Origin of the sequence: Leifsonia sp. NPDC080035 (assembly GCF_040050925.1) — a bacterium.
Classification (GTDB): Bacteria; Actinomycetota; Actinomycetes; order Actinomycetales; family Microbacteriaceae; genus Leifsonia.
In genome coordinates this window covers 1-111,810 of sequence record NZ_CP157390.1, presented here as the reverse complement: position 1 = coordinate 111,810, position 111,810 = coordinate 1, and the positions used below count along the sequence as shown (strand labels likewise).

Here is a 111,810-nt window from a genome sequence, read left to right as displayed (position 1 = left end):
CGGCGGCGGCCGCCGGTGTCGGTGTGACCATCATCCCCGGGCCGTCCGCCGTGCTCTCGGCGCTCGCCGTGTCGGGCCTGCCGACCGACCGGTTCACGTTCGAGGGCTTCCTGCCGCGCAAGCAGGGTGAGCGAACGGCCGCCCTGCGCGCCCTCGCCGCCGAGCCGCGCACGATGGTGTTCTTCGACTCGCCGAACCGGCTTGCCGACTCCCTCGCCGACCTCGCCGCCGTGTTCGGCGCCGACCGGCGGGCGGTGGTCTGCCGCGAGCTGACCAAGCTGTTCGAGGAGGTCCGCCGCGGCACGCTCGCCGAGCTCGCCGAGTGGGCCGCTCCCGGCGTGCGCGGCGAGATCGTGGTGGTCGTGGCCGGCGCGCCCGCGCGGGACGCCGACCCTGAGGCCGCGCTCGCGCAGGTGCTGGCCCTCGTCGCCGACGGGATGCGCCTGAAGGACGCCGCCGCCGAGGTCGCCGAGGCGACGGGCCTCGGCAAGCGCGATCTTTACCAGGCCGCCCTCGCCTCCCGCCGCTGACCCACCCTGCCTGCGGGGAGCACCAGCCTCGGTAACACTCCCGGACCTGCCTCCGCGCGCCCGTAGGATAGTCAGCATGTCCGACGGCTCCTCGTTCTACATCACAACGCCGATCTTCTACGTGAACGACGTCCCGCACATCGGGCACGCCTACACGGAGGTCGCCGCCGACGTCCTCGCCCGCTGGCACCGCCAGGCCGGCGACGACACCTGGCTGCTGACGGGCACCGACGAGCACGGGCAGAAGATCCTGCGCACCGCCACCGCCAACGGCACCACCCCGAAGGAGTGGGCCGACCGGCTGGTGACGAACGAGTGGCTGCCGCTGCTGAAGACGATCGACATCGCCAACGACGACTTCATCCGCACCACCGACGAGCGTCACGAGACGAACGTCCAGAAGTTCCTGCAGAAGCTGTACGACGACGGCTACATCTACGCAGGCGAGTACGAGGCGCTGTACTGCGTGGGCTGCGAGGAGTTCAAGCCGCAGAGCGAGATCGTCGACGGGACGGGGGAGTACGAGGGCCAGAAGGTCTGCGCCATCCACTCCAAGCCGCTGGAGCTGCTGCAGGAGAAGAACTACTTCTTCCGGATGAGCGACTTCGCCGACCGCCTGCTCGCCCTCTACGAGGAGCGTCCCGAGTTCGTCCAGCCGGAGTCGGCGCGCAACGAGGTGGTCAGCTTCGTCCGCCAGGGTCTGTCGGACCTGTCCATCTCGCGGTCGAGCTTCGACTGGGGCATCAAGGTGCCGTGGGACGAGTCCCACGTCGTCTACGTGTGGTTCGACGCGCTGCTCAACTACGTCACCGCCGTCGGCTACGGCCAGGACGAGGAGACGTTCGGGCGGCGCTGGCCCGCGACGCACCTCGTCGGCAAGGACATCCTGCGCTTCCACGCGGTCATCTGGCCGGCGATGCTGATGGCCGCAGGTCTCGAGGTGCCGCACCGCGTCTTCGGCCACGGCTGGCTGCTGGTCGGCGGCGAGAAGATGTCCAAGTCCAAGCTGACCGGCATCGCGCCGACGCAGATCACCGACACCTTCGGCTCCGACGCGTTCCGCTACTACTTCATGCGCGCCATCAACTTCGGCCAGGACGGTTCGTTCAGCTGGGAGGACCTCTCCGCCCGCTACCAGGCGGAGCTCGCCAACGGCTTCGGCAACCTCGCCTCCCGTGTGATCGCGATGGTCACCCGCTACTTCGAGGGCGTCGTGCCTCCGGCGGGCGCGTACCAGGAGGCCGACCTGGAGGTGCAGCGCGTGGTGCAGACCGCGACCGCCGACGCCGACGCGGCGATCGGCCGGCTCGCGATCCACGACGCCCTCACCGCGGTGTGGACGATCGTGGACGAGCTGAACGGCTACATCACGATCCAGGAGCCGTGGGTCCTGGCGAAGGACGACGCGCAGCGCGAGCGGCTCGGCACCGTGCTGTACACCGCGGCCGAGGGTCTGCGCGCGCTCGCCGTGCTGCTCTCGCCGGTGATCCCGCAGGCGACAGCGAAGCTGTGGACCGCGCTCGGCGCCTCCGGCGAGCTCGGCACCCTGGCCGAGCAGCGGCTGAGGTCCGCGGGCGAGTGGGGACAGCTCCCGGCCGGCACCGAGGTGAACGGCCTCGAGGCTCTGTTCCCCCGGATCGACGCGGACGCGGTGCCCGGCGCATGACCGACCCGGCGTTCATCCGGCAGCGGCATGTCACGGACGGCCGTGACCTCGCGTACCCGCCGCTGCCGGAGGCGCTGACCGTCCCCGTCTACGACAACCACACGCACCTCGAGATCGCGGACGGCGAGCAGCCGCTCGACTACCGGGAGCACCTGGACCGCGCGTCCAGCGTCGGCGTCCGCGGTGTCGTGCAGGTCGGCAACGACGTCGAGACGTCGCGCTGGTCGGCCGAGACCGCAGCGATCGAGCCCCGGATGCTCGCCGCCGTCGCGCTGCATCCCAACGACGCCCCCGACTACGCCGAGCGCGGCGAGCTCGACGACGCCCTCGCGGTGATCGCGGAGCTCGCCGGCCGTCCTCGGGTGCGCGCGGTCGGCGAGACCGGCCTCGACTTCTTCCGCACCGAGGAGGGGCCGCGGCGTGACGCCCAGTTCGCCTCCTTCGAGGCGCACATCGAGATCGCGAAGCAGAACGGCATCGCCCTGCAGATCCACGACCGCGACGCGCACGCTGCCGTCGTGGCGACGCTGAAGCGCGTCGGCGCCCCGGAGCGCACGGTGTTCCACTGCTTCTCCGGTGACGTGGAGCTTGCGAACATCTGCGCGGAGAACGGCTGGTACATGTCGTTCGCCGGCAACATCACCTTCAAGAACGCGCCGAACCTCCGCGAGGCGCTGCGGGTGGCACCGCGGCACCTGATCATGGTGGAGACGGACGCGCCGTTCCTCACCCCGACGCCGTACCGCGGCCGGCCGAACGCCCCCTATCTCGTGCCGCTCACGCTGCGCGCGATGGCGGAGACGATCGGCACGGACGCCTCCACCCTCGCCGCGCAGGTCAACTCGAACACCGAGCTCGTGTACGGACGCTGGGACAGCGAACCCGTCGGACCGCCGCCGACGCAGCCGATCGGCACGATCGCGTGAGCGAGCTGAGACTGCTCGGGCCGGCGGAGATCCGCGATCTCGCCGAGCTGCTCGACGTCACCCCCACCAAGAAGCTCGGCCAGAACTTCGTCATCGACGCCAACACCGTCCGGCGCATCGTCCGCGTCGGCGAGGTGGAGGCGGGGGATGTCGTCGTCGAGGTCGGGCCCGGTCTCGGCTCGCTGACCCTCGGCCTGCTGGAGACGGGCGCCCGCGTGGTCGCGGTGGAGATCGACGGCAGGCTCGCCGCGCAGCTCCCCGTCACGGTCGCGCAGCTCGCCCCGCAGGCCGCGGAGCGGCTCACCGTCGTGCACCGGGACGCGCTCGCCGTGACCGAGCTGCCCGAGCAGCCGGACCGGCTGGTCGCGAACCTGCCGTACAACGTCTCCGTGCCGGTGCTGCTGCACTTCCTGGAGACGTTCCCGACGCTCCGCTCCGGGGTCGTGATGGTGCAGGCGGAGGTGGGCCAGCGCGTCGCCGCCGGCCCCGGCTCCAAGGTCTACGGAGCCCCCAGCGTCAAGGCGGCCTGGTACGGCACCTGGCGCACGGCCGGCGCCGTGAGCCGTCAGATCTTCTGGCCGGTGCCGAACGTCGACTCCATCCTCGTCGGGTTCGAGCGGCACGAGACGCCGCCGGGGGACGAGACGCTGAGGCTGCGGACGTTCCAGCTCGTCGATGCCGCGTTCCAGCAGCGCCGCAAGACGCTGCGCCAGGCGCTCGCACCCGTCTTCGGCGACCCGGCGGCCGCCGAGGAGGCGTTGACCGCGGCCGGCCTGCCGCCCTCCGCGCGCGGCGAGCAGCTCGCGCTCGCGGACTTCGCGCGGCTCGCGCAGACGCGTCCCTGACGCCTGCCGCGCCCGCCGCCGCGCCGCTCCCGCGCGCCGCGTGCGGCACGTCGGTCGCGGGCCTCAAGCGGTGTGTAGGTTTGAGGCATGGTGGAGGCAGGGGCCGGCTGGGATGTGGACAGCGTGCATGTGCGCGCACCGGGCAAGATCAACGTCTTCATGCGGGTCGGCGCCGTGCGCGATGACGGCTACCACGACGTCGCGACCGCCTACCAGGCCGTGTCCCTGTACGAGGATGTCCGCGCCGCGCCCGCCGACGACTTCTCGCTGAGCTTCGGCGGCAGCATCGACACCTCCGACCTCCCCGTCGACGGCAGCAACCTCGCCATCAAGGCGGCGAAGCTGCTGGCGAAGCGCACCGGGTACACCGGGGGAGTCCGCCTGCACATCGACAAGCACGTCCCCATCGCGGGCGGCATGGGCGGAGGCTCCGCAGACGCGGCAGCGACCCTGGTCGCCTGCGACGCGCTCTGGGGGACGGACGTCGGCCGCGAGGAGCTGCTCTCGCTCGCGACGAAGCTCGGCGCGGACGTTCCGTTCGCGCTGGTCGGCGGCACCGCCATCGGCACGGGACGCGGCGACCGGCTGAGCCCGGCGCTGGCGACCGGGCAGTTCCACTGGGTGCTCGCGCTCCCGGAGAGCCGGCTGAGCACGCCCGAGGTCTACTCGGAGCTGGACCGGCACCGCGAACGGCACGCCGACGACATCCGGCCCGCCCAGCTCTCCCCGAGCGTCGACGCGGAGGTGCTGCAGGCGCTGCGTGCGGGGGACCCGGCCATGCTCGCGGACGCACTCACCAACGACCTGCAGGCCCCGGCCATCCACCTGGCTCCGGACATCGCCGGCGTGCTGGAGCTCGGCGAGCTGAACGGCGCCCTGGCGGGGATGGTGTCGGGGTCCGGGCCGACGGTCGCGTTCCTGACGGCCGACCTCGACAACGCCCTCGACCTGCAGATCGCGCTGAGCGCCGCCCGTGTGAAGGCGGTGCGGGCGACGGGCCCGGTGCACGGAGCCCGCATCCTCAACGACTGACGCAGGGCCCTCGGCCCTCCGGTCTGCCCGAGGATGCCCGACCCCGCACCCGCGTCGGGTTGAGACGATTCGTCGATGGAAACGTATCCGCGGGAGCGGGTCGGGCATCCCAGGTGCTGACAACGCTAGCGGCGGCGGTCCGTGCCCTCCAAGTGGGGGACGGGAAAACCGTCAACTCTTGACGGGTCTCCTGCGCGAGAGACCGAGCGCCCGCAGATCGCGTCGGGATCGCAGCCCCAGCTTTGCGAGGATGTTCCGGACGTGGAAGTTCACCGTTGTCACCGACACGTAGAGGCGCTCGGCGATCTCCTTGTTGGTCATGCCCGCCGCGAGCGCGTACGCGACCTGCCGTTCGCGCGTCGTGAGGGAGGCGAGCGGGTCGTCGCCGGTCGCCCCGTCCTCGTCGGCGGCCCGGCGTCCCGCGGCGCGCACGGCGTCGAGCGCGTGCGCGGTCCTGGCGAGGTAGGGACCGGCGCCGAGCCGGCGGAACACCTCGGCGGCGCGTTCGAGCAGCCCGTCCGCGGCGACGGCGTCGATCGCGGCGAGGAGGCGGCCGGCGTCGAGCGCCGCCACCGCCTGCGGGAAGGGGAAGCGGGCGTCGTCCGCGGCGTCGCGGTATGCGTCGGCGGCCTCGGGGATCCGGCCCTCCGCCTCCAGGGCGCGGCCCTCAAGCCAGCGCAGCGATCCGTAGTACGGACGCCACATCCCGGGCGCCGCGCACCGGTCGTAGGCCGCGCGGGCCTCCTCCGCGCGCCCGAGCGCCGCGAGCGCGTCGACCCGGTAGGTGAGCCAGCCGAGGGTCGAGCCGCGATTCGCGGCCGCCTCCGCGTCGTCCGTCGCGGCGAGCTGCTCCTCGGGACGGCCGAGCGACCGGGCGAGCTCCGCGCGCGCGATGAACGGCAGGTCGCCGTCGTACGATCCCGTGATCCGCGGGTCCGACTTGGCGGCCGAGGCGAGACGACTCGCCACCGCGTCCGCCTCGCCGCGCCCGGCGCGGACCAGCGTGGAGGTCCACAGGGCGATCGGCCAGCAGGACAGGTCCGTCTCGTCGAGAGCGAGGGCGACCGCGGTGTCGGCCAGGGTGACCGACTCGTCCCACTCGCCGACGAGGAACAGGATGTGCGCGTAGATCGTGCGCGCGAACCCGGCGGTCCAGCTCGACGGGAAGCGCCGCACCAGCTCGTTGGCGCGCGCGAGGTCGGCCCGCGCCCGCTCGATGTCCCCGCCCAGCACGGACACCCGGGACCGGGAGACGAAGGCGTCCACCGCCGCGGGCGATTCGTAGCCGGCCAGCAGCTCGTCCAGTTCCCTGGTCAGCGGTTCGAACAGGTCGGGGCGCCGCGAGTGCGCGGCCGAGTTCAGCGCCCAGCCGAGCAGGCGCACCAGGTGCTCCTCCGGCTCCGCGAACCAGCGGAGCGCCGGGTCGGACACCTCCTGCGGCCGCGGGCACTCGGCGATGTGGGCGCGGGCGAGGTCCAGGTGGTCGAGCACCCCGGCGAAGTCGCCCATCGCCATGAGCACCTTCGGCAGCGCCTCCGCGACGTGGGTGCGGATGGCGCGCTCGTCCGGGGTGACGGCGGGAGCGGCCTCGAGAGCGAGCGCCAGCGCGAGCGCGCCGGGGACGTCCCTGGACAGCGTCCGCAGCTCCAGCAGCACTGCATCCCTCGTCCGCGACGGCGGCAGCTCCTCGATCGCGGGCCGCAGGTCGAGCACGCGCTCGTGCTGACGGAACCGCATCGCGATCAGGCCGAGCTCCAGCAGCGCGCGCTCCTGCTCGCCGTCGGCCGCCAGGTGCACGGCGGAGCGCGCGTAGCTCATGGCCTGCTCCGCCCGTCCCTGATCCGCCGCGGCGAGGGCCGCCGCCAGCAGCTCGTCGACGAGCGTGGGGTCGGTCCGGTCCGCGGCCTCCACCCGGTGCCGCAGCGCACGGTGGCCGGTCAGCACGGATGCGGCGACGCGGTGGATCTCGACACGCCGCTCCACCGTCAGCTCACCGGCGAGCGCGTCGGCGAGCAGGGCGTGCGCCGGCTCGACCCACAGCACGCCGTCGCGCGGGCGGGCGAGCACCAGCCCGCGCGCGGCGGCGCCCGGGGCGTCGATGGTCATGCCGAGACCGTCCGCGATCGTCCCGGCGAGCGGCAGCGGCAGCGGGTCGCGGAGCACCGCGATCAGCTCCGCCGCGGTCCGCACCGACGGGTCCGCCCCCTCCAGCGCGGCCGAGATCGCCGAGGCGAGCGGTCGGATGGCCGTGTCGGGCAGGTCCCAGCCCGCGGGATGCAGCGCCTGCGCGAAGCTGTCCCGCAGCTGACCGAGCAGCACGCTCAGCAGCAGCGGGGAGCCCTGCGTCGCCTCGGTGAGCCGAGAGGCGGTGCGCCGCGAGATCGCGTGGCCGAGCACGTGCAGGGCGAGGTCCTGCGTGTCGGAGACGGTGAGCGGTGTCAGGTCGATGCGCGCGTGGTTGAGGGTGCCGGAGGCGATGTCGTCGAACAGCGCGACGACGCCGTTCTGCTGCGGCCTGGTGGCCGCGGTGAACAGGAAGCCGCGGTCGGAGAGGCGCCGCACCACGAACCGCAGCGCCCGGGCGGACGGCTCGTCCACCCACTGCGCGTCGTCGATGATCAGGCAGACCGGCCCGGCGATGGCGTCGATGGAGTCGAGCAGCAGCCGCCCGACGGTCAGCGCGTCGTCCCCCGGCGCCGGTTGCCGGATGGCCGGCCCACCGGCCCCGGCGAGTCCGCGGATGAGGGTCTCGACCGTCGCGTAGGCGAGGTCGGACTCGAACGAGTCGGCGTGGGCGCGCAGCACGGTCCAGCCGTCGAGCCGCTGGGCGACGTCGGCGAGCAGGGCGGTCTTGCCGAGCCCCGCCTCCCCGGTGACGAGAACCGCGCCCCCGGTCTCGAGCGCGCGGTGCGCGACGAGGAGGATGGTCTCCCTGGCCCGGTCGCGCCCGAAGAGCGGCCTGAGCGATGCCTCGTCCGGCACGTGCCCACCCCATCCCGCCCGCGCCGGTCGGGTGCGCGGACCGATTCGAGAAATCATCCCACACCGGGCATACCGGGCGACTTCCCCCGTCCTGGGGGCGCGGTCCTCAGAGCCGCTCGCTGAGGTCCAGCCAGCGCTCCTCGAGTTCCTCCGTCTCCTGCTCCAGTTCGCGGATGCCGGCCATCTTCTCGCCGAGGCCGACGTAGTCGGACTGGTCGTGGTCGGCCAGCGCCGTGCGGCGGGCGTCGATCTGCTCGGTGAGCTTGGCGAGCCGGCGCTCGATCGCCGCGACCTCCTTCTGCGCGGCGCGGAGCTCGGCGCCCGAGAGGCCCTCCGCACCGGGAGCAGGAGCCGCGGCGCCGCCCGGCGCCGGGCGCTCGGCCGCGCGGCGGCGCTGGTCCTGACGCAGGCGCAGGTACTCGTCCACGCCGCCAGGGAGGTGCCGAAGCCTGCGGTCGAGGATCGCGTACTGCTGGTCGGTGACGCGCTCGATGAAGTAGCGGTCGTGCGAGACGACGATCAGCGTCCCCGCCCACGAGTCGAGGAGGTCCTCGATCGCGGCGAGCATGTCGGTGTCGAGGTCGTTGGTCGGCTCGTCCAGAATGAGCACGTTCGGCTGGTCGAGCAGGATGAGCAGCAGCTGCAGGCGGCGGCGCTGGCCGCCCGAGAGGTCCTTGACCGGCGTCGACAGCTGGGCGCTTGCGAACCCCATCCGCTCCAGCAGCTGGCCAGGGGTGAGCTCCTGGGCCTTGGATCCGGAGCCGATGGTGTAGCTGGTGTTCAGCCGCGAGATGACGACGCGGACCGGGTCCTCGAGGTGCTCCTCCAGCTCGTCCATGCGCTGCGTGAGCGTGGCGACCCGCACCGTCTTTCCGCGCTTGACGCGGCCGGAGGTCGGCTCGACGGTGCCGGCGATCATCCCGAGCAGCGTGGACTTGCCCGCGCCGTTGACGCCGAGGATGCCGGTGCGCTCGCCGGGGGCGATCCGCCACTCGATCTCGTGCAGCACCTCGCGCTCGCCGTAGACGACGGAGGCGTCGAGCAGGTCGACCACGTCCTTGCCGAGGCGCGAGACGGCGAGCGAGCGCAGCGAGACGCCGTCCCGGATCTCGGGCACGTCGGCGATGAGGGTGTTCGCCGCCTCGATGCGGAACTTCGGCTTCGAGGTGCGCGCCGGCGCACCGCGGCGCAGCCAGGCGAGCTCCTTGCGCGCGAGGTTCTGCCGCCGGGCCTCGATGGCCGCGGCCTGCCGGTCGCGCTCGACGCGCTGCAGGATGTACGCCGCATAGCCGCCCTCGAACGGCTCGACGACGCGGTCGTGCACCTCCCAGGTGGCGGTGCAGACCTCGTCCAGGAACCAGCGGTCGTGGGTGACCACCAGGAGCCCGCCGGTGCCCGCGGACCAGCGCCGCTTCAGGTGCTCCGCCAGCCAGGCGATGGCCTCCACGTCCAGGTGGTTCGTCGGCTCGTCGAGGGCGAGGACGTCCCAGTCCCCGGCCAGCAGCCGGGCGAGCGCGACGCGGCGGCGCTGGCCGCCGGAGAGCGTGCCGAGCTCCGCCTCCCAGTCGAGGTCGCCGACCAGGCCGGCGATCACGTCCCGCACGCGCGGGTCGCCCGCCCACTCGTGCTCGGCGACGTCGCCGACGACCGCGTGGCCGACGGTCTCGTCGTCCGCCAGGGTGTCGCCCTGGTCGAGCACGCCGATCCGGACGCCTCCGCGCACGGTCACCCGCCCGGAGTCGGGGGAGAGGCGGCCGGCCAGCATCCCGAGCAGACTCGACTTGCCGTCGCCGTTGCGGCCGACGATGCCGATGCGGTCGCCGTCGTCAACGCCGAGGGAGACGGAGTCGAAGACGATCCGGGTCGGGAATTCCAGGTGCAGGGCTTCGGCCCCGAGGAGGTGTGCCATATGCCTCCAGGGTACGGGACGGGGCGTCACGCCTCCCGCGCGAACAGCTCCATGCGCACGTTGTAGTAGGCGTCGCTCTGGCCGAGGTGCCGCATCCCGATCCGCTCGCACACGCGCTGCGATGCGGTGTTCCCGGGGTAGGTCACGGCGACGACGCGCGGGAGGCCGTCGGCCAGCGCGGTGTCCAGGAGCAGGCCCGCCGCCTCGCTCGCGTAGCCGTGCCCCCAGTGGCCGGGGTGGAAGTGCCAGCCGATCTCGGTGTCGCCCGACGGCCGCAACGGCTCGCTCGGACCGGACGCGGGGATGGGCTGCAGCATGACCGTCCCCACCGGCTCGCCCGACGCGGCGAGCTCGGCGACGCGGAAGCAGCGCAGGTCGTCCTCGAGGGCGGTCAGCCGGGCGACCAGGCGGCGGGCGTCCGCCGGGTCGGTCATCACCGCGGGCGTGCGCCCGAGGAAGCGCGCGACCTCCCAGCGCGAGTAGAGGTCGAACGCGAAGGCGGCGTCCTCCAACCGCCACGGGCGCAGCAGCAGGCGGTCGCTCGACAGGGTCTCCGGGATGCGCATCGGCACCAGATTAGACTCTGCGGTCATGGGCACTCACACGGTCGTGAACCAGGCGCCCCCGCGCGTCGATCTCGACGAATTCGCTGCGAACACGCCGCTGCGCGAGGCGGTCGAGCGCTACGACGCGGACTGGGCGCTGAGCGGCCTGGGGGCGACCGGGCGGCTCGTCGGGTCCGCGGCGTTCCAGGCGGACGCGGAGCGGGCCAACGTCCGCGAGCCGCGGCTACGTGCCTTCGACCGCTGGGGCGAGCGCATCGACGACGTCGAGTACGACGAGAGCTACCACCGCATCCTCGGCGCGGCGGTCGCGGCCGGCGCGCACACGTCGGCGTGGGCGGAGCCGCGCCCGGGCGCGAACGTCGCCAGAGCGGCGACGTTCATGCTGTTCGCACAGGTGGAGCCGGGGCACGCCTGCCCCGTGTCGATGTCGCACGCGGCCGTTGCCGCGCTCACGGCGACGCCGGGCCTGGCGGACGAGTGGGTGCCCCGGCTGCTCAGCCGCTCCTATGATCCGTCCCTCGCCGCGGGCAAGGCGTCCGCACTGTTCGGGATGGCGATGACGGAGAAGCAGGGCGGCTCGGACGTGCGCGCCAACACGACGCGCGCCCTCGCCGACGGCGCCGGGCGCTGGCTGCTCACCGGCCACAAGTGGTTCTGCTCGGCGCCGATGTCGGACGCGTTCCTCGTGCTCGCGCAGACCGCAGGGGGCCTGAGCTGCTTCGTCGTCCCGCGGGTGCTGGACGACGGCGCGCGCAACACGTTCCTCATCCAGCGGCTGAAGGACAAGCTCGGCAACCGGTCGAACGCCTCCAGCGAGGTGGAGTTCGACGGGACGGTCGGCTACCTGCTCGGCGAGGAGGGGCGCGGGGTGCGCACCATCCTGGAGATGGTCAACCGCACCCGGCTCGACTGCATCCTGGGCAGCGCGGCCGGGATGCGTCAGGCCGTCGCGGAGGCCGTCTGGCACGCCAGGCATCGCGCTGCGTTCGGACGCCGGCTGGTCGACCAGCCCGCCATGACCGCCGTGCTCGCCGACCTCGCGCTGGAGTCGGAGGCCGCGACCGCCGTGGCGCTGCGGCTGGCGCGGGCGCACGACGACGACGCGTCCGACTCCGATGCCGCCTTCCGCCGGCTGGCGACGGCGGTCACCAAGTACTGGGTCTGCAAGCGCGGGCCCGGGCACGCGTACGAGGCGCTGGAGTGCCTGGGCGGCAACGGCTACACCGAGGCGTTCCCGCTGGCCCGGCGCTACCGCGAGCAGCCGGTGATGGCGATCTGGGAGGGGTCAGGCAACGTGATCGCGCTCGACGCGCTGCGGGCCATCGCCCGGGAGCCGGAGACGGTGGCGGCGTTCGACGCGGAGCTGGCGCTCGCGCGCGGCGCGCATCCCCTCTTCGACGCCCACCACGATGCGCTGCGGTCGCGGCTGGCCGACGCGACGGAGGAGACGGCGCGCCCGGTGGCGGCGGCGCTCGCCGTCGCGCTGCAGGCCGCGCTGCTGCTGCGGCACGCGCCCTCCGCGGTGGGGGAGGCGTTCGTCGCCGCGCGCCTCGGACCTGACCGCGGCTCCCTCTACGGCGAGCTGCCCTCCGGCCTCGACCTCGCCGCGATCGTCGCCCGCGCCTGACCCGCCGGGCGGGCCGTCCCGACGCGGGGGCCGCCGAGCACAGGAAAAGTGCTCGAAATCCGGCCGAAAGCCGACCTTTTTCCTGTGCTCGGCGACCCCGGGCGGGGCGCGCCGGCTACGGGAGCTCGGCGGGGGCGGGGACGGCGCCGATCGCGGCGTAGAACTGGGCGACGGCCTTGCGGTTGTAAGCGGGCCAGTCGAAGTCGGACGCGGGCACCTCACCGGCGAGGAACGCGCGGAGGCCGTCCGCGACGCCCTCCTCGGTCTGCGGCACGACGAGGCCGCTGCCCTCGGGCAGCGCGTTCTTCGCCGACGCGAACTCGACGGTGACGATCGGCAGGCCGAGCACCAGCGCCTCCAGGATGACCATCGGCTGGCCCTCGTAGTCGCTGGAGAGCACGAAGCAGTCCGCCTTCGCCATGATCGCGTGCGGGTTCCGCTGCATCCCGGTGAGGAAGACCGAGCCCTCCAGGCCCAGCGAGACCACCAGCGCCTCCAGGTCGTCCGCGAGCGGGCCGGAGCCGACGATCAGCAGGCGGGTCTTCGGGTTCTCGGCGTGCACGGCGGCGAACGCGCGGATGAGCCGGGTCTGGTTCTTCTCCGGCGACAGGCGGCCGACGTTCACGAAGGTGGTCACGTCGTCCTTCGGGGCGAGCAGCAGCTCCGCCCAGTCCGGGATGCCGCCGGTCTCTTCGTCGAAGGTCAACTCGTGCAGGTCGCCCTTGGCGTTCTCCAGGATGTGCTCGGCGTCCACCGTGTTCAGGGCGGAGCGGAACTTCTCCGCCGGCGCGTACTCGGCCAGCGACGCCCGGTTCACCTCCGACAGGGTCGGGGAGACGGAGACGAGGTGGTCGTACTCGGCGTACAGCGTGAACAGCTGCGTGAGGCTGTGCAGCATCTTCTTCTCGCCGTTCACCTCGCGGTGGGCGTCCGCGGCCAGGTCGTTGTGCATCCAGATCGCGCGCTGGGCGTCGGGGGAGTGCAGCAGCAGGATGGCCCAGAACGGACCGTAGCCGGAGAAGTCGACCACGTAGTCGAAGCGGCTGTCGCCGAAGCAGCGGTACCACTCGTCGTCCCACAGCGCGTTCTGGGCAGGGTCGTCCGCGTGCCGGGCCGTGCGGCCCCTGCGGAAGTCCAGGTGCCGGGCGAGGTGGCGCAGCTTGGCGCCGTTCATCCCGCCGACACGGGGGAACTGGCGCACGGCCGGATTGATCTGCCGCTGCTTGGCGATCGACGCGTTCGACCGGCTCTGCGCGAAGAACGCGGAGACGTCGTAGCGCTCGTGGTCGATGTTGTTGAGCAGGTTCAGCGCGGAGGTCGTGATGCCGTTCGGGCGCATCCCGCCGAGGTACAGCAGGATCTTCTCGCGGCCGTCCTCGGCGAGGTCGGTGCGCAGCCGGTAGCCGTCGCGCTTGCCCCGGAAGACGATGTCCGCGATGCGGGAGGACGCCCGGCCGTCCTCGTACGGGGTGAACCGTGCCCGCATCGTGTCGTAGCGCTCGCGCGCCTCCGGCGGAACGGCGTCGCCGTCCGCGGCGACGCCGGCGATGGCCTCGCCCAGCTCGCGGGCGGAGGCGAACACCGGCCCCGGCCACTCCTCCGGCTCGAAGTAGAGGCCGCGGGTGCCGGCGTAGTCGGCGAGGTCCGGCGTGAAGAACAGGATGGGGCGCCCGGTCTGCAGGAAGTCGAAGAAGATGCTCGAGTAGTCCGAGACGAGGATGTCGGTCGCGCCGAGCACGAGGTTGGTCGGGATCTCGTTGGGGACCAGCATCCGCTTCAGCTCCGGCCGGTCGGCGGCCATCGCGTGCACGGTCTGGTGGGTCTTCAGCAGCACCGCGTAGCGGCTGGTGTCGATGCGCTCCTCCACCTGCGCGATGTGCGCGAGGAGCGCATCCAGGTCGTCCTCCGGGCGCCCGAACGTCTGTCCCTTCCAGGTGGGGGCGTAGAGCACGATCTTGCGGTCGCCGAGGGGGATGCCCGCGTCGGTGAGGCGCGCACGGACCTCGGCGCGGCCGGCCTCGTCGAGGAACTGCCTGTCGATGCGCGGGTAGCCCTCCTCGACGAGCGTTCCGCGGTAGATGCCGGTCAGCTTGTAGCCGGTCTGGTACATCTGCTCGGACATGAACGGGTTCGCCGCGAGCAGGTAGTCGGCCTGCACGAAGTTGCGGACGATGTTCGCCGTGGCGAGGGCGCCGTCCTCGATGTCGTAGCCCATCCGCTTGAGCGGCGTCCCGTGCCAGGTGTTCAGGTACACCTGGCCGGGGCGCTTGGAGAAGTCGAACGGGAACGTGGCGTTGTTGACCAGGTACTGGCTCGTGGCGAGCGCGCGGTAGTAGGCGGCGGAGCCGTAGCGCACGAAGCTGACGCGCGGGTCGTCGGCGAACTCCTCGACGGCGGCGCGGTAGGTGTGCAGGTCGGAGAGCGCCCAGATGTGCGTCAGGTGGGAGAGATCGGGCGCGGCGAGCAGCTCGCGGAAGAGCGCCTCGGGGTTGTCGAGCATCCCGTTGCCGGAGAAGGACTCGTAGAACACGGACCCGAGGACGATCGGCTGCCGGCGCCAGTGCGCGTGGATCTCGAACCGGGCGGCGCGCTTGACCCGAGAGGGCAGTCGTTTCAGTCGGGAGAGTTTCATCGACTGCGAGTTTATGAGAGGGGGATAACGGTCTGCTGGGAGTGCGCGAGGCGGACGCTGTGCGGGCCGCCTCAGGCGCCCGCGTCGAAGCCGAGGCTCAGCTTGCGCAGCAGGCCGGCGAGGCGCTCCTGCTCCACGGCCGAGAGGCCGCCGAGCAGGTCGGCCTCCGCATCCACCAGGCGCGTGATCGCGGCGTCGACGCGGGCGAGGCCCTGCGCCGTCATCTGGACGAGGATGCCGCGGCCGTCGTTCGGGTCGGTGCGGCGCTCGACCAGGCCACGCGCGACCAGGCGGTCGATCCGGTTCGTCATGGTGCCGGAGGAGACGAGCGTCTGCTGGAGGAGCGCCTTCGGGCTCAGCTGGTACGGCGAGCCGGCGCGGCGGAGCGCGGAGAGCACGTCGAACTCCCAGGAGTCGAGGTCGGAGCGATCGAACGCGCTGCGGCGGGCACGGTCGAGGTGACGGGAGAGCCGGTCCACCCGCGAGAGCACCTGCAGCGGGGAGAAGTCGAGGTCGGGCCGCTCGCGCAGCCACGCGCCAACGATGCGGTCCACCTCGTCCCGGGCGGCGCCGGGCCGCGGGCTGCCATCACGCGCGTCCACCATCCCCCCATGCTATTCGGCCGGGGGGTTTCGGACGGACGCGCACGTTCGCTCGCCGGCTCGTCGAGTGGTGACATGATGTCGCCGCTCCGCCGGGATTTCCGCGGGGTCTCACCGTTGGACGACCCGAGCGGGGCGCCCCGCGGTCGGGTACCGGTCTGGCAGACTGGTCCGTGCGCGTTGCGCGGTCCGCCTTGGTGTAATGGCAGCACGACAGCCTTTGGAGCTGTGAGGTCTAGGTTCGAGTCCTGGAGGCGGAGCCGAGCCTCGAACAAACCCGACCCGTCACGGAGAATCATGACCGACCAGAACCTCGCCATCGTCGTCCTCGCGGCCGGCCAGGGCACCCGGATGAAGTCCGCGACGCCCAAGCTGCTGCACCCGCTCGGCGGCATCCCGATCGTCGCGCACGTGCTCGCGACCGCCCAGGCGCTGGACGCCGAGCACGTCGTCGCCGTGGTGCGGCACGAGCGCGACCGCCTCGCCGAGGTCATCGAGGCGGAGCTGCCGCAGGCGGTCATCGTCGACCAGGACGAGGTGCCGGGTACCGGACGCGCGGTGGAGCAGGCGCTCGCCGCCCTCCCGGACGACTTCTCGGGCGACGTGCTCGTCGTCAACGGCGACGTCCCGCTGCTCGACGCCGACACCCTCCGCGGGCTGATCTCCTCGCACCGTTCCGGCGGCGCCGCGGCGACCATCCTCTCCTCCTTCCCGGCGGACGCCACCGGCTACGGCCGCATCGTGCGCACCCCGGAGGGCCACCTCGACCGGATCGTCGAGCACAAGGATGCGACCGAGGCCGAGCGCGCCATCGGCGAGATCAACGCCGGTATCTACGTGTTCGGGGCGGCGGCGCTCCGCGACAAGCTCGCCGCCGTGACCACCGAGAACGCCCAGGGCGAGAAGTACCTCACCGACGTGATCGGCCTGCTGCGCGAGGCCGGCTTCGACGTGGACGCGCTCCCGGTCTCCGAGTCCTGGCTCGTCGAGGGCATCAACGACCGCGCGCAGCTGAGCGAGGCCGCGGCCAAGCTGAACGCGCTGATCGTGCGCACCTGGCAGCTCGCCGGCGTGACCGTGCAGGACCCGGCGACCACCTGGATCGACGTGAAGGTGAAGCTCGCGCCGGACGTGACCATCCTGCCCGGCACCCAGCTGCGCGGCGCGACCGTTGTCGAGACCGGCGCCGTCATCGGCCCGGACACGACGCTCCTCGACTGCGAGATCGGCGAAGGCGCGACCGTCAAGCGGGCGGATGCGACGCTCTCCGTCATCGGCGCCGGCGCGACCGTCGGCCCGTTCGCCTACCTCCGCCCCGGCACCGTCCTCGGCGCCACCGGCAAGATCGGCACCTTCGTCGAGACCAAGAACGCGGTCATCGGCGACGGCACGAAGCTCGCGCACTTCAACTACGTCGGCGACGCGACCGTCGGCGAGAAGTCGAACCTCGGCGCCGGCGTCATCACCGCCAACTACGACGGTGTGAACAAGCACCGCACCGAGATCGGCTCCCACGTGCGGGCGAGCACGAACACGGTCTTCGTCGCGCCCGTTAGGATGGGTGACGGAGCGTACACCGGGGCCGGAACCGTCGTCCGCAAGGACGTGCCTGCGGGATCCCTTGCCATCACAGTCGCGCCGCAACGGAACATCGAGGGCTGGGTCGCCCAGAAGCGGCCGGGCACGGACGCCGCCCGGGCTGCGGAAGGCAGTGCTGGCCAGAAGAGTGGAGAGTAAGTGTCAGGGATCACCGCCACCGGCCAGAAACGACTTGTTCTGATCTCGGGGCGTGCGCATCCCGAGCTCGCCCAGCAGATCGCCGAGTGCCTCGGCAGCGAGCTGGTCCCCACCGACGCCCGCACCTTCGCCAACGGCGAGATCTACGCCCGGTTCGACGAGAGCGTCCGCGGCTCCGACGCGTTCGTGATCCAGTCGCACACCTCGCCGATCAACGAGTGGCTCATGGAGCAGCTGATCATGGTGGATGCGCTGAAGCGCGCCTCCGCCAAGCGGATCACCGTCGTTGCGCCGTTCTATCCGTACGCCCGCCAGGACAAGAAGGGCCGCGGCCGCGAGCCGATCTCGGCCCGCCTCGTCGCCGACCTGTTCAAGGCGGCCGGCGCCGACCGCATCATGTCGGTCGACCTGCACGCGGCGCAGATCCAGGGCTTCTTCGACGGACCCGTCGACCACCTCTTCGCGATGCCGGTGCTGCTAGAGCACATGCGTCGCGAGCTCGACCCCAAGACGCTCACGGTGGTGTCGCCCGACATGGGCCGCGTGCGCGTCGCCGACATCTGGAGCGACAAGCTGGATGCGCCGCTCGCGATCATCCACAAGCGCCGCGACCCGCTCGTCCCGAACCAGGTGTCGGTGCACGAGATCGTCGGCGACGTGAAGGGCCGCGTCTGCCTGCTCGTCGACGACCTCATCGACACCGGCCGCACGATCGTGAAGGCCGCCGAGGCGCTGAAGGCGGCAGGCGCGACCGGTGTCGTGGTCGCCGCGACGCACGCGGTGTTCAGCGACCCGGCCGTGGAGCTTCTGCAGTCCGACGTCATCGACTCGGTCGTCGTCACGGACACGCTGCCGCTTCCGGAGCACAAGCGCTGGGACAAGCTCACGGTGCTGCCGATCGCCCCGCTGCTCGCGGACGCGATCGAGCAGGTCTTCACCGACGGCTCCGTCACCTCGATGTTCGACGGGGCCGCGTAACCCGCACCTCGTTCACCGAAGGGCACGTCGTTGTCGCTTTTCACACCGAAAAGCGGCAACGACGTGCCCTTCGGTGTTCGGCGCGTCAGCGGAGCGCGTGCGGTGCGGAGGGGATGAGGCCCAGCGGCGCGACGAAGCTCGCGTCGCCCTCCGTGTTCAGCGCGTAGCACTGCCAGCCGGGCCCGGCCGGCGCGAACAGCTCGAAGCGCGCGGAGGAGTCCACCGCGTCCGGCTCGTAGTGCCGGGTGTAGACGCCGCAGGTGTACGACGCCGTCTCGGTCTGGATGCTGATCGTGAGCAGGATGCCGGGCAGCAGCAGCGCGGAGACGGCGACGATGACGAACACGCGCGTCGCGATCGTCCGGCGGCGACCGCGCAGCGGACGCTCCTGCGGGTCGTACTCCGCCAGCTCCGGGTGCTCCTCGAACGTCACGCCTTCGAGTGTGAGCGCCGCCGACGGCGATTGCAAGCGACCGTCATACGGGGGAGCAGAGCAGGGACGCCAGGCTACGCTTGACCCAAACACGCTCAACGAAGGAGTCCTCCGTGCCCGAGAACCACGCAACGGCCAACATCGGAGTCGTCGGACTGGCTGTGATGGGGTCGAACCTGGCCCGCAACCTCGCCTCGCGCGAGGGCAACACGGTCGCCGTCTACAACCGCACGTACGCGCGCACCGAGGAGCTCATCACAGAGCATCCCGAGGCAGGATTCGTCGCCTCCGAGAGCATCGACGACTTCGTCGCGTCGCTCGCGAAGCCGCGCACCGCGATCATCATGGTCCAGGCCGGCAAGGGCACCGACGCGGTCATCGATCAGCTGACCGAGCGGTTCGAGCCGGGCGACATCATCGTCGACGGCGGCAACGCCAACTTCCTGGACACGATCGAGCGCGAGAAGCGGGTGTCGGCCACCGGCATCCACTTCGTCGGCACCGGCATCTCGGGCGGCGAGGAGGGCGCGCTGAAGGGCCCGTCGATCATGCCGGGCGGCTCGGAGGAGTCGTACAAGACCCTCGGACCGATCCTCGCCTCCATCGCCGCGGTCGCCGAGGGCGAGCCCTGTGTCACGCACGTCGGCACCGACGGCGCCGGCCACTTCGTGAAGATGATCCACAACGGCATCGAGTACGCCGACATGCAGCTGATCGCCGAGGCCTACGACCTGCTCCGCACCGTCGGGGGCCTGGAGCCGGCGCAGATCGCGGACGTGTTCTCCGAGTGGAACAACGGCTACCTGGAGTCCTACCTGATCGAGATCACCGCCGAGGTGCTGCGCCAGGTGGACGCGGAGACCGGCAAGCCGTTCGTGGACATCGTCCTCGACCAGGCCGGCTCGAAGGGCACCGGAGTCTGGACGGTACAGAACGCGCTCGACCTGGGCATCCCGGTCGGCGGCATCGCGGAGGCGGTGTTCGCCCGCGCGGTGTCCTCCAAGCCGGCGCAGCGCGCCGCGGTGCAGGCGACCATCCAGTCGCGGCCCGAGGTGCAGAAGGCGTCCGACGTGGAGGCGTTCGCCGACGACGTGTCGAAGGCGCTGTACGCGTCCAAGGTCGTCGCGTACGCGCAGGGGTTCGATGCGATCATCGCCGGCGCCGAGAAGTACGGCTGGAACATCAACAAGGACAAGATCGCGAAGATCTGGCGCGGCGGCTGCATCATCCGCGCGCAGTTCCTGAACCGCATCGCCGACGCGTACGACGAGAACCCCGACATCGCCACCCTGCTGGAGGCGCCGTACTTCGCCGACGCCGTCCGCGAGGGCGAGGCCGCCTGGCGCCGGGTCGTGGCGACCGCCGCGCTCTCCGGCGTCCCGATCCCGGGCTTCGGCGCCGCGCTGTCGTACTACGACTCGCTCGCCCAGCACCGCCTGCCCGCCGCGCTCGTGCAGGGTCAGCGCGACTTCTTCGGCGCGCACACCTACAAGCGCGTCGACAAGGACGGCACCTTCCACACCCTCTGGTCCGGCGACCGCACCGAGATCGAGACCGAGGGCTCCTCCCACTAGCCCGACCCGCCCGCGCCCCGACCGGCCGCCCGCGGCCGCCGAGCACAGGAAAAACGCTCCGATTCCCGGCGAATCGGAGCGTTTTTCCTGTGCTCGGCGGCACGCGAGGGGGAGGATGTGGGGCGTGAGCGATGCGACGTGGACGCTGTCGGGTTTCGGCGACGAGATCGATCCCGACCCGGGCGTCCAGGCCGCGGTGCTGCAGGCGCTCGGCGCGAGCAGCATCGAGGTGCGGAGCGCCTGGCGCACGAACGTCGTCGAGCTGGACGACGACGGGCTCGACCGACTGGCGACCGTGCTCGAGCGCCGCGGGATGCGCGTCTCGGCCATCGCGTCCCCGATCGGCAAGGTCGACGTCTCGCTCCCGGTCGAGCACGAGCTCGGCAGACTCGACCGCGCGATCGCCGCGGCGCGCCGGCTGGACGCCCGCTACATCCGGGTCTTCTCCTTCTACCGCCCGGATGGGGTTCCGGCCGGCGACGTGCGCGACGACGTGCTGTTCCGGATGCGGGCGCTCGCATCGGCCGCCGAGGCCGCCGGCGTCGTCCTGCTCCACGAGAACGAGAAGGAGATTTACGGCGACACCCCGGAACGCTGCCTCGACATCGTGGAGTCCGTCGGCTCCCCGGCGCTCCGCCTCGCCTGGGACAGCGCCAACTTCGTCCAGGTCGGCGTCGCGCGGCCGTTCGACGACGGCTACGGGATGCTGCGGCCGCACCTCGAGTACCTCCAGGTGAAGGACGCGCTGGCGGCGACGGGCGAGGTGACCCCGGCGGGCGAGGGCGACGGACAGCTGCTGGAGACGCTCACAGCCCTCCGCGACGACGGCTACCGCGGGTACGCCTCCCTCGAACCGCACCTCACGGATGTGGATGCGCTGGGCGGCTCCTCCGGCCCCGCCGCGTTCGGCGTCGCCGCCCGCGCCTTCCGTCGCCTGACCGACCGGATCGGGGTCGCGCTCGCATGATCGCCCGCGCCCGCGCCGCCCGCACCCTGAACGTCGCCATCGTCGGCTGCGGCGTCATCGGGCTGAACCACGCCCTTGCGGTGCTCCGGCACCCCCGGCTCGCGGTCTCCGCTCTCGTCGACCCGGACCCGGAGGCAGCGCGGGCGCTCGCCGCCCGGATCGGAGCGGAGGCGCCGGGTGCGGCCGCGCCGGCGACGTTCACGACGCTGGCCGAGGCGCTGACGGGGGCGGAGGCCGACCTCGTCGTCATCTGCACGCCGAGCGGCCTGCACGTCCCGCTCGCCGAGGCCGCACTCGCGGCAGGGAGGCACGTTGTCATCGAGAAGCCCCTCGACGTGTCGCTGCCGCGCGCACGCAGGCTGCTGGAGCTCTCTCGCCGCGCGGAGAGCGACGGGCTCCTCGTCTCCGTCATCAGCCAGCACCGGTTCGACCCGGCGTCGCGCGTCGTGGCGGACGCCGCGCACGGCGGTGCGTTCGGCCGGCTGACCAGCGCGGTCGCCTCCGTCGCGTGGTGGCGGACCCAGGACTACTACGACTCCGGCCGGTGGCGCGGCACCTGGGAGCTGGACGGCGGCGGAGCGGTGATGAACCAGGGCGTGCACACCGTCGACCTGCTGCTCTGGTTCCTCGGCCGCCCGGTCGAGATCGACGCGCGCACCGCCCTGCTCGCGCACGAGCGCGTCGAGGTGGAGGACGTCGCCGTCGCGACCCTGCGCTTCGAGAGCGGCGCGCTCGCGGTGCTGCACGCCACGACGGCCGCGTACCCGGGACTGTCGGTGCGCATCCAGGTGCACGGCGACCGCGGCTCCGCCATCATCGACGACGACCAGCTGGAGTACTTCGGCACGGTGGATGCGCCGGGCGACAGGGCGCACGAGCTCGTGCCGGCGGAGGAGCTGCGCGGCGGCGACCGCGGACCGGACGCGTTCGTCGTCGGCCACCTGCGGCAGTACGAGGACATCGAGTGCGCCATCCGCGAGGGCCGCACGCCGGGAGTGACCGTCGAGGACGCCGTCCTCTCGCTCGCCGTCGTGCGCGCCGTCTACCTGTCTGCGACGCTCGGGCGGCCGGTGCTGCTGCGGGAGGTGCTGGACGGCTCCCTCGACGGCGTGACGGTCGCGACGGGCGTCCGCCCGTGAGCGAGACGGCATACTGGGCTGAGGGTCGTCGAGTCGGCGGCCCGGCGACCCAGACGAGCAGAGGGAGGCACCGGTGACACGTCCGCTCCTGGTGGTGATGGGCGTGTCCGGCTCCGGCAAGAGCACGGTCGGCCGGCTCACGGCGGATGCGCTCGGAGCACCGTTCGTCGACGGCGACGACCTGCACCCGCCCGCGAACGTCGCCAAGATGGCGGCGGGCGTCCCGCTGACCGACGAGGACCGCGGACCCTGGCTGATGGAGGTGGGCAGGCGGCTCGCCGCCGCGGGCCCCCAGGGGATCGTGGTCGCCTGCTCGGCGCTCAAGCGCGCCTACCGGGACATGATCCGGGCGGAGGCGCCCGGCGCGGTCTTCGCCGAGCTCGACGGCAGCCGCGACCTGCTCGCCGGGCGCGTCGCGGAGCGTCCCGGCCATTTCATGCCCGCCGCCCTGCTCGACTCCCAGCTCGCCACCCTGGAGCCCCTGCAGGCGGACGAGGCGGGGATGCGGCTGGATGTCGCCCTGCCGCCCGCCGAGCTCGCCCGGCGCATCGCGAACGAGAGCACCTCCGCGGTCGGGTAGACTGTCCAACTGAACTTCGGCGAGGGATGCGCTTCGGTGCATCCGTGATCGACGCGGTGGAGCAGGCTTCGCAGTCTTTCCTCGCGCACCTCGATGCGCTCGAGTCGACAATCCAACACTGCGAGCACGAACTGCTCGCCCGACAGCCGGCATCCGCCGGCAAGGAGGCAGCCATGGCTGACGAGTCCAACAAGGTCGTCGCGGAGACGCGCGACAGCTTCGGCAAGGGCGCGGCGCGCAAGATCCGCGCCGCCGGCAAGATCCCCGCGGTCATCTACGGCCACGGCACCGACCCGGTGCACGTCACCGTCCCGGCGCACCAGGTCGGCCTGCTGCTGCGCAAGGCGAACGCGGTCCTCGACCTCGACATCGCCGGCAAGAGCCAGCTCGTGCTCGTCAAGGACGTGCAGAAGGACCCGGTGCTCCAGATCATCGAGCACCTCGACCTCATCGTGATCCGCCGCGGCGAGAAGGTCCAGGTCGAGGTGCCCGTGCACGTCGAGGGCGAGCCGTTCTCCGGCACCATCGCGGTGCTCGACGTCCCGACCATCAAGCTCGAGGTCGAGGCCACCCACATCCCGGAGCGCATCGTCATCGACGTCACCGACGCCGAGGAGGGCACCCAGTACCACGCGAAGGACTTCGCGCTGCCGACCGGCGCCGTCCTCGCCGAGGACGAGGACCTCCTCATCCTGAACATCGTCGTCCCGGCCGCCGCGCGCGCCGAGGACGAGGAGACCGCCGAGGGCGCCGAGGAGGCCACCGAGGCCGCCGGCGAGCAGGCCGCGGAGTAACACCTCTCCATGGACGATCTCTGGCTCGTGGTCGGGCTCGGCAACCCCGGGCCCGGCTACGCGGCCACCCGTCACAACGTAGGTCAGATGGTGCTGGACGAGCTCGCCTCGCGCGGCGGTCTCACCTTCAAGACCCACAAGACGAACGCGAGGGTCGCCGAGGGGCGGCTCGCCCCCGGCGGCCCCCGCTTCGTCCTGGCCAAGCCCAACACGTACATGAACGTGTCGGGCGGCCCGGTGTCGCAGCTGCTGCGGTTCTACTCGCTCGATGCCTCGCACCTGATCGTGGTGCAGGACGAGCTGGACATCCCGTTCGACACCATCAAGCTCAAGTTCGGCGGCGGGCACGGCGGGCACAACGGTGTCCGCGACGTGATCGCCGCGACCGGCACGGGCGACTTCACCCGGGTGCGGGTGGGCGTCGGCCGGCCGCCCGGATCGCAGGCGGCGGCGGATCACGTGCTCAAGGGCTTCAGCAGCACCGAGCGCACGAACCTGCCCATCCTCGTCGCGGACGCGGCGGATGCGGTGGAGCAGATCGCGGCCGAGGGCCTGACGTCCGCGCAGAACCGGTTCCACACCCGCTGATCGCGCCGCCCGCCCTGCCGATTCGTCACGAATGCTCGCCATTCGTCACGAGCGGCGATCATTCGTGACGAATCCGGCGCAGGCGGGATGCCGGGCGAGGTCACGGGCAACGTTCAGCGGAACCCAGGGCGGCGCCCGGCATCTCGCCAGCGGGGACGCGTACCGTTCGGGGCATGAAGCTGTTCACGCGCGAGTGGGGCGAGGGCGACCGCCACGCGGTCCTCGTCCACGGTGTCATGTCGGACTCGCGCAACTGGCGTCGCGTCGGGCCGGTGCTGGCCGAGCGCGGCTACCACGTCGTCGCCGTCGACCTGCGCGGCCACGGGCACAGCCCGCGCGCGTCCGAGTACACCGCGGAGCTCATGGCGGAGGACATCGTGGACACCGTGCCCGACGCCCCCGAGCTCGTCATGGGCCACTCGCTCGGCGGCCTGACCGTGAGTCTCGCCGTGGACCGGTTGCGCCCCGAGCGCGTCGTCTACGTCGATCCGGCGTTCTCGTGCCCCGCCGCCAACTGGTTCCAGCGGGCGCTCGCACCGGCCTTCCTGCGGACGCTCGCCCGGCAGTCCGCGGCCCGCATCGCCAAGCGCAACCCGCGCTGGGATCCCGCCGACGTGGCGATCGAGGTCGAGACGTTCGAGGCGTTCGACCGCGCGGCCATCCCCGCGGTGCTCGCGCCCAGCGTGATGCGCGCGCCCACCACGATGGCGGTGCCGTCGCTCGTGATGCTGGCCGACAACTCCTACCTGGTGAAGCCGGAGGCGGCGGAGCGGCTGCGCGGATCCGGCTTCGACGTGCGGGTGGTGGCGGGCTCCGGCCACGTCATCAACCGCGACGACCACGACGGCTTCATGCGTGCCCTCGACGGCTGGATCTGACCCCGCACCGGATGGGGCAGGCCGTGGCAGGCGCCCGGCCCCGGCGGGCTGTCGGACGCGCCGCGTAGACTCTCACGAGTGATACTGCAGGGCTTGATCACGGCGCTTCAGCGCGCCTCCACGTTCGCCGACGCCGTGGCGTACGCTGCGCGCGACGCCGACTTCTCGCTGACCGACGGCCTGCGCGCGCCGTTGCTGGCGGGGCTGGTGCGCAGGCGCGCCGAGAGCGGAGCGTCCCAGGCCGTGCTGGTGATCACCGCGACCGGGCGCGAGTCCGAGTCCGTCCGGGCCGCGCTTCCGTGTGTGTTCCCGGAGGCGGAGATCGTGGAGTTCCCTGCCTGGGAGACCCTGCCGCACGAGCGCCTCAGCCCGAGCGCCGAGATCGTGGGGAAGCGCCTGACCGCGCTCCGGCGACTGGCGGACTGGGCCGAGGGGGACCGGCGCACGCCGTTCATCCTGGTCGCCTCCGTGCGGGCAGCGCTGCAGCCGCTCGCCGACAACCTGACCGAGTACGGCACGGTCGAGCTGGCCGCTGGCGGTCGCGGCTTCGACCTGGGCGGCCTCGCCTCCCAGCTGGTCGATCTCGCCTACGCGCGGGTGGACATGGTCACCCGCCGCGGCGAGTTCGCGGTGCGCGGCGGCATCCTCGACGTCTTCCCTCCGACCGCCGACCACCCCTACCGGGTCGACTTCTTCGGCGACGAGGTGGAGCAGATCCGCGCGTTCGCCGTCGCCGACCAGCGCTCGCTGCCCGAGCCCATCCCCGCGGTCAGCCTGCCGCCGAGCCGCGAGCTGCTGCTCAGCGAGTCTGTCCGTCAGCGCGCCCGCGAGATGGAGCACGAGTTCCCGAGCCTGTCGTCGATGCTCGCGAAGATCGGCGAAGGCATCCCCGTCGAGGGGATGGAGTCGCTGGCTCCCGCTCTCGTCGACCGGCTGGTGCCGCTCACCCACTACCTTCCCGACGGCGCGGCCGTGGCCGTCCTCTCGCCCGAGCGCGTCGCCTCCCGCGCCGTCAGCCTCGCCGAGACGAACCGCGAGTTCCTCTCCGCCGCGTGGAGCGCCGCCACGGTGGGCGCCGCTGCTCCGATCGATCTCGCCGCCGGCGACTTCCTCACCCTGCAGCGGCTGCACGACTCCGTGAAGTTCAGCAAGCCGGGACAGCCCGCGCCCGACCACCCGTGGTGGACGTTCTCGGGGTTCCAGGCCGACGAGGTCCTCCCCGAGGAGCGCGAGCTGGAGGAGCACCTCCAGGTGCGCGTCGCCGCCGAGGCCGTCCCGAGCTTCCAGGGCAATGTCACCGGAGCCGTCGAGCACGTCGCCGCGCGGCTGCGCGAGGGCTGGCAGGTCGCGATCGTCGCGGAGGGCGCCGGACTCGTCGAGCGCGCCGCCCAGGTGCTCGCCGACGCCGAGCTGCCCGCACGTCCGGTGGACGAGTTCCCCGCCGACCCGGAGCCGGGCGTCGCCTACCTGCTGCGCGCCACGGTCGAGCACGGCTTCGAGGTGCCGGAGACGAAGCTCGCCCTGATCGGGGAGAGCGAGTTCTACGGTCGCACCGTCGGCTACGAGTCCCGCCAGGTGAAGAAGCTCGCGACGCGCCGCAAGAACGTCGTCGACCCGATGCAGCTGAAGCCGGGCGACTTCGTCGTCCACGAGACGCACGGCATCGGCAAGTTCGTGGAACTGACCCAGCGCGAGGTCTCCTCCGGCGGACGCAACGCCGTCAAGTCCAAGCGCGAGTACCTGGTGCTGGAGTACGCGCCGTCCAAGCGCGGCTACCCGGGCGACAAGCTGTACGTTCCCACCGACCAGCTCGACCTGCTGACCCGCTACGTGGGCGGCGAGGCGCCGCAACTGTCCAAGATGGGCGGCAGCGACTGGGCGGCCGCCAAGGGACGTGCGCGCCGGGCGGTGCGCGACATCGCGGTCGAGCTCGTGAAGCTGTACTCGGCGCGGATGGCGAGCAAGGGCCACGCATTCGGGCCGGACACCCCGTGGCAGCGCGAGCTGGAGGAGGCGTTCCCGTTCGCGGAGACGCCAGACCAGCTGCAGACCATCGACGAGGTGAAGGCCGACATGGAGCGGCCCATCCCGATGGACCGCCTGATCTCTGGCGACGTCGGCTTCGGCAAGACCGAGATCGCCGTCCGGGCCGCGTTCAAGGCCATCCAGGACGGCAAGCAGGTGGCCATCCTGGTGCCGACCACGCTGCTGGTGAAGCAGCACGCGGAGACGTTCATGGAGCGCTTCGCCGGCTTCCCCGTGCACCTGCGGCAGCTCAGCCGGTTCCAGACCGACAAGGAGGCGCGCGAGACGCTGCGGGGGATGGAGGACGGCACGGTCGACATCGTCATCGGCACGCACCGCATCCTCGCCGACGGGGTCACGTTCAAGGACCTCGGCCTGGTCATCATCGACGAGGAGCAGCGCTTCGGCGTCGAGCACAAGGATGCGCTGAAGAAGCTGAAGACCAACGTCGACATCCTGGCGATGAGCGCGACGCCCATCCCGCGCACGCTGGAGATGGCGGTCACCGGCATCCGCGAGATGTCGACCCTGGCCACGCCGCCGGAGGACCGGCACCCGATCCTGACGTTCGTCGGCCCGTACTCGGACAAGCAGGTCGCGGCGGCCATCCGGCGCGAGCTGCTCCGCGAGGGCCAGGTGTTCTTCGTGCACAACCGGGTCGGCTCGATCTCGGCGACCGCCGCCAAGCTCGCCGAGCTGGTACCGGAGGCGCGGATCGCCGTCGCGCACGGCCGGATGAACGAGCACGCGCTGGAGCAGGTGGTGGTGGACTTCTGGGAGCGGAAGTTCGACGTCCTCGTCTCCACGACGATCATCGAGACCGGCCTCGACATCTCGAACGCCAACACGATCATCATCGACAGGGCCGACAAGTACGGCCTCAGCCAGCTGCACCAGCTGCGCGGCCGTGTCGGCCGTGGCCGCGAGCGCGCGTACGCGTACTTCCTGTGGGACGAGAACAAGCCGCTCAGCGAGACCGCGCACGATCGGCTCTCCACGATCGCGGCCAACAACGACCTGGGCAGCGGCATGCAGGTCGCGCTGAAGGACCTGGAGATCCGCGGCGCGGGCAACCTGCTCGGCGGCGAGCAGTCCGGCCACATCGCGGGCGTGGGCTTCGACCTGTACCTGCGGATGATCGGCGAGGCCGTCTCCACCTTCCGCGGCGAGGTCGCCGAGGGGCAGACCGAGCTGCGGCTGGAGCTGCCGGTGGATGCGCACATCCCGGAGGAGTACGTCGACAGCGAGCGGCTGCGGCTGGAGGCGTACCAGAAGCTGTCGACGGCGAGCTCGCCCGCCGCGAAGGACGGCCAGATCGACCTGGTGCTGGAGGAGCTCACCGACCGCTACGGCGAGCCGCCGCAGCCGGTGGTGAACCTGGTCGCGGTCTCGCGGCTGCGCCGCGCCGCGCAGAAGGCGGGGCTCGGCGAGGTCGTCGCGATGGGCTCGAACCTGCGGCTGGCGCCGGCGATCCTGCCGGACTCGCTCCAGGTGCGGCTGCAGCGGATGTACCCGGGGTCGAAGTACCACGCGGCCCCGAAGGTCGCGACGGTGCCGATGCCGCGCCCGAACGGCGAGCCGCTCGACGACGCCGACCTGATCGAGTGGGTCGCGACGCTGCTCGGCGCCCTGTTCCCGGTGCCGGAGGCCGCCCCCGAGCCCGCCGCCTGACCCGCCGCTCCCGCCGCCAGTTCCGGAGATTCCGCCCGTTCAGGTCGTGATTTCCGGAGTTCCGGGGGTTTCGGCGGCGCGTCGTGCGAGCTGTCCGGATCGACGAACGGTCGCACGGCTCAGGGATGCGGGTGCAGCCTCCGGTACCGGCGGGCCAGCAGCGACACCAGCACCGCGGAGACCACGATCGCGACCGCCGAGCCGAGCAGCACCGCCAGCGTCCCCTCCGACCGCGCGAGCGCATCCCCGCTGAACGCCAGCTCGTTCATCAGCAGCGACACCGTGAAGCCGATGCCGCCGAGCGCCCCGATCGTGATGAGGCCGGTCAGCGGGATGCGTGCCCGCGCGGGCCCGCGCGTGAACGAGCCGAGCCAGCCGCCGAGCGTGATGCCGATCAGCTTGCCGACCGGCAGGGCGACAACGATGCCCCAGAACGACGGCCGCAGTTCCGCGGGGGAGACCCCGGGGATGACCACCAGTGCGGCCGAGAACGCGAACAGCGGCAGGATGAGCCCGTTCGACCACGGTTCCAGCACGTGCACGACCCGGCCGGCCGGGCGGCGCGCCATCACCAGCCCGAGGGCGACACCGGCGATGGTGGCGTGCACGCCGGAGTCGAGCACCAGCCACCAGGCGAGCAGCGCGAGCAGCACCATGAGCACGCCGATGGGCACGCGCATCCTGCCGCGCAGCAGCCGGCTCAGCAGGCCGAACGCGGTGACGGCGACGGCGGCGAGCAGCAGCTCGACGAGGTTCGGGTCCTCGGTGAAGAACACGGCGATGATCACGATGGCGATCAGGTCGTCCAGCACCGCCAGGGCGAGCAGGAACACCCGCAGCCGGTTCGGCAGGCCGCGGCCGAAGACGGCGAGGACGCCGAGGGCGAAGGCGATGTCCGTCGCGGTGGGGATGGGCCAGCCGACGGCGTATCGGGTGCCGGCCGTGAAGCCGAGGTAGATCAGTGCGGGCACGGCGACGCCCGCGACGGCGGCGATGGCCGGGTGGATGGCCTTCTGGAGGCTGTTCAGCTCGCCGGCGACGAGTTCATGTTTGAGCTCGACGGCGACGATGAAGAAGAAGACGGCGAGCAGCCCGTCGCTGATCCAGTGCCCGACGCTCAGCTCGAGGAACCCGCCGCCCAGGTGCGCGTGCTGCAGGTCGAGCAGCGCGGGACCGACCGGCGTGTTGGCCAGCAGGAGGCCGAGCGCCGCAGCGCCGAGGAGGAGTCCGGCGGCGGTGCGCTCGGATCGGATGATGCTCATGGTGGCAGCCATTCCCGCGCCGGAGCGCGATCGGAGACGACGCCGACCAGACTTCCCGGCACACCAGGCAGCCAGTCTATCGGTCCCGGTCCGGCGGCAGGGAGCGGTGCGGGCGGCGGTGAGAGGATGGGGGCATCCAGCGGGAGGAGCATCCGATGACCGACACCGTCCCCACCACGCCGGCCCCGACCCGGCTCGACGAGCTCGTCGCGGTGATGGCGCGCCTGCGCGCACCGGGCGGCTGCCCGTGGGATGCCGACCAGACCCACGAGTCGCTCGTGCAGTACCTCGTCGAGGAGTCGTACGAGCTGATCGACGCGATCGAGACCGGCGACAGGGACGCGATGCTGGAGGAGCTCGGCGACGTGCTCTACCAGGTGCTCTTCCACGCGGACATCGCCGCGCACACGCCGGGGGAGGACTTCGACATCCAGGACGTCGCCGAGCACATGACCCGGAAGATGGTCGGGCGCCATCCGCACGTTTTCGGCGGCGACCGCACCGCCGAGACCGCGGACGACGTCGTTGGCTTCTGGGACGAGCTGAAGAAGCAGGAGAAGCCGGGACGCACGAGCGTGCTGGACGGCATCCCGCAGGGGATGCCGTCGCTGGCGCTCGCCGACAAGCTGCTCGGCCGTGCCGAGAAGGTGGGACTGCTCGACCTCGGTGAGGCGGGTGGCGTCCGGGTGGACAGCGAGGACGAGCTGGGCCCGCTGCTGCTGGCGATCGTGGCGTCGGCGAAAGCCCAGGGACTGGATGCGGAGCGCGCGCTGCGTTCGACTCTCAGGGAACTTCAGGGCGAGATCCGTGCGCAGGAGGCCGGGGCTTAGGTTAGGCTTGCCTAATGTGCCAGCGTCGGCACAGTCCCCCATCGCATCCGGCCCCGCAAGGAGAGTCATGCCCGTTTCCGCACGCCCCGGCAGCCGCCGGCCGCGCCGCCTCGCCCTGATCGCGTCCGCCGTCGCCGCCGCGACCGCGCTCGTCCTCACCGGCTGCAGCGCCGGATCCTCCGGGGAGCAGAGCACGTCCACGTCCGACGCGGGCGCGTTCCCGGTGACCGTCGACAGCGCGCTCGGCTCGACGAAGATCGACGCCAAGCCGGAGCGCGTGGCGACCTGGGGCTGGGGGGCGCAGGACATCGTGCTCGCGCTTGGGATCGTCCCGGTCGCGATGCCGAAGTTCACGTACGGCGGCGACAAGAACGGCGTCCTGCCGTGGGATGCGGAGAAGATCACGGAGCTGGGCGGGAAGACCCCGCAGCTGCTGAACGCCGACAGTGGCGAGGTGCCGTTCGAGGAGTTCGTGAAGGCCAAGCCCGACGTCATCCTCGCGCCGTACTCCGGGCTCACGCAGGCGGAGTTCGACACGCTCAGCAAGATCGCCCCGGTCGTCGCCTACCCGGAGAAGCCGTGGGCGACCAGCTGGCGCGACCAGACCGCGATCGTCGGGAAGGCGCTCGGCCTGTCCTCGGAGGCGAAGGCCCTCGTGTCGAAGACGGAGGACACAGTGAGCACGCTCGCTGGCAAGTACCCGGTGCTGAAGGACAAGACCTTCTACTACGCCGCCGCCAACCAGCCAGGCGTGCTGAACGTCTACCGCGCAGAGGACCCGCGCGTGCAGCTCCTGAACGACCTCGGACTGAAGAACTCGCCCTCCATCGCGGCGCTCGACAGCAGCAAGGGCGACGGCAGCTTCTTCTACCAGCTCAGCTACGAGAACCTGTCCAAGATCGACACCGACCTGCTGGTGATGTACTTCGACAAGCAGTCCTCCGTCGACGCCTTCACCTCCGACCCGCTGGTGGCCGCGATGCCGACCATCACGGAGGGCCGCTTCGCGCCGATCGTCGGCGAGTCGTTCGTGGCCGCGACGAGTGCGCCCAGCGTCCTGTCCATCCCGTGGATGCTCGACCGCTACGTGCCGCAGCTCGCGGCGGCCGCCGACAAGGTCAAGTAACACCGCCGATGCCCGCGAGTGCCATCGCGCCGTACGCCGGCCGCGCCGGGGAGAAGTCCCCGCTCGGCCGGCGTCGTCGCCGCACGGTCGTGGGCTTCGCCGTCGCTGCGGTGGTGCTCGTCGCCGCGGTCGTGCTCAGCCTGATGGTCGGGGCGCGCACCATCCCGCCAGCCGACGTGCTGGATGCGCTCCTTCATCCCACCCGCACCGACCCGGACACCCTGGTCGTCGTCGGCAGCCGGCTGCCGCGCACGCTGCTCGGTCTCGCGGCCGGGCTGGCCCTGGGACTCGCGGGGACCGTCATGCAGGGGCTCTCCCGCAACCCGCTCGCCGACCCCGGCATCCTCGGCGTCAACTTCGGGGCATCGCTCGCGGTGGTCGTGGCGATCGCGTTCTTCGGCATCACGTCCGCCTCCGGCTACGTCTGGTTCGCGTTCGCGGGGGCGGCGCTCGCCGCCGGTCTCGTCTACGCGGTGTCGTCGGTGGGACGCGAGGGCGCCACGCCGGTCAAGCTCGCGCTCGCGGGCGCCGCGGTGTCGGCGGCCCTCGGCTCGCTGATCACCGCGGTCATGCTGGTCAGCCGCGTCTCCCTCGACACGATGCGGTTCTGGCAGGTGGGCTCGCTCGCCGGCCGCGGCTTCGGCGTGCTGTGGCAGGTGCTGCCGACGCTCGCGGTCGGTGCTGTCCTCGCGCTCGCGCTGGGGCGCATCCTGAACGGCCTCGCCCTCGGCGACGATGTCGCCCGCGGGCTCGGTCAGCGCGTCGGCCGCGCGCGTGCCCTCTGCGCGGTGGCGATCGTGCTGCTCTGCGGCTCCGCCACCGCCGCAGTCGGGCCGATCGCCTTCGTCGGCCTGGTCGTCCCGCACGCGGCGCGCTGGGTGGTCGGCGCCGACTACCGGCGCATCCTCGCGTTCTCGGCCGTCTTCGCCCCCACGCTGCTGCTGGTGTGCGACGTGATCGGCCGGGTGATCGCGCCTCCCGGCGAGCTGCAGGTGGGCGTCGTCATGGCGTTCGTTGGGGCGCCGATCTTCATCGCGCTCGTGCGCAGGCGGAAGCTGGTGAGCCTGTGACCGCGGCCGCGCCGGACGGTGCCGGCGCCGTGCGGGAGCGCGCGAGCCGCGCGGTCGCCGACGACCGCCGGCGGCGCGCATCCCGGGCGGTGCGGGTCGCCGTCGTGCTCGGGCTGCTCGTTGTGCTGCTCTCCGGGTTCTCGCTGACCCTCGGCGCGGCGGGTGTGGCGCCGCAGGACGTCCTGGCCGCGCTGATCGGGCGCGCCGACCGCCTCACCTCGTTCGTGATCCTGGAGCTCCGGCTGCCCCGGCTCGTGGCCGCCGCCCTGGTCGGGGCGTGCCTCGGGCTCTCCGGTGCGCTCATCCAGTCGGTCGCGCGCAACCCGCTGGCGAGCCCGGACATCATCGGCATCACCGCCAGCGCGAGCGCGGCGGGCTCGGTCGCGCTGGTCTGGTTCGGCCTGACCGGCCTGGCGCTCTCCGGGGTCGTGCTCGCCGGCACACTGATCGCGGCCGTGCTCATCTACCTGCTCGCGTGGCGGAACGGTGTGAGCGGGTACCGCTTCGTCCTCGTCGGCATCGGCTTCGCGGCCGTCTGCTCCGGGTTCGTCTCGTACGTGCTCACCACCGCCGACCTCACCGACGTGCAGCAGGCGCTCGTCTGGATCACCGGGAGCCTGAACAGCGTGGATCCCGTCGCCCTCCTGGTCCTCGGGGTCGCCGCCGTCGTCCTCGTCCCGTGCGCACTCGGGCTCGGCCGCTCGCTCGGCGCGCTCGGCCTCGGCGACGACGTCGCCGCAGGGATCGGCGTGCGGCCGGAGCGCACGCGCATCCTCGTCGTCGGGGTGGCGGTGGCGCTGGCCGCGGTGGCCGTGTCCGTCGGCGGGCCGATCTCGTTCGTGGCGTTCCTGTCCGCGCCGATCGCGCGGCGGCTCGTCGGGCGCGGCTCGCTCGCGCTGGTGTCGTCGGCGCTCGTCGGCGCGCTCGTGCTGGTGGCCTCGGACATCGTCGCGCAGTTCGCCATCCCGGACGTCGTGCTGCCCGTCGGTGTCGTCACCGGCATCGTCGGGGCGCCCTACCTGCTGTGGCTACTCACCAGGACCAACCGAATCGGCCGGGGAGGCTGACATGACTGTTGCGCACGAGCTCGCCGCCCGCGACCTGACCCTCGCCTATGAGGGCAGGGTCGTCGTCGACGGCCTGGATCTCGACCTGCCGCCCGGCCGGGTCACCGCGATCGTCGGGCCGAACGCCTGCGGCAAGTCGACGCTGCTGCGCGGGCTGTCCCGGCTGCTCGCCCCCGCGTCCGGCACGGTCCTGCTGGACGGGACGGACATCCACACGCTTCCGACCAAGCAGGTCGCCACCCGCCTGGGGCTGCTCCCGCAGACGCCCACCGCGCCCGACGGGATCACCGTCGCCGACCTCGTCTCGCGCGGCCGGTATCCGCACCAGGGCTGGTTCCGGCGCTGGACCGCGGACGACGACGCGGCCGTCGCCGAGGCGATGACCGCCACCGGCATCACGGAGCTCGCGGAGCGCGCCATCGACGAACTCTCCGGCGGCCAGCGGCAGCGCGTGTGGATCGCGATGGCGCTAGCGCAGCAGACCGACATCCTGCTTCTGGACGAGCCGACGACGTTCCTCGACATCAGCCATCAGATCGACGTGCTCGACCTGCTCCTCGACCTGAACGCCGCGCGCGGCACCACGGTGGTCATGGTGCTGCACGACCTGAACCTCGCCGCCCGCTACGCCGACCACCTGGTCGCGATGCGCGGCGGGGAGATCGTGGCCGCGGGCGACCCGTCGACGGTCGTGACGGCGGGACTGGTGCGCGACGTGTTCGGCGTCGAGTCCGTGATCGCCGACGACCCGGTCACCGGCACGCCGCTCGTCGTCCCGCTCGGCCGGCACCACACACCCGGCTCCTGAGCGCGCTGCCCCGCCGACATTTGGCGCAAATCTGCCTTCTGCGGTGCCGACACCCGACATTTGGCGCAAATGTGCTTCATGCGGCCGGCAGCCGACATGTGTCTCCTGAACATGGCAGCGCGTCCGCCGTTCGGGTCCGATCTCCCGGGTCCTGGCGGACGCGTTGTCGTGTGTCTGGCAGCGAGCAAACGACGTGGTCGGACGGATGCGCTCATGCCAGGTCCTGGTGGGACACCACCGAGCCGGCAGGGTGACACGGCCTGAGGGTGGCAACACGGGAAGTCTACGTCCGGCGGGCGAGCCACCGCGATCCCCCGGGAGGGTCCTGGCGGGGCGGTGCCGGGCGCCGCTGACATGGAAGAATCGTGGGCATGGCTTCTCCGATCACACCGCCCCGCGGCATGCGCGACTTCCTCCCCGCCGACAAGGCCAGGCGGGAGCATGCGCTCGGTGTCATCCGGCGCAGCTTCGCGGCGCACGGGTTCGACGAGATCGAGACCCCGGTGGTCGAGGACGTCGCCCGCCTGCACTCGGGCCTCGGCGGCGACAACGAGAAGCTCGCCTTCAGTGTGCTCAAGCGCGGCCTCAGCGGCGACGACTTGCGCGCGGCCATCGAGTCGGGGGACACCCTGGCGCTGTGCGACCTCGGGCTGCGCTTCGACCTGACCGTCCCGCTGGCCCGCTTCTACGCCACCCACCGCGCGGAGCTTCCGCCGGTGTTCCGGTCCATCCAGATCGCCCCGGTCTGGCGTGCCGAGCGTCCGCAGAAGGGCCGGTACCGCCAGTTCGTCCAGTGCGACATCGACATCATCGGCGACGGCTCGCAGCTGGCAGAGGTGGAGCTGATCACCGCCACCGCCGCGACGCTGGAGGCGCTGGGTCTCAAGGACTGCACCATCCGCATCAACGACCGCCGCATCCTGAACGGACTGCTCGAGTACTGCGGCTTCGCGGAGGACCGCTGGCCGCAGGTGCTGATCTCCGTCGACAAGCTCGACAAGATCGGCGCCGAGGGGGTCGTCGCCGAGCTGAGCGAGGGCGGGGCTGACTCCGCGGCCGTGCTCGGCGGCGTGCTCGCGGGCCTGGAGCCGCACCTCGCCGACGGCGGCGTCGAGCTGACCGTCGAGGCGATCTCCGGCATCCTGCCCGAGGGGATGGACGGCGACGCGATCGCGGCCCTGGAGGCGCTCGCACACGCGCTCGACACCCTCCCGGAGGGCGTCCGGCTGCGCTTCGACCCGACGCTCGTGCGCGGGATGGGCTACTACACCGGCACGATCTTCGAGATCGCGCACCCCGGCTCCGGCAGCTCGGTCGGCGGCGGCGGGCGCTACGACGGGATGATCGGCCGCTTCCTCGGCACCGACGTCCCGGCGGCGGGCTTCTCCATCGGCTTCGAGCGGGTCGTCGACCTGATCGAGGTCCCGGACGACGCCGCGGCGGACTCCGTCGTGCTCGTCCACGATCCCGCCGTGCCGCTCGACCGGCTGATGGCGATCAAGTCCGAGCTCGTCGCCTCCGGCCGCCGCGTGCGGTTGGACCGCCGCGCCAAGAACCTGAAGGCCGTGCTCGACCGCGCGGCCGCCGCGGGTTACCACTCCTTCGCGTTCGTGAACGCGGACACCGCCGACGCGGCCGCCCTCGAGATCAAGGCGCTGTCGTGACGGCCGCGCGCATCCCGTGGTCCGACGGCCGCTGGACCACGGCTCCGGCCGAGGCGCGGCAGGACGGCGACGCGCTGCTCGTCACCGCCGTCGAGGGCAGTGACGCCTGGCGCACGACCGCCTACGGCTTCGTGCACGACACCGAGCACGCGCTGCTGGCACCTCTCGAGCCCGGCACCGCGATGGAGGTCGTGTTCACCGGCGACTTCTCGGCCGAGTTCGACCAGGCCGGGATGTTCGTCCGCGTGGACGAGGAGAACTGGACCAAGGCGGGCGTGGAGTTCGCCGACGGCGCGCTGCAGCTCGGCGCGGTGGTGACGCACCGCTTCTCGGACTGGTCCGTCGCCCCCGTGCCCGACTGGGCCGGACAGTCCCTGACGGTGCGGATCAGCCGCGACGGCGACGCGATCGTGGTGCGTGCGAGGGCGGGGGAGGAGCCGTTCCGGCTCGTCCGCATCGCCCACCTCGACCCCGCGGCGGCCGCGGAGGCCGGCCCGATGGTGTGCGCGCCGAGCCGCGCGGGCCTCACCGTGTGCTTCGTGTCGTGGACGCGCGGCCCGGCCGACGCCTCCATCCACTAGCCCCCGCCGGGTCCTCGCCAGTCTTCGCAAGCATCCCGCCGCCGGATACGGCCCGTTCACCCGGCTTCACTAGACTTGCCGGTGAAACCCACGAAACCACTGAGGAGACTGTTGTGGCTCAGATCGAAGCTGTAGGCGCTCGCGAGATCCTTGACTCGCGCGGCAACCCGACCGTCGAGGTCGAGGTGCTTCTGGAGGACGGCACCGTCAGCCGTGCCGCCGTCCCGTCCGGCGCGTCCACCGGCGCCTTCGAGGCCTACGAGCTTCGCGACGGCGACAAGGACCGTTACCTGGGCAAGGGCGTCGAGAAGGCCGTCGACGCGGTCCTCGACGAGATCGGCCCGGCCATCGAGGGCTTCGAGGCCAGCGACCAGCGCCTTGTCGACGAGGCGATGATCGAGCTCGACGGCACCGACAACAAGAAGCGCCTCGGCGCCAACGCCATCCTCGGCGTCTCCCTCGCTGTCGCCCGCGCGGCGGCCGACTCCGCCGACCTGCCGCTGTTCCGCTACGTCGGCGGCCCGAACGCACACGTGCTCCCGGTGCCGATGATGAACATCATCAACGGCGGCGCGCACGCCGACACCGGCGTGGACATCCAGGAGTTCATGGTCCTGCCGATCGGTGCGGAGACCTTCTCCGAGGGCCTGCGCTGGGGTGTCGAGACCTACCACTCGCTCAAGTCGCTGCTGAAGTCGAAGGGCCTGAACACCGGCCTCGGCGACGAGGGCGGCTTCGCCCCCGAGCTCGAGCACAACCGCGCCGCTCTGGACCTCATCTCCGAGGCCATCGAGAAGGCCGGCTTCACCGTCGGCTCGCAGATCGCGCTCGGCCTCGACGTCGCCTCCACCGAGTTCTTCGAGAACGGCGTCTACCGCTTCGAGGGCCAGGACCGCAGCGCCGCCGAGATGAGCGCCTACTACCAGGAGCTCGCGGCGAACTACCCGCTCGTCTCCATCGAGGACCCGCTGGCCGAGGACGACTGGGAGGGCTGGGCGCACCTGACCGCCGAGCTCGGCTCCAAGCTGCAGCTCGTCGGCGACGACCTGTTCGTCACCAACCCGAAGCGTCTCGCCCAGGGCATCCAGGCGAAGGCCGCCAACAGCATCCTCGTCAAGGTGAACCAGATCGGCACCCTGACCGAGACGCTGGACGCCGTCTCCCTCGCCCAGCGCAGCGGCATGACCGCCGTGCTCTCGCACCGCTCCGGCGAGACCGAGGACACCACCATCGCCGACCTCGCCGTCGCCACCAACGCCGGCCAGATCAAGACCGGCGCCCCGGCCCGCTCCGAGCGCGTCGCGAAGTACAACCAGGTGCTCCGCATCGAGGAGGAACTGGGCGACGCCGCGGTCTACGCCGGCCGCACCGCGTTCCCGCGCTTCCAGGGCTGAGCCCAGCGCTCTCGTATGACGAGGGGCGAGGCGTTGCGGTCGACACGCCAGTCGTGACCGCGACGCCTCGCCCCTCGCCGTCTCCCGTGCGCCAGGATGGGGGGATGCGAGAGACCGGCGCGCCGCCCCCGGAGCTGCTGCCGCTCGTGCTCTTCCTGGCGCTGGCGGTGCTGTTCGCGGTGTTCGGGCTGTACCTCCTGCGGCGGCCCGAGCGCGCCGCGGCTCTGTTCGCCGACCGGGATGCGCGCCGCGCCTTCCGGCCGAAGGATGCGCGCGCCGTCGGAGCCGTCTTCGTGATCGGGGGAGCGGCGCTGGCCCTGATCGGGATCGTGCGGCTGGCGTTCATCCTGGCACTCGGCTGAGCGCATCCTCGACACCCCGTCCCGGCGGCAGGCGTCCGGTGGGCATCGCCTACGATTGAGGAGGGGCCCACCGGTCCCGCGTGTCCGTCGAACTGCCGGGAGGGGCCCATGCCGAAGCAGCAGACGCGGCGTGTCCCCGCCGCGTTCTCGGAACCGTCCGGCACGGGCCGCTGGCTCCGCGGCATCCACTTCTCGGCGTTCTCGCTCGTGATGATGGGCGTGCTGGTGCTCGCCGTCGTCATCCTCGCGCCCACCGCGCAGTCGTTCTTCGCCCAGCAGCAGCAGATCGCGGACCAGCAGAAGGCGGTCGACCAGCTCGCCGCCCAGGTGGATGCGCTCAAGGAACAGCGCGCCCGCTGGAACGACCCGTCCTACATCCGGGCACAGGCGCGTGACAGGCTCTACTACGTGATGCCGGGCGAGGTGAGCTACCTCGTGATCGACGACCGTCCCCCGGCGGCGAAGGACGCGGACGCCCCGGTCAGCTCCAAGCTGCAGAAGACCAAGACCGACTGGGCCCACACGCTCTTCGGCTCGTTCATGGGCGCAGGGCTCACCGACGCGACGCCGCAGCAGCTGAGCGGCACGCCGGCGCCCACCCCGACCCCCACCTCCACCCCAGGCGGCAAGCGATGACCAGACCACCCTTCGACCCCGTGACCGACGAGGACATCGCGGTCGTCAGCGAGCAGCTCGGCCGGCCGGCGCGGAATGTCGTCGGCATCGCCGCGCGCTGCGTGTGCGGGCGCCCCACCGTCGTGTCCACGGCACCGCGCCTGGACGACGGCACGCCGTTCCCGACGTTCTACTACCTCACCCATCCCGCCGCCACCGCGGCCATGTCGCAGCTGGAGGCGACGCAGGTGATGGGGGAGTACAACGACCTGCTCGCCGCCGACGAGGATGTGCGCGACGCCTACCGCGCCGCCCACGAGCAGTACCTGGCCGACCGCGAGTCCATCGCGGTGGTGGAGGAGCTGTCCGGTGTCTCCGCGGGCGGGATGCCCACCCGGGTGAAGTGCCTGCACGCCCTGGCGGCGCACGCCCTCGCCGCGGGGCCCGGCGTGAACCCGATCGGCGACCTCGCGCTCGCGCGCGGCGGCTGGTCGCCCGAGGTGTGCGAGTGCAAGGTCGACGCCGGCTGAGCCGGGTCCGCAGGGGGATCGCCGCATTCGGAACGGCGCTGGCGCTCGCGCTGGCGCCGGTCACCGTCGCGCACGCAGACCAGGTGCGCGACCTGGAGTACTGGCTGAACGACTACGGCTTCGCCAAGGCGTGGAGCACGACCAAGGGCGCCGGCGTGAAGGTCGCGGTGATCGACACCGGCGTCGACGGCAGCGTGGCTGACCTCAAGGGAGCCGTCGTCGGCGGCACGGACGTCTCGGGCGTCGGCGCCGCGAACGGGCAGAAGCCGCTCGGCGACGGCGACGACGCGGACCACGGCACCTGGGTCGCCTCCCTCCTCGCAGGTCGGGGCACGGGCGCGAACAACGGCGTGCTGGGCGCGGCGCCGGAGGCGAGCATCCTCACGGCGTCGGTCGCGCTGGGCAAGGCGATGGGCCCCATCGGCAGCGACGACCAGATCGCCGACGCGATCCACTGGGCCGTCGACCAGGGCGCGACCGTCATCAACATGTCGCTCACCCGCAACACGCTGGACTGGCCGACCAGCTGGGATGAGGCCTTCCAGTACGCGTTCTCGCACGACGTCGTCGTGGTCGCCGCGGCGGGCAACCGCGGCAGCGGGACCAGCGAGGTCGGCGCTCCGGCGACCATCCCGGGCGTCCTCACCGTGGCGGGGGTGGATCGCGCCGGCAAGGCGAGCTTCGACGCGTCGTCGCAGGGAATCACGATCGGCGTCTCCGCCCCCAGCGAGCAACTGGTCGGAGCAAGTCCCGGCGGGGGCTACGTGCAGTGGGCGGGGACGAGCGGCGCCGCACCACTCGTCTCGGGCGCGGTCGCGCTGGTACGGGCCGCGCACCCCGAGCTCACCGCCCCGGACGTCATCAACCGCATCATCCGCACGGCCCGGCCGGTGGCCGGCACGGTCCCGAGCCCGATATACGGCTATGGACTACTGGATGCGGCGGCCGCGGTCACTGCAGACGTTCCGCACACCACGTCCAATCCGATGGGCGATCTGAGCCAGTGGATCCATATCCACCGCCGCGCGGAGGCCACCCAGGCCCCCGCTCCGGGAGGCGGAGCATCGCAGGCGGCGCCCGCCCCGCGAAAGCTGAGCCCCGAACGGGATGTACGATGGGGAATGTTCTTCTGGCCGCAATGGAGCGTCCTCACGACCCTCTGGCTCCCGCTGGCTCTGTTCTCCGGTTTCGTGGCCCTCGTCGCCCTCGGCGGCGTGGGTGCGTGGCTGCATTTCAGGCGAACGGGGAGCAGGGGGTAGATTAACCCCCATACTTTCGTGTTGAGGAGACGCATTACTGTGCCCAAAATCCTGATCGTCGGAGGCGGATACGCCGGTTTCTATACCGCGTGGAAGCTCGAGAAGCAGCTCCGCAAGGGCGAGGCAGAGGTCACCATGGTGGACCCGCTGCCGTACATGACCTACCAGCCCTTCCTTCCTGAGGTGGCTGCAGGCTCCATCGAGCCCCGTCACGCGGTCGTCGCGCACCGTCGTCACCTGAACAGCACCAACATCGTCACCGCGAACGTGACGTACATCGACCACGCGCGCAAGGTGGCGACCATCCAGCCGCTCGTCGGCGAGGCGTACGAGTTCGCGTACGACATCGTCGTGGTGACCGCGGGGGCCGTCTCGCGCACGTTCCCGATCCCGGGCGTCGCGGACCAGGCCGTCGGCCTGAAGACCATCGAAGAGGCGGTGTACATCCGCGACAAGATGCTGTCGAACTTCGACAAGGCGGCGAGCCTGCCCGCCGGTCCGGAGCGCGACCGTCTGCTCACGGTCGTGGTCGTCGGCGGTGGCTTCGCCGGCATCGAGATCTTCGCCGAGCTGCGCTCGTTCGCCAGCTCGCTGCTGAAGAAGTACCCCGAGCTGTCCTTCGACGACACGCACTTCCACCTGATCGAGGCCATGGGCCGGATCATGCCGGAGGTGTCGCTGCCGACCAGCCACTGGGTCATCAAGAACCTGGCCGAGCGCGGCGCGCAGATCCACCTGGAGACCCAGCTCACCAGCGCGGTCGACGGGCACATCGAACTCTCCACCGGTGAGTCGTTCGACACCGACCTGATCGTCTGGACCGCCGGTGTCATGGCGAACCCGACGGTGGTCCGTCACACCGACCTCCCGATCGAGGAGCGCGGCCGCCTCCGCGTGCGCGCCGACCTCCGCGTCGGCACCGACGAGGAGATCATCGAGGGCGCCTGGGGCGCCGGCGATGTCTCGGCCGTCCCCGACCTCACCGGCGCCGGCGTCGGCGGCTACTGCGTGCCGAACGCGCAGCACGCCGTCCGCCAGGGCAAGCTGCTCGCGAAGAACCTGATCGCCGACCTGCGCGGCGAGCTGCCGCGCCAGTACTACCACAAGAGCCTCGGCGCGGTCGCCGGCCTCGGCGTCGGCATCGGCGTGCTGCAGTCCGGCAAGCTCGCGATCAAGGGGGTCGTCGGCTGGCTCGCGCATCGCGGCTACCACGGCCTCGCGATGCCGAGCTGGGAGCGCAAGTGGCGCGTGATCTGGGGTTGGTGGAACAACTTCTGGCTCGGCCGCGACATCGTGTCGCTCGAGGCCGTCCAGACGCCGCGTGCGGTGTTCGAGGAGTTCGCCTCCCGTCCGAAGCCGGCGGTCGAGGCCGCTCCGGCCGAGGCGCCGAAGAAGGCTCCGGCCCGCAAGAAAGAGACCGCAGAGGTCAAGTAGCGTGCGCCGTCGCGAAGGCCCGGACCCCGTTGGGGCCCGGGCCTTCGTGCATCCGCCGGACGAGCGATGCGTCGGAGGGGACTCGACACGCCGCATCCGCACGCGCCACACGGCATGTCGCGTCCCCGCTGCGACGCGGCTCAGCGCCGGAGCACGGCCCGGCCATGGGTCAGGTCGGCGATGGCGGCGGCGGCGAGGTCGGCCTCCGGCTCCGGGAGCACGAGAGCACGAGGGAGAGGACGACCGTCTCGCTGTAGCCCGCCTCCGGCTCGGCGTAGCCCTGCTCCGCCGCCCAGTGCCGCACGCGCTCCGCGTCGCCGTACGACGCCTCGACCACGACGGTGGCCTCCGTCACCCGCTCGACGGTCTCCGCGTCGGCGAGCGCCGTCGCGATCGCGTCCGTGTACGCGCGGACCAGGCCGCCCGCGCCGAGCTTCACGCCGCCGTAGTAGCGCACGACGACGCCGAGCACGCCGTCCAGCTCGTGGTGCCGCAGCACCTCCAGGATGGGCCGTCCCGCCGTCCCCGACGGCTCGCCGTCGTCCGACATCCCGGAGTGGCCCCGGCCAGTAGACCCCAGCAGACGTGGGTCGCTCCCGGGTGTTCCGCGCGCACCCGCGCGACCTGGGCGAGGGCGGCCTCGCGGTCCGCGACCGGCACCGCGAGCCCGAGGAACCGGCTCTTGCGGACCTCCAGCTCGGAGGCGGCGGGGGAGGCGAGGGTGCGGCTCACCCTTCCACGCTAACGCGTCCCGTTGCGGGGCTCAGTCGGGGCGGCCTCGTCGGATGGGAGGCCCGCGGAACGCCCCGTCGGAACCTTCAGCACGGCGAGGATGCCGAGGTAGACGACGCTCAGGACGATCGCGATGTCGGCGACGTTGCCGATGAACCAGTTCACGTAGTCGATGAAGTCGATCACGTAGCCGCGCAGCAGCCGGTCGCCGAAGTGGCTGATCGCGCCGCCGAGGAGCGCCCCCAGCCCGATCGCCCATGCGACGGAGGTGACCCGCCACGCGTAGACGACGATCGCCGCCGCGACGACGCCGGACACGATCCCGAACACCCAGGTGAACCCGGGGCCCGACGAGAACGCGGCGCCCGTGTTGTATGCGAGCTGGAACCGGATCAGCGACCCGATCACATCCACCGTGCGACCGTCGGCGAGCGCGGACGCCGCCCACAGCTTCGTCAGCTGGTCAACGGCCACCACCGCGACGGCGCAGACGACGGCGATCCAGAAGGCGGCGCGGCCGCCGCGGCGGCGTCCGGGGCTCGAGTCGGTCATCCGTCGATACTCTCACGGTCGCGCTGCGCGGACGCCGCGCGAGCCGCCGCGACGAGGGTCAGGCGCGCCGGAGCTGCTGCGCGGCCGGGCAGTCGAACGGGTCCCGCGCGGCAAGCCCGACGCGGTTCAGGTAGCGGATGACGATCCGGTATGAGTTCACCAGGCCCGTCTCGGTGTACGGGATGTCGTGGGCGGCGCAGTGCTCGCGCACGAGCATCCTGGCCCGGCGCAGGTGCGGGCGCGGCATGCTCGGGAACAGGTGGTGCTCGATCTGGTGGTTCAGGCCGCCCATCAGGGCGCTCATCGTCCAGCCGCCGCGGATGTTGCGCGAGGTGAGCACCTGCTTGTTGAGGAAGTCCACGCGCGCGCCGGCGGGGAGCTGGGGCATGCCCTTGTGGTTCGGGGCGAACGAGGCGCCCATGTAGACGCCGAAGACGGCCAGCTGCACGCCGAGGAACGCGAACGCCATCCCGGTGGGCAGCATCAGGAACACGATGGCCAGGTAGACGGAGAGTCGCAGCCCGATGGCGACCAGCTCGCGGGCGCGGTGGTCGACCGGCGCGGGGGAGAGCAGCGACCGGATCGAGGTCACGTGCAGGTTGACGCCCTCCAGCAGGAGGAGCGGGAAGAACAGGTAGCCCTGGCGGCGGGTGATCGCCGCGAGCAGCCCGGTGCGCTTCGCGGCGTCCTCCTCGGTGAAGGAGATGGTGTCGACGGCGATGTCGGGGTCCTTGCCGATCGTGTTCGGGTTGGCGTGGTGGCGGGTGTGCTTGGTCATCCACCACTGGTAGCTCATGCCGACCAGCCAGGTCGCGATGAGGCGGCCGGCGCGGTCGTTGACCGGTCCGGAGGCGAACACCTGGCGGTGCGACGCCTCGTGGCCGAGGAAGGCGAACTGGGTGAAGATGAGGCCGAGCGCTGCGGCGATGAGCAGCTGGAACCAGGAGTCGCCGAGCAGGATGAAGCCCGTGATCGCCCCGCCGAGGCCCGCGGTGAGCAGGCAGAAGACGGTGATGTAGAAGCCGCGGCGGCGCTCCAGGAGCCCCTCGCCGCGGACCCGGGCGAGCAGCTCGTTGTAGGTGCTCGTGACCGGGGGCCGGCCTTCGGTGCGCGGTTTGGTCCTCCGCACCGGGCCGAGAATGGTTGCGGTCATCGTTCCTCCGCTGTGTCGTACGACTTCCCAGCCGAGGGTGTGGGCGGATCGCCCGAGATGGTGCAAGCGTAGGCGTGCTTGCTGAGTGTTCGTCGGTGCCATGCGGCGCCGCGAACGAGACGGTGCCCGGCCTTGCGACCGGGCACCGAGGCCGTCACAGGGGACGGATGTTCGCTGCCTGCGGACCCTTGGGGCCCTGGGCGAGGTCGTATTCGACCTTCTGGTTCTCGTCGAGGTTGCGGAAACCACCGGTGGAGGCGATCTCGCTGAAGTGGGCGAAGACGTCGGCGCTGCCGTCATCCGGGGCGATGAAGCCGTACCCCTTCTCCGAGTTGAACCATTTGACGGTACCGAGTGCCATCGTTTCTTCCTTCATTCTTCTTCGGGAACCGAGATTTCGGCTCCGGTCGTCGCGCCCGAATCGGCGCGGACGTCTGTGGACACCGCGACGGACGCGGTGGACGGGTGGGGCGAGGCGGAGGAGTTCCTCGGCCGCGGCGATGGTCGGCGCCATGCCGACCGAAAGCGAGCGGCCGTCGAGGACATGGAACCCGCCGTCGGCGAGCTGGGCCATACCGGCGTACTCGCCGGCCGCCGTTGCCACCCAGACGGTGTCGTCGGCCTGGCGCCAGGTGAGCGCGGCCGGTGGATGGTGTGCTGAAATGCTGATTCGTTTCGCCTTCGTGGAGGCTGCAGTGCCGCGGCGGTGTGCTCGCGGACGGAGAAAAGTTCGGGCGGGGTCGCCATGCCGGACGGGACGCCGACATCGGTGTTCGGCGCTCCGGCACGCTGCCCCCGATGGGAGATCGTTCCGGTGACGACCGGGTGCGGTCGATAGCGGAAAACGCGTGTGGACGGTCGAAGAGGACGACGGGACGCCCTCGGGACTTCACCCAGCTTACACGCCCGGGCCGGCCGTGGGTGCGGTGCGTGGTACCCCCAGTGGGACTCGAACCCACACTCGGGCGATTTTAAGTCGCCTGCCTCTGCCAATTGGGCTATGGGGGCCGGCGGTGAATCCGTTACCGGTCGCGGTACGGCGACTTCGCCATCTGGACGACAGCGGCGACCGCCGAGATGCCGCCGACGACGATCACGAGCCAGATGAAACCGATGAGGAAGCCTTCCATGCTTCAACGGTACACGCCCCGCGGCCCCCGCGGCGCCTGTTGCGTGGGCGCCGGGAGCGGCGGATCCTGGGCTGATGATCCGTATCGGTTCCATCGTGTGGGGAGTGCGGGAGCTGCCGCGCGCCATCGCGTTCTGGTCCGCGGCGCTCGGCTACCGGCCGTTGCGCGAGCCGGACGTCGACTGGGCGATCCTCGTCCCGGAGACGGGGGAGGGGCCGCAACTGGCGCTGAAGCTCGTCGGCAGCGAGGCGAACCCGGCGCCGCGGCACCACCTCGACCTCTATGCCGACGTGCAGGCCGACGAGGTCGCGCGGCTGCTCGCGCTCGGCGCGGAGCGGGTGGACTGGGACTACGAGGAGGACGCCGACTACGTCGTCCTCGCCGACCCGGACGGCAACCGCTTCTGCGTCGTCGACGCCGCTTCGTGACGCGCACTGAGAACACCTTCAGAGCACCCGAAGCCACCGCACACCCTCCGCGTGCACACTGGTCTCCGACACCCTTTCTGGTGAGGTGTCCTCCGACCCGGCCGGTGCCCGAGATCCCCCGACGCAGGCACCGGCCGGGTCATCTACACTCGTGCGGTGACCACCCTGCGCTGTCCGTGCCTGAGCGGCGAGACGTACGACGCCTGCTGCGGGCCGCTCCACGCGGGCGCCCCCGCGCCGACCGCCGAACGGTTGATGCGCTCCCGGTTCAGCGCGTTCGCGCTCGGCGACGCGGCCTACCTGCTGCGCAGCTGGCACCCCGGCACGCGCCCCGAGGAGCTGGAGCTGGAGCCGGGACTGCGCTGGTACCGCCTCGACATCGAACGGACCGAGCGCGGGGGTCCGTTCGACACGGATGGAGTGGTGGCCTTCACCGCGTACTACAAGGGCGACGAGCGCGGATCGCTGCACGAGACCTCCCGGTTCGTGCGCGAGGGACGCGACTGGTTCTACGTCGACGCGGTCTGAGTCCGTGGCGTGAGGCCGCGGGAGGCGGCGCGCGTCAGCGGGCGGGCTCCACGTAGCGCTCCCACAGCCACACGCACACGCACATCACCGCGAAGCCGAGCGCGAGCAGCCCGACGACGAGCCCGCCGGCTCCGGTCGTGGCGAGGGACGCGACGGGCAGCAGCAGCGCGAACAGCACCGTGTACACGACCAGGCTGAGCCCCAGCCAGATCGGCCGCGACCACTGGAACACGGCCCGGCCGGCGAGGCCGCCGACCGGCAGCAGGGCGACGGCGGTGGAGCCGATGCCGACAAGCGCCACCGCGTTCGCCAGCTCGACGAAGAAGGCGGAGACCGCACCGCTCGGGGCGGGGAGCACGCCGACGGTCAGCCAGGCGAGCACGCCGAGGGCGGCGACCGCGGAGACCTGGACCGCGGCGACGCGTCCGCGGACGACCCGGTCGGTGCCCTCGGGCAGCATCACGCCCAGGACGATCCCGAACAGCAGCGCCGGTTCGAGCCCGATCAGGCGGGAGCCGAGCGCGGTCGCCGCGACCACGATGAGGAGCACCGGGCGCACCACCGGCCGGGGCGGCGTGATGCCGTTGTGCCTGGCTGTTCCGCGGGCCGCGAGCACCCACACCGCGTTGACGCCGCAGACGGCGATCGCGAGGGCGATCAGCAGGCGCACGTAGGCGCCCGCGTCCTGGACCGAGGTGGAGAGGGTGACGAGCGCCGCTGCGATGACGCCGACCACCGGCGCGAGCCAGACGGGCTGTCCGGCGACGCCTGCCACGGTCCCGCCATCGGCCGGATCCTCGCCGGCGATCCGTCGGCCGAGGAGCGCGTCCGCCTCGCCGAGCTCCGCCCGGGACCGGTTGCGCCCGAACAGGCTGGAGCGCGCGGATGGGCGTGCCGGATCGGCGGAGCGGTCGCGGGTGAGGGCCGCGGCGAGCAGCCGGGCGGGCAGCATCAGCAGCAGCAGCGCGGCGACGGCGAGCGCGATCGAGCGCAGCCATCCCGGGACGGATGCGGCGGTCACCGCGGGAGCGGACGCGACGGTGAACGGCGTGTCCGTCCAGCTCTTCGCGCCCGGACGGGGCGGCCCGGGGCTGGCTGGCGCGCTCGGCGCGGCGGGGGCCGCGTGAGAGGGCGACGGCGTCGGGGTCGGTGCGGGCGTCGGGGTGGCCGGGGGCGCCATGGCCGTCGGCGTCTCCACCGTCACCGCGACGGTGTTGCTGCCGGCGCTCACGTTGCCGGCCGCGTCCCGTTCCAGTGCGGACGCGACGTAACTGCCGGCGTCCAGGGCGCCCTGGCAGGACCACGCCCGTGATGCGGGGACGGTCGCGGTGCAGGCGACCGTCGTCCCGCGCGTGGTGCTCGCGTAGACGGTCACCTGCCCGCCGGGCTCCGCGCTGCCCCCGAAGCCGATGGCGTGTCCGGCGCCGACGCTCGCCCCGGGCGCCGGGGCGGTGATCGTGGGAGCGCCCGGCGCCGTCGTGTCCACCACGACGTGCACCGGGGCGCTGCGGCCGGACCGGGTTCTCGAGAACGGCGCGACCTGTGTCGCGGTCACGGTGTGCCTGCCGTCGCCGATGCCGGGGATCACGCATCCCCAGGCGCCGCTGCCGTCCGCCGGGAAGCTGCACGAGCGGCCGTTCTCCGCGGTGACCGTCACGGTGGCTCCGGGGTAGGCGGTGCCGCGCAGGCCCCCGCCGGTGGAGCCGCCGTCGGTGGTGGTGATCACGGGGGGCGAGAGCACGTCGACACGCCCGGTGTCCGCGAGTCCGGTGGTCCGCGACTCGACGCGGATCGGCACGCCTGGTCCGTCGGGGAGTCTGCGCAGCGAGCAGGACCAGTCACCGCTCGCGTCGGCCGTGACCGAGCAACTGCTGGCGGCGCTGTCGCTGGACCCGCCGGAGACGTCGAGCACCTCGCCCGCGCGCGCGGACCCGCTGACGACGACCGGGAAGGAGGTCACGAGACCGGACGGGAGGTCGCGGAGGCGCGGCGGATCCGGGGTCGGAGTCGGGGTCGGTGTGTCCGACTCGGCCGGACGTTCTGCCGGAGAGGAGGTGCTGGCACTGGTCGGGAGTGCGGTGCTGCTGAGGGACGCTGTGCTGCTGCTGCTGCTGGTGCCTGTGCTGCTGGTGCCGGAGGTGCCTGTGCTGCGGGATGCGCTCGATGCCGGGGGCGACGCGCTCGATGCCGGGGGCGATGCGCCCGTGTCGCCGGGGGATGCCGCCGAGGCCGGTGGGGCGAGCCCCGCGATGGACGCGGCGGCGAGCAGGAGAGCGGCGATGGCACCGACGATCGGTCCGGTCGCCCCCCGCGACCGGACTGGTGGAGACACGTCCGACAGAAATACCCGCATTCCACCCCATTCCAGGGGTCGGCACCGGCCCGTGTCAAACCGATAGGCCGGATTTACGGCATACTGACAACTGGGTCAACTGTCCCACTTCTCGCGCGACGCTGCGCGAGACTCCACGAGGAGCCCCCGATGACGCGCATCCCGCCCGCAGAACGTCGCACCGCCCTCGTCCAGGCCGCCCTCCGCGTGGTCGCCAGGGACGGTGTGGCCGCAGCGACGACGCGCCGGATCTCAGCAGAGGCCGGGATGCCGCTGGCAAGCTTCCACTACGTCTTCGCGTCCAGGGACGAGCTCATGGTCGAGCTGATCGACGCCGCCGTCGCCGGCGAGCAGTCCGACCTCGCGCCGGCGTTCGCGGGCGGGAATCCGCCCGACGGCATCCGCTCGGCGATCCGATCCGGCCTGCAGCACTACTTCGACGGCGTCCGCGCCGACCCGGAGCGCGAGAAGGCGATGTTCGAGCTGACCCAGTGGGCCCTGCGCGAGCCCGGCTTCGAACAGCTCGCGCGCCGTCAGTACGCGCGCTACTACGAGGTTGCCGAGCGCGCGGCCGCCGACGCCGCTGCCATCACCGGGCACGCGTGGACGCGTCCGCCCGGCGAGGTCGCACGCATCCTGGTCGCCCTCACCGACGGCATCACCGTCGCCTGGCTGGTCACCCGCGACGACGCGGCCGCCGCCCGGGCGATGGACTTCGCAGCGGACGCCCTCGCGGCGCTCGCCGTCCCCTCCGTTCCCGAGATCGCAGGTACCCGATGACGAACACATCCACCCCGGCGGTCTTCGCCGAACCCACCCGGCGCGTGCCCGGCCCCTGGATCGCCGCCTTCGCGGTCGCCTGGCTCGGCATCTGGATGGCGCAGCTCGCGCCCATCCAGAAGCTCCTGCCCGACCAGGTGCAGAAGCAGCTGCACACCGACGACTGGGTGCAGAACGTGGTCGCCTTCGGGATCGTGTCGGGGATCTCGGGGGTGTGCGCCATCGTCGCCTACCCGCTCACCGGCGCGCTGTCCGACCGCACGACGAGCCGGTTCGGCCGCAGGCGCCCGTGGATCGCCGGCGGGGCTGTGCTGTTCGCCGTCTCGCTCGTGCTGCTCGGCCTGCAGACGAGCATGGTGGGGATCGGGGTGTTCTGGTCCCTGGCGCTCACCGGCTTCTGCGTGCTCACGGCCGCCCTCACCGCGACCATCTCCGACCAGGTGCCGGTCGGCCAGCGCGGCTACGTCTCCGGCTGGATCAGCGCACCGCAGGCCATCGGCATCATCCTCGGCGTCTCGCTGGTCACCTACGTCTTCGTCGGCGCGCTGATCGGCTACACGGCGATGGCGGTCCTGCTCCTCGTCCTGGTGCTGCCGTTCCTGTTCCTCCCGGACGCGGTGCTGCCGAAGGAGCTGCGCGAGCGGATGACGGCCCGTGGTGTGATCGAGGGGCTCTGGATCAGCCCGCGGCAGCATCCCGACTTCGGCTGGACGCTGCTGAGCCGCGTGCTCGTGAACTTCGGCAACGCGTTCGGCACCTCGCTGCTGCTCTACTTCCTGGAGTTCGGGCTGCACGATCCGCACGCGGACGACGACCTGCTCGTGCTGATCCTCGTCTACATGGTGTTCGTGATCGTCGCGTCCCTGCTGTTCGGGCGGCTCTCCGACCGGCTCGGCCGGCGGAAGGCCTTCGTGTTCGTCTCCTCCGCGCTGCAGGGCGTCGCCGCCCTGCTGCTCGCCTTCGTGCCCGAGTTGTCGGTCGCCATGGTGGCGGCCGGCCTCCTCGGCCTCGGCTACGGCTGCTTCCTCTCCGTCGACCAGGCCCTCGCGACCCAGGTGCTGCCCGACCCGGAGAGCCGCGGCAAGGACCTCGGCATCATGAACATCGCCACGGCCGTTCCGCAGGCGATGGCACCGCTGTTCGGCGCGGGCATCGTCGCCGCGCTCGGCGGGTTCATGGGCCTCTTCGTGCTCTCCGGAGTCTTCGCGTTCGCGGGTGCGCTCGCGGTCGCCCGAGTGAAAGCGGTGCGCTGATGGATCTGACGACGAGGCCGGCCCCGGCCGAGCGGACGTGGACGACCCCCGACGTGTTCTGGCCCGCGCTGAGCGCGGCGACGGCCAGGCTCGACCCGCCGCTGGCGGTCCTGCACCTGCCTGCGCTGCGCCACAACGCGCACGACATGCTCCGGCGCGCCGGCGGGACGACCGCGAAGCCGGGCAAGCCGATCCGGGTCGCGTCCAAGTCGGTGCGCGTGCGCTCGGTGCTGGATGCGGTGCTCGCGCTGCCGGGCTACGCCGGCGTTCTCGCCTACACGCTGCCCGAGGCGCTCTGGCTGGCGGAGGGCGACGCGGAGCATCCCGCGATCGAGGATGTCGTCGTCGGTTACCCGACCGCCGACCGCGCGGCCATCGCCCGCCTGTCCCGCTCACCGGAGCTCGCGGCCCGGGTGACGCTCATGGTCGACTCCGTCGCACACCTCGACCTGATCGACGCGGTCGTCCCGCCGGCGGAGCGCGAGACGATCCGGGTCTGCCTCGAGCTCGACTCCTCGTGGAACGCGCCCGTGCTCGGCCACATCGGCGTGTACCGCTCGCCCGTGCACACGGCGCAGGCCGCCCGGGAGGTCGCCGAGGCGATCGTTCGGCGGCCGGGCTTCGCGCTGGTCGGGATGATGGGCTACGAGGCGCAGATCGCCGGGCAGGGCGACAATCCTCCCGGTCGTCCCGCCTGGGGCGCGACCCTGCGCTGGATGCAGAAGAGCTCGCGCGAGGAGCTGATCGAGCGCCGGGGCGCCGCCGTCGCGGGCGTGCGCTCGCTCGCGGAGCTGGAGTTCGTCAACGGCGGCGGCACCGGCTCGCTCGAGTTCACCGCCTCCGACCCGTCCGTCACCGAGATCGCCGCGGGCAGCGGGCTCTTCGGCGGTCACCTCTTCGACACCTACCGCGGCTTCCGCCCCGCGCCCGCCGCGTCCTTCGCGCTGTCGGTCGTCCGGCGGCCGGACGAGCGCACGGCGACCCTGCTCGGCGGCGGCTGGATCGCGTCCGGCCCGCCCGGGCCCGACCGCCTCCCGAGGCTTGCCTGGCCGACCGGCCTGTCGATGGTGGAGCGGGAGATGGCCGGCGAGGTGCAGACGCCGCTCACGGGAGCTGCCGCGGGCATCCTGCGTGTGGGCGACCGGGTCTGGCTGCGGCACACCAAGTCGGGGGAGCTCAGCGAGCACGTGAACGAGTTCCACCTTGTCGACACGGTGGACGGGCGGCCGGCGGTGGTCGGCACGGCGCTCAGCTATCGCGGCGACGGGAAGGTGTTCCTGTGACGGCGAACGGGGGAGTGTGGCGCAATTGGGGCAGGAGCGAGTCCATCCGCCCGCAGCGCGTCGAGCGGCCGTCGTCGGCCGAGGCCGTGCAGCGCGCGGTGGCCGCGGCGGCGAAGCAGGGGATGCGCGTGAAGGCGGTCGGCGCCGGGCACAGCTTCACCGGCATCGCCGCGGCCCCCGGTGTGCAGCTCGATCTGGAGGCGCTGTCCGGCGTGCTGGACGTCGACCTCGAGCGCGGCCGGGTGCGGCTGGCGGCGGGCACGCACCTGCACCAGCTGCCGCGGCTGCTGCGCCCGTACGGACTCGCTCTGGAGAACATGGGCGACATCGACCGGCAGACGATCGCGGGCGCCACCTCCACCGGCACGCACGGCACCGGAGGATCGTTCGGCGGCCTCGCCACCCAGATCGTCGGGGTGACCATCGTCACCGGATCCGGCGAGCTCCTCACGATCGACGAGACGCAGAACGCCGAGCTGCTGCCGGCCGCCCGGCTCGGTCTCGGCGCCCTCGGCGTGATCGTCGACCTGACCATCCAGTGCGTCCCGGCGTACCTGCTCAAGGCGGTGGAGCGTCCCGAGCCGCTGCAGGAGGTGCTGGAGGGCTACCTGGAGCGCTCGGCGGCCGAGGACCACTTCGAGTTCTACTGGTTCCCGCACACCGAGACCGGGCTGACGAAGACGAACACCCGGCTTCCGCTGACGGAGGCGAGGGCGCCGCTCTCGGCGGTCGGGCGCTGGGTGGACGACGAACTGCTCGCGAACGGCGTCTATCGAGGCGTCTGCGCGCTCGGCACGGCCGCGCCGGCGATCGTTCCCCCGTTCAGCAGGCTGGCGCAGAGGCTCACCGGCAACCGGGACTTCACCGACGTCTCGCCCGCGGTCTTCGTGACGAACCGCACGGTGCGCTTCCGCGAGATGGAGTACGCGCTGCCCCGGGCGGCGGTGCCCGCGGCGCTCGCCGAGGTGAAGGCGCTCATCGAGCGGAAGGGCTGGCGGATCTCCTTCCCGGTGGAGGTGCGCTCGGCCGCGGCGGACGACAACTGGATGTCGACGGCGTACGGCCGCGACACCGGCTACATCGCCGTCCACCGCTACTACCGCGAGGACCCGACCGAGTACTTCACCGCGGTGGAGCGGATCATGATGGCGCACGAAGGCCGGCCGCACTGGGGCAAGATGCACTTTCGCGACGCCGCCTCGCTGCAGACGGCGTACCCGCGGTTCGACGACTTCCTCGCGGTGCGCGACCGCCTCGACCCGGACCGCCGCTTAGCCAACGCCTACCTCAACCGCATCCTCGGCGCGTGAGGCGCGGGTGTCGCCGGCGCGGGGATCCCGCTAGGCGGTGCGGCGCTGCAGGGTGAGCGCACCGACGACGACGGCGCCGATCGCGAACGCCGCGATGATGAGCAGCTGGCCACCGACGTAGGCGGCGTCGTGCGCGTTCGTCGACACGGCGTTCAGTGCATCCACCGCGTGCGAGAGCGGGAGCCAGTCGCTGATCTGCCGCAGGCCGTCCGGTAGCTGGTCGCGCGGTAGGAAGATCCCGCCGAGCAGGATCTGCGGGAACACGATCACGGGCATGAACTGCACGACCTGGAACTCGGTGCGGGCGAACGCGCTGGCGAACAGGCCGAGGGTGCTGCCCAGCACGGCGTCTGTCACCGCGACCGCCACCATCAGCCACGGGTCGCCCTTGATCTCCAGCCCGCACACCCAGATCGCGAAGCCGACCGCGACGAGCGACTGCACGACGGCGAGCAGCCCGAACGCGAGCGTGTAGCCGAGGATGAAGTCGCCCTTGCCGAGCGGCATCGACAGCAGCCGCTCGAGGGTCCCGGTGCGGCGCTCCCGCAGCGTCGTGATGCTGGTGACGAGGAACATCACGATGAACGGGAACAGGGCGACGATCGCCGGACCGATGGTGGCGAAGACATCGGTGTCGGTGAAGATCCAGGCCACCAGGCCGATCAGCAGGCTCGGCACCACCACCAGCAGGCCGATCGTGCGCGGGTCGTGGCGGATCTGGGTGAGCACCCGTCCCGCCGTCCCGAACGTGCGCGTGAAGTTCATCGGGCGGCCTCCTCATCCGCTCCCGTGCCCGTGCCCGGTTCCGGGGTCCGTTCCGGCTCGGGATCCGGAAGCGCGTGCCGGGCGTGGTGCCGGCGCAGCAGCGCGATGAACGCACCCTCCGCATCCTCGGCCCCGGTCTCCCGCAGCAGGCCCTCCGGTGTCTGGTCGGCGAGGATCGCGCCCTCGCGCATCAGCAGCAGCCGGTCGCAGCGGGTCGCCTCGTCCATCACGTGGCTCGAGATCAGCAGGCTGGTGCCGGAGTCGGCGAGCCGGTGGAACAGGGTCCACAGCTCCACCCGCAGCAGCGGGTCGAGCCCGACGGTCGGCTCGTCCAGCACGAGCAGGTCGGGCGAGCCGAGCAGCGCCGCGGCGAGGGAGACCCGACTGCGCTGACCGCCGGAGAGCGTGCCGACGAGCTGGCCGGCGAACGCGCCGAGGTCGGTCGCGTCGATCGCGCTCTGGACGTCGTCGGCCCCGGCGCCGAGCACCCGGCGGAAGTACGACAGGTTCTGCCGCACGGTGAGGTCGTCGTAGACGCTCGCCGCTTGCGTCACGTAGCCGACGCGATGCCGCAGCGCCGCCGACCCGGCCGGCTGACCGAGCACCTCCACCCGTCCGCCCGCGATCCGCTGGACTCCGACGATCGCCCGCATCAGCGTCGTCTTGCCGCAACCGCTCGGTCCGAGCAGGCCGACCACCTGACCGCGGGGGATGCGCAGGTCCAGCCCGTCGAGCACGGTCCGCCGGCCGCGCCGCACCCGCAGTCCGTCGATGACGACCGCGGCATCCGGCGAATTCATCATGTGATGAATTATTCGCCCGGCCCCGACCGCCCGTCAAGATCTCCGAACAGGTGCCACTGCAGAACCGGCCCCACCCGGCGCACCAGATCCTCCACGTCGGCGCTCGCGATCGGCTCCAGCCGCAGCGCGTACCTGGTCATCATCAGGCCCACGATCTGGGAGGCGGCGAGGTCGGCCCGCAGCTCGGCGTCCGGGGCGTCCGTCGCCGACGCCAGCCGGGCGAACACCTCGCGGGTGAGGAACTCCCGCACCATCCGCGTCCCGACGGAGTTGCCGAGCACCGTGCGCAGGATGAGCACCATCCTGCCCGCGGCCTTCTCGTCCTCCAGCTGGGTGAAGAGGTAGCGGACGAGGCGCTCCCCGAGCTCGTCGCGCGGAGCGCCCAGCATCACGGCGATGACGCGGTCGGGGCGCAGTGGGGCCTCGAGCGTCGCCGCGAACAGATCCGCCTTGTCCTCGAAGTAGTGGTGGACGAGCGCCGCGTCGACGCCCGCTCGCCGTGCGACGGCCCGCAGCGACGCCGCCTCGTAGCCGCGCTCCGCGAACTCCTCGGCCGCCGCGCGCACGATCGTGCCGCGTGCGGACGCCGCCCCGCGCTCCTTGCGGGGGCGGCCGCGACGGCGACGCTCGGCCAGCTCACTCACGCTGCCATTCTGCACCCGGGACCTGGGCGGCCTGTCGATCCCCGGCGCTCTTGCTTTGAGTGTGATGGGAAGGCAATGGGAGCCGCATCCACCGCCGTTAGGATGATCCTGCGCACGGACTCGTGCCCGCACACCCAAAGGAGTTCCTGCAATGGAATGGCTCATTCCGGTCATCATCGTCGTCGTGATCGTCGCGATCATCGGGATCTACCTCTGGGCGACCTACAACTCGCTCGTCACGCTCAAGGTGCGTGTGGACGAGGCGTGGAGCGACATCACGGTGCAGCTGAAGCGTCGTGCCGACCTCATCCCGAACCTCATCGAGACGGTGAAGGGTTACGCAGCGCACGAGAAGGGCGTCTTCGAGTCCGTCACCAAGGCGCGCGCGGAGACGCTGACCGCGCAGACGCCGGGTGAGGCGTCCGTGGCCGAGGGCCACATGCAGACCGCGCTGAAGAGCATCTTCGCGGTGGCGGAGGCGTACCCGCAGCTGCAGGCGAGCCAGAACTTCCTGCGCCTGCAGGCCGACCTGGTCGACACCGAGGACAAGATCCAGGCGTCGCGCCGGTTCTACAACGGCGGCGTGCGCGAGTTCAACACGAAGATCAAGGTCTTCCCGAACAACCTGTTCGCGCGCCGACTCGGCTTCACCGAGCGCGAGTTCTTCGAGGTCGACAACCTGGCGGCGATCGCCGAGCCGCCGCGCGTCCAGTTCTAGGGCGGCAATGTACAGGGCGATCGCCAGGAACAAGCGCAACACCGTCTTCATCATCCTGCTGTTCCTGGTTCTCATCGGTGCGCTCGGATGGCTGGGCTCCGTCATCTACAACAGCTACGCGATCCTGGGGTGGGTGCTGGTCGGGGCGACCGTCTACGCCGTGTTCCAGTACTTCATGGCGTCGAGTCAGGCGTTGAGCATGTCGGGGGCGGTTCCCATCCAGAAGGCGGACAACCCGCGGCTCTGGAACGTCGTCGAGAACCTCTCGATCACGACCGGCACCCCGATGCCGGCGGTCTACGTCATCAACGACCCGGCCCCGAACGCGTTCGCGACCGGGCGTGACCCGAAGCACGCGTCCGTCGCCGCCACCACCGGGCTGCTCGACATCATGACCGACGCGGAGCTCGAGGGCGTCATGGCGCACGAGCTGGGTCACGTGCGCAACTACGACATCCGGCTCTCGATGATCGTGTTCGGCCTCACCGTGGCGATCGGCCTCATCGCCGACATCTTCCTGCGGATGGCGTTCTTCGGCGGCAACAACCGCAACAACAACGGCGGCAACCCCGTGGTGCTGGTCTTCGGCCTGGTCGCGGCGATCGTCGCTCCGCTCGTCGCCACGCTCGTCCAGCTCGCGGTGTCCCGGCAGCGCGAGTACCTGGCGGACGCGACGGGCGCCATGACCACGCGTCATCCGGACGCGCTGGCGAGCGCGCTGCTCAAACTGGAGCAGTACGGTCGGCCGATGCGCAAGCAGAACACCAGCATGGCGCACCTCTGGATCTCCCAGCCGCTGAAGCCGGGCCTGATGAGCCGGCTGTTCTCGACCCACCCGCCCATCCCGGAGCGGGTCGAGCGCCTGGAGAAGATGGGCGCCGGCTTCTAGGCCGCCACGCCCCGGCCCGCTCACCTGGCTCGCCCAGGTTCGCCATCCGTTCCTGAGTTCTGCACGCCTGCGCCCGGAATGTTGCGCGAAGAACTCCGGAGGCGCTGGTGCAGGGGCGGGCGCGCCGCGGCCTAGCTGTCGGCGTCCACCGGCTCGAGCTCGGCCGTGCCGGTGTAGCGATACCGCACGCGCGTCCCGCGCCGCGGCTCGTCCAGCGGGCGCCACTCGGTCCCGACATTGGCGGTGCCGTCGGTCAAAGAGACGTCACGGATCGGGTCGGCGGGGGAGCCGTCGATGAGCCGCGCGACCACCTCGGCGTAGACGGACGAGTCGGGGTTGAGCAGCACCGCGATGTAGTGGTCCGAGTCGCGCACGTCCTCGGTGCTCACCCACACCCGGCCGTCGAACTGGACGAGCGCCCGGCCGTCGTCGGCGCGTTTCGTCCCGGTCACGATGCCGTCCGTCCAGTGTTCGCCGTCGCGGTACGCGTACAGCTCGCGCATGGGCTGCTCGAAGTCCGCCTCATCGGCGCCGTCGGCGTTCAGGTACTCCAGCGGTGACGTCATGCCCGCACCCTACCCCCGGCGCAGCAGAGGCCGCGAGAGGTGTGGCGGCGTCCCTTCATCCGGAGATATCGGCCCCGAACCGCGCCGTTGCCGGAGTTCCGGTCGGACACGCCGGAACAGCTTCCCGATTCTCCGGAGTTCCGGTCGGCCGGGCCTCAGCCGCCGACGCCCGCGGTGACGAGCAGCGGTGCCAGGTCGCCGCGGGCGCCGGGCGCCACCTCGACGGCGCCGAGACCCTGCCACGCGGCGGTCTCGGCCAGCAGTGGGAGGAGGCGCTCCGCGATCCGGCCGCCGTCGCCGTCCTCGGTCCACGCCGACTGGACGCGCAGCACGCCGGCCTGGCGGTCGCTCTTCAGGTCGATGCGTCCGACCAGAGCGTCGTCGAGCAGGATGGGGAGCGAGTAGTAGCCGTAGACCCGCTGCGGCGCCGGGGTGTAGATCTCGATGCGGTAGTGGAATCCGAACACCCGCAGAGCGCGATCGCGGTACCAGACCACCGGGTCGAACGGGGAGAGCAGCGCGGCCGCCTCGATGCGCCGCGGACGCCGCGCATCCCGGTGCAGCCACGCGGGGATGGGCTTGCCCGCGCTCTCCCATCCAGGCACGCGCACCGGGATGAGCTCGCCGGCGTCCTCCAGGTCGCGGATGGCGGCGAGGGCGGGCGCCCCCTTGATCCGGTAGTAGTCGGCGAAGTCCTTGGCCGTCCCGATGCCGTGCGCCACCGCCGAGCGGCGGATCAGCTCGCGGACGGCGTCCTCGGTCTCGAACGACACGTCGAGCACGCTCGCCGGGAGCACGTCCTCGACCAGCGCGTACCGGCGCTGGAACCGCGTGCGGCCGGCGATCGCCACCTCGCCCATCAGGAACAGCATCTCGAGCGCGCGCTTCACCGCCGACCAGCCCCACCACGGACCGGTGCGCGTGTTGGCGTCGTGCTCGATCTCACTCGCGGCGAGTGGACCGTTGGCGGCGAGCTCGCGCCGCAGCCACTCCACCGTCTCCCGGTTGCTGTCGAACCAGCCGCCCTCCGCGCCGTAGCGGCCCCGGTTGAACCGCATCCGCCACTCGAACAGCGGCCAGTCCTCCTTGCGGATGAAGGCGGCCTCGTGCGCCCAGTACTCGGTGTGCGGTCCACGCGCGTCGAACGTCAGGCGGTCGAGCAGGGTCTTGTCGTAGGCGCCCAGCCGTGCGAACGCCGGCAGGTAATGGCTGCGCTCGAAGACGTTCACCGAATCGATCTGCAGCAGGTTGATGCGGTCGATGAGACCGTTCAGCTGCCGGACGCCGACTGTCGCAGGACGCGGACGCCCGAAGCCCTGCGCGGCAAGAGCGATGCGGCGTGCGAGAGCGGGGGAGACCTGTTCGACCACGCCTCGAGCGTAGCGGTGCCGTCCGACACCCGCCGTTCACCGACTCGTCACCGCCCGCTGGGCGGCCGGTCGCCCGGCCTCCCTAGCGTGAGCGCGAACCGGGTGGAACACCCGGCCACAAACCCGTGCACTGGAGGAAAATCCGTGATCAACAAGCGCGCTCGTGCCGCCGGCCTCGCCGCCGCCGCGACCGTCGTCGCCCTGTCCCTCGCCGCCTGCTCCGGCGGCGCGGACGCCAGCGGCAGCAGCACCGACAGCAGCAAGGTCGCCACCGCCACCGACGTCGCGTCGGCCGGCGGGATGGACGCCCTGGTCGCCGCCGCCAAGAAGGAGGGCAGCCTCAACATCATCGCCACCCCCGGCGACTGGGCGAACTACCAGGAGATCTTCGACGGCTTCACCAAGAAGTACGGCATCACGATCAACCCGAGCCAGGACAGCGCGTCCAGCCAGGAGGAGATCGACGCCGCGAAGAAGCTGAAGGGCCAGGACACCGCGCCGGACACGTTCGACATCGGATCCTCGGTGGCGCTCGCGAACACCGAGTACTTCGCGCCGTACAAGCCGACCGGCTTCGCCGACATCCCCGACGACCAGAAGGAGAAGGACGGCCTCTGGAAGGTCGGCTATTACGGCGTCATGGCGGTCGGCTACGACGCCAACAAGATCAAGACCGCACCGAAGAGCTTCGACGACCTGCTGAAGCCGGAGTTCAAGGGCGCCGTCGCGCTGAACGGCAACCCGACCCAGGCGGCCGCCGCGGCCGGCGCCGTCGCGTACGCCACCCTGCAGAACGGCGGGACGCTGGACGATCTGACCCCCGGCATCGACTGGTTCACCAAGCTCAAGAAGGCCGGCAACTGGAACGCCGCCGACGGCAAGCCGAACACGATCGCCTCCGGTGAGACCCCGGTGCTGCTCGACTGGTCGTTCAACCAGAAGGGCTACACCACCTCCGACACCATCAAGTCGGGCGGGATCGACTGGAAGTACGTCGTCCTCCCCGGCACCGCGTACGTCGGCTACTACAACCAGGCCATCAACAAGGACGCCCCGCACCCGGCTGCCGCGCGCCTCTGGGAGGAGTACCTCTACAGCGACGCCGCCCAGAACGCCTGGCTCAAGGGCGGCGCCTACCCGGCCCGCGTGAACGCCATGGAGAAGGCCGGAACGCTCGACACCGCGGAGTTCCCCGGCAAGCTCGACGAGGTCGCCGTCATGACCGACAAGCAGGCGACGGACGCGGGAACGCTGCTGAACGCCAAGTGGGCCAACGCGGTCGGCTGATGACCGAGACCATCGCCGCGGCTCCCGCGGTCGATGCCGCTGCCGCCGGGGTCGCCTCGCGTGACTCCCGGCGGCAGCCGTCGTCCACGGCGGGCCGCCGACGCCGGCGGGGCGGTGCGGCCGTCTTCGGCCTGACCCCCTTCGCCTTCTACGTCGTCGTCTTCCTCGCCATCCCCACGCTCGTCGCCGTCGGCAGCGGCTTCCTCGACGAGAACGGCCGCTTCACGTGGTCGAACATCACGGGACTCGCCGAGCCGGCCATCGCCGGCTCCTTCTTCGGCGCGTTCTGGCTGTCCGCGGTGACCGCGATCGTCGGCGCGATCGCCGGGGCGGCGCTCTGCTTCGCGATGCTGCAGTCCCGTCCTGGAGGCGTCGCCCGCTCGCTGGTGGACTCCGCCAGCAGCGTGCTCGCCCAGTTCGGCGGCGTCATGCTCGCCTTCGCCTTCATCGCGACGATCGGTGCCCAGGGCCTGGTGACCGTGCTGCTGCGCAACCAGTTCCACATCAACATCTACGAGAACGGCGTGTGGCTCTACACGGTGCCCGGGCTCATCCTGCCCTACCTGTACTTCCAGATCCCGCTCATGGTGATCACCTTCCTGCCTGCGCTGGAGGGCCTTCGCCCGCAGTGGCTGGAGGCGACCGCGACCCTCGGCGGCAGCCGCTGGACGTACTGGACGCGCGTCGGCGGCCCCATCCTGCTGCCGTCGTTCCTCGGCAGCCTCCTCCTGCTGTTCGCGAACGCCTTCTCGTCGTACGCCACCGCGGCGGCGCTCGTCGGTCAGGCGAACAACATCGTCTCGCTGCAGATCCGCCAGGCGCTCATCTCCGAGACGGTGCTCGGCCGCGCGAACCTCGCGGGATCGATGGCGCTCGGGATGCTCGTCGTGATGATCGTCGTCATGCTCGCCTACTCGGCTCTCGTGCGGCGGACGGCGCGGTGGCAGCGATGAGCCGGCGCGCGCAACCGCTGCGGCTCGGCCCCGGCCCGATCGTCCGCACGGTCATCTGGGTGATCCTCGGGGCGTTCTTCCTCATCCCGCTGTTCTCGATGCTGGAGTTCACGCTCCGCACCGCCAAGCCCGGCGTCTACAGCTTCGACCGCTGGGCCACCGTGTTCGGCGGCGAGACCACGCGCTACGACCGCATCTACCAGGGTCTCGGCAACTCGCTCGTGCTCGCGGTGGTGACGGTGGCGATCGTGCTGCTCGTGCTGCTGCCGACCATCGTGCTCGTGGAGCTGCGATTCCCGCAGCTGCGCCGGCTGCTGGAGGGCGTGTGCCTGCTGCCGATCATGATCCCGGCGATCGTGATGGTCGTCGGACTCGCGCCGACGTACGCGGTCGTCACGCAGATCTTCGGCTCCGGCGCCTGGACGCTGGCCTTCGCCTACGGCATCACCGTGCTGCCGTTCGCGTACCGCGCGATCCAGAGCAACGTCGCCGCGGTGGACCTGGTGACGCTCAGCGAGGCCGCCCGCTCCCTCGGCGCGAGCTGGGGGACGGTGTTCTGGCGGGTGCTGGTGCCGAACCTGCGCCGCGGCATCCTCGCTGCGTCCGCACTGTCGGTCGCGGTGGTGCTCGGTGAATTCACCATCGCGTCGCTCCTCAGCCGGGTGAATCTGCAGACCTCGCTGCTGCTGGTCTCGCAGTCCGACCCGTTCGTCGCGGTCATCTTCGCGCTGCTGGCGCTGGTGTTCGCGTTCATCCTCCTCTTCGTCGTCGACCGGGTGGTCAGCGCCCGGCGACGCGCCGCGAAAGGCTAGTCATGTCCGCATTGGAAACCGCACCCCGGGTCGGATCGACCGTCGCCCTCGACGGCCTCGTCCGCGACTTCGGCGGGGGCGCCGGCCTCGCCGGCTTCTCGCTGGAGGCCGAGCCCGGTGAGTTCATCGCCCTGCTCGGCCCGAGCGGCTGCGGCAAGACCACCGCGCTGCGCTCGCTCGCGGGTCTCGAGCGCGTCGACTCCGGCCGCATCCTCATCGACGGCCGGGATGTCACGGACGAGCCGACAAGCCGCCGCGACCTGGGGATGGTGTTCCAGTCGTACTCGCTGTTCCCGCACCTGACCTCGGGTCAGAACGTGGAGTTCGGGCTGCGGATGCGCCGGGTCCCGGCAGCCGAGCGGCGGCGGCGTGCCGCCGAGGCGCTCGCGCTGGTCGGCCTCGACCACCACGCCGACCGGTACGCGCACCAGCTCTCCGGCGGCCAGCAGCAGCGCGTGGCGCTGGCGCGGGCCCTGGTCACCGAGCCGCGCGTCCTGCTCCTCGACGAGCCGCTGTCCGCGCTCGACGCCAAGGTGCGGGTGCAGCTCCGGGAGGAGATCCGCCGCATCCAGACCGAGCTCGGCATCACCACCTTCTTCGTGACGCACGACCAGGAGGAGGCGCTCGCGGTCGCCGACCGCGTCGCCGTGATGCGGGCGGGGGCGATCGAGCAGATCGGCACGCCCGAGGAGCTGTACCACCGGCCGGCGACGGCGTTCGTCGCCGAGTTCGTCGGGCTCACGAACCGCGTCCCCGGCGTGGTCACGGCGGGCCGGCTGGAAGTGCTCGGCCAGACGGTGCCGACGGTCGCGTCGGTCGCCGACGGACCCGTGACCGCCTACCTCCGCCCGGAGGACCTGCTGCTCGCCGCCGACGGACTGCCCGCCGAGGTGCTGACCACGAGCTTCCTCGGCGCGCTGCGCCGCACCCGCGTGCGCTTGTCCGACGGTTCCGAGCTTGCCGTGCAGCACGGCGCGCGCGAGAATCCGGTTCCGGGGGAGCGAGTGCACCTCGCGCTCTCGGGCACCCCTGTCACGGTCGCTCCCGCGTCCTGATCGCCTCCACCCCGCGACATGTGTGCGAAATGTCGCTCGGGGCGCGCTCGAAGCCAGGTTTTGGTCCAAATGTGGGGCGGCGTCGTGCGCCGAACTGGGCGCGCGCTGTGAGTTGCCGTGCGCTCGGTGAGAGCGCCCTGAGGATGCTCGCAGAGCGCACCTAGACTGGCGGGCATGGCAGACAGCGACTCCACCGGCGCCGGTCCGGTCCCGCCGGCACAGCCCGCAACGACACCGGCCCGAGCGCGCTTCCTGCGCCGGCGCCGCGACCTGGAGACGCCGGAGACCGGCCCGATCGACGAATCGCTGCCCCGCGGCGTCCGGCTCGCCGGGGCCTGGTCGTGGCGCCTGCTTGTGATCGGCGCGGTGATCGCGGTCGCGATCTTCCTGATCGTCCAGCTGCGGCTCATCGTCGTCCCCGTGCTGATCGCGGTGCTCCTCGGTGCGCTCCTGGTGCCGTTCAAGGACCTCCTGGTCCGGCACCGCTGGCCGCGGTGGCTGGCCATCGTGGCGACGCTGCTCGCGCTCGTGATCGTGGTCGGGGGCCTCTTCTACGTCGTCATCTGGCAGATCGCGCGCGAAAGCGGGGATCTGCGGGAGCAGTCGATGACGGCCTTCGACCAGTTCCGGGCCTGGCTGACGACGGGTCCGCTCGGCCTGACCGAGGGGCAGATCAACGGCGCGTTCGCCTCCATCTGGAAGACGATCCAGGAGGACAGCGCCGTCTACATCTCGGGCGCCCTCTCGGTCGGCTCCACGCTCGGGCACGTTCTCGCCGGCGCCCTGCTCACCCTCTTCAGCGTGCTGTTCATCCTCATCGACGGACGCGGGATCTGGCACTGGGTCGTCCGCGTCTTCCCCAAGAAGGCGCGCGCGGCCGTCGACGGCGCCGGCCAGGAGGGCTGGCGGACGCTGCGCAACTTCGCGAAGGTCCAGATCCTGGTCGCGTCCATCGACGCGCTCGGCATCGGCCTCGGCGCCTTCTTCCTCGGGCTGCCGCTGGTGCTGCCGATCGCGGTGCTCGTCTTCCTCGGCTCGTTCATCCCGATCGTCGGCGCCGTCGTCACCGGAGCGCTCGCGGTGTTCGTCGCGCTCGTCTTCAAGGGCTGGGTGTTCGCCGTCATCATGCTGGCGGTCGTCCTGCTGGTGCAGCAGATCGAGGGTCACGTGCTGCAGCCGCTGATCATGGGCAGCGCCGTGAAGGTGCACCCGCTCGCCGTGGTGCTGGCGGTGGCGGCGGGATCCCTGCTCGCCGGCATCCCCGGGGCGCTCTTCGCGGTGCCGTTCGTGGCCGTGCTGAACGTGATGGTGCACTACGTCTCGTCGGGTGCGTGGCGCGCCAAGCCGCCGGAGGAGTGGGCGCCACCGGCAGGACCGATCTGGGAGACGGTGCCGCGTCCGCCTCGCCGGCCGCGGGCCGACTGAACCCGGCTCGCGAACGCATACAGTCCGCGGAATATGGCCGCGAGTAGGCTGTGCGAGTGGCTACCGTGACTGATCCCACGCGCACTCCCTTCGCCGGGCCGAGCCTGGACGAGATCGAGGCCGCGCGCGCGATCGTGTCGAGGGTGGCGCAACCGACGCCGATGGAGAGCTCCCGGTACCTCACCGATGTGCTCGGCGCTCCTGTGCTGCTCAAGTGCGAGAACCTGCAGCGCACGGGCTCCTACAAGATCCGCGGCGCCTACAACCGGCTGTCGAAGCTGACCGAGGAGGAGCGCGCCCGCGGTGTCGTCGCCGCCTCGGCGGGCAACCACGCGCAGGGCGTCGCCTTCGCGGCACGCGAGCTCGGCATCCACGCCACGATCTTCATGCCGGTCGGCGTTGCGATCCCCAAGTTTCAGGCGACGCGGGCCTACGGCGCCGACGTCGTGCTGAGCGGCAGCATCGTCGATGAGACGCTGCGCGCCGCGGCCGACTTCGCAACCGAGACCGGGGCCGTCTTCATCCCGCCGTTCGACCATCCCGACGTGGTCGCCGGACAGGGCACGCTCGGGCTCGAGATCCTCGAGGAGGCGCCGGAGGTCACCACGATCGTCGTCCCGATCGGGGGCGGCGGTCTCATCTCCGGCGTCGCCAGCGCGGTCAAGCAGCGCGCCGCCCGCGAGGGCCGCACGGTGCGGGTCATCGGCGTGCAGGCCGCGAACGCGGCCGCCTACCCGCCCTCGCTCGCCGCGGGCGAGCCCGTCGACATCTCCCTCGTCACGACCATCGCCGACGGCATCGCGGTGAGCAGGCCGGGCGCGCTGAACTTCGAGATCATCCGCGAGGCGGTGGACGAGGTCGTCACCGTGTCGGAGGACGATCTCGCCCGCGCGCTGCTGGTGCTGCTGGAGCGCGCGAAGCTGGTCGTGGAGCCCGCGGGGGCTGCGGGGGTCGCCGCGATCCTGTCCGGCGCCGTGACCGCCCCCGAGGACGGGACCCTTGTCGCCATCCTCTCCGGAGGCAACATCGACCCGCTGCTCATGCAGCGCGTGATCGGCGACGGCCTCGCCGCCGCAGATCGCTATCTCAAGCTCTCGATCATGCTCCCCGACCGTCCCGGCCAGCTCGCCCGTATCGCGGAGATCCTGGCCGGAGTCAACGCGAACGTGGTCGAGGTGCTGCACACCCGGCATGGCCGCGGGATGCAGCTGAGCCAGGTGGAGCTGAACGTCTCCGTCGAGACGCGGGGGACCGAGCACCGCCAGCACGTCATCCAGGCGCTGCGCGCCGCGGGGTACGACCCGGTGCTCGAAGACGACTGACGAGCGGCCGCGAGCACGGAAAAACCGCTCGGATCCGGCGTCCGGACGAGCGGTTCTCCTGTGGTCGACTGTCGCCTACTGGCCGGAGTAGGTCTCGACCTTGGTGACCTCGACCTTGATCTGGCGGCCGTTGGGAGCGGTGTACTCCGTCTTCTCGCCCACCTTCAGGCCGAGGATGGCCGCGCCGAGCGGGCTCTGCTCGCTGTAGACGGGCAGGTCGGTGCCCGCGGCGATCTCGCGGTTGCCGATCAGGAACACGCTCTCGTCGCCGGCAATCGTGGCGGTGATGACGGTGCCCGGCTCGACGACGCCGTGGCTCTCCGGCGCCTCGCCGACGGTGGCGCTGCGCAGCAGGTTGGTGAGCTGGACGATGCGGGCCTCGATCTTGCCCTGCTCGTCCTTCGCCGCGTGGTACCCGCCGTTCTCCTTGAGGTCGCCCTCCTCGCGGGCCGCCTCGATGCGCTTCGCGATCTCGTTACGGCCGTTGACGCTGAGCTCCTCGAGTTCCGCCGCGAGACGGTCGTACGCATCCTGGGTCAGAAACGTGACCTGGGACTCCTGGGACATGATGAACTCCTTCGCGCCTGCGGCTGGCGCCGCTTCGGCAGATGGCCGGTGACGAACCGGTGGGTAAAGTCGACGCCCCGGCCTCGGCCGGGGCGTATCCACAGAATGCTAGGTCAGCCAGCAGGTGTTAATCAAACCCGTATTGCTCTGCTGCGTGGTCCTGATCGTCTCGGTGTGCGCGGTCACGCGCTTGTCCGCGCCGGGGAAGCTGACGATGCGCCAGCCGACGATCGCGAAGTCCTCGTTGAGCGCCTGGATGGCGCAGGTGACCGGTGTGCCGGGCGGGGCGTTGATGGTGAAGCTGATGTCCACGTGGTGGGCGTCGGTGATCGTGTACGCCGTGTCCGTCGCCTCGAGGTCGGCCTGGTTGTTGTCCCATCCCGCCCAGAACACCCACACGACCATGACGGCCAGGATGGCGACCGCCCCACCGGTGAGCAGCCAGCGGTCGCGGCGGCGACGGGAGGGGGTGCGGCCGTACCGCGACTCCAGGGTGGTCTCGGTGGCCATCCGCCTACGGTCCGCCTCTCGGTGCTGTCTCAGGCCCGCCGCCGGGCCGACGGTAGGCTGAGACAAGACTAGGAGACGAAGCTGTGAATCGTGCTGCCCCGAGGCGGCTGATGGCCGTGCACGCCCACCCGGACGACGAGTCCAGCAAGGGTGCGGGCACCGCCGCGCGCTACGTGGCCGACGGCGACGAGGTGCTCATCGTCAGCTGCACCGGCGGCGAGCGCGGCGACGTGCTGAACCCGGGACTCGACGCGGATGCGCTGGCGCGCGCGGCACGCGACATGGCGGGCCTCCGCCGCCGCGAGATGGCGGCCGCGCAGGCCGTTCTCGGCGTGCAGCACCGGTGGCTCGGCTACGTCGACTCCGGCATGGCGCGCGAGGACGGGACGCTGCCGCCGGACTCCTTCGCGGCGCTGCCACTCGAGTTCCCGCTCGCCCCGCTGGTCCGCCTCGTCCGCGCGTTCCGGCCGCACGTGCTCGTCACCTACGACGAGAACGGCGGCTATCCGCATCCCGACCACATCCGCGCCCACCAGGTCGGAGTCGCCGCCTACCGCGCGGCCGCCGACCCGGCGCTGTTCCCGGACGCCGGCGAGCCCTGGCAGGTGTCCAAGCTCTACTACGACCGGATGTTCAGCGGCGAGCGTCTCCGTGCCGTCCACGACGCGCTGCTGGCCGCCGACCCGTCCTCGCCGATGCTCGAACGGCTGCGGGAGATGCGATCCTGGACGGACGACGCGCCGTCGCCCGCGACGACCAGGGTCGATGTCGGCGGCTACCTCGAGACCAGGGACGCCGCCCTCCGCTCTCACGCGAGCCAGGTGGCGCCCGACGACACCTTCTTCTTCTGGCCGAACGACGTGCTCCGCGCGGCGTGGCCCACCGAAGACTTCCAGCTCATCGACTCGAAAGTGGAGACCCAGATGCCTGAGACCGACCTGTTCGCCGGAATCGAGGGGCGCGACTGATGGCCGATCTGCTGCTGCGCGGGTCCGCGTGGCTCGCCGCGACCCCGAGCCCGACGCCGACCGGCGGTCCGAACGCGGACGACGTGACGCCCGGCATCGTCGGCTTCGTCGTCACCTTCCTGCTGGCGGTCGTCGTGGTGCTCCTCGTCATCGACATGGTGCGCCGCATCCGCCGGGTGCGCTACCGCGCCGAGATCGCCGAGAAGCTGGACGCCGAGCAGGCGGCGGCTGCCGGCGGTCCCGTCGACGGCGCGGCCGGCGACGATGCCCGCACCGACAGCGGTGCGGACGACGACGACGCGCCGCGCCGCTAGCCGCCCGTCGCTCTCTCGAGGGCTGCCACCCATCTATTCGGAAGTCCTTCACGCCTCTGCTCGGCGTGTTGCGTGAACAACTCCGGAAGCGAGGGCAGGAGCGCCGCCCGCCCGCACACTCGGGCGGCCGGCTAGCCGTTGTAGGCGGGGTGCAGCGCGATCAGGAGCGTCGCCGTCCAGTGGCAGAGGAACGCCAGCACGGTCAGCGTGTGGAAGATCTCGTGGAACCCGAAGACGCCGGGCACCGGGTTCGGGCGCTTGAGCCCGTAGATGACGGCGCCCACGGTGTAGAAGACACCGCCGACGAGGACGAGCACCATCATGGCGACGTTCGCGTTCACCAGGTCGACGATGTACATCATCGCCGCCCAGCCGAGCAGCACGTAGATCGGCACGTAGAGCCAGCGCGGCGCGGTGATCCAGAACACCCGGAAGCCGATGCCGAGCAGCGCGCCCGCCCAGACGATGGCGAGCAGCAGGATGCCCTTCGACGGCGGCAGCGCGAGCACCGCGAGCGGGGTGTACGTGCCGGCGATGAGCAGGAAGATGTTCGCGTGGTCGATGCGCTTGAGCACGACCTTCGTGCGCGGCTTCCAGTTGAAGCGGTGGTAGAGCGCCGAGTTGCCGAAGAGCAGCATCGAGGTCAGCATGAACACCGCGGACGCCCACTTCGCGGGCGCGCCCTGGGCCAGACAGATCAGCACGATCCCGGCGGCGATCGTCACCGGGAAGGTGCCCGCGTGGATCCAGCCGCGCCAGGTGGGCTTCAGCTCGGCGGGATTGGCGGGCGATGCATCCAGCAGCGGGATGTTCGGGAGGTCGGGCCCCCGGGTGTCGTCGGCCTTCACGGCCGCGTCGGCGGGCGGGAGGTTCGTGGCCGGCTCCGAAAGGAACTCGGCGACGTCCTCGGGCTCTGGCGTGATTCGCGGCGTCATGGAGCAAGAGTACGGGAGGCGCGTGTCTGGATGCTGTGAGACGTCGCCGTCGCACCGCGCTAACGTAGCTGACGTGAGCAGACGGAGGACGCCCCTGGCAAGCGGGCTGCTCTATGGGCTGTACCAGAAGCGACTGCGCCGCGAGCTCACCGGCCTCGACACCGAGTCGCTGCCGCGCCACGTCGCGATGATCATCGACGGCAACCGGCGCTGGGCGCGCCAGGCAGGCATGACCACGGTCGCGCACGGGCACCGGGCCGGGGCCGCGAAGATGCGCGAGTTCCTCGAGTGGTGCGACGACCTCGGCATCCAGGTCGTCACGCTTTACCTGCTCTCCTCCGACAACCTGACGAACCGGGAGAGCACCGAGCTCTCCGACCTCATCGAGATCATCGCCGAGCTCGCCGACGACCTCTCCCGATACCGGGAGTGGCGCGTCAAGCACGTCGGCTCCACCGCGGGCCTGCCCGCGCCGCTCGTCGCCGCGCTGACCGGCGCGGAGGACCGGACCGCTGCGAACACCGGGATGCACATCAACCTCGCGGTCGGCTACGGCGGCCGCAAGGAGATCACCGACGCGATGCGCAGCATCGTCGCCGCGCACCACGCAGAGGGCGGCAGCCTGGAGACGCTCGCCGACCTGCTCACGCCGGACCTGATCGGCGAGCACCTCTACACCGGCGGCCAGCCGGATCCCGACCTCGTCATCCGCACGTCGGGGGAGCAGCGCCTGAGCGACTTCATGCTCTGGCAGAGCGCGCACAGCGAGTTCTACTTCGTGGAGGCGCTCGGTCCGGACCTGCGCGAGGTCGACTTCCTGCGCGCCGTGCGCGACTACTCCAGGCGCCAGCGTCGTTTCGGCTCCTGAGCCTTCCCGCGTGCGGCAGGATGGTACGGGAGGTTCGGATGACGAATGTCGAGGAGTTCGCGCACGGGTTCGGCGAGGAGCCGGGGTACCTGGACTACGGCCGGGTGGGTCCGGTGTCGCGGGCGGTGCGCGCGGAGCTCGCGGGCCAGTACGACATCCTCGGCAAGGCCCGGTTCGGCACCGTGGAGAGGATGCACGCGGAGGACGCGCGCGTCCGTTCCGCCGTGAGCGCCCTCACCGGCTTCCCCGACGAGCAGATCGCGTTCCAGCCGAACGCCACCTCCGGGCTCATGCACGCCGCCTTCGGCCTGACCGGCGGCGAGATCCTGCTCTCGCTCGCCGAGTTCCCGAGCGTGACCTACGCCGCCGTGCGCGCCGCGCAGGCGATGCACGTCGTCACCCCGACCTGGCTGGACACCGACGGCGGACCGGTGACGCCCGCGCACATCCGCGAGCAGGTCACCGGCAGCACCAGCGCCGTGATGGTCAGCCTGGTCGACTCGCGCACCGGCTACCTGGCCGACATCGACGGCATCCGTCAGGTGATCGGCGACCGGCTGCTCATCGTGGACGCGATCCAGGGCTTCGGTGTCGTCGACGCCCCGTACGAGGTGGCCGACGTCGTCGTCTCCGGCGGCCAGAAGTGGACGCGCGCGGGCTGGGGGACCGGCTTCCTCGCCCTGAGCGAGCGCGCCATCGACCACCTGACGCCGGTCTTCAGCGGCTGGAGCGGCACCGGTGCGGCGACGCAGACCTGGGACGAGGTGATCGAGCCCGCCCACGGCGCGAAGGCGTTCACGGTGTCGAACCCGGACCCGATCGCGCAGGCGCGTCTCGCCGCCGCGCTGGAGGAGGTGGCCGCGGTCGGCGTCGCGGCGATCTCGGACGCGGTCTCCGACCGCGCGGAGCGGGTGATCGACCTCGCGGACGAGTTCGCCATCCCGGTCAGCTCCTCCCGCAACACCGCGGAGCGCGCCGGCATCGTCGTGCTGGAACCGCGGCCGGAGCAGCTGACAGCGCTCAGCGCATCGCTGTTCAACCACGGCGTGACCGCCAGCGTCCGCCCCACGACGGTGCGGGTCAGCGTCCACGCCGGCACGACGGAGGACACGCTGGAGATGCTGCGCGCCGCGTTCGTCTCCTACGCCTCCGCCGTCTGAGCCGGCTGCTCCCAGAACTGGGGGCGATTGTTCACCGAATCGAAACGCGACACGCGGGCTCTGCGCGTGTCGCTGTCGGTGGTGCGGCGTACGTTCGACACATCGGGCACGGCGCCCGATCGAGACGGCCACATAAGTTCGTTTCGGAACCCCATGGCCGGCTCGCCAAAATATCCGCCGGCTCCAGCGGAAGCGGAGCGGCGGGGTGGGAGTGGTCGTGGCTGAATCAGGAACCCGGCAGTTCGAGTCGGCACCCAGTGGCACCCGTCAAACCGAGCGCACGTACGTGCTCGACACCTCGGTGCTGCTGTCCGACCCCAAGGCGATCTTCCGGTTCGCCGAACACGCTGTCGTCATCCCTGTCGTCGTCGTGAGCGAGCTGGAGGGCAAACGGAACGACCCCGAGATCGGGTACTTCGCGCGGCAGGCGCTGCGGAACCTCGACGACCTGCGGGTGCAGCACGAGCGCCTCGACTTCCCGATCCCGGTGGGGGACGGCGGGTCGTTGCGCGTGGAACTGAACCACTCCAATATGTCCGTCCTCCCGAGCGGGATGCAGTTGGGCGACAACGACTCGCGCATCCTCGCTGTTGCGATGAACCTCGCCAACGACGGGCTCGCCGTCACGGTCGTCTCCAAGGACCTGCCGATGCGCGTCAAGGCCGCCTCGATCGGCCTCGCTGCCGAGGAGTACCGGCACGAGCAGGTGGTCGACTCCGGCTGGACCGGGCTCGCGGAGATCACGCTCGGCAGCGACCAGATGAGCGACCTCTACGAGGAGGAGTGGATGCGCACGCCGCTCGTCGACCACCTCCCGGTGAACACGGGCCTCATCGTGCACTCGGACCGCGGTTCCGCGCTTGGCCGCATCGTCGCCCAGGGCGAGGTCAAGCTGGTCCGCGGCGACCGCGACGTGTTCGGCCTGCACGGCCGCAGCGCGGAGCAGCGCCTCGCGATCGACCTGCTCCTCGACCCGGAGGTCGGCATCCTGTCGCTCGGTGGACGTGCCGGGACCGGCAAGTCGGCCCTCGCTCTCTGCGCGGGGCTCGAGGCCGTGCTGGAGCGCCAGCAGCACAAGAAGATCATGGTGTTCCGCCCGCTGTACGCGGTCGGTGGTCAGGAGCTCGGCTACCTGCCCGGTGACCAGGGAGAGAAGATGAACCCGTGGGGCCAGGCGGTCTTCGACACCCTGGGCGCCCTGGTCTCGCAGAACGTGCTCGACGAGGTGCAGGACAGGGGCATCCTGGAGGTGCTCCCGCTCACGCACATCCGCGGCCGGTCGCTGCACGACGCGTTCGTGATCGTGGACGAGGCGCAGTCGCTCGAGCGGAACGTCCTGCTCACGGTGCTCAGCCGCGTCGGCCAGAACTCCCGGGTCGTGCTGACGCACGACGTCGCCCAGCGCGACAACCTGCGGGTCGGCCGTCACGACGGCGTCGCCTCCGTGATCGAGACGCTGAAGGGCCACCCCCTCTTCGCCCACATCACGCTGACGCGGTCGGAGCGCTCGGCGATCGCCGCCCTGGTGACGGAGATGCTCGAAGCCAACGAGCTGGCCTGATCCCCGAGTGGTGACGTGTTGTCGCAATTGGAGCTGAGGGAGCGCAACACGTCACCACTCGTCGGCACGGCCGGCCGGCCGCGCCGGAGCGCGAGGGCTCAGCCCGGGTGGGTCATGCTGAGCACGTCGAGGGACGTGTCCAGCTGCTCCTCGGTGATCTCGCCGCGCTCCACGAAGCCGAGGTCGATGACCGCCTCGCGCACCGTCATGCCCTGGGCGACGGCGTGCTTGGCGACCTTGGCGGCCGCCTCGTAGCCGATGACGCGGTTCAGCGGCGTCACGATCGACGGGCTCGACTCCGCGAACGCGCGGGCGCGGTCGAGGTTGGCCTCGAGGCCCGTGATGGTCTTGTCGGCGAGCACGCGGCTCGCCTGGGTGAGCAGACGGATCGACTCCAGCAGCGCGGTGCCCATGACCGGGATGGCCACGTTCAGCTCGAACAGGCCGGACGCGCCGCTCCACGCGATCGTCGCGTCGTTGCCCACCACGCGCGAGGCAACCATGAGCACGGCCTCCGGGATGACCGGGTTGACCTTGCCCGGCATGATGGACGAGCCCGGCTGCAGGTCCGGGATGTGCAGCTCGCCGAGACCCGTGTTCGGGCCGGAGCCCATCCAGCGCAGGTCGTTGCAGATCTTGGTGAGGCTGACGGCGATCGTGCGCAGCGCACCGGAGGCCTCGACGAGCGCGTCGCGGTTGGCCTGCGCCTCGAAGTGGTTGCGCGCCTCCGTGATCGGCAGCTCGGTCTCCTGCGTGAGCAGCTCGATGACCAGCTGCGGGAAGCCGATCGGCGTGTTGATGCCGGTGCCGACGGCCGTGCCGCCGAGCGGGACCTCGGCGACACGCGTGAGCGCCGCCTGCACTCGCTCGATGCCGTAGCGGATCTGCGCGGCGTAGCCGCCGAACTCCTGGCCGAGGGTGACCGGGGTCGCATCCATCAGGTGGGTGCGCCCGCTCTTGACGGCGGTCGCCCACAGCTCCGCCTTCTCCTCGAGCGCCACCGAGAGGTGGTCGAGCGCGGGGATGAGGTCGTCGATGAGCGCGCCGGTGACGGCGATGTGCACCGAGGTCGGGAACACGTCGTTCGAGGACTGCGACGCGTTCACGTGGTCGTTCGGGTGCACCGGCGTGCCGAGGCGGCGCGACGCCAGCGTGGCGAGCACCTCGTTCATGTTCATGTTGGAGGAGGTGCCGGAACCGGTCTGGTACACGTCGATCGGGAACTCGCCGTTGTGCCGGCCGCTGACCACCTCGTCTGCGGCGGCCGCGATGGCGTCGGCGATCTCGGCGTCCAGCACGCCGAGGCGCGCGTTCGCGAGGGCCGCGGACTTCTTGATGCGGGCGAGGGCGGCGATCTGGGCCGGCTCGAGCACCGACCCCGAGATGGGGAAGTTCTCGACGGCGCGCTGCGTCTGAGCGCTGTAGAGAGCGGCTGCGGGGACCCGCACCTCGCCCATCGTGTCGTGCTCGATGCGGTACTCGGTGTCCGCCTGGGTGTCCACCACGGTGTGTATTCCTTTCTGGGCTCGGAACGCGTCAGCGTCCGTGCGATGGGTCGGCGGCCGGTTCGGCCAGACCGACGACGATGTCGGGGACGACCCGACCTTCTTGGAGACGGTAGTTCGCGCCGACGAGGGCGAGCACATTCGCGGCGACGGCGTCGCTGATGATCTCGGAGCGCGCGAGGATGTCGGAGACCGTGTCGCGCAGGTGCTCGCGTCCGACCTCGCCCGAGTCCACCGACGCGGGGTCGACCGGCTCGCCGTCCGGTACACCGGCGACGCGGTGCACGGCCGGGACGATCGGCGCGATCAGCTGCCGGATGTGCGGCGGCAGCGGCTCGGCGTCTGCGGCCTGGGAGGCGATCGCCGAGGCGACGGCGCCGCAGGAGTCGTGCCCGAGCACCAGGATGAGCGGGACCTTGAGCACCGCGACGGCGTACTCGAGAGATCCGATCGCCGAGTCGGAGGCGACCTGACCGGCGTTGCGGACGACGAACGCGTCTCCGAGGCCCATGTCGAAGATGATCTCCGCCGCCAGCCGGGAGTCGGCGCAGCCGAAGATCGCGGCGACGGGCGCCTGGCCCTCGGCGACGAACTCGCGGCGCTGGACGTCCTGGTGCGGGTGCTCGGGCGTGCCGGAGACGAAGCGCTCGTTGCCTGCGAGCATGGCGTTCCAGATGCGGCCGGGGCGGGTCGTTGGCATCAGTGACCTTTCAGGGTGTCGAGCTGTGCGGACAGGGCGGAGGCGACCGCCTTGAATTCGGAGTCGTCGGCGGTGCCGAAGACCACGACGGAGCTGCGCCCCGCGGTCGTGGTGAGCGCGTACGCGACGTTTCCGGCGTCAGAGCCGGATTTGCGGTTGTCGTAGACGTCCCACGTCACGCCGTCGATGTCACGGGTGCCGGCGATCCTCGCGCGATCCACCTGCTCGGCGACCCAGCTGTCGTTCGCGTCGAAGCCCTGGGTGATGCCGATGAACTGGCCCTTCGGGGTCAGCAGGCCGATGTACCAGGAGTCGACCTTGTCCGCCGTCTTGGTGCGCAGCTCCGCGGAGTTCGACTTCCAGCCGGAGGGCAGCTCGGGCACGAGAAGCCGGTCGGGCTCCGAGCCCTGCGCCTCCTGGGCGATCTTCACGTAGTCCACAGGGGGAGTGGAGGCGGTGGGATTGCCGCGCGGAACCGCGATGACGATGATGATGACGAGCGCGACCGTCGCGAGGAGCGAGAAGACGAGGTTGTTGACCGTCTGCCGGTTGCGGTGGTTCGCGGAGTTCTGCGCCTTGCGGGCGGCGGTCTCCTCCGGCGTCTCCGGGCGGCCGAGCTCGGCGACGACCGCGGGCGGCTTGGTGCGGGGGCTCATTCGGTGTCAGAGGCTCCCGCGGCGCCGGACGTCGCGGCACCGGCGCGCGCCGCGTCGAGGCGCGCCTTGGCGCCGATCAGCCACTCCTCGCAGTGCCGGGCGAGTGCTTCGCCGCGCTCCCAGAGGGCGATCGACTCCTCGAGGGTCGCCTGGCCCTGCTCCAGCTCGGTGACGACGCGGACGAGCTCGTCGCGCGCCTCCTCGTAGCTGAGCGCATTGATCTCGGAGGTGGGCATGGTGTCCATTCTATTTGGCTGCCGGGGAACCTGCTGAGCGCTCCTCGGCCGCGGGATGCGCGGGCGAGGCGACCTCGTCGCCTGCGGTGGCGGCGAACGCGCCTCCCGACACCGTCACCCGGAGGTCGCTGCCTGCCGGCGCCTCCGCCGGCGCGGTCACCACGTGACCGGCCGCGGTCTGCACGATCGCGTAGCCGCGGTCCAGTGTCGCCTGCGGCGAGAGCGCCCGCAGCTGGCCGCGCAGCTCGGCGACGCGGGTGGTCTCCTTCTCGACGCAGCGCTCGACGAGCTCGACCCCGCGCGCGACGTAGCGGGTGAGCTCCTGGGCGCGGGAGTCGACGATCCACGACGAGGAGGCGAGCACCGGGCGGGTGCGCAGGTGGCCGATCCTGTCGATCTCGTGGGCGATCGCGTGCGTGAGGCGCGTGCCGATCCTGGCGCGGGCCTGCTGCACGCGGGCGAGCTCCTCGGCGACGTCGGGCACGACGCGCTTGGCCGCATCCGTCGGGGTGGATGCGCGCAGGTCGGCGACGTCGTCGAGCAGCGGCCGGTCGGCCTCGTGGCCGATCGCGCTGACGATCGGGGTCACGGCGGCGGCCGCGGCGCGCACCAGTGTCTCGTCGCTGAACCCCAGCAGGTTCTGGAAGTCGCCGCCGCCGCGCGCGACGATGATGACCTCGACCTCCGGGTCGGCGTCGAGCGTCCGGATGGCGGCCGTCACCTCGGTGACGGTGCGCTCGCCCTGCACGGCGGCGTGGACGACGCGGAAGCGCACCTGCGGCCAGCGCAGCTGGGCATTGCGGAGAACATCCTTCTCGGCGTCCGAGTCCTTGCCGGTGATCAGCCCGATCGTGTGCGGGAGGAACGGCAGGCGCTTCTTGCGCTCGATCGCGAAGAGCCCCTCCGCCGCGAGCTGGGCGCGCAGCCGCTCGAGCCGCTCCAGCAGGTCGCCGAGGCCCACGTGGCGCATGTCGGAGACCTGCATCGTGAGCGTTCCGCCCTTGACCCAGTAGTTGGGCTTGACCGCGGCGATCACCCGGTCGCCCTGCTTGAGGTCGGCGGGGATGCGGGCCTTCACCGACGACCAGATCGTGAAGCTGATCGTGGCGTCCTCGTGCAGGTCCTTCAGCTTGCCGTAGACATTGCCGCCGGAGACGCCCCACTGGGTGATCTCGCCCTCGACCCAGGCGGTGCCGAGGCGGTCGATCCAGCCTCGGATCTTCGAGGAGAGCAGCGCGACCGGCCACGGGGCGTCGAGGGTCGGGGGACCGGGGACCATCGAGACCGACGACGTCGTGTCCGTTGCCTGGGGCACCCTGGCGGCCCTCCCATCCGTTGTTCAGCGCTTCCCGCGTACGATCTAGGGGTGAGCGACGCGACCATCAGCCTGCCGATGCCCCGGATTCCCGTGAAGAGGGAGCCGGGATCGCGCGGGCGGCTTCAGGATATCCCGGTCCAGGGACAGAAGCGTGTGCTGCTGGCGGCCCCCCGCGGCTACTGCGCCGGTGTCGACCGCGCCGTCGTTGCGGTCGAGAAGGCGCTGGAGCACTACGGAGCGCCGGTCTACGTGCGCAAGCAGATCGTCCACAACGTGCACGTCGTCTCCGAGCTGGAGCAGCAGGGCGCGATCTTCGTCGACGAGGTGGACGAGGTGCCGGAGGGCGCCCACGTCGTCTTCTCGGCGCACGGCGTCTCGCCCGCCGTGGTGAACGCCGCCGCCGAGCGCGGCCTGCGCGCGATCGACGCGACCTGCCCGCTGGTCACGAAGGTGCACCGCGAGGCCGTGCGGTTCTCGCGCGACGACTTCGAGATCCTGCTGATCGGTCATGCCGGCCACGAGGAGGTCGAGGGGACCGCCGGTGAGGCGCCCGACCACGTCACGCTCGTGAACGGGCCGGACGACGTCGACTCGATCACCGTGAAGGACCCGGACAAGGTGGTCTGGCTCTCCCAGACGACGCTGTCCGTCGACGAGACTATGGAGACGGTGCGCCGCCTGCGCGAGCGCTTCCCGAACCTGCAGGACCCGCCGAGCGACGACATCTGCTACGCCACCCAGAACCGCCAGGTCGCGATCAAGAAGGTCGCCGAGCAGGCCGACCTCGTGATCGTCGTCGGCTCGGCCAACTCCTCCAACTCGGTCCGCCTCGTGGAGGTGGCGCTCGAGTACGGAGCGAAGGCCGCGTACCGCGTCGACTACGCCAGCGAGATCCGCCAGGAGTGGCTGGAGGGTGTCGCGACGGTCGGTGTCACCAGCGGCGCCTCCGTGCCCGAGGTGCTCGTGCAGGAGGTGCTCCAGGACCTCTCCGGCGCCGGCTACGCCGAGGTGCAGGAGGTCAAGACGGCGGAGGAGGACCTGATGTTCTCGCTGCCCAAGGAGCTGCGCAAGGACATCACCGGCAAGCAGGACGCGCGCGCCATTGGCGGACGCGGCCGCTAGTCCCCGGTCGGGCTTGCGCGGACGAGCGCACCCGGTGGGCCGCCCCGGCCCTCAGAAGAGCCGGCGCAGGTAGGGGATCCGCCGCGCGCCGAGACTGACGGCGAACGACAGCACGACGAGCCCGGCCCAGAAGGCGACCGCGACCGGGAGGCTGGTGGCCCGGAGCACACCGAGCCCCGGGAAGACCGTGACCGCGAGCACCAGGAAGAAGAAGTGCACCAGGTAGACGCCGAACGCGGCGTCGGAGAGCGCCGTCAGGAAGCGGGACGCGTGCATCCTTGGCTCGCCGCGCCGAGCGAAGACGCCCTGCGCGACGATGAAGACGCCCACCGACGCGGCTGCCGCGGCGGCGCCGTAGTAGCCGCCCGGTGAGACGGCCCTGAGCCAGGCGGGGGCGGAGGTGCTGGCGAACTGCCAGATGAGCTCGGCGAGCAGTCCGGCCGTGACGACGGCGACGACCACGGTCCACGCGGGCCGGAGCACGAGCTTGCGCAGCGCCCAGCCGGCGAGGAAGTAGCCGACGTACGGGATCCACTGCGTGAGCGCGTTCAGCACGATGGGGTGAGGGTCGCCGTAGGCGGTCGCGAGGCCGGACAGCCCCACCACGACGACGGTGAAGACCAGCACCGTGCCGGCGAACGCGTACGCGCGGCGGTCGCCGCCGTTGTTCAGGAACGCCGCGAGCACCGGCGCGACGACGTAGAGGCCGACGATCAGCCAGAGGAAATAGAGGTGCGTGTACGCCTTGGCGTCGAGCACCAGGCCCGCCGTCTGGGTGATGCTCAGGTGCTGGTGCTGCACCAGGACGCGGACCACGACGAGGTAGAAGACCTGCCAGAACACGAAGGCCGGACCGAGTCGCAGCAGCCGCTTGCGATAGAAGGCGGCGGGGCCGGCCGCGTGCTGGCGGGGGGAGAGCAGGAGAGCGCCGCTGACCATCACGAACACCGGGACGACCCACACATTGCCGATGTCGAGGATGGTCGCCGCCCACCACGTCCCCGAGCCCCTGATCGCCCCGTTGGTGACGATCGCCGCGAAGACGTGGATCGCGACGACGCCGAGGATCGCCGTGACCCGCAGCACGTCGAGGGCCACGGAACGGGTGCGGGCGCCGGTCGGCTCGGGAACGGTCGCCGCTGCCACCAGAATGTCGGAACGGCGGTTTGTCACCGGGGGAGAATACCAGCATTGCTGGCATTACCAGCCGGTGGCTGCGGCATCCCGGACTCAGAGGGCGCGGGATGCGGCGGGGTCGGCGGCGGCCGAGCCCCCGAACGCCGGCCGGTACTCCGGCGCCTCCGGCAGCTCCACGACGTCCGCCACCACGACCGAGATGTTGTCCCGCGCCCGGTGCTCCAGCGCCAGTGCGATGAGTGCGTCCGCGGCATCCTGCGGATTCGCGGCGGCGCTCAGCGTCTCCGCGACGAGCGGGATCGGCACGTAGTCGGTGAGCCCGTCGCTGGCGAGCAGCCAGCGGTCGCCGCCACGCGCCTCCTCCGCGGCGACGTGCAGCGCCGCCGCGTCCTCCGCGTCCCCTCCGAGCACGTGGGTCACGACCGACCGCAACGGATGGTCGGGCACGTCCGCCTCGCCGATCACGCCGGAGGCCAGGAGCTCGCGGACGAGGGAGTCGTCCTGCGTGACCTGCTCGAGCGATCCGGCCCGCAGCCGGTAGGCGCGCGAGTCGCCGGTGTGGGCGACGTACACCCGCGTGCCGTCGGAGAAGACGCCGACGAGCGTGGTCGCCATCCCCGCGAGCGCCGGATCGACGCGCACCCGCAGGGCGAGGTCGGCATTGGCGACGGCGATCAGCTCGCGCAGGCGCTCCTCGCCCGGCACGCGCCCCTCCGTCGCATCGAGCATCGAGGCCAGGCGGATGGCCACGGTCGCCGAGGCGACCTCCCCTGCCGCGTGGCCGCCCACGCCGTCGGCGACGAATGCGGACCAGGCGGAGGTGTACAGCGAGTCCTCGTTGCCCTCGCGGTAGTCGCCGCTGACGGACGCCTGCCCGGTCGCGAAGCCGAGCGGCGCCGGCTCCGCCGGGGGTTCGCCGGAGAGGATGTCGTCGGCGTTGTCCGCGATCCAGCCCATCAGGGGGAGCAGGTGCTCGGTGAGCGCCCGACCGCGGGCGGTCAGGCTGTAGTCGACCCGCGGCGGGATGGTCGGCTGCGGCGAGCGGAGCACGAAGCCGTCCTTCTCCAGCGTGCGCAGCGTCTGGGCGAGCATCTTCTCGCTGATGCCCTGCACGGTGCGCCGCAGCTCGCCCCAGCGCAACTCGCTCTGCGAGAGCGCGACGAGCACCAGCACCCCCCAGGTGCTGGTCACGTGATTCAGTACGATGCGGGACGGGCACTCCGAGGGGAGCACGCCGTCCGTGAATCCGAAGCCGTTCAGGGACGGGAATCTGGTGTCCACGTCAGTAACTTACCAAAAAGTGGGTACCTTCGACCGGGAAGTTTCGCGGCGGGACGCGGGTTGGCGATCGTGACCGACCGAAAGGAAACACACACATGACCATCGTCGTCACCGGAGCCACCGGCCACCTGGGCCGCCTCACCGTCGATGCCCTCCTCGAGCGCGGCGTCCCCGCGGCGGAGATCCGTGCCGCGGGCCGCAGCGCCGAGCGTCTCGCCCCGTTCGCGGCCCGCGGCGTCCAGACCGCCGTCATCGACTTCGAGAAGCCGGAGACGCTGGATGCGGCGTTCGCGGACGCCTCCGCCCTGCTGCTGGTGTCCGGCTCCGAGGTGGGCAAGCGCGTGGAACAGCACCGCAACGCGATCGAGGCCGCCGCCCGTGCCGGTGTCGGCCGGCTCGTCTACACGAGCGCGCCGCGTGCAACCGACACGGACCTCGTGCTGGCGCCCGAGCACGCGGAGACCGAGCGCATCCTCGCCGCCTCCGGCCTACCCGTCACCATCCTGCGTAACAACTGGTACACCGAGAACTACGCCGGCCAGGTGGATACGGCCGCGGCGAGCGGTGAGCTGGTCGGCAGCGCGGGCGAGGGCAGAGTCGCCAGCGCGTCGCGCAAGGACTACGCGGAGGCCGCGGCGGAGGTGCTCGTCGGCGACGGGCACGAGGGAGCCGTCTACGAGCTCTCCGGTGACGTGGCCTGGACGTTCGACGACCTGGCCGCCGCGATCGGCGACCTCCTCGGCCGCGAGGTCTCGTACCGGTCGGTGAGCCCCGAGGAGCACGCGCGCATCCTCACCGCCGCCGGACTCGACGAGGGCACCGCGGGCTTCGTGGTGGCGCTCGACGGCAACATCCGCGAAGGTGCGCTCGCCGAGGCGACGCCGACGCTCTCCGAGCTGATCGGCCGCCCGACGACTCCGCTGGCGCAGGGGCTCGCCGAGGCGCGGGAGCGGGACGCCGCGGCCTGACACGGCACCCCGGCGCCGCGGACCCCGGCTGTCATCGGTTCCGGAGTTGTTCACGGTGCGGCACGGCGTGTCGCGTGAACAACTCCGGAACCGATGGCGGGGGGACCGGGCGTCAGGTCGTGGTGGCCGGTGGCGTGCTGGGGGCGGTCGGCACCGGGGTCGCCGGGCCGACGCCGCTGTAGAAGTCGAGCAGCACCGGGTCGGTGGCGAGCACGATCCCCACGATCACGAACAGGGTGATCAGTGCGACCACGCCGGCGATCAGCGGGACGTAGAACGAGAGCCGCTTCTGCACGAGCAGCCAGATCGTCACGCCGAGCGAGACGGCCCAGATCGCCGCCATCGCGATCGACCCGCCGGTGATCAGCGACCCGACGGACGGGTCGGCGGTGAACGGGACGAGGTGCTGCGTGCTGTGCAGCAGCTCCATCGCGGCGGGTAGCGCCTGCAGGGTCCCGATCGAGTACGTCATCCCGAAGAAGCCGCCGACAAGCAGCAGGATGGTGAACGTCAGGTTCCACCGCGGTCCCGCCGCACGCAGCTGCGGCGGGACCGGGCGGTCGTACGGGGGAGGAGGGGCGACCGGTTCCGGCTCGGACGCGGCGGGGCTGTGCCGCGCGGTGTCCAGTCGGTCGGCGTCCTGCGGCGGATGCCAGCTCCAGCCGGGAGGCGCGAGCTCGCCGAACTGCGGGCGCGGGCGTTCGTCCCCCTGCCCGTCCCGGCTCTTGTCGTCCTCCGCCACGCGGCCGCCCCCTCCCGCGCCGCTACTTGCCGGAGTGACCGGCGCTGCCCAGCTGCTGCGTGGCCTCGACCACGCGCGCCGCCATCCCGGACTCGGCGACCTTGCCCCAGGCGCGCGGGTCGTACGCCTTCTTGTTGCCGACCTCGCCGTCCACCTTGAGCACGCCGTCGTAGTTCTCGAACATGTAGCCGGCGACCGAGCGCGTGAATGCGTACTGGGTGTCGGTGTCGATGTTCATCTTGACGACACCGTTGCGGACCGCCTCGGCGATCTCGGCGTCGGTCGAGCCGGAGCCGCCGTGGAAGACCAGGTCGAGCGGCTTCGGGCCGGTGCCGTACTTGGCGGCCAGGCCGTCCTGGATCTCCTTGAGCAGCTCGGGGCGCAGCTTGACGTTGCCCGGCTTGTAGACGCCGTGCACGTTGCCGAAGGTGAGGGCGGCCATGTAGCGGCCGTTCTCGCCGAGGCCGAGCGCCTCGACGGCCTGCTCGACGTCGCCGAGCGTGGTGTAGAGGGCCTCGTTGGAGCCCTCATGGCGCACGCCGTCCTCCTCCCCGCCGACGACGCCGATCTCGACCTCGAGGATGGCGTTGATGGCCTTGGTGCGCTTGATCATGTCCTGCGCGATCTCCAGGTTCTCGGCCAGCGGCACCGCCGAGCCGTCCCACATGTGCGACTGGAAGATCGGGTTGCGTCCGGCGCGCACCTCCTCCTCGGAGGCGGCGATGAGCGGGAGCACGAAGTCATCGAGCGCGCCCTTCGGGCAGTGGTCGGTGTGCAGCGCGACGGTGACGGGATAGTTCTTGGCGACCTCGGTGGCGAAGCGCGCGAACGCGAGCGCGCCGGTTGCGCGCGCCTTGACGGACTGGCCGGCGAAGTAGTCGGCGCCGCCGGTGGTCACCTGGATGATGCCGTCGCTGCCGGCCTCCGTGAGGCCCTGGAGCACGGCGTTGATCGTCTGCGACGACGACACGTTGAACGCCGGATAAGCGAATCCGCCCGCCTTCGCTTTGTCGAGCATCTCTGCGTACTGGTCCGGCGTTGCGATGGGCATTGCAGCTCCTCTAGGAATTCAGGTGTCGAACGGCTCTCATCATACCGAGGCGGGCAGGGGCGGCCGCGGGCGTCGCGGGTGGTGCGTGCCCGGCGACGGGGCGTGGCGTGCCTGCGCGGCGGGTGAGCCGGGAGCGCACAGGGGATGAACGTTCGTGCGCGGCCGGTCCGCGGCGAGGCGCGCGCGGATACACTGGGGGCGCCGCCGACCGGCGGTCGACAACGCCGTTCGATTCGTCCGGGAGGACCCATCATGACCAGCACCGACACCGCATCCCACTTCACGCATCCGGACCGGAACCTGGCCATGGAGCTGGTCCGGGCGACCGAGGCCGCGGCGATCCGGGCGACCCCGTGGATCGGCCGCGGAGACAAGAACGCGGCGGACGGCGCGGCGGTGGACGCGATGCGCAAGTTCCTGGGCACGGTGAACTTCGACGGCGTCATCGTCATCGGCGAGGGCGAGAAGGACAACGCCCCGATGCTGTTCAACGGCGAGCACGTCGGCAACGGCCGGGGGCCCGCGGTGGACATCGCGGTGGACCCGATCGACGGCACCTCGCTGACGGCGGCGGGGCGGCAGAATGCGCTGTCGGTGATCGCCGTCTCCGATCGCGGGACGATGCTGGATGCGTCGAGCGTGTTCTACATGTCCAAGATCGTGACCGGCCCGGAGGGACGCGGGGTCGTGGACCTGTCGCAGTCCATCGGCGACAACATCCGCGAGCTGGCGAAGGCCAAGGGCAAGCCGGTCGGCGAGATCCGCGTGGCGGTGCTGGACCGGCCGCGCCACGAGGGCCTGATCGAGGAGATCCGCTCGGCCGGCGCCGGCACCCGGCTGATGCTCGACGGCGACGTGGCCGGTGGCATCAACGCGGCGCGCTACGAGTCGCGCATCGACATGTGCGTCGGCATCGGCGGCAGCCCGGAGGGGATCACGACCGCGTGCGCCATCAAGGCGCTCGGCGGCTTCATGCAGGGCCGGCTCGCGCCGAAGGACGACGCGGAGCGCGCGCAGGGCGAGGCGGCCGGCCTCGACATGGACCGCATCTACGGTGCGGACGACCTCGTGCAGGGGGACAACACCTTCTTCGTCGCGACCGGTGTGACGGACGGCGGTCTGGTAGAGGGCGTGCGACGCAAGGGCCCGATCATCAAGACCGAGTCGATCGTGCTGCGCTCGAAGTCGGGAACGATCCGGCGCGTGCTGGCGGACCACCTGGCGGAGAAGTGGCTGGAGCCGGACCAGCTCTAGAGCGCGTTCGGTGCTGCACGCACCCCGACTGACGGCCTTCGGTACGTCTGTCCCTGCGCGAGCAGGGCCGTGACGTACCGAACCGGCACAGTCAGCGGGGCCGCGTGCCCTCGGTTCGGTCGGCGTGGGGCGACAACGTGCCCGCGGTGAGCGACGCGGGTTACGCGGCGCCGGACTCGGACTCGGCGTCGCCGTCGTGCGCGTGAGCGCGCTCCTGCTCTTCGAGCGCGAGCTTGTCGATCCCGTGCATGTCGCGCGATTCGAGGTCCCGGGTGTCCCGGTCCAGCTCGCTCACGAGCTCGAACGCCGTCAGCTCGCGCGGCGACTCCTCGATCCCTTCGAGCACGCCGATCACCTTGGACTCGTCCAGCGCATTGAGCTTGCGCGCCGCCGGGAACACCTGGCGCTCGAACGAGCCGACGAAGCCGTTGTAGTCCTTGACGGTGCGCTCCAGCGACCGCCCCAGCTTCTCGATGTGCCCCGCGGTGGTGGAGAGCCTCGTGTACAGGGTGCGGCTGAGGTCGAACAGCTGCTTGGCCTCCTGGGTGAGCACGTCCTGCTGCCAGCTGAACGCCACGGTCTTCAGCACCGACCACAGGGTGACCGGGGACGCCAGGGCGACGCGCTTGCCGAAGGCGAACTCCATGATGGAGGGGTCGGCCTCGAGCGCCGAGGAGACCAGCGACTCGCTCGGGATGAACGCGATCACGAGCTCGGGGGAGGACTCCAGGCCCGTCCAGTACGCCTTGCTTCCGAGGGCCGTGATGTGGTCGCGCACGGCCTTCACGTGCTGCTTCAGCAGCGCCTCGCGCTGTGCGCCCTCGGCGCCGGTCGCGGTCGCAGGGATCTGGCTCGCCTCGAGGTACGCGTTGAACGGCACCTTCGCGTCGAGCGCGATGCTCTTGCCACCGGGCAGGTGCACGATCATGTCCGGGCGTCCCGCGCCGGACTCGGAGTGGATGCTGGACTGCAGGTCGAAGTCCACGCGCTCGATCAGCCCGGCCGCCTCCACGACGCTGCGCAGCTGCGTCTCGCCCCACACGCCGCGCGTGCTGTTGGAGCGGAGCGCCGAGGCCAGCGCCTCGGCCGTGCTGCGCAGGCGCTCCTCGGACTCGGCCGCCGAACGCAGCTGCTGGGTGAGCTGGCCGTGCTGCTGGTGCCGCTGGGTCTCCAGCTCCACCACCTTGCGCTGCATGTCGGTGAGGCTCTCGCGCACCGGGGCAAGGGCCTGCAGCACCTTGCTCTCGGCGCGCTCGCGTTCCGCCTGGGCCTGCGCCTCGGCGCGGTGGCGCTCGATCGTCTCGCGGTGCAGCTCTTGCGCGTCGCGAAGCTGCGCCTGCAGTGCATCCAGGCGCGCGTCGGCCGCGGCGAGGTCGGCACGGATCTCGGCCTGCACGGCGGCCTCGGCCGCGCGCACCTCGGCGAGCTCCGCGGCGTGCCGGGCCGCGACGACCGCGGGGTCGATCACCGGCTCGGCGGGCACCGCATCCATCGCGCGGCCGCGCAGCAGCTTCGCGACGGCGAATCCCGCGCCGGCAGCGCCGACGAGGAGGCCGAGGATGAGACCGATGAGCAGGGCGAGGATGTCCATGCGGTCAGTCTCGCAGGGGCCGCCGACACTGGGCGGAGGAACGCCGGGATCGGCGCAACAGGGCGCCTCAGGCGGCGGCGGGCACGCCGATTCGGCCGACCCGTGCGCCGGTGAGGGCGGCGAGATCGTCCACCGTCGCCGCGCCGTGACGGCGGGCGGCGTGGATGACGATGGCCGCGCACGCCTCGGCGTCGGCGAGCGCGTCGTGGTGGTGGAAGTCCTCGAATCCGGCGGCCATCGCGGCCACCGGCAGCCGGTACGACTCCAGGTGGTAGGTGCGGCGCGCGACCGCCAGGCTGCACAGGTAGCGGTACTCGGGGCAGGCGACGAAGGTCGCGGCGCAGGCGGCGCGGATCACGCCCATGTCGAAGCCGGCGTTGTGCGCGACGAGGTGGTCGTCCTCCGCGAACTCGACGAGGTCGGCGAGCTGGTCGACCCAGCCCGCGGCGCCGACCACATCCTCGGGCTGGATGCCGTGGATGCGCACGTTCCACTCCTGGAAGTGGTCGTGTCCGTACGGCGGCTGGATGAGCCAGCCCGCGCGGTCGACGACCTTGCCGTCCCGCACCTTGATCAGCCCGACGGAACAGGCGGACGCCGCCGAGGAGTTCGCGGTCTCGAAGTCGATGGCGGTGAAATCCAGTGGCACGTCGTCATGCTCGCACGCCCCACCGACGTCCCTTCGCCTGCCACGCCGAGCCGCCTGATCCGCATCGACGGGGCCGCGACCGGGCGGGGCTAGGGTCGGTGGCATGAAGGAGCGACGGGACAAGGAGGAGCACGCGGCGGCGTTCGAACGCGCGGCCGACGTGTACGACGCGGCGCGGCCCGGCTACCCGGCCGAGGCGGTCGCCTGGCTCGCCGAGGGGATCGAGGGCCCGGTGCTCGACCTCGGCGCCGGCACCGGCAAGCTCACCGCGGCGCTCGCCGGCCTCGGACTCGAGACGTTCGCGGTCGACCCGTCGCCGGAGATGCTGCGGGTGCTGGGCGAGCGGCTGCCCGGTGCGGACGCGCGGGTCGGTGCGGCGGAGTCCATCCCGCTCCCGGACGGAAGCGTCGACCTCGTCGTCGCCGCGCAGGCCTGGCACTGGGTGGATGCGCGGCGGGCCATCCCGGAGGTCGCGCGGGTCCTGCGCCCCGGCGGTCGGCTCGGCCTGGTCTGGAACGACAGGGACGAGAGCGTCGACTGGGTGCGCGAACTCGGCGAGCTGATGGGCGCGGGGGAGGCGACGTTCGGCGAGGACGACGAACCGCGGCTCGCTGCCCCGTTCGGACCGCTCGAGAGGCACACCGTGCACTGGGTGCAGTCCCTCACGCTCGACGGCCTGCTCGACCTCGCCCGCTCGCGCAGCTACTTCATCACGAAGGACCCGGACGCACAGGCCGCCGTGATCGCGTCCCTGCGCCGGCTGCACGCCGAGCATCCCGAGCTGGCGGGCGCCGAGCGGATCGAGCTCCCGTACGTCACCCGCTGCTACCGCGCCAGCAGGGAGGACTGACCACGGCCGGTAGAATGGTCGACCGTGGCTCTCACTATCGGTATCGTCGGCCTGCCCAACGTCGGCAAGTCCACCCTTTTCAACGCCCTGACCAAGAACACGGCGCTCGCCGCGAACTACCCGTTCGCGACGATCGAGCCGAACGTCGGCGTGGTGAACCTGCCCGACCCGCGGCTCGACACCCTCGCCGAGCTGTTCGGCAGCGAGCGCATCCTGCCCGCCCCGGTGTCATTCGTCGACATCGCCGGCATCGTGAAGGGTGCGAGCGAGGGCGAGGGCCTCGGCAACAAGTTCCTCGCGAACATCCGCGAGGCGGACGCGATCGCCCAGGTGGTGCGCGGCTTCAGCGACCCGGACGTCGTGCACGTCGCCGGCAAGGTGGACGCAGCCGGCGACATGGAGACGATCAACACCGAGCTCATCCTCGCCGACCTGCAGACCCTCGAGAAGGCCGAGACGCGCTACGAGAAGGAGGTCAAGGGCCGGAAGCTGGAGCCGGTGGTCCTGGAGACCGCCCGCGCCGCGATCGAGTACCTGAACTCGGGCAAGCCGCTGTCGTCCTCCGACATCGACCTGGAGCCCGTGAGGGAGCTCGGCCTGCTGACGGCCAAGCCGTTCATCTACGTGTTCAACGTGGACGAGGACGTGCTGACCGACGAGTCCCGCCGCGCCGAGCTCGCCGCGCTGGTCGCGCCCGCCCAGGCCGTGTTCCTGGACGCGAAGCTGGAGTCCGAGCTGATCGACCTCGACCCCGCCGACGCCGCCGAGCTGCTCGCCTCAACCGGCCAGGAGGAGTCGGGCCTGGACCAGCTGGCCCGCATCGGCTTCGACACCCTCGGCCTGCAGACCTACCTCACCGCGGGGCCGAAGGAGTCGCGCGCCTGGACCATCCACAAGGGCTGGAAGGCCCCGCAGGCGGCCGGCGTGATCCACACCGACTTCGAGAAGGGCTTCATCAAGGCCGAGGTCATCTCCTTCGACGACCTGGTCGACGCGGGCAGCGTCGCCGAGGCCCGCTCCCGCGGCAAGGCCCGCATGGAGGGCAAGGACTACGTCATGCAGGACGGGGACGTGGTGGAGTTCCGCTTCAACGTGTAGCGGGCCTGTTGCTCGCTGGTCGAGAAGGGAGGCGGTCCCGGCTTGAAGTGCCCGGATCTCCTCCCTTCGTCGCGTCTGCCGGCGTAGTGGCGCTGGACGTCCTCCCTTCTCGACTCTGCCGCACCACCCGCCCGCGCGACGCTGTCGGACCCCGGCGCTAGCATCCCTTCATGGGGATCGAGGTGCTGCCCGCGACCGGGCGTTGGGACGACTTCGCGACGTTCATGGTGCCGCGGAAGCCGGGCGGCGGGGGATGCGTGTGCATGTCGTACCGGGACGCGCGGCTCGGGATGCCGGAGCGCATCGCGTACATGCACGACGAGTGCGAGCGGGAGCCAGGACCAGGCGTTCTCGCCTACGTGGACGATCAGGTGGCCGGGTGGTGCTCGGTGGCTCCCAAGTCGACGTACCGGCGGCTGCTCAACTCCCGCACCATCCCGCACCTGGACGAGGATCGCGACCCGTGGTCGATCGTCTGCTTCGTGGTTCGCGCCGGATTCCGGGGCCGGGGGCTCATGCACGAGCTGCTGGACGGTGCGGTCGCGCACGCGCGGGCGGCCGGCGCCGAGCTGGTGGAGGGGTACCCGGTCGACACCGGCGGGGCGAAGGTAGACGTGATCAGCGGCTACGTCGGCACGGTCGCGCTGTTCGAGGCGCACGGCTTCCGGCGGCACGCCAAGACGACGGCGCACTCGGGCGGCGCCGACCGCTGGCTGATGCGCCGCACCCTCCCCTGAGGCGGCCGAGGCAGTACCGTGGAGGCAGCCAATCGGATCGGGAGGGTGCATGTCGTACGTCGTCGACTTCGAGAACGTGTCAACGGTCGGCCTGGAGTCGTCGCCGGTCTCCCCGGCGCTCGCCGGGCTGCGGGCCAACGAGGCCCGCTACTTCCGCAACAAGTACGACCACGTCTTCACGACCGAGCCCGCGGATGCCGCGGGAGCGGAGTCGGTCGAGCGTGTCGCGCGCATCCTGAAGGAGGAGCGCGACATCGAGATCGCCTCCCCGGCGCTCGAGGCGACCGACTTCGAGGTCGAGGGAGTGCGCTGGACGTACGTCTTCTACGAGTCGGGACTGTCGATCAACGTGCTCTACACGCTCGAGCCGGGCGGCAAGCGCGCGGTCGGGTTCAAGCTCTCCGACGGCATGGAGGTGCCGGAGGAGCTGGCGGCCTTCAAGTTCGCGCGCCAGAGGTCGAAACTGGCCGGCACGATCCGCGGCTCGTTCTTCGTGATCAAGGGCGAGCACTGAATCCCGGGTCACGCCCGCCGGGGAACAGCTAGCCGGTCATTCCGGCGAGCGCGGCCTGCTCGGCGAACGCCGGGACGGTGCGCACGAGCTCGTCGAAGCTCCCGCTCGCCACGATCCGCCCGTCCGACATGAAGTAGATGGTGTCGGCGTGCCGGATGGTCGACAGCCGGTGCGCGACCAGGATGACGGTGACCTTGCCGTGCAGCTCCCTGATCGCCTGAGCGACCGCCGCCTCGGTCGCCGTGTCGAGCGCGCTGGTCGCCTCGTCCATCACGAGCACGAACGGGTCGACGTATAGGGCGCGGGCGATGCCCAGGCGCTGGCGCTGGCCGCCGGAGAGGGCGAGACCGCGCTCGCCGATGACGCCGTCGAGGCCGCCCTCGCGGTTCGCGATCACATCCCACAGCTGCGCCTGCTCCAGCGCCGCCTGCGCACGAACCGGGTCGACGTCGTCCGACCACGTCAGGGCGACGTTCTGGCCGACGGTCCCGTCGAACAGCGACACGTCCTGGGGCACGTAGCCGACCCGGGAGTGCCACGCAGAGGCGACGTGCCGCAGCGGCGTCCCGTCGATGGTGATCGAGCCTCCGGTCGGCTCCACCAGCCCGAGGATCAGATCGACCAGCGTCGACTTGCCCGCGCCCGACGAGCCGACGAAGGCGACGGTCGACCCGAACGGGATGGACAGGTCGACCTCGCGCAGCGCCGCAGGCGAATCGGGGGAGTAGGCGAAGGTGACCGCGTCGAGGTCCAGGCTCGTCGGGTGCTCGGGGAGCACGCCGGTGTCGGCACCCGCGCGGGCCTCGGCGTTCTGCTTCTCCATCGCCGTGATGTCGGCGATGACGTTCTGGGCGTGCGGCAGGTTCGCCGTCGTCGTGCCGATCACGGCCTGGAAACGCGTGATCGAGGGGGCCATCCGGAAGCCGGCGAGGCTGAAGACCGACACCGCCGTGATCGCTGCCACGAGGCTGCCGCCGGTGAGGAAGCCGACGGCGCCGACGAGCACGATGCCGCCGATGACCGCGGACTCCAGGATGTACCGCGGCACCAGGTTGAGGAACTGGATGTTCGCACGTGCGCGGGAGGTCTTGATGCGCTCCTGGTGGACCACCTCGGCGACCTCCTGCGACTTGTTCCGGAGCGTCACCTCCTTGAGCGCGCCGATCATCTCGGTGAGCAGGCGCGACACGCGGTACGAGTAGTCGCGGTTGACCCGGCCGGCCACCTGCGACCGGCGGGAGACCCAGAAGTAGAGGGCGATGCCGACCAGGCCGAGGTACACGAGGGCGGTCAGGGCGATCACCGGCTGGCTGATCGCGAGCACGAGGAACACCACGACGAAGGTGGTCGCCTCCCCGACCAGCGAGGCGGCGGGGAGCAGGACCCCGGCGATCGTGTTCGCGATGCCCCAGTCGGCAAGGCGGACCACGTCGGCCGAGTTCCGCTTGAGACGCTCCACCCAGGGCGAGGCGAGGTACGCGCTGAGCAGCCGGTCGCCGATGCTGAGCTCGAAGGCGGCGAACCGGCGGGTCGCGAAGTACTGGATCAGGGACGCGAGCACGCCCTTCAGGATGACCACGACGCAGATGAGCACGAGCAGCCAGATCAGGCCGGTGGTGTCGATCGTCCCGAGGATCGGGACGGTCAGCGAGCTGCCGGAGAGCAGCGGCGAGATGACGATCGCGAGAAGGCCGAGCGAGAACGCGTCGAGGACCGCGAGCAGGCCGACGAACCAGGTGTAGAACTTCAGGTAGCGCTGACCCGCCGCGGGCAGGAGGGGGACGAGGTCGCGCAACGTGCGCCAGAGGGCTTTCACCCGCGTCATCTTACAGACGGGCGCCTGCGTGACCGCCGAGCCGGAGCGGCCGCCATGGCAGAATTGGGGGATGCCCGCCTCCCGCCCACCGCGCGTCACGCACTTCAACGACTGCGCCTTCGTCGGTCAGGCGCTGGTGCGCGCGGCGGGGCGCGCGGGGCTCGAGTGGGGGTACGTCCCGCCGGAGCGGGTGCGGCCCGCGGCCGGCTTCCGCGGCGGGAAGCATCTGCTCGCCGAGCTTCCGTACGTTGCGCGCCACGAGCGGGTCGCGCTGACCAGCGACGTGCTGCACATCCACTACGCGACCTCGGTGCCGCTGATGCGCAAGCCGTACATTCCGCGGCGGCCATATGCGCTGCACCTGCACGGCACGGACATCCGCACCCAGTGGGCGGCGCCGGAGACGCACGCGCTCATCCAGTCGGCGATCGACGGCGCGATCGCCGTCTACTACACGAACGTCGACACCGAGGAGCAGGCGACGACCGCCCGTTCCGACGCGCGCTACATGGCGGGGTTCGTGCAGCTCGAACTGCTGCCGGAGTGGGCGCCGTCGAACGGCGGCGCGCGGACGCTCGCGTTCGCCTCGCGCTGGGACGACAGCAAGAACGTGCAGCGCCAGCTCGAGTTCGTGCGTGCGCTGAAGCCGGCGCTACCCGCCGGAGTGCGGATGGTCGGCCTCGACTGGGGGCCGGAGGCGCGCGACGCTGCGGCGCTCGGCGTCGAGCTGGTGCCGAGGGGCACGCACGAGGAATATCTGCGCTGGCTGGCGACGGCGGATGTCGTGGTCGGCCAGGCGGCCGGCATCCTCGCGGTGAGCGAGCGCGAGGCGATGGCGATCGGTCCCGCCGTCGTGGTGCCGGCCACGCTGATCGGCGACTCGGGGGAGCTGCCCGTGCTGAGCGGCTCCATCGCGGAGGCGGTCCAGCAGACGGTCCACGTCCTCGCCGACCCGCGCGCGGCCTCGTCCGCGCTGAACGCCCGAGCGTACATCGCGGAGCACTTCACGGCGGACCGCTGGATCCCGGAGCTCGACGCGCTGTACCGTAGCGCCGCGCGCTGAGGCCGGCACCGCCGGCACCGCCGGCACCTCCGTTCACGCGCGGGCCGCGATCCGTTCACCGTCGCGCCACTCCCCGGTGGTCTGACCTCAGCAGGGTCAGGAGATGCATTCCTGAACGTCCCCTCAGAGAACGGATCCCCGTGACCCATCGACCCTTCGGCGCCGTCGTCGGCGCCGTCCTGGCCATCGGCACGGCGCTCGGCGCCGTCGCCATCGCCGCGCCCGCCGTCGCCGCCCCCGGCGCCACCGACGTCAAGGACCCGAGCTGTGTCACCGGCGACACCCGCGCGCTCTGCGCGGAGCCGGAGCGGCTGCTCGACGTCCGGATCGGCGACGTCCACCCGACCCAGCCCTCGCTCGGCTACGACGAGGTCTACTACAAGCTCGGCCGCTACTCGACGGCACTCAGCAAGGACGCCGTCAACAAGAAGTTCGACGACTGGTGCGAGGCGAACGGCCAGGGCGCCGCGGCCACGACGAGCGCCGCCTCCACGCTGCGCGACTCCTCCTCGTTCACGTGCACGATCCCGCTCGGATCGGAGACCGCCGACTCCATCGCGCCGATGAAGACCGTCGTGATCGGTCCGCAGGGCGCGCTCTACCTGACCGACGGGCACCACACGCTCACGTCCTTCGCGGAGGACGCACAGGGCGGCATGGACACGCACGTCCGCCTGCGCGTGCTCGGCAACCTGAGCGGCCTGACCGAGTCGGCGTTCTGGGATGCGATGAAGGCCAACAAGTGGACGTGGCTGCGGGACGTCGACGGCGACGCCATCACGCCGGCGCAGCTGCCGAAGACGGTCGGCCTCGCGAGCTTCGAGGACGACCGCTACCGCAGCATCATGTACTTCGCCCGCGACATCGGCTACTCAGCCGACGGCGCCGTTCCGTTCCAGGAGTTCTACTGGGGCACCTGGCTGCGCGGCCACGCCGACATCGACGTGGCGGGCTGGAACCAGGACGACTGGGACGCGTCCCTCGCGCTCGTGAAGCAGATCACGCAGGCCCAGGTCGCGCTCGCTCCCACCGACGTCGTGGATGCCGAGAGCGGCTACACCGCGTCCGACCTCTCCGCGTTCACCGCGTGGAACGACGGCAAGGCAGAGAGCAAGGGCGAGTGGGCGAAGCTCGCCCAGCCGTACTCGTCGGCGAAGCCGGGCAAGCTCGCGTACATGACCGCGTACCGGGCGACGCTTCCGCCCGCCGCGACCGCGCCAGCCGCGCCCGCAGCACCGACGGCGACGGCGAACGGCTCCGACGTCACCGTGAGGTGGGCGGCGCCCGCCGACGGTGGCTCGGCCATCACCGGCTACACGGTCCGGCTCTCGAACGGCCTCACGAAGACCACGGATGCGGCGACCCTCAGCGCGACGTTCACCGGTCTGGCCGCAGGGCAGTACACCGCGACCGTCACCGCTGCCAACGCGGTCGGCGCCTCCGCGCCCTCCGCCGCCTCCGCTCCCGTCACGGTCGAGGCGACGGGAACCGATCCTGGCACGCCGGGCGACCCGGGCACCCCCGACCCCACCACCGTCCACGGCCACATCACGGTGAGTGGCGCTCTCGTCGCGGGCGGCAGCGTCACCGTCGCGGGCACCGGGTTCGCCGCGAACGTCGCCGGCGTGCGGGTCGAGCTGCACTCCGACCCGGTGCTGCTCGGCACGGTGTCGACGGACGCCTCTGGCGCGTTCGCGCTGAGCACGACCATCCCCGCGTCCGTCCCGGCCGGCGCGCACAGCGTGGTGGTCGTCGTGAACGGCGTGCAGGTCGGGACGGCGGCCGTCACGGTCGCCGCGGCCGACTCGGCTGCGGTCGGCGCGCAGGACGGCGACCCGGCGGAGCTCGCGTCGACGGGATCCACCCTGGCCGCGGAGCCGTTCCTCGCGGCGACCGCGCTCGCCGCGCTCCTCGCCGGCGCCGCACTGGTGGCGCTGCGCCGGCGTGCGGGCGCCGGGCCCCGCGCGGGGGAGTAGCAGGAAACGCGCCTTACGCACGCGACGGCCGCCACCCGGAGAGGGTGGCGGCCGTCGTGGTCCCGAGGCGGTGTGTCATCCCGCGGTGATCTTGCGCCGGTAGATGGTGATCGCGAAGACGTAGGCGACGATCAGGATGCCGACGCACCAGGCGAGCGCGATCCAGATGTCGTTGCCCACCGGCTGCTGCGCGAACAGCGCCCGGATGGAGTTGACGATCGAGGTGATCGGCTGGTTCTCCGCGAACCACTGCACCGGACCCGGCATCGTCTCCGTCGGCACGAAGGCCGAGCTGATGAACGGCAGGAAGATGATCGGGTACGAGAAGGCGCTCGCCCCGTCCACCGTCTTGGCCGACAGTCCCGCGATCACCGCGATCCAGGTCAGCGTCAGCGTGAACAGCACCAGGATGCCGGCGACCCCGAGCCAGGCGAGCACGCTCGCACCGGTGCGGAACCCGATCAGCAGCGCGACCAGCACGACCAGCACCACCGAGATCATCGTGGAGACCAGCGAGGTCAGCACGTGCGCCCACAGCACACTGGAGCGGGCGATCGGCATGGACTGGAAGCGCTCGAAGATGCCGCCCTTCAGATCCATGAACAGCCGGTAGGCCGTGTACGAGATGCTCGTGGCGACCGTGATGAGCAGGATGCCGGGGAGCAGGTAGTTCACGTACGAGCCCTCGAAGCTCCCCGTGTTGATCGCCCCGCCGAACACGAACACGAACAGCAGCATGAACGCGATCGGCATGAGCGCGGTGGTGATGATGGTGTCGAGACTGCGTGTGATGTGTCGCATGGACCGCCCGGTGAGGACGGTGGTGTCCGCGACGAACGTTGCTGCGGTCATCGTGCTTCCTCCGTTTCTGTCGAGGCCCGGGGGCCGACGATGGCCAGGAAGACGTCTTCCAGGCTGGGCTGCTTCTCCACGTACTCGACCTCGGCCGGCGGGAGGAGCTTCTTCAGGTCGCCGAGGGTGCCGTTGGCGATGATGCGTCCCTCGTGCAGGATGGCGATGCGGTCGGCGAGCTGCTCCGCCTCGTCCAGGTACTGCGTGGTCAGCAGCACCGTGGTGCCGCGGCTGGCGAGTTCCTTGACGGCCTCCCAGACCTCGATCCGCGCCTGCGGGTCGAGACCGGTGGTCGGCTCGTCGAGGAAGATCACCGGCGGGTTGCCGATCAGGCTCATCGCGATGTCGAGCCGCCGGCGCATGCCTCCCGAGTAGGTCGCCACCTTGCGGGAGCCCGCGTCGGTGAGCGAGAACCGGGCGAGCAGCTCGTCCGCGACGGCGGCCGGCTTCTTCAGATGCCGCAGCTGCGCCACCAGGATCAGGTTCTCACGCCCGGTGAGCACCTCGTCGACCGCGGCGAACTGCCCGGTCAGGCTGATCGAGTCCCGCACGTCCGCCGCCTTCGACGCGACGTCGAAGCCGTTGACGGTGGCGGTCCCGCCGTCCCCCTTCAGCAGGGTGGACAGGATCTTCACCGCCGTGGTCTTGCCTGCGCCGTTGGAGCCGAGCAGCGCGAAGATGCTGCCCCGCTCGACATCGAAGTCGACGCCGCGGAGGACGCTGAGCTTCTTGTAGGACTTCTCGAGTCCTCGGACCCGGATCGCCGGGTCCTGCAACACTGCCGTCATCGGCCCTTCTCCTCTGTCTGTTCTGCCGCCTCGACCGCCGCGGTGAGGCGTGCCTTCTCCTTGTCGATCCAGCGCTTGCCGAGGTACGCCTCGATGAAGGCGTCCGCGAACTCGACCGGGTCGTCGCCGACGATGTCCCGCACCGGGGTGCCGTCTGCTGCGGCGCGCTCCCAGAGCTCGACGAAGTCGCCCATCATCACGATGAGGGTCTCGCCATCGGTGATGCCGCCCCGGTACATGAGGTACCGCTGCACCGCTTTCGCCACCTCGAGGTACGGCTCGGGTAGCGCCTCCAGGCGGCCCCTCAGCTGCCGGTACTGCTTCTTCTGCTCGAGCGATCCGGTGACCATCTCGATCCATTTCGATGCCATGTCAGTTGTCCCCTTCGCGGAGCTGTTCGAGTCGGTCCGAGAGGAAGCTCCACGTCCTCCAGAACTCATCCAGGTACTCCCTGCCCTGCGCGTTCAGGGAGTAGACCTTGCGCGGCGGGCCCTTCTCCGAGGGCACCTTCTCGACGTCCACGAGCCCGCGCTGCTCGATCCGGACCAGGAGGGCGTAGATCGTGCCCTCCGCGATGTCGGTGAATCCCCGGTCGCGGAGCCACGAGGTGATCTCGTAGCCGTACGCGGCGCGGCCGGCGAGGATGGCGAGGACGATGCCCTCGAGTGTTCCCTTGAGCATCTCTGTGGCCTGCTTGCTCATGGAACCCCCCTAACTACTCAGTGTTGTTGACTACCAGTAGATAGTAACGCCGAGTACCGGTAGATAGCAACACTGAATAGCAAACTTTTTCCGGGCGCGCGGAATCGCCCTGAAAGAGGGGAAGAGTGGAGGCGCGCTCAGTCGGCGCGGTAGCCGCTGGTGGCCTGCTCGTAGGTGGTGTGGCGCCGCTTGGGAGTCGACTCCGCGGCCGCGGGCACCTCCGCGTGCGCCAGGGCGCCGAGCACCAGCTGCTCCACTAGTGCGGCGGCAGTGGTGTCCTTGCGCTTGGCGATGCGCGCCAGAGCGGAGAGGTCTGCCTCGCTGAGGCGGATCTTCAGCGGGATGCCGCCGGGGACGTGCCCGGGGCCGAGCGTGGTCGCTCCGGTGATCTCCGATTCGCTCATGGCGGCATTCTGCGTCATCGCATGGTGGCTCGGGCAGTCCCGGTTTTCGAGACGACGCGGTCCGGAAAGCCGGCCGATGGCGTATTGCCGCCGCACCACTCGCGGGTGCATCATTCCGGCGAGGCGGCGGGGGAGGCATCCAGCCCTCTCTCGTTCCACGACTCGCACGGGAGGGTGGGGCGATGGACGGGGCCACGGGGGACGAAGGCACCTTCGTCGCGGTCTTCCTCTTCCCTGACGAGCTTCGGGACAGCTTCAGTCTGCGCCTGCCCATCCGCGGTCCGGCGGCGCCCGCGGCCATCCGCGCCGCCACGACGTTCGCCGGGGCCGCCGCCGTGGATGTGTACCGACTGATCGACGGGAGCTCCTGGCCTGCGTCCGCCGCCTATCTGTACGCGGAGACCGTTCCCGGAACCGTCGGCGACGATTCCGAGGTGCAGCAGGTCGTCACGCCGGACGACTAGCGCGCGCAGGCGTCCGTGGGGGCCTTTCCCGCGGCGTGCGTCCTCAGGGGGCGACCACGTCGCGGATGAAGTGCGTGACGGCGGACGTGACGAGGCCGGCGACGTCGTGCGCATCCAGCGCGGAGGACTTCAGGGTCTTCATGCCGTGGTCGGCGCCAGGGACAGGGACCACCCGGATGTTCGGTCGGTCCGCGGCCTCGGTGGCGACCAGCTCCGCTCCGCCGAACGTGTCGCGGTCGCCCTGCACCACCAGGACAGGCACCGTCGGGGTGAGCAGCTCGTCGCGGCGGGACGACTCCGGGCGTCCGGGTGGATGCAGCGGGAAGGCGAGGCAGACGACGCCGGCCGAGCCGGTGTCCGCCGCGGTGCGGCAGGCGACGCGGGCGCCGGCGCTGCGGCCGCCGGTGAACAGGGGAAGGTCCCCGGCGAGCTCGTGGACTGCGGGCGCGGTCTCGCGCCACGCGGTGTCCAGCTGCTCGGGACGGGAGGCGACCCGCTTGCCCGCCACGCGCCAGGGCTGCTCGTACCGTGCGACCGTGACGCCCTGCCCAGGCAGGCGCGCGGCGATGGCCGCCAGATCCGCGGCGCCGATGCCGCCGCCCGCGCCGTGGCCGAGCCAGAGCACGGCGACCGGCACCTCCGCCTCCGCGACGACGAGGCGGCCGGGGCCGAGGCTGGTCCGAACGGTGATCTCCACGGTGCGACGCTACCGCTTCGGCGTCGCTTCGCGCGGGCTTCCGGCGGGACGACGGGGCTAGGCGCTCGCGGCCGCGGGCGGGTGGACGAGGGTGAACCGGCCGTCCGCGCCCTGCCGGACGCCGGCGGCGAGCGCGAACGCGCGGAACCCGTCGGCCGCGGCGGCGCGCTCCGCGGGATCCATGGCCTCGAGGACCGTGGCGAGTGCCGCACGGCGGTGGTCGATCACCCGGTCGACGAGGGCGGTGCCCTTCCTGGTCAGCGTGAGACGCACGAAGCGCCGATCGGTCGGGTTCTCCGTGCGGGCGAGAAGTCCGGCGCGGACCAGCTTGTCGCACGTTCGGGTCGCGTTCGAAGCGTGCACGCCCAGTTCGGTGGCGATCTCACCGAGGTTCTGCGGACCCCGGGTGGCGACGGTCACGAGCACGCGCAACTGCGGGGAGGTGACGATGTCGTCGACGTCCATGACGGAGCGCGCGGCGACGCCCATCATCACGTCCGCCGCGAGCAGGGCGGCATCCACCTCGTGCAGGTTTTCCGGCGTGGCGTCCATCCCTCAGTTCTACCGCGGATCGCTTGCGGACGGGCAACATTTGCGCAAGATGCGAGCACGCTCGGAATCGCTCCCGACCTGTGTTCGCCGGAACGCTCCCGTGGGATGATTGCGCTATCGCAACTAAGGAGGCGATGGTCATGGTCGAGGCAGAGGGGCGCGACCGCGTCGAGGGCCGCTACACCCAGGCAGAGCCGGAGACGGCCGCGCCGCGCGACGTCCACGGTCGCTACACGGAGTCCGACGGTCACGCGGGGCCCGAGGCGGACATCGTCGGCGCGTACGTCGGCTCGGAGCGCGACGGCGGGGAGCCACTGGTCCGCAGCTCGCACCTGCGCAGCGGCGACTACCCGAAGGCCGAGCACGACCGCCCGTCACACTGATCGGTCGGGCACGCCCTAGGGCCGCGCGGTGGCGGCGGCGACCGACAGCACCCCGTCGATCCCGCCGAGGTCGGCGATGAGGCGGTCGGTCTCCGCCTGCCTGCCGCGCACGTGGACGCTCACCTCGACCCCGTCGTGCGTCCGCCGCAGGTCGTCGATGCGGGTCTTCGCGGCACTCGCGTCGCAGCGCTCGAGCAGGGAGGGGAGCGCCGCCGTGCGCGGGTCGATGCGCACCGTGAGCGCGGCGCCGGTGCGCCGGCGCAGCATCCGCTCGGCGGCCGGCAGCGTGCCGACGGCGATCAGGTGCAGCAGCGCCCCGGCGATCGCGAGCAGCGGCATCCCGGCCCCGCACGCCATCCCGACCGCTGCCGTCACCCAGATGGACGCGGCGGTCGTGAGCCCGACCACGTTGCCGCGGTTGACGAAGATCACCCCGGCGCCGACGAAGCCGATCCCGGTCACCACCTGGGCCGCGATGCGGGACGGGTCCGTCGCGGGCATCCCGAGCGCCGTGAAGCCGTACGCCGAGATCAGCGTGAACATGGCGGCACCGAGCCCGACGAGGATGTGCGTGCGGAGGCCCGCGCTCTTGTACTGCCGCTCCCGCTCCACCCCGATGATCGCCGACAGCACGAAGGCGAGCAGCAGGAGGAGCAGCTGCGTCAGCAGCGCGGGACCGCCCGTCCACACCGGCATGGCCGGAGTCTAGGAGCCCGCCGCCCCGGTGGCACCCCCTCCCTTGCGCCGGTGGCCGGCCGGGCGGACCATGGAGACAGCGGTTTCGGGACGGGGTTGGTTTCTATGGTCGCGGGAACGGGGATCTGCGCCGTGTGCGGCGCGCCATTGGAGCGGGAGAGACGGCTGATGCCGGCCGTCGGTGGCAGCTGGGCCGTGGTGACGGTCGCGATGCGCTGCGTCAACCCGCGGTGCCGCCGAGCGGCGACCGCGGCCGACGGGCCGTCGCGGCGGCATCCGCTCGTCGCCTGACGTCGGTCGCGGACGCGGCGTCGGGATTCAGCGGTCGCTGTAGTCGCCGGACTCGGCCTCCTCCTCGGTCATCACGACCATCCCGCCGGTGCGCTGGCTGGTGTGCAGCAGCGCGTCCATCCAGCGCTCGTTGAGCCGCGGCGGACGGCTGCCGCCGAAGACGAACGCCATCGGGATCTCCCTGCTGACCCAGATGCTCATCCTGCCGCCTCCCTGCTCGAGCGGGATCTGCCAGTTCAGCAGGAAGCTCTCGTGGCGGCGCAGCTTGGTCACCAGGGCGATCTTGACGTGCGCGAGCGTGCGGTCGTCGAACTCGTACTGCTGCCCATTGCCGTAGATGAGGCGTCCCATCCTCGCCGCCTCAGCTCGCCGACCGCTTGCGGCCGCGATAGGTGCCCTCGGGGATCTCCTCGCGGATCTCGGCGCGCAGCTCGTCGTCGAGGTGCAGTCCGCCGTTCCCGTTGGCCTTCTCCGTCATGATGGTCAGCCATTCGCGGTTGAGCTCGGGGAGCACCGGCCGCGCGAACACGAACTGCAGGCTGATCGACGGGTCGAGCCAGATCGAGCGGAGCGTGCCCTGCTCCGAGCTGGTCCGGTCGGTCCAGAGGAGCAGGAACCCCTCCCGCCGGCGAAGCTTCGTGGCGATGACCGCCTGCAGATGAGCGAGCACGCGGTCGTCGAACGTGAAGCCGTCCGCGCCGTCGTAGATCAACGTTCCCATTCTTCCTCCGAGTCACACTTTCGCCGGGAGCCCGCGCGTCGTCAAGTGACACACCAGCTCCGGCGTAAAGTCCGCGACATGGACGCTCTCACGCGAACCATCAAAGCGGCGCTCCTCTACGAGGACGGCCGGACCCTGGACAGCGTCGTGGTCGTGCCCCTGATCGGCGGGTGTCCGCCGGGCGAGATCCGCGTGGCGACGACGTTCGCGGGCGCTCTCGCCTACGACGTGTACGAGCTGGACGACGACGAGGAGTTCTCCTCGATGCCGGCCTACCCGTACCGCTCGACCATCCCGCTCACCACCGACGACCTCCGGGAGTAGCCGGGGCCGCATCCACCGCCGCGGGTAGGGTGGGGGCGTGACAGCAGCCCCGCCCGACCGCACCCGTGCGGGCTGGGCGGTCGCCGCGCTCAGCCTCGGCACGCTGCTCAACCCGCTGAACTCCTCGATGATCGCGGTGGCGCTCGTGCCGCTGCAGCACTCGTTCCGCGTGGACGTCACAACGGTCACCTGGGTCATCACCTCGTTCTATCTGGCCTCGGCGGCCGGGCAGCCCCTGATGGGGCGCCTCGCGGATCGGTTCGGTCCGCGCCGGCTGTTTTTGTTCGGGATGCTCGTGGTCGCGCTCGCGTGCGCGGTCACGCCCTTCGCAGGCTCCTTCGTCGGCGTCTGCATCGGGCGGGTCGCCCTCGCCATCGGCACCGCTACGGCGTTCCCCTCGGCCATCGCCATGCTGCGCACCATCGCCGCGCGCAGCGACGTCGGAACACCGCGGCTGCTCGGCCGCATCCAGATCGCGAACACCTCGGGCGCCGCGGTCGGGCCGGTGCTCGGCGGTGCGCTCGTCACGTTCCTCGGCTGGCCGTCGATCTTCTGGGTCAACGTGCCGCTGTCCGCCCTCGCGTTCGCGGGCGTCTGGATGCTGGCGCCGCGCGACGCCAGCCGCGAGCGCGTGCCGCTGCGCCGCACCATCGCCGAATCGGACGTGCCGGGCATCCTGCTGTTCGTCGCCACCCTGACCGCGCTGCTGGTCTTCCTGCTCGATCTGAACCCGCAACCGCTCTGGTGGCTGCTGCCGGTCGCCGTCGTCGCCGGCGGTCTTTTCGTGCTGCGCGAGCTGCGCACGCGCCACCCGTTCCTCGACCTGCGCCTGCTCGCCGCGAACCGCCGGCTGCTGATGGTCTACCTGTGCTTCGCGATCTTCAACATCGTCTACTACTCGGCGTTCTTCGGCCTGCCGCAGTACCTGCAGGAGCACGGCGGCTATCCGGCGGGCATCGCCGGGCTGCTGATGTTCCCGCTCGCGGCGGTCACCATCGTCATCACGCCGCTCGCCGCCCGCGCCATCGAGGGCATCGGGCTCCGTCCCACCCTGATCACCGGCGCGGTCGCCCTGATCGCCGGCGCCGCGCTGCTCGCCTTCGCCGCCGCCACCACCGCGCCGTGGGTGGTGCTGCTGCTGACCGCGGCACTCGGCGTGCCGTACTGCGTGGTGAGCATCGCGATGAACCAGGCGCTGTACGCGTCGGCGCGCCCCCAGGACGCCGGTGTCGCGGCCGGCATCTTCCAGACGTCCCGGTATGTCGGAGCGATCGTCGCGACCACGATCCTCGGCCTGCTCTTCAGCGCGGGCACCACCGCATCCAGCTGGCTCGCCGCCGTCGCGGTCGCCAGCGGACTCGCGGTGGTGCACCTCGGCCTGCTGGTGTTCGTCCGCCCCCGGGGCAGGCAGGAGCCTGCCACTTCCTAGGGCTCTGAGAGAGTGCGCTGTGAGTCCCTCCGGCATCGGTCACACTGCCGCGGAACCGGCCTACCATCGGAGCATGAACAAGGTGGAGGGCCGGCTCGGCGGGCGCGCCGGGCGAGCAGCGGAGTGGCTTGACGCCAAGCTGCTCCCGGTCCTCGGTCCGCCTCCGCTCGGCCCCTACGGGCCGGAGACGGCGAGGACGGAAGCGGCGACCTGCCCGCTGTGCGGCGCACGGATCGACATGCACGTGACGGAGCGCGACCACGGTCACGCCTTCCTGATCTGCCCGTCGCCCGCGCGCACCCAGCTGCAGGTGGCGTGACCGACCGCTGAAAGAGCGCTCCGGCGGCCTGGCCGGACGCGCGGGGCGTACCTGCGCGTCCGCCCTCTGCGGGGGCGTCGAGCGGTCGCGACGCGCCGCGTCGACGGACGCACGGCGGCGTGTCGCGACCGCTCGGCGACCTGCTGGCCCGGGCAGGGTCAGGGGAGCAGGGCGATCTTGCCGCCGGGGTGGCCCTCGGCGAGGAAGCGGAGCGCCTCCGGAGCCTCGGAGAGCGGGTAGGTCTTCGCCACCGGCACCTGCAGGCGCCCGCTGCCGGCGAGCGCGATCAGGCGGCCCCTGGCGGCGTCCCGGAACGCGGCGCTCTCCGGCTGCGCGCCGGCGACGGCGCGGAAGCCCTCCCGCTCGGCGCGTTGTGCGGCCACGATCGTGACGATCCGGTCGCGATCCGGCACCAGTTCGAGCGAGACGTCCACCGCCTCGTCGGTGCCCACGGTGTCCAGCGCCGCGGCCACCTCGCCCTGCGCCGCCTCCCGCACCCGGTCGGCGAGGCCCGGTCCGTACGCGACGGGAACGCCGCCGAAGCGGCGGACGCGCGCGAAGCTCTGCTCGCTCGCCGTGCCGATCACCCGCACGTCGAGCTCCGCCGCCTGCTGCAGGATGCTGACGCCGACCGCGCCGGACGCGCCGTGCACGAGGATGGTCTCACCGCCGCGGACGCGGGTGACGTCGAGCATCTGCGCGGCCGTCGTGCCGGCCAGGAGCAGGTTCGCCGCCTCCTCGTCGGCGAGCCGGGGCGGCTTGGCGAAGACGTCCTTCGCCGGCACCGTCACCTCGGTGGCGTAGCCGCCCTGGATGCGGAAGGCGAGGACCTCGTCGCCCTCGGCGCCGCCGCCGGAGGCGATCTCGGTGTCCGGTCCGATCGCGGCGATCACCCCGGCGACCTCGTAGCCGATCGGGACGGGGAGCTGGAGTCCGGGTCGCGGCGACGCAACGTGCTTGTAGTCGGCGGGGTTGACGCCGGCGGCTCGCACCCGGATGGTGACCTCACCGGTGCCCGGCTGCCGGGTCTCCGTCTCCGCGAACCGCCACGTTTCCGGCCCGCCCCACTGCTCCGCGATCCACTGTCGTCCCATGGGCGTCAGTCAACGCCCGCTTGCTGGATGCGCGCTCAGGATGCTCGCTCAGGATGATCGCGAGCGGCGGGCGTCGAACCACGCGCGTCCCGGTCCCGCCCACAGCGGAAGCGTGATCGCGACGGCGAGCCCCATCGAGAGGATGCCGGTCAGCGGCTGGCCGCTCAGCGCGGTGAACAGGCCGACGGCGAAGTTGATCAGGCTGACCAGCAGCACGATGACGCGGGCGAGATCGGCACCGCGGAACACGCCGAAGCCGACCGCGATGTAGGCGAGCCCGACCACGATGTAGCCGATGCCGAACGTGAAGGCGCTCGCGGCGGGGGTGTCCGTCATCGCGTTCAGGGACGCAAGCCTCAGGTACAGGATGCCGGTGAGGCCCTCCAGCGTGCCGACCACCCAGCACAGGATCGCGACCGCGGTCACCACGCCCGGCCGGCGCGGCTCCGCCGTGCCGGTCATGACGCCCTCACCGAGTCGGTGGCCTTGCCGCTGTGCCGCGCACGCCGGGACCGGGTCGGCGCGAGGCGCACCATCTGGGCGGTGGAGCTGTCGTCCAGCTCCACCAGATCGCTGCGGGACTTCACGAAGTCGGAGAACGAGCGGTAGCCGAGGGCCTTCTCACTGAAGGACGGGTCCATCCGCTTCATCTGGCCCTTGACGGCCGAGCTGTGCAGCCACTCCGAGTCGTCCTTCTCGTGGCCGAGCTGCAGGGCCCTGGCGAGCAGCCGGGTGGCGATGGCCTGCGAGTCGACCTGCGGCTCGTCCTCCTCCTCAGGCACATCGACCGGGGCGGCGGTGCTCTTGCGCTTGCGGGTGGCGCGTTTCGGCTGCGCGGGCGCCTGCTCGCCGGCGGCGGGGGCATCCTCGGCGGCGGTCGGCTCGGTGACGGGCTCCGCCGCTGCCGTCTCAGCGACCTCGACCTCGGCCACGTCCGGCTCCGCGGCCTCGTCCCTGGCGATGCCGGGCAGGTCGTCGTAGCTGACGAACTCGTCGCACGCGGCGGCGAGCGAGCGCGCGGTGGACCCGGCGACGCCGATCCCGATCACGTACCGGCCGAGCCGCTTGATCCGCTGGGCCAGCGGGATGTAATCCGAGTCGCCTGCGACGATCACCACGTGGGTGAGCTCGGGCAGCCGGAACAGGTCCTCCACCGCGTCCACGGCCAGCCGGATGTCGGCGCCGTTCTTCGCGTACGCGGCGGCGGGGAACAGCTGCACGAGGTCGACCGCCCGCCCGACGAGCTGGCCGCGGTACTCCGCGTTCACCGCGGCGGACCAGTCTGCGTAGGCGCGGGTCAGCACCAGGGTGCCGAACGACGACGCGAAGTCGATGACCGCACCGAGGTCGACGCGGGCCTCCGCGAGCTTCGCGGCGAAGGCGGGCTTCGGCGCCCCTCCCGACTTCTGCCGGTCGCGCATGAATTGACCACGGCCGTGCACCTGGTCGTAGCGCGAGATGACGATGTTGTCGAAGTCGATATAGACCGCGACGCGGCCGTCCCCGGGTTCGCTCATGCTGCAACGATATCGGGGACGGCCGTGCCGCGGAGGGGTGGGATGCGATTCAGGCGCTCGCGTAGCGGTCGGCGATGGTCAGGGCGTCGTCGATCGCGGCGAGGCCCCGGCGAAGCTCCTCCTCGGTGATCACCAGCGGCGGGGCGATGTGCACGCGGTTGAAGTGCGTGAACGGCCAGACGCCGGCCTTCTTGCACGCGGCGGCCACCTCCGCCATCGGGGCGGCGTCGGCGCCGGACGCGTTGAAAGGGACGAGCGGCTCGCGCGTGTCGCGGTCGCGCACCAGCTCCAGCGCCCAGAACAGCCCGCGGCCGCGCACCTCGCCGAGCGACGCGTGCCTCTCGAGCCAGGACGTGATCTCGGGCTCGACGACGCGGGCGCCGAGGTCGCGGACGCGCTCGAGGATGCCGTCCCGCTCGAACACCTCGAACGTCGCGACGCCGGCCGCGCACGCCAGCGGGTGGCCGGAGTAGGTCAGTCCGCCCTGGAACGACACGTCGTCGAAGAACGACGCGATGGCGTCCGAGATGACCACGCCGCCGAGCGGCACGTACCCCGAGTTCACGCCCTTGGCGAAGGTGATCAGGTCGGGGACGACGTCGAACGCGTCCACGGCGAACCACTCGCCGACGCGGCCGAAGCCCACCATCACCTCGTCGGCGATGTAGACGATGCCGTAGCGGTCGCACAGCTCCCGCACGCCGGCGAGATAGCCGGGCGGGGGGACCAGCACGCCGTTGGTGCCGACGACGGTCTCGATGATGATCGCCGCGACGGTGGCCGCGCCCTCCAGCACGATGACGTTCTCGAGGTGCTCGAGGGCGCGCTGCGTCTCCTCTTCCGGGGTGCTGGAGTGGAACGCGGAACGGTACGGGTACGGACCAAAGAAGTGCGCGACGGACGGGTCGCTCGGTTCGTTCGCCCAGCGCCGCGGGTCACCGGTGAGCGAGATCGCGGTCGAGGTGCCGCCGTGGTACGAGCGGTACATCGAGAGCACCTTGCGGCGCCCGGTGACCCGTCGTGCCATCCGCACCGCGTACTCGTTCGCGTCGGCCCCGCCGTTGGTGAAGAAGACCGTGTTCAGCGTTCCCGGCGCGACGTTCGCGATGCGCCGGGCGAGCTCGCCGCGCACGTCGTTCGCCATCGACGGCTGGATGGTCGCGAGCCGTCCTGCCTGCTGCTGGATGGCGGCCACGAGGTCCGGATGCTGGTGGCCGAGGTTCAGGTTCACCAGCTGGGAGCCGAAGTCGAGGTAGGCGTTGCCCTGGTAGTCCCAGAACGTGGAGCCCTCGGCCGCCGCGATGGGCAGCGGGTCGATGTGCGCCTGAGCGCTCCACGAGTGGAAGACGTGGTTGCGGTCGTCGCTGCGCACCTGGGTCTCGGCGTCGGCGTCGCCGAAGCGGTGCTCCACCCCCGTGCGGTCGGTGAAGCCGGTGCGGGCGGCGCCCGCGCGGGCGGTGGTGTCGATCGTGTCGGTCATGGGATCCTCCGTGTGATCGCTCAGGAGTTGCCGGGGAAGGCGAGCTCGATCGTCGAGTGCTGCGGCTCGGGCCAGCGCGTGGTGACGACCTTGCTGCGCGTGTAGAAGTGGAACGACTCGGGGCCGTAGATGTGCGAGTCCCCGAACAACGAATTCTTCCAGCCGCCGAACGAGTACGCACCGACCGGCACGGGGATGGGGACGTTGACCCCGACCATCCCGACCTCGATCTCGAACTCGAACCGGCGTGCTGCGCCGCCGTCCTGCGTGAAGATCGCGACGCCGTTGCCGTACGGGTTGGCGTTCACCAGCGCGATCGCCTCGTCGAACGTGTCCACCCGGACGACCGAGAGCACCGGCCCGAAGATCTCGTCGTCGTACACCTTCGTGCCCGGCTTCACGTGGTCGATCAGGCTGACGCCGACGAAGAAGCCGTCGCCGTCGAACCCGCGCTCGGTGCCGTCGACGACGACGGTCGCGCCCTCGGCAGCGGCGCCCGCGACGTAGGAGGCGACCTTGTCGCGGTGCTCGCGGGTGATGAGCGGGCCCATCTCGCTGGCCGGGTCGGTGCCGGGGCCGATCGCGAGCGAGCCGAGCCGGCTCTGGATGGCCGGGACCAGCCGGTCGGCGACGTCGCCGACGGCGACCAGGACGCTGACGGCCATGCAGCGCTCGCCGGCGGAGCCGTAGGCGGCGGAGACGGCGGCGTCGGCGGCCGCGTCGATGTCGGCATCCTCCAGCACGACCATGTGGTTCTTGGCGCCGCCGAGGGCCTGGACGCGCTTGCCGTTGGCGCTCGCCCGCTGGTAGATCGAGCGGGCGATCGGGGTGGAGCCGACGAACGAGACGGCGGAGACGTCCGGCGCGTCGAGCAGCGTGTCCACCGCCTCCTTGTCGCCGTGCACGACGTTGAGCACGCCGTCCGGCAGGCCCGCCTCCTGGAACAGTCTCGCCAGGAAGACCGAGGCGGACGGATCCTTCTCGCTGGGCTTCAGCACGACGGTGTTGCCGCAGGCGATGGCGCTGGCGACCATCCACAGCGGAACCATGACCGGGAAGTTGAACGGGGTGATGCAGGCGACGACGCCCACCGGCTGCTTGACGCTGTGCACGTCGATGCCGGTCGAGACCTGCTCGCTGTACTCGCCCTTGAGCTTGTCGATCAGGCCGGAGGCGAACTCCACGTTCTCCAGGCCCCGGCCGATCTCGCCCGCCGCGTCGGAGAGCACCTTGCCGTGCTCGCTGGTGACGATGGCGGCGAGCTCGTCGCGGCGCTCGGTGAGCAGGTGCCGCAGCCGGAACAGCACGTCGGCGCGCTTGGTGAGGCTGGTGGCGCGCCAGGCCGGGAGCGCCGCCTTCGCGGCGGCGACCGCCGCCTCCACGTCGGCGACGGTGCCGAGCACGACCTCGTGCTGCTGGCGGCCCGTCGCGGGGTCGAAGACGGGGCCGAGGCGGACCGGCTCGCCGGTCTCCTCGCCGTTGACGAAGTGGCGGATCAGGGCCACGGGTCCTCCTGAGTGCTCGTTGTCGGACGGAATGCCCGATCGGGGAAGTAGGCTTGCATCCCAATGATCACAGAGTGGAGGTCGGCGCGAGGATGCCAGATCGTCGGAGCTTGAGCGTGGACAATACAGTTCGTCCGGAGCCGCAGCCCGCGCTGCTGCCGACCGTGCGCGAGGTGCTGCGGATGGACGCGGTGGCCGGCGCCCTCCCAGAAGTGGTGGCGGGGGAGGACGGGCTGGATGCGCGCGTCCGGTGGGTGCACGTGGCCGAGATCGTCGGCGCGGCGCGCCTGGTCTCGGGCGGAGAGCTGCTGCTCGCCACCGGTGTGGGCTGGCCCGCGGACTCCGCCGCCCTGCACGGTCTCGGCCGTCAGCTGGTGAACGCGGGCATCGCCGGACTCGTGATCGAGCTGAGCGAGCGGATGCCGTCCGCGCCGGACGCCCTGGTCGCGGAGTTCCGTGCGGCGGGACTGCCGCTCGCCGTGCTGCACCGGGAGGCGCGCTTCGTCGCGATCACCGAGGCCGTGCACGCCAGGATCATCGACGAGCAGATGGTCGCCCTGCGGGCCAGGGACGAGATCCACGCGCTCTTCACCGAGCTCAGCCTGCGCGGCAGCCCCGCCGACTTCATCGTGGCGCAGGCCGCGCGCGTGCTCGGCTGCCCGGTGGTGCTCGAGGACACCGGCCACCAGGTCATCGCCGCCGAGAACCTCCGGGACGGGGACGCGGAGCTCGCCGACTGGGAGCAGCGCTCACGGCTGGCGCACCGCGGCGTCGGCGAGGAGGGCTGGACGATCACGGCCGTCGAGGCGCGCGGGATGCGCTGGGGTCACCTGATCGCGCTGCCGGGGGAGCCGCATCCCGCCGGCCGGTCCACGGTGCTGGAGCAGGCGGCCGTGGCGCTCGCCCTCAGCCGGCTCGCCGACAGGGACGACGACGAGTGGACGCGGCGCAGTCACGATGCCCTGCTCGGTGCGCTGCTCGGGCGCCGGTTCGCCGGCGAGGGCGGCCTGGCGGCGCGGTTCGCCGCCGCGGGGTTCCCGGTCGCCGGGCGGGTGCTGACCGGCGTCGCCGTGCGGCCGCGCGGCGCCGGGGCGGAGAGCGCAGGCGCGGCGGCGGCGCGCGCCGTCGACGCCGCCCGGGCGGCGGGAGCGCAGGCGATCGCGGCGGCGCATCCCTCCGCGCCCGGTCTGCTCGTGGTCGCCGTGTCCTCGCGCGGCGACCGGGAGCCGGGGGATGCGCTGCTCGCGGCCGTCGCCGGCGAGGACGCCTCCGCGATCGGCGTCGGGTCCGTCGCGCACGGCATCCCCGGCCTGCTCTCCTCGATCGAGGAGGCGGTCGCGCTCGCAGGCAGGGCGGCCGCCGGTCGCGGCCGCGCGCCCGTCGTCCAGCGCGCCGAGCGCCGTCCGCTGCTGCGCCTGGTCACCGCGTTCGGCAGCGACCCGCGGATGCTGGAGCACTCCGAGACGATGCTGCGGCCGCTCATCGAGCACGACCTCGCGAACGACGGCGACCTGATCGAGGTGCTCCGGGCGTACCTCGCGCATCCCGGCAACCGCACCAGGGCCGCGGCGGCGAGTCACCTGTCCCGGTCGGTGTTCTACCAGCGGATCGCGCTCATCGAGGAGCTGCTCGGCTTCGACCTGGACGACGGCGAGACGATCGGCGCGCTGCA

Annotated in this window: 109 protein-coding genes, 2 tRNA genes and 3 pseudogenes (1 of these 114 only partly in view); 65 read left to right on the top strand and 49 right to left on the bottom strand. The window is 71.5% G+C overall.

From position 1 onward, the window contains the following. The 5 genes from rsmI to AAME72_RS00550 all read left to right on the top strand — a co-directional run. On the top strand, positions 1-530 hold the 3' portion of the coding sequence (gene rsmI, locus AAME72_RS00570) for a 16S rRNA (cytidine(1402)-2'-O)-methyltransferase (protein ID WP_348788317.1). It extends 289 nt beyond the left edge of the window; only the last 530 of its 819 coding nucleotides appear in the window; its start codon lies beyond the left edge, outside the window; it ends in the stop codon at positions 528-530. 76 nt (positions 531-606) lie between these two features. Next, positions 607-2,196, top strand: a complete 1,590-nt coding sequence (gene metG, locus AAME72_RS00565; protein ID WP_348788316.1) for a methionine--tRNA ligase — start codon at positions 607-609, stop codon at positions 2,194-2,196. Next, positions 2,193-3,122 carry a TatD family hydrolase gene (locus tag AAME72_RS00560; protein ID WP_348788315.1) on the top strand — a complete coding sequence of 310 codons (930 nt, stop codon included), beginning with the start codon at positions 2,193-2,195 and terminating at the stop codon, positions 3,120-3,122. Before metG ends, AAME72_RS00560 begins: the two co-directional genes overlap by 4 nt. Continuing rightward, a complete protein-coding gene (gene rsmA, locus AAME72_RS00555) occupies positions 3,119-3,967 on the top strand; it encodes a 16S rRNA (adenine(1518)-N(6)/adenine(1519)-N(6))-dimethyltransferase RsmA (RefSeq protein WP_348788314.1) in 849 nt (282 codons plus the stop codon). Before AAME72_RS00560 ends, rsmA begins: the two co-directional genes overlap by 4 nt. Positions 3,968-4,054: 87 nt before the next feature. Continuing rightward, positions 4,055-4,999, top strand: coding sequence for a 4-(cytidine 5'-diphospho)-2-C-methyl-D-erythritol kinase (locus tag AAME72_RS00550; protein ID WP_348788313.1), 945 nt, complete (start codon positions 4,055-4,057; stop codon positions 4,997-4,999). Positions 5,000-5,170: 171 nt separating this feature from the next. Here AAME72_RS00550 and AAME72_RS00545 read toward each other — a convergent pair whose 3' ends face one another. The 3 genes from AAME72_RS00545 to AAME72_RS00535 form a co-directional block, all read right to left on the bottom strand. Beyond that, positions 5,171-7,981 carry a LuxR C-terminal-related transcriptional regulator gene (locus tag AAME72_RS00545; protein ID WP_348788312.1) on the bottom strand — a complete coding sequence of 937 codons (2,811 nt, stop codon included), beginning with the start codon at positions 7,979-7,981 and terminating at the stop codon, positions 5,171-5,173. Positions 7,982-8,087: 106 nt separating this feature from the next. Continuing rightward, entirely contained in the window at positions 8,088-9,890 is a 1,803-nt protein-coding gene (locus tag AAME72_RS00540; protein WP_348788311.1) for an ABC-F family ATP-binding cassette domain-containing protein, read from the bottom strand. Positions 9,891-9,916: 26 nt separating this feature from the next. After that, positions 9,917-10,483: a GNAT family N-acetyltransferase gene (locus tag AAME72_RS00535; RefSeq protein WP_348788310.1), complete on the bottom strand. Its 567-nt coding sequence runs from the start codon at positions 10,481-10,483 to the stop codon at positions 9,917-9,919. Between AAME72_RS00535 and AAME72_RS00530 the strand changes: the two genes are divergently transcribed. After that, entirely contained in the window at positions 10,482-12,083 is a 1,602-nt protein-coding gene (locus tag AAME72_RS00530) for an acyl-CoA dehydrogenase family protein (RefSeq protein ID WP_348788309.1), read from the top strand. The genes AAME72_RS00535 and AAME72_RS00530 overlap by 2 nt on opposite strands. Before the next feature lie 115 nt (positions 12,084-12,198). Here the strand turns inward: AAME72_RS00530 and AAME72_RS00525 are convergent, their stop codons facing one another. Both AAME72_RS00525 and AAME72_RS00520 read right to left on the bottom strand, forming a co-directional pair. Continuing rightward, positions 12,199-14,715, bottom strand: a complete 2,517-nt coding sequence (locus AAME72_RS00525; protein ID WP_348788308.1) for a glycosyltransferase — start codon at positions 14,713-14,715, stop codon at positions 12,199-12,201. Between the two features lie 71 nt (positions 14,716-14,786). Further along, positions 14,787-15,320, bottom strand: a complete 534-nt coding sequence (locus tag AAME72_RS00520; RefSeq protein WP_348788307.1) for a MarR family transcriptional regulator — start codon at positions 15,318-15,320, stop codon at positions 14,787-14,789. Positions 15,321-15,505: 185 nt separating this feature from the next. Between AAME72_RS00520 and AAME72_RS00515 the strand changes: the two genes are divergently transcribed. The 3 genes from AAME72_RS00515 (at position 15,506) to AAME72_RS00505 (ending at position 18,032) form a co-directional block, all read left to right on the top strand. Beyond that, a tRNA-Gln gene (locus AAME72_RS00515) sits at positions 15,506-15,577 on the top strand. A 37-nt stretch (positions 15,578-15,614) separates the two neighbouring features. After that, entirely contained in the window at positions 15,615-17,054 is a 1,440-nt protein-coding gene (gene glmU / locus AAME72_RS00510) for a bifunctional UDP-N-acetylglucosamine diphosphorylase/glucosamine-1-phosphate N-acetyltransferase GlmU (RefSeq protein WP_348788306.1), read from the top strand. Then, complete coding sequence (locus AAME72_RS00505; RefSeq protein ID WP_348788305.1) at positions 17,055-18,032, top strand: ribose-phosphate diphosphokinase; 978 nt, start codon at positions 17,055-17,057, stop codon at positions 18,030-18,032. It abuts the gene before it with no gap. 85 nt (positions 18,033-18,117) lie between these two features. Here AAME72_RS00505 and AAME72_RS00500 read toward each other — a convergent pair whose 3' ends face one another. Continuing rightward, positions 18,118-18,465 carry a hypothetical protein gene (locus tag AAME72_RS00500; protein WP_348788304.1) on the bottom strand — a complete coding sequence of 116 codons (348 nt, stop codon included), beginning with the start codon at positions 18,463-18,465 and terminating at the stop codon, positions 18,118-18,120. 113 nt (positions 18,466-18,578) lie between these two features. Between AAME72_RS00500 and gndA the strand changes: the two genes are divergently transcribed. From gndA to mfd, 8 genes are all read left to right on the top strand, one after another. Next, positions 18,579-20,039 (top strand): NADP-dependent phosphogluconate dehydrogenase, encoded by a 1,461-nt coding sequence (gndA, locus tag AAME72_RS00495; RefSeq protein ID WP_348788303.1) that lies wholly within the window; start codon positions 18,579-18,581, stop codon positions 20,037-20,039. Positions 20,040-20,154: 115 nt separating this feature from the next. After that, positions 20,155-21,006 carry a sugar phosphate isomerase/epimerase family protein gene (locus tag AAME72_RS00490; protein WP_348788302.1) on the top strand — a complete coding sequence of 284 codons (852 nt, stop codon included), beginning with the start codon at positions 20,155-20,157 and terminating at the stop codon, positions 21,004-21,006. Next, complete coding sequence (locus AAME72_RS00485) at positions 21,003-22,145, top strand: Gfo/Idh/MocA family oxidoreductase (RefSeq protein ID WP_348788301.1); 1,143 nt, start codon at positions 21,003-21,005, stop codon at positions 22,143-22,145. Before AAME72_RS00490 ends, AAME72_RS00485 begins: the two co-directional genes overlap by 4 nt. Positions 22,146-22,218: 73 nt before the next feature. Further along, positions 22,219-22,725, top strand: coding sequence for a gluconokinase (locus AAME72_RS00480; RefSeq protein WP_348788300.1), 507 nt, complete (start codon positions 22,219-22,221; stop codon positions 22,723-22,725). 173 nt (positions 22,726-22,898) lie between these two features. Beyond that, positions 22,899-23,519 (top strand): 50S ribosomal protein L25/general stress protein Ctc, encoded by a 621-nt coding sequence (locus AAME72_RS00475; protein ID WP_348788299.1) that lies wholly within the window; start codon positions 22,899-22,901, stop codon positions 23,517-23,519. A 9-nt stretch (positions 23,520-23,528) separates the two neighbouring features. Then, complete coding sequence (pth, locus tag AAME72_RS00470; protein WP_348788298.1) at positions 23,529-24,107, top strand: aminoacyl-tRNA hydrolase; 579 nt, start codon at positions 23,529-23,531, stop codon at positions 24,105-24,107. 173 nt (positions 24,108-24,280) lie between these two features. After that, a complete protein-coding gene (locus AAME72_RS00465) occupies positions 24,281-24,985 on the top strand; it encodes an alpha/beta fold hydrolase (RefSeq protein ID WP_348788297.1) in 705 nt (234 codons plus the stop codon). Between the two features lie 78 nt (positions 24,986-25,063). Further along, positions 25,064-28,681 (top strand): transcription-repair coupling factor, encoded by a 3,618-nt coding sequence (gene mfd / locus AAME72_RS00460; RefSeq protein ID WP_348788296.1) that lies wholly within the window; start codon positions 25,064-25,066, stop codon positions 28,679-28,681. 119 nt (positions 28,682-28,800) lie between these two features. Here the strand turns inward: mfd and AAME72_RS00455 are convergent, their stop codons facing one another. Next, positions 28,801-29,943, bottom strand: a complete 1,143-nt coding sequence (locus AAME72_RS00455) for a Na+/H+ antiporter NhaA (RefSeq protein ID WP_348788295.1) — start codon at positions 29,941-29,943, stop codon at positions 28,801-28,803. A gap of 155 nt (positions 29,944-30,098) precedes the next feature. Between AAME72_RS00455 and AAME72_RS00450 the strand changes: the two genes are divergently transcribed. The 13 genes from AAME72_RS00450 to AAME72_RS00390 all read left to right on the top strand — a co-directional run bounded on the left by AAME72_RS00450 (position 30,099) and on the right by AAME72_RS00390 (position 42,683). Next, positions 30,099-30,773: a MazG family protein gene (locus AAME72_RS00450; RefSeq protein ID WP_348788294.1), complete on the top strand. Its 675-nt coding sequence runs from the start codon at positions 30,099-30,101 to the stop codon at positions 30,771-30,773. A gap of 67 nt (positions 30,774-30,840) precedes the next feature. Beyond that, positions 30,841-31,899: an iron-siderophore ABC transporter substrate-binding protein gene (locus tag AAME72_RS00445; RefSeq protein ID WP_348788293.1), complete on the top strand. Its 1,059-nt coding sequence runs from the start codon at positions 30,841-30,843 to the stop codon at positions 31,897-31,899. A gap of 8 nt (positions 31,900-31,907) precedes the next feature. Beyond that, on the top strand, positions 31,908-32,969 hold the full coding sequence (locus tag AAME72_RS00440; protein WP_348788292.1) for an iron chelate uptake ABC transporter family permease subunit: 1,062 nt from the start codon (positions 31,908-31,910) through the stop codon (positions 32,967-32,969). Continuing rightward, complete coding sequence (locus AAME72_RS00435; RefSeq protein ID WP_348788291.1) at positions 32,966-34,036, top strand: iron chelate uptake ABC transporter family permease subunit; 1,071 nt, start codon at positions 32,966-32,968, stop codon at positions 34,034-34,036. The genes AAME72_RS00440 and AAME72_RS00435 overlap by 4 nt, the downstream gene beginning before the upstream one ends. A 1-nt stretch (position 34,037) precedes the next feature. After that, positions 34,038-34,844, top strand: a complete 807-nt coding sequence (locus AAME72_RS00430) for an ABC transporter ATP-binding protein (protein WP_348788290.1) — start codon at positions 34,038-34,040, stop codon at positions 34,842-34,844. 371 nt (positions 34,845-35,215) lie between these two features. Further along, on the top strand, positions 35,216-36,508 hold the full coding sequence (gene hisS, locus AAME72_RS00425; RefSeq protein WP_348788289.1) for a histidine--tRNA ligase: 1,293 nt from the start codon (positions 35,216-35,218) through the stop codon (positions 36,506-36,508). After that, entirely contained in the window at positions 36,505-37,089 is a 585-nt protein-coding gene (locus AAME72_RS00420; RefSeq protein WP_348788288.1) for a DUF1349 domain-containing protein, read from the top strand. The genes hisS and AAME72_RS00420 overlap by 4 nt, the downstream gene beginning before the upstream one ends. A gap of 113 nt (positions 37,090-37,202) precedes the next feature. Continuing rightward, positions 37,203-38,483, top strand: a complete 1,281-nt coding sequence (eno, locus tag AAME72_RS00415; RefSeq protein WP_348788287.1) for a phosphopyruvate hydratase — start codon at positions 37,203-37,205, stop codon at positions 38,481-38,483. A 104-nt stretch (positions 38,484-38,587) separates the two neighbouring features. Further along, entirely contained in the window at positions 38,588-38,845 is a 258-nt protein-coding gene (locus AAME72_RS00410) for a hypothetical protein (RefSeq protein WP_348788286.1), read from the top strand. A gap of 108 nt (positions 38,846-38,953) precedes the next feature. Next, positions 38,954-39,481, top strand: a complete 528-nt coding sequence (locus AAME72_RS00405) for a septum formation initiator family protein (protein ID WP_348788285.1) — start codon at positions 38,954-38,956, stop codon at positions 39,479-39,481. After that, positions 39,478-39,990, top strand: coding sequence for a DUF501 domain-containing protein (locus AAME72_RS00400; RefSeq protein WP_348788284.1), 513 nt, complete (start codon positions 39,478-39,480; stop codon positions 39,988-39,990). Before AAME72_RS00405 ends, AAME72_RS00400 begins: the two co-directional genes overlap by 4 nt. After that, on the top strand, positions 39,969-41,249 hold the full coding sequence (locus AAME72_RS00395) for a S8 family serine peptidase (RefSeq protein WP_348788283.1): 1,281 nt from the start codon (positions 39,969-39,971) through the stop codon (positions 41,247-41,249). The genes AAME72_RS00400 and AAME72_RS00395 overlap by 22 nt, the downstream gene beginning before the upstream one ends. 39 nt (positions 41,250-41,288) lie before the next feature. Next, a complete protein-coding gene (locus AAME72_RS00390) occupies positions 41,289-42,683 on the top strand; it encodes an FAD-dependent oxidoreductase (RefSeq protein ID WP_348788282.1) in 1,395 nt (464 codons plus the stop codon). 169 nt (positions 42,684-42,852) lie between these two features. On the opposite strand, the pseudogene AAME72_RS00385 reads toward AAME72_RS00390, so the two are convergent. The 5 genes and pseudogenes from AAME72_RS00385 to AAME72_RS00365 form a co-directional block, all read right to left on the bottom strand. Continuing rightward, positions 42,853-43,343 (bottom strand): annotated as a pseudogene (locus AAME72_RS00385) (YigZ family protein). An 81-nt stretch (positions 43,344-43,424) separates the two neighbouring features. Next, positions 43,425-43,967, bottom strand: a complete 543-nt coding sequence (gene lspA, locus AAME72_RS00380; RefSeq protein WP_348788281.1) for a signal peptidase II — start codon at positions 43,965-43,967, stop codon at positions 43,425-43,427. A gap of 58 nt (positions 43,968-44,025) precedes the next feature. Next, complete coding sequence (locus AAME72_RS00375; protein ID WP_348788280.1) at positions 44,026-45,120, bottom strand: acyl-CoA desaturase; 1,095 nt, start codon at positions 45,118-45,120, stop codon at positions 44,026-44,028. Between the two features lie 154 nt (positions 45,121-45,274). Next, on the bottom strand, positions 45,275-45,481 hold the full coding sequence (locus AAME72_RS00370) for a cold-shock protein (protein WP_348790187.1): 207 nt from the start codon (positions 45,479-45,481) through the stop codon (positions 45,275-45,277). A 570-nt stretch (positions 45,482-46,051) separates the two neighbouring features. Next, positions 46,052-46,128 (bottom strand) — tRNA-Leu (locus AAME72_RS00365). Positions 46,129-46,324: 196 nt separating this feature from the next. On the opposite strand from AAME72_RS00365, the gene AAME72_RS00360 reads away from it, so the two are divergent. Both AAME72_RS00360 and AAME72_RS00355 read left to right on the top strand, forming a co-directional pair. Then, complete coding sequence (locus AAME72_RS00360; RefSeq protein ID WP_348788279.1) at positions 46,325-46,678, top strand: VOC family protein; 354 nt, start codon at positions 46,325-46,327, stop codon at positions 46,676-46,678. 156 nt (positions 46,679-46,834) lie between these two features. Further along, complete coding sequence (locus tag AAME72_RS00355) at positions 46,835-47,206, top strand: YchJ family metal-binding protein (RefSeq protein ID WP_348788278.1); 372 nt, start codon at positions 46,835-46,837, stop codon at positions 47,204-47,206. Between the two features lie 34 nt (positions 47,207-47,240). Here AAME72_RS00355 and AAME72_RS00350 read toward each other — a convergent pair whose 3' ends face one another. After that, positions 47,241-49,538: an Ig-like domain-containing protein gene (locus AAME72_RS00350; protein ID WP_348788277.1), complete on the bottom strand. Its 2,298-nt coding sequence runs from the start codon at positions 49,536-49,538 to the stop codon at positions 47,241-47,243. A 150-nt stretch (positions 49,539-49,688) separates the two neighbouring features. Here AAME72_RS00350 and AAME72_RS00345 point away from each other — a divergent pair, with 150 nt between their 5' ends. Genes AAME72_RS00345 through AAME72_RS00330 form a run of 4 tightly spaced genes read left to right on the top strand, consistent with a single transcriptional unit; the run spans position 49,689 to position 54,164 of the window. After that, positions 49,689-50,318, top strand: coding sequence for a TetR family transcriptional regulator C-terminal domain-containing protein (locus AAME72_RS00345; RefSeq protein ID WP_348788276.1), 630 nt, complete (start codon positions 49,689-49,691; stop codon positions 50,316-50,318). Beyond that, the gene (locus AAME72_RS00340) at positions 50,315-51,571 is read left to right on the top strand and encodes an MFS transporter (protein WP_348788275.1); all 1,257 of its coding nucleotides are present in this window, start codon (positions 50,315-50,317) and stop codon (positions 51,569-51,571) included. The genes AAME72_RS00345 and AAME72_RS00340 overlap by 4 nt, the downstream gene beginning before the upstream one ends. Beyond that, positions 51,571-52,854 carry an amino acid deaminase/aldolase gene (locus AAME72_RS00335; protein WP_348788274.1) on the top strand — a complete coding sequence of 428 codons (1,284 nt, stop codon included), beginning with the start codon at positions 51,571-51,573 and terminating at the stop codon, positions 52,852-52,854. Before AAME72_RS00340 ends, AAME72_RS00335 begins: the two co-directional genes overlap by 1 nt. Then, entirely contained in the window at positions 52,851-54,164 is a 1,314-nt protein-coding gene (locus tag AAME72_RS00330; RefSeq protein WP_348788273.1) for a D-arabinono-1,4-lactone oxidase, read from the top strand. Before AAME72_RS00335 ends, AAME72_RS00330 begins: the two co-directional genes overlap by 4 nt. 30 nt (positions 54,165-54,194) lie before the next feature. Here AAME72_RS00330 and AAME72_RS00325 read toward each other — a convergent pair whose 3' ends face one another. Genes AAME72_RS00325 through AAME72_RS00315 form a run of 3 tightly spaced genes read right to left on the bottom strand, consistent with a single transcriptional unit; the run spans position 54,195 to position 56,376 of the window. After that, entirely contained in the window at positions 54,195-54,929 is a 735-nt protein-coding gene (locus AAME72_RS00325) for an ABC transporter permease (RefSeq protein ID WP_348788272.1), read from the bottom strand. Continuing rightward, a complete protein-coding gene (locus AAME72_RS00320) occupies positions 54,926-55,732 on the bottom strand; it encodes an ABC transporter ATP-binding protein (RefSeq protein WP_348788271.1) in 807 nt (268 codons plus the stop codon). The genes AAME72_RS00325 and AAME72_RS00320 overlap by 4 nt, the downstream gene beginning before the upstream one ends. Positions 55,733-55,740: 8 nt before the next feature. Then, positions 55,741-56,376, bottom strand: coding sequence for a TetR family transcriptional regulator (locus tag AAME72_RS00315; protein WP_348788270.1), 636 nt, complete (start codon positions 56,374-56,376; stop codon positions 55,741-55,743). A 151-nt stretch (positions 56,377-56,527) separates the two neighbouring features. Here AAME72_RS00315 and AAME72_RS00310 point away from each other — a divergent pair, with 151 nt between their 5' ends. Together AAME72_RS00310 and AAME72_RS00305 are read left to right on the top strand one after the other, a co-directional pair. Continuing rightward, complete coding sequence (locus tag AAME72_RS00310) at positions 56,528-57,094, top strand: LemA family protein (protein WP_314147013.1); 567 nt, start codon at positions 56,528-56,530, stop codon at positions 57,092-57,094. 7 nt (positions 57,095-57,101) lie between these two features. After that, positions 57,102-57,983, top strand: a complete 882-nt coding sequence (locus AAME72_RS00305) for a M48 family metalloprotease (RefSeq protein ID WP_348788269.1) — start codon at positions 57,102-57,104, stop codon at positions 57,981-57,983. Positions 57,984-58,114: 131 nt separating this feature from the next. On the opposite strand, the gene AAME72_RS00300 is transcribed toward AAME72_RS00305, so the two are convergent. Continuing rightward, complete coding sequence (locus tag AAME72_RS00300; protein ID WP_348788268.1) at positions 58,115-58,549, bottom strand: hypothetical protein; 435 nt, start codon at positions 58,547-58,549, stop codon at positions 58,115-58,117. Between the two features lie 155 nt (positions 58,550-58,704). Continuing rightward, positions 58,705-59,919: a crosslink repair DNA glycosylase YcaQ family protein gene (locus AAME72_RS00295; protein WP_348788267.1), complete on the bottom strand. Its 1,215-nt coding sequence runs from the start codon at positions 59,917-59,919 to the stop codon at positions 58,705-58,707. Positions 59,920-60,063: 144 nt separating this feature from the next. Between AAME72_RS00295 and AAME72_RS00290 the strand changes: the two genes are divergently transcribed. The 6 genes from AAME72_RS00290 (at position 60,064) to ilvA (ending at position 66,773) form a co-directional block, all read left to right on the top strand. After that, positions 60,064-61,206, top strand: coding sequence for an ABC transporter substrate-binding protein (locus tag AAME72_RS00290; protein WP_348788266.1), 1,143 nt, complete (start codon positions 60,064-60,066; stop codon positions 61,204-61,206). Continuing rightward, positions 61,185-62,159: an ABC transporter permease gene (locus AAME72_RS00285; RefSeq protein ID WP_348788265.1), complete on the top strand. Its 975-nt coding sequence runs from the start codon at positions 61,185-61,187 to the stop codon at positions 62,157-62,159. Before AAME72_RS00290 ends, AAME72_RS00285 begins: the two co-directional genes overlap by 22 nt. After that, entirely contained in the window at positions 62,156-62,971 is an 816-nt protein-coding gene (locus AAME72_RS00280) for an ABC transporter permease subunit (protein WP_348790186.1), read from the top strand. Before AAME72_RS00285 ends, AAME72_RS00280 begins: the two co-directional genes overlap by 4 nt. 2 nt (positions 62,972-62,973) lie before the next feature. Beyond that, the gene (locus tag AAME72_RS00275; RefSeq protein ID WP_348788264.1) at positions 62,974-64,026 is read left to right on the top strand and encodes an ABC transporter ATP-binding protein; all 1,053 of its coding nucleotides are present in this window, start codon (positions 62,974-62,976) and stop codon (positions 64,024-64,026) included. Positions 64,027-64,200: 174 nt separating this feature from the next. Continuing rightward, a complete protein-coding gene (locus AAME72_RS00270; RefSeq protein ID WP_348788263.1) occupies positions 64,201-65,451 on the top strand; it encodes an AI-2E family transporter in 1,251 nt (416 codons plus the stop codon). 56 nt (positions 65,452-65,507) lie between these two features. Further along, a complete protein-coding gene (gene ilvA, locus AAME72_RS00265; RefSeq protein WP_348788262.1) occupies positions 65,508-66,773 on the top strand; it encodes a threonine ammonia-lyase in 1,266 nt (421 codons plus the stop codon). Between the two features lie 75 nt (positions 66,774-66,848). On the opposite strand, the gene greA is transcribed toward ilvA, so the two are convergent. Then, the gene (greA, locus tag AAME72_RS00260) at positions 66,849-67,340 is read right to left on the bottom strand and encodes a transcription elongation factor GreA (protein WP_348788261.1); all 492 of its coding nucleotides are present in this window, start codon (positions 67,338-67,340) and stop codon (positions 66,849-66,851) included. A 108-nt stretch (positions 67,341-67,448) separates the two neighbouring features. After that, the gene (locus AAME72_RS00255) at positions 67,449-67,850 is read right to left on the bottom strand and encodes a DUF4307 domain-containing protein (RefSeq protein ID WP_348788260.1); all 402 of its coding nucleotides are present in this window, start codon (positions 67,848-67,850) and stop codon (positions 67,449-67,451) included. Between the two features lie 110 nt (positions 67,851-67,960). Between AAME72_RS00255 and mca the strand changes: the two genes are divergently transcribed. Continuing rightward, on the top strand, positions 67,961-68,818 hold the full coding sequence (mca, locus tag AAME72_RS00250) for a mycothiol conjugate amidase Mca (protein ID WP_348790185.1): 858 nt from the start codon (positions 67,961-67,963) through the stop codon (positions 68,816-68,818). Beyond that, positions 68,818-69,132 carry a hypothetical protein gene (locus AAME72_RS00245; protein ID WP_348788259.1) on the top strand — a complete coding sequence of 105 codons (315 nt, stop codon included), beginning with the start codon at positions 68,818-68,820 and terminating at the stop codon, positions 69,130-69,132. Before mca ends, AAME72_RS00245 begins: the two co-directional genes overlap by 1 nt. 131 nt (positions 69,133-69,263) lie before the next feature. Here AAME72_RS00245 and AAME72_RS00240 read toward each other — a convergent pair whose 3' ends face one another. Then, positions 69,264-70,067, bottom strand: a complete 804-nt coding sequence (locus AAME72_RS00240) for a hemolysin III family protein (protein ID WP_348788258.1) — start codon at positions 70,065-70,067, stop codon at positions 69,264-69,266. 73 nt (positions 70,068-70,140) lie between these two features. On the opposite strand from AAME72_RS00240, the gene AAME72_RS00235 reads away from it, so the two are divergent. From AAME72_RS00235 to AAME72_RS00225, 3 genes are all read left to right on the top strand, one after another. Then, positions 70,141-70,935, top strand: coding sequence for an isoprenyl transferase (locus AAME72_RS00235; RefSeq protein WP_348788257.1), 795 nt, complete (start codon positions 70,141-70,143; stop codon positions 70,933-70,935). A gap of 38 nt (positions 70,936-70,973) precedes the next feature. Next, positions 70,974-72,095 carry an aminotransferase class V-fold PLP-dependent enzyme gene (locus tag AAME72_RS00230; protein ID WP_348788256.1) on the top strand — a complete coding sequence of 374 codons (1,122 nt, stop codon included), beginning with the start codon at positions 70,974-70,976 and terminating at the stop codon, positions 72,093-72,095. A gap of 217 nt (positions 72,096-72,312) precedes the next feature. Continuing rightward, positions 72,313-73,656: a PhoH family protein gene (locus AAME72_RS00225; RefSeq protein WP_348788255.1), complete on the top strand. Its 1,344-nt coding sequence runs from the start codon at positions 72,313-72,315 to the stop codon at positions 73,654-73,656. Between the two features lie 98 nt (positions 73,657-73,754). Here AAME72_RS00225 and AAME72_RS00220 read toward each other — a convergent pair whose 3' ends face one another. The 5 genes from AAME72_RS00220 to xseA are packed head-to-tail and all read right to left on the bottom strand — an operon-like array spanning position 73,755 to position 78,032. Beyond that, the gene (locus AAME72_RS00220; RefSeq protein WP_348788254.1) at positions 73,755-75,161 is read right to left on the bottom strand and encodes a class II fumarate hydratase; all 1,407 of its coding nucleotides are present in this window, start codon (positions 75,159-75,161) and stop codon (positions 73,755-73,757) included. 31 nt (positions 75,162-75,192) lie between these two features. Beyond that, on the bottom strand, positions 75,193-75,861 hold the full coding sequence (locus tag AAME72_RS00215) for a carbonic anhydrase (protein ID WP_348788253.1): 669 nt from the start codon (positions 75,859-75,861) through the stop codon (positions 75,193-75,195). Beyond that, positions 75,861-76,517 carry a DUF4245 domain-containing protein gene (locus AAME72_RS00210; RefSeq protein WP_348788252.1) on the bottom strand — a complete coding sequence of 219 codons (657 nt, stop codon included), beginning with the start codon at positions 76,515-76,517 and terminating at the stop codon, positions 75,861-75,863. The genes AAME72_RS00215 and AAME72_RS00210 overlap by 1 nt, the downstream gene beginning before the upstream one ends. After that, a complete protein-coding gene (locus tag AAME72_RS00205) occupies positions 76,514-76,762 on the bottom strand; it encodes an exodeoxyribonuclease VII small subunit (protein WP_348788251.1) in 249 nt (82 codons plus the stop codon). Before AAME72_RS00205 ends, AAME72_RS00210 begins: the two co-directional genes overlap by 4 nt. A gap of 1 nt (position 76,763) precedes the next feature. Next, positions 76,764-78,032 carry an exodeoxyribonuclease VII large subunit gene (gene xseA / locus AAME72_RS00200; RefSeq protein WP_348790184.1) on the bottom strand — a complete coding sequence of 423 codons (1,269 nt, stop codon included), beginning with the start codon at positions 78,030-78,032 and terminating at the stop codon, positions 76,764-76,766. A gap of 114 nt (positions 78,033-78,146) precedes the next feature. Between xseA and AAME72_RS00195 the strand changes: the two genes are divergently transcribed. Beyond that, positions 78,147-79,193 (top strand): 4-hydroxy-3-methylbut-2-enyl diphosphate reductase, encoded by a 1,047-nt coding sequence (locus tag AAME72_RS00195; RefSeq protein ID WP_348790183.1) that lies wholly within the window; start codon positions 78,147-78,149, stop codon positions 79,191-79,193. A gap of 51 nt (positions 79,194-79,244) precedes the next feature. Here the strand turns inward: AAME72_RS00195 and AAME72_RS00190 are convergent, their stop codons facing one another. From AAME72_RS00190 to AAME72_RS00180, 3 genes and pseudogenes are all read right to left on the bottom strand, one after another. After that, positions 79,245-80,366, bottom strand: a complete 1,122-nt coding sequence (locus AAME72_RS00190) for an acyltransferase (RefSeq protein ID WP_348788250.1) — start codon at positions 80,364-80,366, stop codon at positions 79,245-79,247. A gap of 57 nt (positions 80,367-80,423) precedes the next feature. Continuing rightward, positions 80,424-81,257 (bottom strand): PP2C family serine/threonine-protein phosphatase, encoded by an 834-nt coding sequence (locus AAME72_RS00185; RefSeq protein WP_348790182.1) that lies wholly within the window; start codon positions 81,255-81,257, stop codon positions 80,424-80,426. After that, positions 81,243-81,611, bottom strand: a pseudogene (locus AAME72_RS00180) (helix-turn-helix domain-containing protein); the annotation flags it as partial. The gene AAME72_RS00185 and the pseudogene AAME72_RS00180, both read right to left, overlap by 15 nt. Before the next feature lie 95 nt (positions 81,612-81,706). Here AAME72_RS00180 and AAME72_RS00175 point away from each other — a divergent pair. Continuing rightward, positions 81,707-82,579, top strand: coding sequence for an SDR family oxidoreductase (locus tag AAME72_RS00175; protein WP_348788249.1), 873 nt, complete (start codon positions 81,707-81,709; stop codon positions 82,577-82,579). A 112-nt stretch (positions 82,580-82,691) separates the two neighbouring features. Here the strand turns inward: AAME72_RS00175 and AAME72_RS00170 are convergent, their stop codons facing one another. Together AAME72_RS00170 and fbaA are read right to left on the bottom strand one after the other, a co-directional pair. Then, positions 82,692-83,321, bottom strand: coding sequence for a DUF6264 family protein (locus tag AAME72_RS00170; protein ID WP_348788248.1), 630 nt, complete (start codon positions 83,319-83,321; stop codon positions 82,692-82,694). Between the two features lie 22 nt (positions 83,322-83,343). Then, the gene (fbaA, locus tag AAME72_RS00165) at positions 83,344-84,372 is read right to left on the bottom strand and encodes a class II fructose-bisphosphate aldolase (protein WP_348788247.1); all 1,029 of its coding nucleotides are present in this window, start codon (positions 84,370-84,372) and stop codon (positions 83,344-83,346) included. A gap of 252 nt (positions 84,373-84,624) precedes the next feature. Here fbaA and glpX point away from each other — a divergent pair, with 252 nt between their 5' ends. Beyond that, positions 84,625-85,626, top strand: a complete 1,002-nt coding sequence (glpX, locus tag AAME72_RS00160; RefSeq protein ID WP_348788246.1) for a class II fructose-bisphosphatase — start codon at positions 84,625-84,627, stop codon at positions 85,624-85,626. Positions 85,627-85,786: 160 nt separating this feature from the next. Here the strand turns inward: glpX and AAME72_RS00155 are convergent, their stop codons facing one another. Both AAME72_RS00155 and AAME72_RS00150 read right to left on the bottom strand, forming a co-directional pair. Further along, positions 85,787-87,217 carry a DNA recombination protein RmuC gene (locus tag AAME72_RS00155; protein ID WP_348788245.1) on the bottom strand — a complete coding sequence of 477 codons (1,431 nt, stop codon included), beginning with the start codon at positions 87,215-87,217 and terminating at the stop codon, positions 85,787-85,789. A gap of 67 nt (positions 87,218-87,284) precedes the next feature. Further along, a complete protein-coding gene (locus AAME72_RS00150) occupies positions 87,285-87,866 on the bottom strand; it encodes an exonuclease domain-containing protein (protein ID WP_348788244.1) in 582 nt (193 codons plus the stop codon). Positions 87,867-87,969: 103 nt separating this feature from the next. Here AAME72_RS00150 and AAME72_RS00145 point away from each other — a divergent pair, with 103 nt between their 5' ends. The 4 genes from AAME72_RS00145 to AAME72_RS00130 all read left to right on the top strand — a co-directional run bounded on the left by AAME72_RS00145 (position 87,970) and on the right by AAME72_RS00130 (position 91,065). Next, positions 87,970-88,716 (top strand): class I SAM-dependent methyltransferase, encoded by a 747-nt coding sequence (locus tag AAME72_RS00145; protein ID WP_348788243.1) that lies wholly within the window; start codon positions 87,970-87,972, stop codon positions 88,714-88,716. 24 nt (positions 88,717-88,740) lie between these two features. Further along, the gene (gene ychF, locus AAME72_RS00140; protein ID WP_348788242.1) at positions 88,741-89,814 is read left to right on the top strand and encodes a redox-regulated ATPase YchF; all 1,074 of its coding nucleotides are present in this window, start codon (positions 88,741-88,743) and stop codon (positions 89,812-89,814) included. Between the two features lie 170 nt (positions 89,815-89,984). After that, a complete protein-coding gene (locus tag AAME72_RS00135; RefSeq protein ID WP_348788241.1) occupies positions 89,985-90,551 on the top strand; it encodes a GNAT family N-acetyltransferase in 567 nt (188 codons plus the stop codon). Positions 90,552-90,600: 49 nt separating this feature from the next. Beyond that, a complete protein-coding gene (locus AAME72_RS00130) occupies positions 90,601-91,065 on the top strand; it encodes a phage tail protein (RefSeq protein WP_348788240.1) in 465 nt (154 codons plus the stop codon). Positions 91,066-91,093: 28 nt separating this feature from the next. Here AAME72_RS00130 and AAME72_RS00125 read toward each other — a convergent pair whose 3' ends face one another. Next, positions 91,094-92,881: an ABC transporter ATP-binding protein gene (locus AAME72_RS00125; protein ID WP_348788239.1), complete on the bottom strand. Its 1,788-nt coding sequence runs from the start codon at positions 92,879-92,881 to the stop codon at positions 91,094-91,096. 70 nt (positions 92,882-92,951) lie between these two features. Between AAME72_RS00125 and AAME72_RS00120 the strand changes: the two genes are divergently transcribed. After that, on the top strand, positions 92,952-93,944 hold the full coding sequence (locus AAME72_RS00120) for a hypothetical protein (RefSeq protein ID WP_348788238.1): 993 nt from the start codon (positions 92,952-92,954) through the stop codon (positions 93,942-93,944). 140 nt (positions 93,945-94,084) lie between these two features. Further along, a complete protein-coding gene (locus AAME72_RS00115; protein WP_348788237.1) occupies positions 94,085-95,920 on the top strand; it encodes a ParB-like protein in 1,836 nt (611 codons plus the stop codon). Positions 95,921-95,995: 75 nt separating this feature from the next. Here AAME72_RS00115 and AAME72_RS00110 read toward each other — a convergent pair whose 3' ends face one another. The 5 genes from AAME72_RS00110 to AAME72_RS00090 all read right to left on the bottom strand — a co-directional run bounded on the left by AAME72_RS00110 (position 95,996) and on the right by AAME72_RS00090 (position 98,666). After that, positions 95,996-96,772 carry an ABC transporter permease gene (locus AAME72_RS00110; protein ID WP_348788236.1) on the bottom strand — a complete coding sequence of 259 codons (777 nt, stop codon included), beginning with the start codon at positions 96,770-96,772 and terminating at the stop codon, positions 95,996-95,998. Next, complete coding sequence (locus AAME72_RS00105; protein ID WP_348788235.1) at positions 96,769-97,560, bottom strand: ATP-binding cassette domain-containing protein; 792 nt, start codon at positions 97,558-97,560, stop codon at positions 96,769-96,771. Before AAME72_RS00105 ends, AAME72_RS00110 begins: the two co-directional genes overlap by 4 nt. Beyond that, positions 97,557-97,931, bottom strand: a complete 375-nt coding sequence (locus AAME72_RS00100) for a DUF1048 domain-containing protein (protein ID WP_348788234.1) — start codon at positions 97,929-97,931, stop codon at positions 97,557-97,559. The genes AAME72_RS00105 and AAME72_RS00100 overlap by 4 nt, the downstream gene beginning before the upstream one ends. Before the next feature lies 1 nt (position 97,932). Then, positions 97,933-98,262: a PadR family transcriptional regulator gene (locus AAME72_RS00095; protein ID WP_348788233.1), complete on the bottom strand. Its 330-nt coding sequence runs from the start codon at positions 98,260-98,262 to the stop codon at positions 97,933-97,935. Positions 98,263-98,399: 137 nt separating this feature from the next. Further along, positions 98,400-98,666 carry a hypothetical protein gene (locus tag AAME72_RS00090; protein ID WP_348788232.1) on the bottom strand — a complete coding sequence of 89 codons (267 nt, stop codon included), beginning with the start codon at positions 98,664-98,666 and terminating at the stop codon, positions 98,400-98,402. 182 nt (positions 98,667-98,848) lie between these two features. Between AAME72_RS00090 and AAME72_RS00085 the strand changes: the two genes are divergently transcribed. Next, positions 98,849-99,130, top strand: coding sequence for a hypothetical protein (locus tag AAME72_RS00085; protein WP_348788231.1), 282 nt, complete (start codon positions 98,849-98,851; stop codon positions 99,128-99,130). Between the two features lie 43 nt (positions 99,131-99,173). Here AAME72_RS00085 and AAME72_RS00080 read toward each other — a convergent pair whose 3' ends face one another. Next, on the bottom strand, positions 99,174-99,827 hold the full coding sequence (locus AAME72_RS00080) for an alpha/beta family hydrolase (protein WP_348788230.1): 654 nt from the start codon (positions 99,825-99,827) through the stop codon (positions 99,174-99,176). Between the two features lie 57 nt (positions 99,828-99,884). Continuing rightward, entirely contained in the window at positions 99,885-100,379 is a 495-nt protein-coding gene (locus AAME72_RS00075; protein ID WP_348788229.1) for a MarR family transcriptional regulator, read from the bottom strand. Between the two features lie 140 nt (positions 100,380-100,519). On the opposite strand from AAME72_RS00075, the gene AAME72_RS00070 reads away from it, so the two are divergent. Further along, positions 100,520-100,762: a hypothetical protein gene (locus tag AAME72_RS00070; protein ID WP_348788228.1), complete on the top strand. Its 243-nt coding sequence runs from the start codon at positions 100,520-100,522 to the stop codon at positions 100,760-100,762. Between the two features lie 15 nt (positions 100,763-100,777). On the opposite strand, the gene AAME72_RS00065 is transcribed toward AAME72_RS00070, so the two are convergent. After that, positions 100,778-101,458 carry an MgtC/SapB family protein gene (locus AAME72_RS00065; RefSeq protein ID WP_348788227.1) on the bottom strand — a complete coding sequence of 227 codons (681 nt, stop codon included), beginning with the start codon at positions 101,456-101,458 and terminating at the stop codon, positions 100,778-100,780. Between the two features lie 168 nt (positions 101,459-101,626). On the opposite strand from AAME72_RS00065, the gene AAME72_RS00060 reads away from it, so the two are divergent. After that, positions 101,627-101,749, top strand: a complete 123-nt coding sequence (locus AAME72_RS00060) for a hypothetical protein (protein WP_348788226.1) — start codon at positions 101,627-101,629, stop codon at positions 101,747-101,749. A 27-nt stretch (positions 101,750-101,776) separates the two neighbouring features. Here the strand turns inward: AAME72_RS00060 and AAME72_RS00055 are convergent, their stop codons facing one another. Next, positions 101,777-102,100: a hypothetical protein gene (locus AAME72_RS00055; protein WP_348788225.1), complete on the bottom strand. Its 324-nt coding sequence runs from the start codon at positions 102,098-102,100 to the stop codon at positions 101,777-101,779. Positions 102,101-102,110: 10 nt separating this feature from the next. Further along, positions 102,111-102,470, bottom strand: coding sequence for a hypothetical protein (locus tag AAME72_RS00050; protein ID WP_348788224.1), 360 nt, complete (start codon positions 102,468-102,470; stop codon positions 102,111-102,113). Between the two features lie 78 nt (positions 102,471-102,548). On the opposite strand from AAME72_RS00050, the gene AAME72_RS00045 reads away from it, so the two are divergent. The 3 genes from AAME72_RS00045 (at position 102,549) to AAME72_RS00035 (ending at position 104,542) form a co-directional block, all read left to right on the top strand. Beyond that, entirely contained in the window at positions 102,549-102,794 is a 246-nt protein-coding gene (locus AAME72_RS00045; RefSeq protein ID WP_348788223.1) for a hypothetical protein, read from the top strand. Positions 102,795-102,831: 37 nt separating this feature from the next. Then, entirely contained in the window at positions 102,832-104,223 is a 1,392-nt protein-coding gene (locus tag AAME72_RS00040) for an MFS transporter (RefSeq protein ID WP_348788222.1), read from the top strand. Between the two features lie 73 nt (positions 104,224-104,296). Beyond that, the gene (locus AAME72_RS00035; protein ID WP_348788221.1) at positions 104,297-104,542 is read left to right on the top strand and encodes a hypothetical protein; all 246 of its coding nucleotides are present in this window, start codon (positions 104,297-104,299) and stop codon (positions 104,540-104,542) included. Between the two features lie 158 nt (positions 104,543-104,700). Here AAME72_RS00035 and AAME72_RS00030 read toward each other — a convergent pair whose 3' ends face one another. The 5 genes from AAME72_RS00030 to AAME72_RS00010 are packed head-to-tail and all read right to left on the bottom strand — an operon-like array spanning position 104,701 to position 110,138. Then, positions 104,701-105,636: an NADP-dependent oxidoreductase gene (locus AAME72_RS00030; RefSeq protein ID WP_348788220.1), complete on the bottom strand. Its 936-nt coding sequence runs from the start codon at positions 105,634-105,636 to the stop codon at positions 104,701-104,703. Between the two features lie 48 nt (positions 105,637-105,684). Continuing rightward, entirely contained in the window at positions 105,685-106,098 is a 414-nt protein-coding gene (locus tag AAME72_RS00025) for a hypothetical protein (protein ID WP_348788219.1), read from the bottom strand. After that, positions 106,095-107,153, bottom strand: a complete 1,059-nt coding sequence (locus tag AAME72_RS00020) for an NYN domain-containing protein (RefSeq protein WP_348788218.1) — start codon at positions 107,151-107,153, stop codon at positions 106,095-106,097. The genes AAME72_RS00025 and AAME72_RS00020 overlap by 4 nt, the downstream gene beginning before the upstream one ends. Positions 107,154-107,202: 49 nt before the next feature. Next, entirely contained in the window at positions 107,203-108,657 is a 1,455-nt protein-coding gene (locus AAME72_RS00015) for an aspartate aminotransferase family protein (protein WP_348790181.1), read from the bottom strand. Continuing rightward, positions 108,654-110,138, bottom strand: a complete 1,485-nt coding sequence (locus AAME72_RS00010) for a CoA-acylating methylmalonate-semialdehyde dehydrogenase (protein WP_348788217.1) — start codon at positions 110,136-110,138, stop codon at positions 108,654-108,656. The genes AAME72_RS00015 and AAME72_RS00010 overlap by 4 nt, the downstream gene beginning before the upstream one ends. 92 nt (positions 110,139-110,230) lie before the next feature. Between AAME72_RS00010 and AAME72_RS00005 the strand changes: the two are divergent. After that, positions 110,231-111,739 (top strand): annotated as a pseudogene (locus AAME72_RS00005) (PucR family transcriptional regulator ligand-binding domain-containing protein); the annotation flags it as partial. Positions 111,740-111,810 lie beyond the last annotated feature (71 nt).

Excerpts from the sequence above, each read along its gene's own strand:
- mca (WP_348790185.1), top strand. The coding sequence starts at position 67,961 with ATGGCCGTGCACGCCCACCCGGACGACGAGTCCAGCAAGGGTGCGGGC.
- AAME72_RS00245 (WP_348788259.1), top strand. The coding sequence starts at position 68,818 with ATGGCCGATCTGCTGCTGCGCGGGTCCGCGTGGCTCGCCGCGACCCCG.
- AAME72_RS00175 (WP_348788249.1), top strand. The coding sequence starts at position 81,707 with ATGACCATCGTCGTCACCGGAGCCACCGGCCACCTGGGCCGCCTCACC.
- AAME72_RS00075 (WP_348788229.1), bottom strand. The coding sequence starts at position 100,379 with ATGGACGCCACGCCGGAAAACCTGCACGAGGTGGATGCCGCCCTGCTC.
- glmU (WP_348788306.1), top strand. The coding sequence starts at position 15,615 with ATGACCGACCAGAACCTCGCCATCGTCGTCCTCGCGGCCGGCCAGGGC.
- AAME72_RS00055 (WP_348788225.1), bottom strand. The coding sequence starts at position 102,100 with ATGGGACGCCTCATCTACGGCAATGGGCAGCAGTACGAGTTCGACGAC.
- AAME72_RS00090 (WP_348788232.1), bottom strand. The coding sequence starts at position 98,666 with ATGAGCGAATCGGAGATCACCGGAGCGACCACGCTCGGCCCCGGGCAC.
- AAME72_RS00240 (WP_348788258.1), bottom strand. The coding sequence starts at position 70,067 with ATGACGCCGCGAATCACGCCAGAGCCCGAGGACGTCGCCGAGTTCCTT.
- AAME72_RS00490 (WP_348788302.1), top strand. The coding sequence starts at position 20,155 with ATGTGGGGCGTGAGCGATGCGACGTGGACGCTGTCGGGTTTCGGCGAC.
- AAME72_RS00195 (WP_348790183.1), top strand. The coding sequence starts at position 78,147 with ATGCCCCGGATTCCCGTGAAGAGGGAGCCGGGATCGCGCGGGCGGCTT.
- AAME72_RS00215 (WP_348788253.1), bottom strand. The coding sequence starts at position 75,861 with ATGCCAACGACCCGCCCCGGCCGCATCTGGAACGCCATGCTCGCAGGC.
- hisS (WP_348788289.1), top strand. The coding sequence starts at position 35,216 with ATGGCTTCTCCGATCACACCGCCCCGCGGCATGCGCGACTTCCTCCCC.
- xseA (WP_348790184.1), bottom strand. The coding sequence starts at position 78,032 with ATGGTCCCCGGTCCCCCGACCCTCGACGCCCCGTGGCCGGTCGCGCTG.
- AAME72_RS00060 (WP_348788226.1), top strand. The coding sequence starts at position 101,627 with ATGCCGGCCGTCGGTGGCAGCTGGGCCGTGGTGACGGTCGCGATGCGC.
- AAME72_RS00540 (WP_348788311.1), bottom strand. The coding sequence starts at position 9,890 with ATGGCACACCTCCTCGGGGCCGAAGCCCTGCACCTGGAATTCCCGACC.
- AAME72_RS00440 (WP_348788292.1), top strand. The coding sequence starts at position 31,908 with ATGCCCGCGAGTGCCATCGCGCCGTACGCCGGCCGCGCCGGGGAGAAG.
- AAME72_RS00405 (WP_348788285.1), top strand. The coding sequence starts at position 38,954 with ATGCCGAAGCAGCAGACGCGGCGTGTCCCCGCCGCGTTCTCGGAACCG.
- AAME72_RS00300 (WP_348788268.1), bottom strand. The coding sequence starts at position 58,549 with ATGACGTCACCGCTGGAGTACCTGAACGCCGACGGCGCCGATGAGGCG.
- AAME72_RS00085 (WP_348788231.1), top strand. The coding sequence starts at position 98,849 with ATGGACGGGGCCACGGGGGACGAAGGCACCTTCGTCGCGGTCTTCCTC.
- AAME72_RS00130 (WP_348788240.1), top strand. The coding sequence starts at position 90,601 with ATGTCGTACGTCGTCGACTTCGAGAACGTGTCAACGGTCGGCCTGGAG.
- metG (WP_348788316.1), top strand. The coding sequence starts at position 607 with ATGTCCGACGGCTCCTCGTTCTACATCACAACGCCGATCTTCTACGTG.
- AAME72_RS00070 (WP_348788228.1), top strand. The coding sequence starts at position 100,520 with ATGGTCGAGGCAGAGGGGCGCGACCGCGTCGAGGGCCGCTACACCCAG.
- AAME72_RS00335 (WP_348788274.1), top strand. The coding sequence starts at position 51,571 with ATGGATCTGACGACGAGGCCGGCCCCGGCCGAGCGGACGTGGACGACC.
- AAME72_RS00065 (WP_348788227.1), bottom strand. The coding sequence starts at position 101,458 with ATGCCGGTGTGGACGGGCGGTCCCGCGCTGCTGACGCAGCTGCTCCTC.
- AAME72_RS00255 (WP_348788260.1), bottom strand. The coding sequence starts at position 67,850 with ATGGCCACCGAGACCACCCTGGAGTCGCGGTACGGCCGCACCCCCTCC.
- AAME72_RS00210 (WP_348788252.1), bottom strand. The coding sequence starts at position 76,517 with ATGAGCCCCCGCACCAAGCCGCCCGCGGTCGTCGCCGAGCTCGGCCGC.
- AAME72_RS00310 (WP_314147013.1), top strand. The coding sequence starts at position 56,528 with ATGGAATGGCTCATTCCGGTCATCATCGTCGTCGTGATCGTCGCGATC.
- AAME72_RS00105 (WP_348788235.1), bottom strand. The coding sequence starts at position 97,560 with ATGACGGCAGTGTTGCAGGACCCGGCGATCCGGGTCCGAGGACTCGAG.
- AAME72_RS00320 (WP_348788271.1), bottom strand. The coding sequence starts at position 55,732 with ATGATGAATTCGCCGGATGCCGCGGTCGTCATCGACGGACTGCGGGTG.
- lspA (WP_348788281.1), bottom strand. The coding sequence starts at position 43,967 with ATGACCGACTCGAGCCCCGGACGCCGCCGCGGCGGCCGCGCCGCCTTC.
- AAME72_RS00340 (WP_348788275.1), top strand. The coding sequence starts at position 50,315 with ATGACGAACACATCCACCCCGGCGGTCTTCGCCGAACCCACCCGGCGC.
- AAME72_RS00095 (WP_348788233.1), bottom strand. The coding sequence starts at position 98,262 with ATGAGCAAGCAGGCCACAGAGATGCTCAAGGGAACACTCGAGGGCATC.
- AAME72_RS00205 (WP_348788251.1), bottom strand. The coding sequence starts at position 76,762 with ATGGACACCATGCCCACCTCCGAGATCAATGCGCTCAGCTACGAGGAG.
- glpX (WP_348788246.1), top strand. The coding sequence starts at position 84,625 with ATGACCAGCACCGACACCGCATCCCACTTCACGCATCCGGACCGGAAC.
- AAME72_RS00400 (WP_348788284.1), top strand. The coding sequence starts at position 39,478 with ATGACCAGACCACCCTTCGACCCCGTGACCGACGAGGACATCGCGGTC.
- AAME72_RS00375 (WP_348788280.1), bottom strand. The coding sequence starts at position 45,120 with ATGACCGCAACCATTCTCGGCCCGGTGCGGAGGACCAAACCGCGCACC.
- AAME72_RS00345 (WP_348788276.1), top strand. The coding sequence starts at position 49,689 with ATGACGCGCATCCCGCCCGCAGAACGTCGCACCGCCCTCGTCCAGGCC.
- AAME72_RS00030 (WP_348788220.1), bottom strand. The coding sequence starts at position 105,636 with ATGGGACGACAGTGGATCGCGGAGCAGTGGGGCGGGCCGGAAACGTGG.
- AAME72_RS00450 (WP_348788294.1), top strand. The coding sequence starts at position 30,099 with ATGACCGACACCGTCCCCACCACGCCGGCCCCGACCCGGCTCGACGAG.
- pth (WP_348788298.1), top strand. The coding sequence starts at position 23,529 with ATGGACGATCTCTGGCTCGTGGTCGGGCTCGGCAACCCCGGGCCCGGC.
- AAME72_RS00025 (WP_348788219.1), bottom strand. The coding sequence starts at position 106,098 with ATGACCGGCACGGCGGAGCCGCGCCGGCCGGGCGTGGTGACCGCGGTC.
- greA (WP_348788261.1), bottom strand. The coding sequence starts at position 67,340 with ATGTCCCAGGAGTCCCAGGTCACGTTTCTGACCCAGGATGCGTACGAC.
- AAME72_RS00535 (WP_348788310.1), bottom strand. The coding sequence starts at position 10,483 with ATGACCGCAGAGTCTAATCTGGTGCCGATGCGCATCCCGGAGACCCTG.
- AAME72_RS00370 (WP_348790187.1), bottom strand. The coding sequence starts at position 45,481 with ATGGCACTCGGTACCGTCAAATGGTTCAACTCGGAGAAGGGGTACGGC.
- AAME72_RS00100 (WP_348788234.1), bottom strand. The coding sequence starts at position 97,931 with ATGGCATCGAAATGGATCGAGATGGTCACCGGATCGCTCGAGCAGAAG.
- AAME72_RS00430 (WP_348788290.1), top strand. The coding sequence starts at position 34,038 with ATGACTGTTGCGCACGAGCTCGCCGCCCGCGACCTGACCCTCGCCTAT.
- AAME72_RS00270 (WP_348788263.1), top strand. The coding sequence starts at position 64,201 with ATGGCAGACAGCGACTCCACCGGCGCCGGTCCGGTCCCGCCGGCACAG.
- AAME72_RS00465 (WP_348788297.1), top strand. The coding sequence starts at position 24,281 with ATGAAGCTGTTCACGCGCGAGTGGGGCGAGGGCGACCGCCACGCGGTC.
- AAME72_RS00035 (WP_348788221.1), top strand. The coding sequence starts at position 104,297 with ATGAACAAGGTGGAGGGCCGGCTCGGCGGGCGCGCCGGGCGAGCAGCG.
- fbaA (WP_348788247.1), bottom strand. The coding sequence starts at position 84,372 with ATGCCCATCGCAACGCCGGACCAGTACGCAGAGATGCTCGACAAAGCG.
- AAME72_RS00410 (WP_348788286.1), top strand. The coding sequence starts at position 38,588 with ATGCGAGAGACCGGCGCGCCGCCCCCGGAGCTGCTGCCGCTCGTGCTC.
- AAME72_RS00455 (WP_348788295.1), bottom strand. The coding sequence starts at position 29,943 with ATGAGCATCATCCGATCCGAGCGCACCGCCGCCGGACTCCTCCTCGGC.
- AAME72_RS00550 (WP_348788313.1), top strand. The coding sequence starts at position 4,055 with ATGGTGGAGGCAGGGGCCGGCTGGGATGTGGACAGCGTGCATGTGCGC.
- AAME72_RS00275 (WP_348788264.1), top strand. The coding sequence starts at position 62,974 with ATGTCCGCATTGGAAACCGCACCCCGGGTCGGATCGACCGTCGCCCTC.
- AAME72_RS00305 (WP_348788269.1), top strand. The coding sequence starts at position 57,102 with ATGTACAGGGCGATCGCCAGGAACAAGCGCAACACCGTCTTCATCATC.
- AAME72_RS00135 (WP_348788241.1), top strand. The coding sequence starts at position 89,985 with ATGGGGATCGAGGTGCTGCCCGCGACCGGGCGTTGGGACGACTTCGCG.
- AAME72_RS00525 (WP_348788308.1), bottom strand. The coding sequence starts at position 14,715 with ATGAAACTCTCCCGACTGAAACGACTGCCCTCTCGGGTCAAGCGCGCC.
- AAME72_RS00560 (WP_348788315.1), top strand. The coding sequence starts at position 2,193 with ATGACCGACCCGGCGTTCATCCGGCAGCGGCATGTCACGGACGGCCGT.
- AAME72_RS00485 (WP_348788301.1), top strand. The coding sequence starts at position 21,003 with ATGATCGCCCGCGCCCGCGCCGCCCGCACCCTGAACGTCGCCATCGTC.
- AAME72_RS00020 (WP_348788218.1), bottom strand. The coding sequence starts at position 107,153 with ATGAGCGAACCCGGGGACGGCCGCGTCGCGGTCTATATCGACTTCGAC.
- AAME72_RS00155 (WP_348788245.1), bottom strand. The coding sequence starts at position 87,217 with ATGGACATCCTCGCCCTGCTCATCGGTCTCATCCTCGGCCTCCTCGTC.
- AAME72_RS00520 (WP_348788307.1), bottom strand. The coding sequence starts at position 15,320 with ATGGTGGACGCGCGTGATGGCAGCCCGCGGCCCGGCGCCGCCCGGGAC.
- AAME72_RS00050 (WP_348788224.1), bottom strand. The coding sequence starts at position 102,470 with ATGGGAACGTTGATCTACGACGGCGCGGACGGCTTCACGTTCGACGAC.
- AAME72_RS00280 (WP_348790186.1), top strand. The coding sequence starts at position 62,156 with ATGAGCCGGCGCGCGCAACCGCTGCGGCTCGGCCCCGGCCCGATCGTC.
- AAME72_RS00360 (WP_348788279.1), top strand. The coding sequence starts at position 46,325 with ATGATCCGTATCGGTTCCATCGTGTGGGGAGTGCGGGAGCTGCCGCGC.
- AAME72_RS00325 (WP_348788272.1), bottom strand. The coding sequence starts at position 54,929 with ATGAACTTCACGCGCACGTTCGGGACGGCGGGACGGGTGCTCACCCAG.
- AAME72_RS00120 (WP_348788238.1), top strand. The coding sequence starts at position 92,952 with ATGCCCGCCTCCCGCCCACCGCGCGTCACGCACTTCAACGACTGCGCC.
- AAME72_RS00445 (WP_348788293.1), top strand. The coding sequence starts at position 30,841 with ATGCCCGTTTCCGCACGCCCCGGCAGCCGCCGGCCGCGCCGCCTCGCC.
- AAME72_RS00530 (WP_348788309.1), top strand. The coding sequence starts at position 10,482 with ATGGGCACTCACACGGTCGTGAACCAGGCGCCCCCGCGCGTCGATCTC.
- AAME72_RS00145 (WP_348788243.1), top strand. The coding sequence starts at position 87,970 with ATGAAGGAGCGACGGGACAAGGAGGAGCACGCGGCGGCGTTCGAACGC.
- AAME72_RS00045 (WP_348788223.1), top strand. The coding sequence starts at position 102,549 with ATGGACGCTCTCACGCGAACCATCAAAGCGGCGCTCCTCTACGAGGAC.
- AAME72_RS00475 (WP_348788299.1), top strand. The coding sequence starts at position 22,899 with ATGGCTGACGAGTCCAACAAGGTCGTCGCGGAGACGCGCGACAGCTTC.
- AAME72_RS00230 (WP_348788256.1), top strand. The coding sequence starts at position 70,974 with ATGACGAATGTCGAGGAGTTCGCGCACGGGTTCGGCGAGGAGCCGGGG.
- AAME72_RS00110 (WP_348788236.1), bottom strand. The coding sequence starts at position 96,772 with ATGACCGCAGCAACGTTCGTCGCGGACACCACCGTCCTCACCGGGCGG.